This is a genomic window from Pseudomonas sp. SZ40 (genome assembly GCF_052958135.1).
In genome coordinates this window covers 113,218-228,560 of the sequence record NZ_JBQWIF010000003.1, presented here as the reverse complement: position 1 = coordinate 228,560, position 115,343 = coordinate 113,218, and the positions used below count along the sequence as shown (strand labels likewise).

General features: G+C 59.2%; 78 protein-coding genes and 5 pseudogenes (2 of these 83 only partly in view). 57 read left to right on the top strand and 26 right to left on the bottom strand.

Annotated elements, in window-relative coordinates:
* A protein-coding gene (locus ACT9T4_RS04730; RefSeq protein WP_499115753.1) for an NAD(P)-dependent oxidoreductase crosses the window boundary here: on the bottom strand, positions 1–515 show its 5' portion. Its footprint begins 493 nt before the window's first position; 515 of the gene's 1,008 nt are visible here — the first part of the coding sequence; the start codon lies at positions 513–515; its stop codon lies beyond the left edge, outside the window.
* Positions 516–814: 299 nt separating this feature from the next.
* Between ACT9T4_RS04730 and ACT9T4_RS04725 the strand changes: the two genes are divergently transcribed.
* The 4 genes and pseudogenes from ACT9T4_RS04725 (at position 815) to ACT9T4_RS04710 (ending at position 7,671) form a co-directional block, all read left to right on the top strand.
* On the top strand, positions 815–1,237 hold the full coding sequence (locus ACT9T4_RS04725) for a DUF6630 family protein (RefSeq protein ID WP_499115751.1): 423 nt from the start codon (positions 815–817) through the stop codon (positions 1,235–1,237).
* Between the two features lie 168 nt (positions 1,238–1,405).
* Positions 1,406–2,574 (top strand): annotated as a pseudogene (locus tag ACT9T4_RS04720) (IS3 family transposase).
* A 267-nt stretch (positions 2,575–2,841) separates the two neighbouring features.
* A complete protein-coding gene (locus tag ACT9T4_RS04715) occupies positions 2,842–6,597 on the top strand; it encodes a hypothetical protein (RefSeq protein ID WP_499115749.1) in 3,756 nt (1,251 codons plus the stop codon).
* Between the two features lie 516 nt (positions 6,598–7,113).
* A complete protein-coding gene (locus ACT9T4_RS04710) occupies positions 7,114–7,671 on the top strand; it encodes a hypothetical protein (RefSeq protein WP_499115747.1) in 558 nt (185 codons plus the stop codon).
* Positions 7,672–8,082: 411 nt separating this feature from the next.
* Here ACT9T4_RS04710 and ACT9T4_RS04705 read toward each other — a convergent pair whose 3' ends face one another.
* Genes ACT9T4_RS04705 through ACT9T4_RS04690 form a run of 4 tightly spaced genes read right to left on the bottom strand, consistent with a single transcriptional unit; the run spans position 8,083 to position 22,998 of the window.
* Positions 8,083–10,119 (bottom strand): DUF8724 domain-containing protein, encoded by a 2,037-nt coding sequence (locus ACT9T4_RS04705; protein ID WP_499115745.1) that lies wholly within the window; start codon positions 10,117–10,119, stop codon positions 8,083–8,085.
* 10 nt (positions 10,120–10,129) lie between these two features.
* Entirely contained in the window at positions 10,130–13,690 is a 3,561-nt protein-coding gene (locus ACT9T4_RS04700; protein WP_499115743.1) for a DEAD/DEAH box helicase family protein, read from the bottom strand.
* Between the two features lie 9 nt (positions 13,691–13,699).
* Positions 13,700–16,483 carry a DISARM anti-phage system protein DrmE domain-containing protein gene (locus ACT9T4_RS04695; protein WP_499115741.1) on the bottom strand — a complete coding sequence of 928 codons (2,784 nt, stop codon included), beginning with the start codon at positions 16,481–16,483 and terminating at the stop codon, positions 13,700–13,702.
* Positions 16,480–22,998, bottom strand: a complete 6,519-nt coding sequence (locus ACT9T4_RS04690; RefSeq protein WP_499115739.1) for a hypothetical protein — start codon at positions 22,996–22,998, stop codon at positions 16,480–16,482. Before ACT9T4_RS04690 ends, ACT9T4_RS04695 begins: the two co-directional genes overlap by 4 nt.
* A gap of 375 nt (positions 22,999–23,373) precedes the next feature.
* Between ACT9T4_RS04690 and tnpB (ACT9T4_RS04685) the strand changes: the two genes are divergently transcribed.
* From tnpB (ACT9T4_RS04685) to tnpC, 3 genes and pseudogenes are all read left to right on the top strand, one after another.
* On the top strand, positions 23,374–23,541 hold the full coding sequence (gene tnpB / locus ACT9T4_RS04685; protein ID WP_499115737.1) for an IS66 family insertion sequence element accessory protein TnpB: 168 nt from the start codon (positions 23,374–23,376) through the stop codon (positions 23,539–23,541).
* Complete coding sequence (gene tnpB, locus ACT9T4_RS04680; protein WP_499115735.1) at positions 23,490–23,735, top strand: IS66 family insertion sequence element accessory protein TnpB; 246 nt, start codon at positions 23,490–23,492, stop codon at positions 23,733–23,735. Before tnpB (ACT9T4_RS04685) ends, tnpB (ACT9T4_RS04680) begins: the two co-directional genes overlap by 52 nt.
* A gap of 18 nt (positions 23,736–23,753) precedes the next feature.
* A pseudogene (gene tnpC / locus ACT9T4_RS04675) lies at positions 23,754–25,286 on the top strand (IS66 family transposase).
* A gap of 454 nt (positions 25,287–25,740) precedes the next feature.
* On the opposite strand, the gene ACT9T4_RS04670 reads toward tnpC, so the two are convergent.
* Positions 25,741–27,018, bottom strand: a complete 1,278-nt coding sequence (locus tag ACT9T4_RS04670; protein WP_499115733.1) for a DUF6602 domain-containing protein — start codon at positions 27,016–27,018, stop codon at positions 25,741–25,743.
* A 133-nt stretch (positions 27,019–27,151) separates the two neighbouring features.
* Between ACT9T4_RS04670 and ACT9T4_RS04665 the strand changes: the two are divergent.
* Positions 27,152–27,963, top strand: a pseudogene (locus tag ACT9T4_RS04665) (IS3 family transposase).
* A 263-nt stretch (positions 27,964–28,226) separates the two neighbouring features.
* Here the strand turns inward: ACT9T4_RS04665 and ACT9T4_RS04660 are convergent.
* From ACT9T4_RS04660 to ACT9T4_RS04650, 3 genes are all read right to left on the bottom strand, one after another.
* Positions 28,227–28,478: a hypothetical protein gene (locus tag ACT9T4_RS04660; RefSeq protein ID WP_042552669.1), complete on the bottom strand. Its 252-nt coding sequence runs from the start codon at positions 28,476–28,478 to the stop codon at positions 28,227–28,229.
* A gap of 185 nt (positions 28,479–28,663) precedes the next feature.
* On the bottom strand, positions 28,664–30,040 hold the full coding sequence (locus ACT9T4_RS04655) for a GntP family permease (protein ID WP_042552668.1): 1,377 nt from the start codon (positions 30,038–30,040) through the stop codon (positions 28,664–28,666).
* Between the two features lie 157 nt (positions 30,041–30,197).
* Positions 30,198–30,716, bottom strand: coding sequence for a gluconokinase (locus ACT9T4_RS04650; protein WP_499115731.1), 519 nt, complete (start codon positions 30,714–30,716; stop codon positions 30,198–30,200).
* Positions 30,717–30,907: 191 nt separating this feature from the next.
* On the opposite strand from ACT9T4_RS04650, the gene gntR reads away from it, so the two are divergent.
* Positions 30,908–31,933 (top strand): HTH-type transcriptional regulator GntR, encoded by a 1,026-nt coding sequence (gene gntR / locus ACT9T4_RS04645; RefSeq protein WP_042552666.1) that lies wholly within the window; start codon positions 30,908–30,910, stop codon positions 31,931–31,933.
* Positions 31,934–32,062: 129 nt separating this feature from the next.
* Here gntR and ACT9T4_RS04640 read toward each other — a convergent pair whose 3' ends face one another.
* Entirely contained in the window at positions 32,063–33,079 is a 1,017-nt protein-coding gene (locus ACT9T4_RS04640; RefSeq protein ID WP_499115728.1) for a zinc-dependent alcohol dehydrogenase family protein, read from the bottom strand.
* A 240-nt stretch (positions 33,080–33,319) separates the two neighbouring features.
* On the opposite strand from ACT9T4_RS04640, the gene ACT9T4_RS04635 reads away from it, so the two are divergent.
* The gene (locus ACT9T4_RS04635; protein WP_499115726.1) at positions 33,320–34,234 is read left to right on the top strand and encodes a LysR family transcriptional regulator; all 915 of its coding nucleotides are present in this window, start codon (positions 33,320–33,322) and stop codon (positions 34,232–34,234) included.
* A 360-nt stretch (positions 34,235–34,594) separates the two neighbouring features.
* Here the strand turns inward: ACT9T4_RS04635 and ACT9T4_RS04630 are convergent, their stop codons facing one another.
* Entirely contained in the window at positions 34,595–38,515 is a 3,921-nt protein-coding gene (locus ACT9T4_RS04630) for a YobI family P-loop NTPase (RefSeq protein ID WP_499115724.1), read from the bottom strand.
* A 1,420-nt stretch (positions 38,516–39,935) separates the two neighbouring features.
* On the opposite strand from ACT9T4_RS04630, the gene ACT9T4_RS04625 reads away from it, so the two are divergent.
* The 8 genes from ACT9T4_RS04625 to ACT9T4_RS04590 all read left to right on the top strand — a co-directional run bounded on the left by ACT9T4_RS04625 (position 39,936) and on the right by ACT9T4_RS04590 (position 47,867).
* Positions 39,936–40,172, top strand: a complete 237-nt coding sequence (locus ACT9T4_RS04625; protein WP_499115722.1) for a hypothetical protein — start codon at positions 39,936–39,938, stop codon at positions 40,170–40,172.
* A 577-nt stretch (positions 40,173–40,749) separates the two neighbouring features.
* A complete protein-coding gene (locus tag ACT9T4_RS04620; protein WP_499115720.1) occupies positions 40,750–41,511 on the top strand; it encodes an abortive infection family protein in 762 nt (253 codons plus the stop codon).
* A gap of 56 nt (positions 41,512–41,567) precedes the next feature.
* Positions 41,568–42,212, top strand: coding sequence for a DUF2026 family protein (locus tag ACT9T4_RS04615; RefSeq protein WP_499115718.1), 645 nt, complete (start codon positions 41,568–41,570; stop codon positions 42,210–42,212).
* A 733-nt stretch (positions 42,213–42,945) separates the two neighbouring features.
* Complete coding sequence (locus ACT9T4_RS04610) at positions 42,946–44,211, top strand: ABC-three component system protein (RefSeq protein ID WP_154905891.1); 1,266 nt, start codon at positions 42,946–42,948, stop codon at positions 44,209–44,211.
* Positions 44,208–44,696, top strand: coding sequence for a three component ABC system middle component (locus ACT9T4_RS04605; protein WP_154905890.1), 489 nt, complete (start codon positions 44,208–44,210; stop codon positions 44,694–44,696). Before ACT9T4_RS04610 ends, ACT9T4_RS04605 begins: the two co-directional genes overlap by 4 nt.
* Complete coding sequence (locus tag ACT9T4_RS04600; protein ID WP_499115715.1) at positions 44,693–46,657, top strand: DUF3732 domain-containing protein; 1,965 nt, start codon at positions 44,693–44,695, stop codon at positions 46,655–46,657. Before ACT9T4_RS04605 ends, ACT9T4_RS04600 begins: the two co-directional genes overlap by 4 nt.
* Before the next feature lie 138 nt (positions 46,658–46,795).
* The gene (locus ACT9T4_RS04595; RefSeq protein ID WP_154905888.1) at positions 46,796–47,257 is read left to right on the top strand and encodes a hypothetical protein; all 462 of its coding nucleotides are present in this window, start codon (positions 46,796–46,798) and stop codon (positions 47,255–47,257) included.
* Positions 47,258–47,348: 91 nt separating this feature from the next.
* A complete protein-coding gene (locus ACT9T4_RS04590) occupies positions 47,349–47,867 on the top strand; it encodes a hypothetical protein (RefSeq protein ID WP_154905887.1) in 519 nt (172 codons plus the stop codon).
* Between the two features lie 327 nt (positions 47,868–48,194).
* Here ACT9T4_RS04590 and ACT9T4_RS04585 read toward each other — a convergent pair whose 3' ends face one another.
* Genes ACT9T4_RS04585 through ACT9T4_RS04575 form a run of 3 tightly spaced genes read right to left on the bottom strand, consistent with a single transcriptional unit; the run spans position 48,195 to position 54,342 of the window.
* The gene (locus ACT9T4_RS04585; protein WP_499115713.1) at positions 48,195–51,365 is read right to left on the bottom strand and encodes a helicase-related protein; all 3,171 of its coding nucleotides are present in this window, start codon (positions 51,363–51,365) and stop codon (positions 48,195–48,197) included.
* Positions 51,362–53,137, bottom strand: a complete 1,776-nt coding sequence (locus tag ACT9T4_RS04580; protein WP_499115711.1) for a phospholipase D family protein — start codon at positions 53,135–53,137, stop codon at positions 51,362–51,364. Before ACT9T4_RS04580 ends, ACT9T4_RS04585 begins: the two co-directional genes overlap by 4 nt.
* The gene (locus ACT9T4_RS04575) at positions 53,131–54,342 is read right to left on the bottom strand and encodes a DUF6361 family protein (RefSeq protein WP_223524457.1); all 1,212 of its coding nucleotides are present in this window, start codon (positions 54,340–54,342) and stop codon (positions 53,131–53,133) included. The genes ACT9T4_RS04580 and ACT9T4_RS04575 overlap by 7 nt, the downstream gene beginning before the upstream one ends.
* A gap of 186 nt (positions 54,343–54,528) precedes the next feature.
* Between ACT9T4_RS04575 and ACT9T4_RS04570 the strand changes: the two genes are divergently transcribed.
* The 3 genes and pseudogenes from ACT9T4_RS04570 (at position 54,529) to ACT9T4_RS04560 (ending at position 57,201) form a co-directional block, all read left to right on the top strand.
* Positions 54,529–55,224: a hypothetical protein gene (locus tag ACT9T4_RS04570; protein ID WP_154905884.1), complete on the top strand. Its 696-nt coding sequence runs from the start codon at positions 54,529–54,531 to the stop codon at positions 55,222–55,224.
* Positions 55,225–55,425: 201 nt separating this feature from the next.
* The gene (locus ACT9T4_RS04565; protein ID WP_117181913.1) at positions 55,426–56,031 is read left to right on the top strand and encodes a hypothetical protein; all 606 of its coding nucleotides are present in this window, start codon (positions 55,426–55,428) and stop codon (positions 56,029–56,031) included.
* A gap of 97 nt (positions 56,032–56,128) precedes the next feature.
* Positions 56,129–57,201 (top strand): annotated as a pseudogene (locus ACT9T4_RS04560) (IS630 family transposase).
* A 38-nt stretch (positions 57,202–57,239) separates the two neighbouring features.
* Here the strand turns inward: ACT9T4_RS04560 and ACT9T4_RS04555 are convergent.
* On the bottom strand, positions 57,240–58,016 hold the full coding sequence (locus tag ACT9T4_RS04555; protein ID WP_154905883.1) for a hypothetical protein: 777 nt from the start codon (positions 58,014–58,016) through the stop codon (positions 57,240–57,242).
* Between the two features lie 245 nt (positions 58,017–58,261).
* On the opposite strand from ACT9T4_RS04555, the pseudogene ACT9T4_RS04550 reads away from it, so the two are divergent.
* The 7 genes and pseudogenes from ACT9T4_RS04550 (at position 58,262) to ACT9T4_RS04520 (ending at position 68,697) form a co-directional block, all read left to right on the top strand.
* Positions 58,262–59,090, top strand: a pseudogene (locus ACT9T4_RS04550) (IS5 family transposase).
* A gap of 402 nt (positions 59,091–59,492) precedes the next feature.
* Positions 59,493–60,722 (top strand): multidrug efflux RND transporter periplasmic adaptor subunit MexE, encoded by a 1,230-nt coding sequence (gene mexE / locus ACT9T4_RS04545; protein ID WP_499115709.1) that lies wholly within the window; start codon positions 59,493–59,495, stop codon positions 60,720–60,722.
* Between the two features lie 96 nt (positions 60,723–60,818).
* Positions 60,819–63,992, top strand: coding sequence for an efflux RND transporter permease subunit (locus ACT9T4_RS04540; protein WP_499115707.1), 3,174 nt, complete (start codon positions 60,819–60,821; stop codon positions 63,990–63,992).
* The gene (locus tag ACT9T4_RS04535; protein ID WP_179538162.1) at positions 63,989–65,401 is read left to right on the top strand and encodes an efflux transporter outer membrane subunit; all 1,413 of its coding nucleotides are present in this window, start codon (positions 63,989–63,991) and stop codon (positions 65,399–65,401) included. The genes ACT9T4_RS04540 and ACT9T4_RS04535 overlap by 4 nt, the downstream gene beginning before the upstream one ends.
* A 323-nt stretch (positions 65,402–65,724) precedes the next feature.
* Positions 65,725–66,231, top strand: coding sequence for a disulfide bond formation protein B (locus ACT9T4_RS04530; protein ID WP_052493753.1), 507 nt, complete (start codon positions 65,725–65,727; stop codon positions 66,229–66,231).
* A gap of 7 nt (positions 66,232–66,238) precedes the next feature.
* Complete coding sequence (locus ACT9T4_RS04525) at positions 66,239–67,540, top strand: glycosyltransferase (RefSeq protein ID WP_499115705.1); 1,302 nt, start codon at positions 66,239–66,241, stop codon at positions 67,538–67,540.
* Positions 67,541–67,701: 161 nt separating this feature from the next.
* The gene (locus ACT9T4_RS04520; protein WP_499115703.1) at positions 67,702–68,697 is read left to right on the top strand and encodes a TRAP transporter substrate-binding protein; all 996 of its coding nucleotides are present in this window, start codon (positions 67,702–67,704) and stop codon (positions 68,695–68,697) included.
* Positions 68,698–68,859: 162 nt separating this feature from the next.
* On the opposite strand, the gene cysG is transcribed toward ACT9T4_RS04520, so the two are convergent.
* From cysG to ftsK, 6 genes are all read right to left on the bottom strand, one after another.
* The gene (cysG, locus tag ACT9T4_RS04515; protein ID WP_499115701.1) at positions 68,860–70,257 is read right to left on the bottom strand and encodes a siroheme synthase CysG; all 1,398 of its coding nucleotides are present in this window, start codon (positions 70,255–70,257) and stop codon (positions 68,860–68,862) included.
* Between the two features lie 119 nt (positions 70,258–70,376).
* Positions 70,377–71,657, bottom strand: a complete 1,281-nt coding sequence (gene serS, locus ACT9T4_RS04510; protein ID WP_042552658.1) for a serine--tRNA ligase — start codon at positions 71,655–71,657, stop codon at positions 70,377–70,379.
* A gap of 16 nt (positions 71,658–71,673) precedes the next feature.
* Complete coding sequence (crcB, locus tag ACT9T4_RS04505; protein WP_499115699.1) at positions 71,674–72,048, bottom strand: fluoride efflux transporter CrcB; 375 nt, start codon at positions 72,046–72,048, stop codon at positions 71,674–71,676.
* Positions 72,045–73,370 carry a replication-associated recombination protein A gene (locus ACT9T4_RS04500; protein ID WP_042552656.1) on the bottom strand — a complete coding sequence of 442 codons (1,326 nt, stop codon included), beginning with the start codon at positions 73,368–73,370 and terminating at the stop codon, positions 72,045–72,047. Before ACT9T4_RS04500 ends, crcB begins: the two co-directional genes overlap by 4 nt.
* 6 nt (positions 73,371–73,376) lie before the next feature.
* Positions 73,377–74,003: an outer membrane lipoprotein periplasmic chaperone LolA gene (gene lolA, locus ACT9T4_RS04495; protein WP_499115697.1), complete on the bottom strand. Its 627-nt coding sequence runs from the start codon at positions 74,001–74,003 to the stop codon at positions 73,377–73,379.
* Between the two features lie 20 nt (positions 74,004–74,023).
* Entirely contained in the window at positions 74,024–76,432 is a 2,409-nt protein-coding gene (gene ftsK, locus ACT9T4_RS04490; protein ID WP_499115695.1) for a DNA translocase FtsK, read from the bottom strand.
* Between the two features lie 216 nt (positions 76,433–76,648).
* Here ftsK and trxB point away from each other — a divergent pair, with 216 nt between their 5' ends.
* From trxB to infA, 4 genes are all read left to right on the top strand, one after another.
* Entirely contained in the window at positions 76,649–77,599 is a 951-nt protein-coding gene (gene trxB, locus ACT9T4_RS04485) for a thioredoxin-disulfide reductase (protein ID WP_179538166.1), read from the top strand.
* A 48-nt stretch (positions 77,600–77,647) separates the two neighbouring features.
* Entirely contained in the window at positions 77,648–78,349 is a 702-nt protein-coding gene (gene aat / locus ACT9T4_RS04480; RefSeq protein ID WP_499115692.1) for a leucyl/phenylalanyl-tRNA--protein transferase, read from the top strand.
* 68 nt (positions 78,350–78,417) lie between these two features.
* Complete coding sequence (locus ACT9T4_RS04475) at positions 78,418–79,125, top strand: arginyltransferase (RefSeq protein WP_042552651.1); 708 nt, start codon at positions 78,418–78,420, stop codon at positions 79,123–79,125.
* A gap of 145 nt (positions 79,126–79,270) precedes the next feature.
* Positions 79,271–79,489 (top strand): translation initiation factor IF-1, encoded by a 219-nt coding sequence (gene infA / locus ACT9T4_RS04470; RefSeq protein WP_002553999.1) that lies wholly within the window; start codon positions 79,271–79,273, stop codon positions 79,487–79,489.
* Between the two features lie 129 nt (positions 79,490–79,618).
* On the opposite strand, the gene clpA is transcribed toward infA, so the two are convergent.
* The gene (clpA, locus tag ACT9T4_RS04465) at positions 79,619–81,889 is read right to left on the bottom strand and encodes an ATP-dependent Clp protease ATP-binding subunit ClpA (protein WP_042552650.1); all 2,271 of its coding nucleotides are present in this window, start codon (positions 81,887–81,889) and stop codon (positions 79,619–79,621) included.
* Between the two features lie 29 nt (positions 81,890–81,918).
* On the bottom strand, positions 81,919–82,281 hold the full coding sequence (clpS, locus tag ACT9T4_RS04460) for an ATP-dependent Clp protease adapter ClpS (RefSeq protein WP_042552649.1): 363 nt from the start codon (positions 82,279–82,281) through the stop codon (positions 81,919–81,921).
* A 221-nt stretch (positions 82,282–82,502) separates the two neighbouring features.
* Here clpS and cspD point away from each other — a divergent pair, with 221 nt between their 5' ends.
* The 24 genes from cspD (at position 82,503) to nuoN (ending at position 110,034) form a co-directional block, all read left to right on the top strand.
* Complete coding sequence (gene cspD, locus ACT9T4_RS04455; protein WP_042552678.1) at positions 82,503–82,769, top strand: cold shock domain-containing protein CspD; 267 nt, start codon at positions 82,503–82,505, stop codon at positions 82,767–82,769.
* Between the two features lie 527 nt (positions 82,770–83,296).
* Positions 83,297–85,525: an NADP-dependent isocitrate dehydrogenase gene (locus tag ACT9T4_RS04450; RefSeq protein WP_499115688.1), complete on the top strand. Its 2,229-nt coding sequence runs from the start codon at positions 83,297–83,299 to the stop codon at positions 85,523–85,525.
* A gap of 73 nt (positions 85,526–85,598) precedes the next feature.
* Entirely contained in the window at positions 85,599–86,045 is a 447-nt protein-coding gene (locus tag ACT9T4_RS04445) for an NUDIX hydrolase (protein WP_499115686.1), read from the top strand.
* 92 nt (positions 86,046–86,137) lie between these two features.
* The gene (gene mnmA, locus ACT9T4_RS04440) at positions 86,138–87,253 is read left to right on the top strand and encodes a tRNA 2-thiouridine(34) synthase MnmA (RefSeq protein ID WP_499115684.1); all 1,116 of its coding nucleotides are present in this window, start codon (positions 86,138–86,140) and stop codon (positions 87,251–87,253) included.
* Positions 87,250–87,870, top strand: a complete 621-nt coding sequence (gene hflD, locus ACT9T4_RS04435; protein WP_499115682.1) for a high frequency lysogenization protein HflD — start codon at positions 87,250–87,252, stop codon at positions 87,868–87,870. Before mnmA ends, hflD begins: the two co-directional genes overlap by 4 nt.
* 185 nt (positions 87,871–88,055) lie before the next feature.
* Positions 88,056–89,426: an adenylosuccinate lyase gene (purB, locus tag ACT9T4_RS04430; RefSeq protein WP_042552644.1), complete on the top strand. Its 1,371-nt coding sequence runs from the start codon at positions 88,056–88,058 to the stop codon at positions 89,424–89,426.
* 80 nt (positions 89,427–89,506) lie between these two features.
* Positions 89,507–90,673, top strand: coding sequence for a ribosomal protein uL16 3-hydroxylase (locus ACT9T4_RS04425; RefSeq protein WP_042552643.1), 1,167 nt, complete (start codon positions 89,507–89,509; stop codon positions 90,671–90,673).
* Positions 90,666–91,091, top strand: a complete 426-nt coding sequence (locus tag ACT9T4_RS04420) for a GNAT family N-acetyltransferase (RefSeq protein ID WP_042552642.1) — start codon at positions 90,666–90,668, stop codon at positions 91,089–91,091. Before ACT9T4_RS04425 ends, ACT9T4_RS04420 begins: the two co-directional genes overlap by 8 nt.
* A 39-nt stretch (positions 91,092–91,130) precedes the next feature.
* On the top strand, positions 91,131–91,751 hold the full coding sequence (locus ACT9T4_RS04415) for a DUF7931 domain-containing protein (protein ID WP_042552641.1): 621 nt from the start codon (positions 91,131–91,133) through the stop codon (positions 91,749–91,751).
* Positions 91,748–92,569 (top strand): secretin N-terminal domain-containing protein, encoded by an 822-nt coding sequence (locus ACT9T4_RS04410; protein WP_499115678.1) that lies wholly within the window; start codon positions 91,748–91,750, stop codon positions 92,567–92,569. Before ACT9T4_RS04415 ends, ACT9T4_RS04410 begins: the two co-directional genes overlap by 4 nt.
* A gap of 475 nt (positions 92,570–93,044) precedes the next feature.
* Positions 93,045–94,640, top strand: coding sequence for an isocitrate lyase (locus tag ACT9T4_RS04405; RefSeq protein WP_499115676.1), 1,596 nt, complete (start codon positions 93,045–93,047; stop codon positions 94,638–94,640).
* A 462-nt stretch (positions 94,641–95,102) separates the two neighbouring features.
* Entirely contained in the window at positions 95,103–95,516 is a 414-nt protein-coding gene (locus ACT9T4_RS04400; RefSeq protein ID WP_042552639.1) for an NADH-quinone oxidoreductase subunit A, read from the top strand.
* Between the two features lie 10 nt (positions 95,517–95,526).
* Positions 95,527–96,204: a NuoB/complex I 20 kDa subunit family protein gene (locus ACT9T4_RS04395; protein WP_042552638.1), complete on the top strand. Its 678-nt coding sequence runs from the start codon at positions 95,527–95,529 to the stop codon at positions 96,202–96,204.
* A gap of 59 nt (positions 96,205–96,263) precedes the next feature.
* The gene (gene nuoC / locus ACT9T4_RS04390) at positions 96,264–98,045 is read left to right on the top strand and encodes an NADH-quinone oxidoreductase subunit C/D (RefSeq protein WP_499115673.1); all 1,782 of its coding nucleotides are present in this window, start codon (positions 96,264–96,266) and stop codon (positions 98,043–98,045) included.
* 10 nt (positions 98,046–98,055) lie between these two features.
* Positions 98,056–98,556 carry an NADH-quinone oxidoreductase subunit NuoE gene (gene nuoE / locus ACT9T4_RS04385; protein ID WP_499115671.1) on the top strand — a complete coding sequence of 167 codons (501 nt, stop codon included), beginning with the start codon at positions 98,056–98,058 and terminating at the stop codon, positions 98,554–98,556.
* The gene (nuoF, locus tag ACT9T4_RS04380; protein WP_499115669.1) at positions 98,553–99,914 is read left to right on the top strand and encodes an NADH-quinone oxidoreductase subunit NuoF; all 1,362 of its coding nucleotides are present in this window, start codon (positions 98,553–98,555) and stop codon (positions 99,912–99,914) included. Before nuoE ends, nuoF begins: the two co-directional genes overlap by 4 nt.
* Before the next feature lie 106 nt (positions 99,915–100,020).
* Positions 100,021–102,750: an NADH-quinone oxidoreductase subunit NuoG gene (nuoG, locus tag ACT9T4_RS04375; protein ID WP_499115667.1), complete on the top strand. Its 2,730-nt coding sequence runs from the start codon at positions 100,021–100,023 to the stop codon at positions 102,748–102,750.
* A complete protein-coding gene (gene nuoH, locus ACT9T4_RS04370; protein ID WP_042552633.1) occupies positions 102,747–103,739 on the top strand; it encodes an NADH-quinone oxidoreductase subunit NuoH in 993 nt (330 codons plus the stop codon). Before nuoG ends, nuoH begins: the two co-directional genes overlap by 4 nt.
* A 12-nt stretch (positions 103,740–103,751) precedes the next feature.
* Positions 103,752–104,300: an NADH-quinone oxidoreductase subunit NuoI gene (gene nuoI, locus ACT9T4_RS04365; RefSeq protein ID WP_042552632.1), complete on the top strand. Its 549-nt coding sequence runs from the start codon at positions 103,752–103,754 to the stop codon at positions 104,298–104,300.
* Entirely contained in the window at positions 104,300–104,809 is a 510-nt protein-coding gene (nuoJ, locus tag ACT9T4_RS04360) for an NADH-quinone oxidoreductase subunit J (protein ID WP_042552631.1), read from the top strand. Before nuoI ends, nuoJ begins: the two co-directional genes overlap by 1 nt.
* Positions 104,806–105,114 carry an NADH-quinone oxidoreductase subunit NuoK gene (gene nuoK, locus ACT9T4_RS04355; protein ID WP_027905359.1) on the top strand — a complete coding sequence of 103 codons (309 nt, stop codon included), beginning with the start codon at positions 104,806–104,808 and terminating at the stop codon, positions 105,112–105,114. The genes nuoJ and nuoK overlap by 4 nt, the downstream gene beginning before the upstream one ends.
* Positions 105,111–106,958, top strand: coding sequence for an NADH-quinone oxidoreductase subunit L (gene nuoL / locus ACT9T4_RS04350; RefSeq protein ID WP_499115664.1), 1,848 nt, complete (start codon positions 105,111–105,113; stop codon positions 106,956–106,958). The genes nuoK and nuoL overlap by 4 nt, the downstream gene beginning before the upstream one ends.
* Positions 106,959–106,999: 41 nt before the next feature.
* On the top strand, positions 107,000–108,529 hold the full coding sequence (gene nuoM / locus ACT9T4_RS04345; protein ID WP_225832223.1) for an NADH-quinone oxidoreductase subunit M: 1,530 nt from the start codon (positions 107,000–107,002) through the stop codon (positions 108,527–108,529).
* 20 nt (positions 108,530–108,549) lie between these two features.
* A complete protein-coding gene (gene nuoN / locus ACT9T4_RS04340) occupies positions 108,550–110,034 on the top strand; it encodes an NADH-quinone oxidoreductase subunit NuoN (protein WP_499115662.1) in 1,485 nt (494 codons plus the stop codon).
* A 245-nt stretch (positions 110,035–110,279) separates the two neighbouring features.
* Here the strand turns inward: nuoN and ACT9T4_RS04335 are convergent, their stop codons facing one another.
* From ACT9T4_RS04335 to ACT9T4_RS04325, 3 genes are all read right to left on the bottom strand, one after another.
* Positions 110,280–111,344 carry an AI-2E family transporter gene (locus ACT9T4_RS04335; RefSeq protein ID WP_042552627.1) on the bottom strand — a complete coding sequence of 355 codons (1,065 nt, stop codon included), beginning with the start codon at positions 111,342–111,344 and terminating at the stop codon, positions 110,280–110,282.
* 93 nt (positions 111,345–111,437) lie between these two features.
* The gene (ctpM, locus tag ACT9T4_RS04330) at positions 111,438–113,120 is read right to left on the bottom strand and encodes a methyl-accepting chemotaxis protein CtpM (protein WP_042552626.1); all 1,683 of its coding nucleotides are present in this window, start codon (positions 113,118–113,120) and stop codon (positions 111,438–111,440) included.
* 118 nt (positions 113,121–113,238) lie between these two features.
* Positions 113,239–114,561 (bottom strand): Na+/H+ antiporter family protein, encoded by a 1,323-nt coding sequence (locus ACT9T4_RS04325; protein WP_042552625.1) that lies wholly within the window; start codon positions 114,559–114,561, stop codon positions 113,239–113,241.
* A gap of 241 nt (positions 114,562–114,802) precedes the next feature.
* On the opposite strand from ACT9T4_RS04325, the gene ACT9T4_RS04320 reads away from it, so the two are divergent.
* A protein-coding gene (locus tag ACT9T4_RS04320) for an NADPH-dependent FMN reductase (protein ID WP_499115659.1) crosses the window boundary here: on the top strand, positions 114,803–115,343 show its 5' portion. Its footprint extends 56 nt past the window's final position; only the first 541 of its 597 coding nucleotides appear in the window; the start codon lies at positions 114,803–114,805; its stop codon lies off the right edge, out of view.

The following is a 115,343-nucleotide window of genomic DNA, read 5'->3' as shown; positions in this document are numbered from 1 at the left end:
TGCTCGAAGTCAGCGGCGACCGCAGGACCGCCAGCGTCCTCTTCATCGACGAGCGCGCCGATGCGAATCTCATGTACCCGGCTGAATGCCTTGGCCAGTTCGAGCGCCGGCACCGTGGTGGCGCCCACCAGCCATTCATAACCGAGCACGACCGCCGCAGCGTTGGGCGTGTGCATGAAGGCCGCGATTTCCGGCGCTATCTCGAAAACGCCTGAGGAGATGCTCAGGTGAGGAACGCCGCGCGCCTGTGCGAAACTCAGCCCGGCGATCGAATGATCCATATAGAACACGGCCACGGCACTGACCTGGCGCTCGCCCAGGCCAAGATCATCCCGCGCCGGATCGATCACCACGCCCTCGGCACCGCCAATTTCCGTTGCGGTGCTTTGCGCCTTGGCCAGGTCACGGCCGCCGATCAGCAGGGGAAGGTCGGGGTATGCAGCACGTAATGATTGAGCCGTCTGGCGACCGATCGCGCCGGAGCCGCCCATCAGCAGTATCGGATCTAATGGCATTGTTCTGCCTCCTGTTGCAGGTGGAAAACCAACGTTGGCGTTCAAGCTAGCACAGGAAATGGCACAAAACCTACCAAGGGTAGGTTGTTCGTCGAAAAGGCGTGGGATGAAAAAACGCAGATTTGGCTGTAGCGTATGGGAATATGGGAATATGGGATCGGCTATTCGGTGGACGCTTTACTATGCCACCGCCCGAAACAACTTAGCTTAGTGACAGGGAATGCTTTAAGGCACTGAGGCCTGAGCTGCCCGAGCAGCGTCGTGCATTAAAGTCTCTGCTGGAGCTGCTGCTTATCCGCATGCCAGGAGAAGAGCGTGGAAGGCTGGAGCGGCGCATCTTAAGAAAGCTAAAAGAGGGTGCCTGCCCCGAAACGGCTCTTTACGGAGGATTGACCGATGATAAGCGTGGCCAGAAATTAAAGCAGCTCACATTGATGGTATGTGATTTTCGGGGTTTCGATAGCTTTGAGTATTTGGCCCCCATTCTCGCTCAGGCTAGTGGTATTTCGGCTCCCTTTGCCTATATGCACGACGGTAGTCAGCCGATGTCTGACGTGCTGGCCGAGTTTGATATTTGGCTGCAAAAACATGGAATGCGGTACCTGTACATGAATACGGGTGGGGACGAATACGCAGGCTTTGTCGTCGAAGCCCAGCGCGTCCAACAGATTGTGGAGTTAGCCAAAGAAGCGGATATCAGGCTCAGTCTCGAAAGTTTTTGACTGGAAAATTCAGCCGCTCGGACTGAGGTGGAGAAGATTCCCCTTTTGGAAGACGTCACAAACTGTGCCGCGTGTGCTTCAGCTCTCGGCGTCGTAAATCTCGTTGTAGTGGTCTACTAACCCCGGACACCTTTTTAGGCGAAGATGATTGCCATGTAGAGGTGTTCGATGATCAGACAACGACGTACTTTCACTGCTGCCTTCAAGCGCGAGGCTGCCAGCCTGGTGCTCGACCAAGGCTACAGCTGCCCTGAGGCCGCCAAATCCCTCGACGTGGGTGAGACCGCATTACGCCGCTAGGTCGCCCAGTTGCAGCTGGAGCGTGGAGGTATCACGCCTAGTGCCAAGGCGCTCACGCCTGAGCAGCAGACGATCCAGAAACTCCAGGCCCGTATCAACCGGCTGGAGCTTGAGAAGAAAATCTTAAAGGAGGCCACTGCGCTCTTGATGGCCGAGGAGCACGGGCGCAGACGTTGAAGTCGATTCGGCAGTTGGCCAAGCGTCATCCTGTTCAGCTGTTGTGTTCGGTCTTCGAACTACCCCGATCGTGTTACTACGCCTATCTGGCACGACTGCGTCGCATCGATGTGCGCCGAGTGAGTCTGCGCAGCCGCATCAACTAGCTGTTCAGCCAAAGCCGTGACTCAGCCGGTAGTCGCAGTATCGTTGCCATGCTCAAGGACGAAGGCACCGAGGTCGGGCGCTTCAAGGTCCGGGGCTTGATGAAGGAACAGGGATTGATCAGCAAGCAGCCAGGTTCTCATGCGTACAAGAAGGCCACGATTGAGCGCCCTGACATTCCCAATATCCTCGACCGGCAGTTCACTGTTGCAGCGCCAAACAGGGTCTGGTGCAGCGATATCACCTATATCTGGACGCAGGGTCGATGGAGCTACCTGGCCGTCGTCCTGGACTTGTACAGCCGCAGAGTGGCGGGCTGGGCGATGTCTGCCAAGCCCGATGCCGACTTGGTCATCAAGGCGCTCGACAGAGCTTACGAGATGCGTGGCAGGCCGCAGGGTGTCCTGTTTCATAGCGACCAGGGCAGCCAATATGGCAGCCGTAATTTCCGTCAGCGGCTCTGGCGCTATCGGATGACGCAAAGCATGAGCCGACGGGGAAACTGCTACGACAACGCCCCCATGGAGCGGCTGTTTCGTAGCTTGAAGACGGAGTGGGTGCCGACGGCGGGCTACATGACGACAACGCTGGCCGAGCAAGATATAGGTCGCTATCTCATGCAGCGATACAACTGGACAAGACCGCATCAGCACAACGGTTTCGTGCCGCCAGCGATTGCGGAAGAAAAACTCAATTCTGTGTCCGGGAATTGTTGACCACTACAGTTCCTATCGTGGATAGCACTCGCCAGACCAGCCCTTATGCGGAGACCGCCTATACCTTGGGTCGCCAAGGCTTCTTGCCGCTTGGATCAATGACTTGAAGATCGGGAATGCAGGCTGGCCCGGCGACATGACACTGACGCTTTTGGGCTGTCTGGCCATCCGGCTGCGACGTGGGTAGAGTGGCCCTGTGCCATGAGGTCGCGCTTACAGGCCTCGACCTCAACTGATTATCGATTGGCGTCAGAAAGGAGTGTGTCGTTGAAATGGATTAGCGCTCTTCAACTCGGGGTCTGGGCCAATACGCTCCAAGCAGAGAATAAGTTGCCCGAGCTCGTCTCAGAAATGATATGGGCCACTGCATCGAAGGTCAGGCGCCTGAGGTTTCTGTACGGGGACATGGGGCAGGTTCGTGGCTACGACGGCTACTTGGATGCAGACTCAGCCTCTTCATTCGTTCCTAACGGTAAGTCCATCTGGGAATTTGGAACCAATGGTGACGGCAAAAGCAAGGCTGAGCAGGATTACAACAAGCGAACCGCTGAAGTGGGCGCGCAGGCGCGGTCTGAACATACGCTTGTGCTTGTATCTCCCAGGACGTGGGATACGCCTCGCGAGAAAGTCGAGATTTGGCTAGCTGAAAAAATTAAATCTGCCCAGTGGAAGCATGTGATCTATATCGACGGGCAGATGCTTGAGGACTGGCTTCACCAATGTCCAGCAGTAGCTTCCAAATGGGCTCAACGCGATTTTCAACTGGCCCCTCAAACCGGGGTACTCAGTACTGACGAATTTTGGATCGGATTTTCCTCCCTGTTCAAACCTCATCTTGTGGAGGAAGTCTTGCTCGCTGGACGGGAGTCCCAAGCGGAGGATCTGTTGCGCAAGCTGGCCCGAGAAAATGGGTGTTGGGCCTTTTCTGCTGATGCCAGCGATGAGGTCATTGCCTTTGTTGTTGCAGCAATACGAAAGGCCCCTGATACGGTGCGAGAGTTCCTAGAGTCACGCACGTTGATCGTGGAAACCGAAGAGGCTGCGCGTCATCTGGCCAGCACTTCAAATCTGATCTACCTGCCGAGAAAAGCTGCGCGTAAAAGCGCAGGGCTCCTCATGAAGCGTGGGCCCACTGTCATCAGTGCTGGGGTGAGTGACAAAAAAATTGACCATGTCGAGTTGCGTCGACCATTGAGTAGCGAGCTTAGCAAAGCGTTTGTCCTGATGGGGATGACTGAAAACGAAGCCTATAATTCCGCGCGTAGCTGTGGCCGAAGTTTGGCGGTGTTTGCCCGCCTCAATCCCAACGGTTACACGGAATACCCCGAGTGGCGAGATAGTGCGCTAGAACTGGTTCCGGCGCTGCTTGCGGGAGCATGGGACTCGGACGTAGATCACGACAAGAGTATCCTCAGCTCGCTCAGCGGGTATGATTACGAGGATGTCGAAGATACTCTGCGTAAGTATCTGGAAATGTCGGACTCACCCATTGAGCGTGAAGACAACCTCTGGGCGACGAGGGCGCCCGTCGATGTATTCCTAAACATTGCGTCCCAAATTGGGCACCGGCACCTCAAGCTGTTCCGGGAAGCCTTGATTGCCGTTTTTGACACAGCCGCCGCTTCGCACGCTCCACCGAAAGCCGAAGATGCATTTGTGATCCCCAAGAAGCGCGAGAGTGCGACAGAGCACAGTGAGCATTTGAAAAAGGGGATGCTGACAACCTTGCTTCATATTGCTGTTCTGCACAAACCTGCTCGTTTCACCGCTGCAGGTAAAGACCCTCAGCGCTACGTGGATGAGCTTGTTCAGTCGATCACGGGCTTATCATCCAATTCTGTGCTGATCGCCAGTTTAGAGCAGAACCTGCAACTGCTCGCAGAGGCTTCGCCCAATTCTTTTCTTGAGGCCCTTGAGCGTCAGCTTGAGGGCGATTCGCCTTCAATCCGGCCTATTTTTGATGAGCATCCAGGTGTGCTTAGCCCGGTTACCTACCACTGTGGCCTTTTGTGGTCGCTTGAGGTGCTTGCATGGGATGCGACGTCATTTGAGCGTTCAGTAGTTTGCCTGGCCAAACTCGCGGCCTTCGATCCGGGAGGCAGGCTAACCAACCGACCTATCAACAGTCTGCGAGAGATATTCCTGTCTTGGTCTCCCTGCACCTCAGTTAGAACGAATCGACGGCTGGCTGTTTTGCAGAGCATTGTGAAGCAGGTTCCCTCTATCGCTTGGCCGCTGCTGGCAAGTTTGCTTCCTCGATCAGGTGGCATCAGCAGCCCGACCGCAAGGCCAAAGTTCAGAGATTATGAGCGTGATGATCGGGAGAACCTGACCTATGGGCTTGTGTGGGAAAGCGAAGCAAAAATTATCGCGCTCGCGCTCGAAGAAGCGGGTGCGTTACCTGATCGCTGGGAGGCTCTGATTGGGGCCATGGCACATTTTCAGGAGGCACCGTTCAGTGCGCTGACGCATCGGCTGGATGAGGTACTCGGCGAAGTCTCTAGCGAGGATCGGGTCAGTATCTGGAAGTCGTTGAATGTCGAGGTTAAGCGACACCAGAAGTACTCAAACGCTAACTGGGCCATGTCGGAGGAGAGGCTGAAGCGTCTCCTGTTCGTGGCAGACAAACACGCGCCCGAAGAGTTGGTGGAAAGCCAGAGTTGGCTTTTCGATGATTGGATGCCGCCTGTTGAAGGGGTTGATGATGAGGATGCTGACCCTGTTGAGCTTGTCGAAGATGCTCGACTGGTCGCGGTGAGAACAATCCATGAAGCGCGGGGCGTTCAGGGGCTCTTGGCGCTCCTTGAACGTGCGGCGCATGCGCGGCTTATAATGTCCACCGTTAGCCGCCTTGAGTTGCCATATGAGCAGTTGTGGGAGCTATTTTCCAATACCCTAGGCCGCGATTCCAAGCAGATGGATTTGGCCGCAGGCTTCTCGCTTGCAGAGGGCGTGTCCCGTTTTAGGCAGCAATGGATGGAGGACGCGCGTACGGCGTTGTCGAATAGCGGTATAACGACCGAATGCCTTGCGCAAATATTCGCCTTCGTTCCCGATGAGCTAAAAATCTGGCTATACGTCGAGTCATTCGGCGATGAGATTGATCGCGCCTACTGGTCGCAGAAGGCGCCGTACCCCCTAGACCGAGATACAAACGAGCTGCTGTACGCGATGAGGAAGTACCTCATGGTCGATCGGCCTACTGCTGCATTGAGCGCAGCCTCTCGCCGACTCCAGGACATACCGTCGCAGCTTGTCATCTCCCTGCTCAAGGCTGGGGTTGGTGAGCACAACTCCAACTCAGTGACCTCCAGCTTTTTCGATGTTGAGAAGGTCATTGACGACTTGGCGGGGCGATCTGATGTTGCTACTGATGAAGTGGCGGGCTTGGAGTTCATCTATCTGCAGGCGCTTCGGGAAGAACCCAAAACCCTTCATAGAATGCTGCTTGAGCAACCTGAATTTTTCATGGGTATGGTCAGTCGAGTGTTCAGGGCTAAAGGCGCTGAGCCATCTGAAGTCTCCGAGATTGACAGGCAGCATGCATCAAACGCGTATCGTCTCCTCAAAGGTCTTAACCGGCTGCCTGGCCAGTCTGGAGAAGAGGTCAATGAGCAAGCTTTGTTGAATTGGTGTCACGAGGTTCGGCGCTTAGGCGTTGAGTCAGATCGCGAGGCCATTACCGACCAAATGATCGGCCAGGTATTAGCGCATGCGCCAGTAAGCCACGAGGACGGTGCTTGGCCTCACGAAGCTGTTAGACGCCTCATCGAAACCCTCGCATCGGAAGAGATCGAGCGCGGGATCCAGATCGAGCGATTCAACATGCGGGGGGGTGTGGTCAAGAACATGGGCGAAGGAGGTGAGCAGGAGCGCGTCCTGGAGCAGCAAACACGAGATTGGGCTAAGTCATCGGTGAACTTTGTTCGCACGAGTGCGATGCTTGAGCTGATTGCAGATTCTTGGGCCTCGGACGCTGAGCGTGCTGATTCGCAGGCGAAGCAATGGGCAATGCGTGAATGACGGCGATTAGAGGTAGCCGCTTTGTATGGAAAATCTTGTCCAAGTCTGTGTCTCTGAGGGTCAGGTGAAGCCATCACCGAGCATTGCGGTTGTCTTTGAGCTACGACATGGGGTTGGATGAGGCTTGCGGTGACGTCTTTTTGATGTCAACGCTGAAAGCAGTGGCTTTGGGTGATCAAATTCGTTGAACACCCAGGGCCCTGAACGGTTCCAGCAAACGGCGTCTTTGGCGTATGAAGTCTCTGCGATGAGGGAGGGTGCCTGTGCTTGAAAGCTGACTGACGCGGCCATCCTCAGGGCGGGGAGCTAGAGATGACATGCCCACACGCCGTCTTGAAAATCTTGTCGGCAAACCCAGTTCCAGGAAAAATGACTCTGAGCAGAGATCAGCCCAGGCTAACAGTTAGTAACGGCGAAAGCTTAGGGACTGCCACTCATTTGGGCCCCCGTGTTGCCCTGATCTACCGATTGGTCGCGACGTTTCTCGATCCCGATGTACGATAGCGGAGTAGCTGGATGCAAATTCCTCAACACGCGCTTTATGAGCTCTTCGACCGAGCTCTAAAAGCCTTCATGGTTAAAGACGCAGCCAACATTCGGGACAACGCAGCAGAGCGTAATCTCTGCGCACGATTGGGTTACCAGTTCGAGTCGATGTTCCCGGACTACAAGCTCGCGGGCTACTTTGCGGATCCTGAGTACAACCGCAAACAGGATGGCGAGATCAAAACCATCATCAATGGTGAATATGAGGTTATTCAGGTGACCTGCGACCTGATTCTCCACAGTCGTGGTGAGCAAGAGCCTGACAACCTGATCGCGATTGAAATGGCAAAACCGGACAAGACAGCTCAGCAAGTTCTGTCAGACCGCCATCGGCTCATGGCGCTGACGAAGAGGAATTTGGAGCACGTTTGGTCGTTCGGTGGAAAGGTTCACCCTGAGCATGTGTGCGGATATCTGCTGGGGGCTTTCATCCTGGTGGATCGTGTCAGGAACCTGGTTTCTGTTGAGTTTTTTGAGGACGGGAATTCGGTAGGAAAGCTGAAGCTCTTTCACATGGGTGGAGTTTGAGCGGCTTTGACCGGTGGCTAAAATGGCTTCGGTGATAGCTAGGGCACCCGTCAGCAACTCAGAGTCGCAATATTCGCGACTCTAACAGGGTATGCCCTGCTGTACATGGCAACCTGCTGACGTTTCAGTATCTGGTATTGGGGTATTGGCCGACGCTTTTGTGGACAAACTGCTCACTCAAGCTAAAAACGCATGAGTTCAGCTTGGCGATGTGCCATTTGTGAACTCCGAGATCATCAACTAATACGAACGCGTTCTTAGCTGCCTACGCCAATGGCCCCAACACCGTGCCCCTGAGTCCCCGTCCTAGTAGCCCCTATTTGAAGCCGCCTTCCTTCCAGGTGCCTGTAAAGTCATCCTGGCGGCTAACCTCATAAGCGGTTTCTGTATTGCCTAGGCAGGTGATCCAAATCACCTCTCCCAAAAGCCTTTTTGGATCAGGAGTGAACCCTCACGATTCGCAGGCCCCCCGTGGATGTATGCACGGGAGAGGCCTTGGTTGAACGTCTCGCAGCCGATTTCGATCTGAACGCAACCACTGCAGGAGTTGCCGCCATCCGTGCACACGGGGTCGAACGCGCAGTTGAAGGCGAACATGCTAGCATCGTCAAACCATGGCTGCAGGTAGTGTTGGAACAGGGTCAGGAGCCCGCCAGCGGTGTAATTCTGAACCGACGACACATAGAGGATTACCGAGAGATCCATCGGGATCAGGTACTCCTGGATGCTCTTGGAGTCGTACCCCGTATGGCGCCGCGCGGTCAGCATGAGCGCATGGCTGATCGTGTGTAGCAGGTTAAAAGGGGCGCCTTCTTCAGGGTTTCGGGATGGGATTTCCCTCGCCGCTTTGCCAGGCAGCATGGACAAGACGTAGTAATGGCTCAGGAGGTAGGCATGGCTGCGGGCTTTGTCGGCAAACACCTCCTCGCCCGGCGGCTCCAAAAAGGCAGAGTCGACGCACCAACGCAACACCTTGCGAGGATCCAGTCGGATCCATAAGGCTTCGGTTTTTGCAGACATTGCATAGATGGAGGTTTTACCTTTCATAGCCTCATCGACACGGTCTGCGAATGCGTTGAGCAGAACAGGCGGGGTACCGGGATTTACCGACGGCGTACCTTTTTCGCGTGTATAGCCCAACGTGGTCAAGACCACCCGCAGGTCTGGGATGTGGGTCACCGAGTCGATGCCGTACCGCTCCTGGACGCTCTGCCATTGTGTTGCAAGCAGATCTCTTTGCACGCTGTCGTTGGTCTCAGCAATCTCTTGAGCGATCGTTCTGCCTTGTACATCATGAGGCAGGAATACGGCTTCCAACGTGCGCCGATTGCTGACCAGGTCAATGAGCCTGCCCGGGTCTGATATGAATTTGCGAGCGGCGCTGAAGCATCCTGATGACGCTGCGAGCTGGGACTCGATTAGGGCGGCCTGCTTGCGAGTTGCGTCGAGTAACTCAGCCAAGAAATCATCATCTTCGGCCTGGAGTTCGTATTTGGCGATGCTCAGTCGCTTTCTCTCTAGCTCTGCACGCAGTGCTGTCTGCTCTTCAGCATCGCCCACATTCGCAGATAGCAGCAGATCCAGTTTCTGCTGCAGCTCACGTCCCGACATCAGCTTCAGTAATGCAAGCGCAACCCCTTCGGATACGTCCTGGCCCACCCCCTCAGGCCCTTCGGGACTGCCTTGCAAGCTTTGTAGGAGAGAAGCAATGAGTTTTCCAAGCTCCTCGTTCAGTGCGATGTATTGCGTGCTCTGTGCGTAAAAGGACTCGCCGCTCGTGAGAGGTGTCCCACGTTTTTGGATTTCGTCCTGGTACTGGTTGCTGCAGGCCGGGCACTTGTCTTGGGTTGACCCGGAAAGCTTGTTGCCCGATTCCACATCAAAGAAAGATGAGTGGAAGAACGAGCCCTCGTCGCGATAGCCGATATTGGTCGAGCGGCGCGCGGCAGGATGAATGTGAATGGGCTTCGCCAGTCCGCACCGATGAACAGACACATACGGAACCTGGATCATTTCGCCCGAGCAACCTGGACGCTTGCATGCAATGAAGCTTCTGCCGTTGCGCGCCTTGATTCGAGCCTGCATCTTTGCAAGTGTTCGGTCTTCGGGTTCTCGCGAGTCGTAAAAGTCCAGCACCTTGCACAGTCTGCAGGTGAGAATCAGTGGGGCAGGCGAAACCGAAATTTCTGAGGGTGACTGGATCTCCAGGCGTTTTTTTTCGGCGGCGGTCATGAAGGCGGGGTCGACTGCCCCCCCTGCGTGCTCCCAGTCGATGACGAAGTTCAAGACAGCCTCACGCAGTTGCTCTTTGTCGACCCCGTCCAGAGCGGATCCGCTGTTGATGATCCCCATCACCTGACCGTAAGCCTGATTTCGAAGCCGCGTGTACGCCCCGGGCAGGAAGGCTTCCCTAAAGAGGCGGCTGCGACTCACATATTCCTTATCCATTGCTACTTCCTCACCGGGCCAGGGCCATGAAGACTTGGTCTGCCGAAGGGTTGACCGACTTGATCAGAATCTGGTTCTCGATGTCCCGGAACGAGCGGAACGGAGCAAATCCAAAAATATCGCCCAGTGCATCCCTCAGCTTCTGATCGTTCTTACTGCCGGGCCAGCGCGCCAACTCATAGAGCGCGTTGTCCACACGTGAGATCAGCGCCGCGTTGAAGCCTGCTATGACGCGTGAATCGAATTTGCTGTTCAAGGCTGCCGGGATACGCAGGGCGTTAACCACCACGGTCTTGATTTGCTCTGCTGCAGTCTTTCCAATATCACTGCGCAGCAGCGCAACCAGGTGGGTTACCTGGTGGTTCAACTCGCCCCCCCATGGTTGTTGAGGCGCCCAGTTGAGAAGCACCGCAGACATGATCCCGGGGAGCGTGCGGTCGATGATGTTCGGGGCAAACCGGTTGATGGGAACCGAGTCCACGAGGCGATCAAGGAAGGTGTGGTAGTCGCCGAAGTTCATGAATACGCCGGACTCGAAAAGCTGATGAGAGGAGAGCACGCACAGGACGATTCCTGGATGAACGCGACCACTTCGGGCAGAAGCCTGAATATACTCGGCTGTCGATTTCGGCCAGCCTGCGACGATCATAAAATTCAGTTCCGCGATGTCGACGCCGTGCGACACAACGCTGGTGGCGATGATGTGCCGGCAGGTATCGTCCGCGTCTTTGCTTTCAACATGGCGGATGGCGTCGAGGATCATGTCCAGCCGTGTCTCACCATCCAGCAAGCGGGCTTTTCGCTCGACATCAGTCCTGGAGTTGACTTCCTCCATGTACCGCTGGATTTCGCTGATGCTGCGTTTGCTGTTGGCGTACACGAGATCAGTGTTCAAGTTTTTTTCGATGTAACGCAGGGCGTCCTCGGCTTGGTCACTGCCAAGGCCAATGGCTTGAAGGAGTTGCCCATCGCTTTTTGCTAGCTTGGTTCGCCAGTCATCGACCTGATCCAGGAATCGGGAGCTTGCCTCTGCCACCGCCTTCATGGCGACTCTGCTGCGACCGATTGGGAGAATGCCTGTGAACCATCGACGAATCAGCGCTGAGCCTGTTTCAACATCCTTCGCTTTACGGGCGTAGAAAGACTCGCCCTGGTTCACGCCAGGGGCTGGAAACCGAACGGCATTGCGCAGGTACAGATGATGAATGTGGTCTTCAAAATCTTTGATCGTTGCCGTTGCCGAAAGCACTTTAGGCGCACGACCGCCATGGCTGATCTGCAGCGCGTTGAGCAGCGTCTCGTAGTGAGCGTCGAAATTACCCAACGACTCGCGCAGCAGGTGTAGTTCGTCTTGTACCAGGAATGAAAATCCTGGGTCTTTCATGAGGCCGATAGGCACTACTCTGATGGTGCTTGTCCGGGTATTATTGCCGCACTCGACCGCTTCCCATTTATCGCCCTGCTTCCCGATGCGGCGATGCTCGCATTTGGATCGCTGAGAGAATCCGTGCTCTGGGCAGAAGAACCGGGCGCCGCCAAAGAAATTGACGAACCGGTGGTTGTGGCCGATGACGGCCAGCTTGTCGACGGTACCGACCAGCACCGAGGGGAGATACCGGTAGCATTCTTCGTCTGATACATAGATTCCTATTTCGCCCTTGATGCCCTGGCCATGCTCGCCAGGGTCGGCCTCACAGTTAGACCAGCACTCAGGGTTGTTGCACACATGCTTGATGCGGGCCTGCGCCATGTCCGTTTCAATGCTGATCGACCCGACGGTACCGCAATATGGGCAGTCGGTGATGAATTGATACGACTTGAGGCGATCCCCACTGAGCGATGGTAAGAAGCCTTTGTATATGTCTTCCCCGTAGGTGCTGCTGATGCGATTAGGCGTGCCTTCCCCTGTGTAATAGCCAATGGTGAGCGGCCATCCACCGAGCCGTTCGCGATGACGGATCTTGTTGGTCTGAGCCAGCACGTAAGACAGGCGTTGGAACTGCTGCACCGACAGCATACGCAGGGGGAAGCGCAGCCAGGCAGTTGTGCCGTGTTCGCGCCCCTCCAGTCGACTGTAGAGCAGCGCCATGCTGATGATGCCGAGATACGCCTCAGTCTTGCCACCGCCGGTGGCGAACCAGAGCACATCGGCTGTCTCCATGCTCCCTCGTAGCTCATCCAGAGGAGCATGGCGTTCGTAGACTGATCGGATCTGAGTCAGAATGAACCCTAGCTGGAACAGGTGCCAACCGGTGAATTGTTTACCTTGGATCTTGATGGCGGCGGCCATCGCTTCGTTCATCCACTGGAAGCATTGGCGCAGGTCGCCATGTTCGCGCAGAAGATCAATGCCATCGCGTATCCGGGCTGTTTCCTGGCGGAAGGCCTCCCGATCAGCCAGCGCAACATCTCGGTCGGCCATCAGTCCAGCGGACTCCAGCGCACTGATGCGTTGCGCCCACTCTCCCAGATAGCGTTCCTGAGCCTTCAAAAAGCTGTCGCAAACCAGTAGAGGGTCACGCGCGAGTAACTCATAGCTTGGGGCATACTCCATCTTCATGTCAGCCGGCGATGGCGCCTCAACACGAGGCTGAGCGAAGGTGGGCATCCCATCTGTCATGAATTGGTTCTTGTCGACCTCCAGTACTGCGCAACTGATGCCATAGCCTGGAAGACCATCATCATCCCGGTACCTGTATTCCTCGGGCTGCAGCCGATGTGGAACCTTGTGGCTCTGGCCTGCGGTGAGCTTCACCACCAAACGGGCATCCAGGAGATAGGGCGAATCAACACCAAACGCGCGAGCATGCTCAGTGGTCGTCTGATTCTCCAGAAAGACTTCCAACAAGAAGCTACCGTTGGCACTCGTTCCGAATGCCGAAGGAGTAGGGCGGAGGCGACCTCGCAGATTGACTCCATAGTTCAGGATCGCGCTTCGGTCGCTGATGATTTGCTCATGAACCGTGCGGTTGAGGCTCACCTGATCGACAAGGGCGGTCTCGCTCCAGTCGAAATTGAAGCGCGCATTACCGTTGGCGTTGGTCTGGCAGCGACGCATCACTCTTGGGTCGCTCATCCAACGTTGTTGTTCATCATTGAGAATGGCCGACATCTCAGTTCTAGCCGATATCCACTCGTTGGGTTTCCTAGGGTCTAGATCCAGGATGATCGAAGAGAAACTGATGGAGTATCGCTTGAACGCTATGGGAAGGGTCTGAGCTTTCTTAGGCGAACCTTCTTCCAGCACGAGGTTTTCCTCCATGCTGCGCAGATCAGGGATGTAGCGATGAACTACGTCGAACTGGCCACCCAACTCACACTTGATCACACCCTCTTCATCGGGAGAGACCAGCACCACAATACCAATCGAGTTCGGGGGTTGCGGCCCGGTGTAGTCAGGATCAGGGGCTGGGCCAAGGCAGCCAACCAAGCTGAGGCGAGTGGGCTCGATGCCGTCATACAGCTTGCCATCCGGCGGTAGTACATCCACATCCTTGTCGCTAAGCCGTAGGCGCATCTCTTTCAGAAAAGCTGCCGTCAGCCCCATCTTCTGCCGATAAGTGAGATCCATCATTCGTCCTTAAGATTGAGTGGTTTCCAGGTGTTTACCGGCGTGATGGATCACGAGCAGCTTGTCATCGGCGTCCCATTCGTAATGAATGCGCAGGGTGCGTACCGGGTCGCGAGCATTGCCCAGGCAAAAGTGCTTGTTCATGTCGGCGGGCTTGCCCTTGTACCTGCGATCGTCCGCATACATCCCCATCGTGACGGGGGACATCTGGGGCTTGAAAACGATAAGCTCCTGTTCGAAATGCTTGAGCACTTCGTTAAACCGGATCGTCCTGTTGTTGTAATGGTCATAGAGCTGCGTGGCCATGAGCGACAAGCACGTCCTAAACCTTGTGACATTCCCGTACACCGCGTCTCGCATCGATTTGACTGCCGGGTTGGTCAGGCAGATGCGTCCCGGGTGGGCTTGGATAATGTCGTTCGCGATATCAATCAGTGCCTCATCTTTTGACGCGACAACGTGAACGGAGGGGGCTCGTATTGACGATACCCGTGCGATTTCGATCATGTCGTCGAAAGCATGGCCATCGACCTTCAGCTGGCCAATCTCGATGGTCGTCGCACCTTTACCGCGTTCCAGAATCGCCTTGCGAAGCTCCTTGCCAATTTTTTGGTGAGCTACACGTAACTGCTCGATGCCGTTGCTCACATAGACCGAAGCTTTTTCGGGTTGCTTTGTGCCGGAGAGCCGGGCAAAGACTGTGACCGCTGCTCGATCACGGGGGCCGTAGACCTTGTGACGGTACCAACTGGCAACCGTGGCATCGCCTACCGTCACACCTTCCTTGCGTAGGTGGATTTGAACCTGCGCTACTGACATTCGAGCACTGACGCCGTCTACCATTGTTTTCCAGCGGCCTGCGGCACGAAGAAATTGCTGCAGGCCTTCCGAGACAGCCACCATCTCGAAAAGTGTTTCTTGTGTAGCGATTCGCTCGTCTGTGTGCTTGAGCAATATGATCTGGTCACCGGCAGCGAGATCATCCGGTTGGGTCGGGTGTATTTCCTCCTCCCGTAGCACAAGCACCGGACGAGTTTTGCTCCAGGGCAACTCTGCATCTGCCCCTTCGATGGAGATCCACACCAGGTCGGGAGCTAATGCCTCTCCACCCTGGACTGACGCCTTGGGCTCTACGGGTTGCTCTACCAGTAAGTCGAACCAGTTCTCATACTCCATATCGAGTGGTATCGCCACGTGGCGTACGCGGGGCGGGTATTGGCTGCAATCCGGGTAGTAGGTTGGCTCAAGGGCCAGTGATTGCGAATCGGTTTCGAGATCTTCGCAACGGCGGTCAGTCCAACCTAGCTGCCACTGCGTGAGCTTGTCGCCGTCTCTGTAGCTCTCGGCGCCATGGTTGATCCACCAAAGCTGAAGCATCCGCTGAAGGTACGGTTTCTCGTATTCATAGGAAGGGATCATCAACCGCCTGCAGGGCGTCGCAAGCCAGTGCTGTCTGCTGGGCCACAGCATCCCTGTGATAATCACGTCCGTAACGGGGCCACCATACTGCCGATAAGCCTTCACGCCATCCATGGCACTGATCTGGATCGTGCCGCTCCATCCCTCATCAAGCTCACTGTCGAGCCAGTCCTGTAGGGCAGTTACTTCATGCGGACTACCACACAACACCAATGTGGCACGCTGCTCAGCAAAGGCCCCCTGGAGATGCTTCAGCAGCCATGCCGCTTTTCCAGTGGTGGACTCCCCAAAGAGTTGATGTACACCCGTCATTTGGTTAATCAGGTTGCGGGAGTTCATGTCCGACTGCGCGTACAGCGTGCTTCCTTGTCCCGCGATTTCCAGCCATCGCTCCAGGCAGCGAATGGGATAAAGGCCCGGGCGTGTCGCCGCTTGCAAAGTGCTTTCCAGATACCGCAGTGGGACGGGCAACTCATTGAAGCTGCGGAAGATTTTTCCGATGACAGCCAGGCGGTCTTTCAGCACCACGTCTTGCCGTTCAAGCTCTCGCCTTAGTCCAAAGAAGCGATCAGCTATCTGTCCCAGCTCAGCGTTGGCTCTGGCATCCTGAATTACCGTCAACGCAAAATGGCATCCAGGTACGGCAGGAGGGTGCAGCAAATGCTTGTCACCCAGCCTCATGAGCCAAAGGTGACTACGTGATCCGTTTGTACGCATCTTGCCCAGGGACTCGTTGTCCCCCAGGGAGAGCAGAGTAATTCTGGGAACCTGCGGAAAGCTCTCTTCTAGCGCGCTATCAACGGCAGCAGCGTTGTCATTGCCCCCTCGGGTGCCGTCAATGACGAATATGAAAGGCTTGCTACCTCTGCCTATGGTTTCAACCAGATCCATCACGCCGGATGAACCATCGACTACGAGGGTCTGAGATGTCGATGCCTTGGTGCGTTTGGTATCCGAGCCTCGCAGCACGCGAGCACGCAAATCAGCCACTCGTGAAATGTCATGGAAGCCGGCCCGGGGGCGTGAGATGAACACGACGTCTGGCGATTGCTCCATGTTCGAGGGGTTCAGCCAAGGCGAGCGAATGCCTCCCTGCAGGGCGTCCATACGGATGCGGTGAAGGTACACCATCAGTCGGGTCAGGGCTTCCCCACCCAGCACCGGGAGCGCTATAGCCATTGAACGGCCATATTTGAGTGCTCTGCCGGCCATGGCGAAACTTGCGCACTCGGCGCTGTCCGGTGCGGACAGGTTAATCACGCCCCAATACTTGGAATCCGGATTGAGCAGGTCACTGGCCGGGACAGAGCCCCAGGCATCCTTCATTGCCTGAACCCAGCCTCCTTGGCCTGCAATCGCTTTGGACATGTTCATGCCCTGGCTTCCTGAGGTGACTTAACGAGAAGGGCGGCCTTGATGCTCTCCGGAACGCAGTAGAGGCTCTTCTTCGAACTACTTTTGCAGGGCACAATCAAGCGCAAACGAGACAGCCAATGACGAGCTTGCTGCGGGTTGACGTGACCATAGGACTCCATGAGTTGAAGCTCAAGATCGTCCTCGTCGAATCGCTCCTCTTCGCATAGCGCGCTCAGGACAGGCTTGGCCCATTCCACTGCATAAACACCGGCCTTCTGCAGGAATTCCTCCATGCTTTTGGGCTTGGCATTCAGTAAAGAGGTGTAGGCCTGGCCAAATGAGCTGATACGCACCACATCGGATTTTTTGTCCTTGGCCGTGAGCAATTTGTCCAGCGAGAAGTACCAACCTTGGCTGTACTTCTCCAGGGTCGCCACCGATGTGGAAGTGTTCTCTAGCTCAAGCTTGTTGAGCAGGTGCGCCAGGGCCGTTGTCTTCCACACATCCAGTGCGATGAACGGCTGCTGGGACTCTCGCCCGGCGATCAGCTCTGGGTGCGACTCCCATTGCCAAAGCGCGCGCGGCGTCATCAGGAACACCAGCCGGACTCGGTTGCGTTTGGCATTGCTGTGCAGCCTTGCCTCATGCGCAACATCAAGCAAGTCCAGAGTGTTGGTCAGAGGACGATCACCCGTAAGCTCCACGAACAGCATGATGTGCTTGTGAGCGGACTGAACGTTAAGCACGCTTTCATGCAACAGCTTCTTGAAGTCGCTGGACGATCCCAGCTCCGTGTCTTTCTTCTGAAATGCGTGATAGCGACCGTAGTTATTGTTGTTGATGACGGGCTCTTCCTCACCGATCGCCAGCAACGATTCTTCCATCCACTGTGGGTTTAAGCCCAAGGCTTCAGAGCCTGTGATAACGCCTACCGAGTAATTCGAGGAGCGTGCCTCGATCACTCCTGCCAGAGGCTTCTCTCGCGCATCTTCACTGATGAGCAGCTTCTCATCTCGCAGCGTGAGCGGAGAGGGGCGGGTGGCGTTTTCAGGATAAGCGTGAGCTGACAGGGGATCGTTTTCGTGAATCGCGTCTACAGCTGCAAAGAGCTTGTCAGCGATCTTCTGGGGCCCGCCTACGAGGTTCATGATGTTGGCGTTACGCAGCGCATATTCCTTACCGCCCTCAGCGCGTCGCATGTGCTGCAAAACACCCAGGCCGCAAAGCTCATCGAGGAAGGCCTCGAACTGGGCTTCGGTCATGGGTTCAAACAGTTGAGGTGCCCACTCTTCAACGATTGCCTTCGCTCGGCTCGGTGAGAAGCTGCTCGTGCTCTGTGCGATCAAGCTGTAGGCGATCAGCTTGTAGCGCAGGTCGAGGTTAAGGGTGATGTCGAACCGGTCGCAAATCAGCTGACGGATGAGTGGATCCTTGCGAATCTGCTCAATATCGTCAGCTGTGATAGTGGTCGAGCCAATCCGTCGATCGTGTCGAGCGCTGAGCATATGGATCAGCTCATGGCAGACGATGTGAATCAATCCAGGGTGACGGTTTGTTTCGACAAGGATCCGGTTCATCAACAAGGGCGAATCAAATTCATAGCCCAGGTAGCCAAGCGGCTCGCGGATGAGCTGCAGGGCTTCCGCTGGGCTCATAATTGAGACCTGGATCGCACTGCCAAGTTGATGCAGCGGATAGTTCGGTGCATCCGCGAATCGGCGAACGTTCTCAAGTCCGGCAATGACGACTTTGAAGCGGCCATTGCTGTTGTTAACCAAGCCGCTCAGCTCGCGGAAGATCCGGAAACCGTTGGCGGCATCAAGACCTAAGATGGGGTCGATTTCATCCAGGCACACCATCAGAGAGTCGGGATTGTCCTTGCGGAAATAATCCGAAAGCGCAGTCACCATTGCCGCCGTATCGAGCCCGTAAGAAGCCTTGATCAGCCCGCTCGAAACGGCGTCATTGTAGATCTTGCCCCAGACATGCTTGCGGTGCTTGTCCAGCTCATCGCCCGACAGATTCGCCCGGTCGAGGTTGCCATCCATCTGGTGCAAGAACGCATGGCGATGCTGCTCAGGGTTGTGGAAGCACCGTCGCGTCTCGTTCAGAAGGGTGGTCTTGCCTAGCTGACGGCCCCCAAAGATCATGGCAGCACCGTTGCGCATGGTTATGAGCGACTTGATGTCACTTTGGCGACCGTAGCGCATTTCAGGAGGCGCAGGCTGCATCTGGTTTCCGGTGTACGGGTTGCTGAATGTCCACGGTAAACTCAGTTGCAAGAACGTCTTGAGACGGAATTGTTCGGGTACCCCAAGACCGGCAAGCATGGCCAGCAAAACGGGGTCGACATGCAGCAGCGTATGCTTCTGCTGCTTGGAGAATTTTGCCAGCCCGTTTCGCTCCTCGTTGGAAAGCTCCCGCCCGGAGATGAGAATCGTGCGGTCGTAGAGGAAGTGGGTTTGCTCTGTAACCAACGCGCGAAGCTCTTCGATCGTCCAATCCGTCGTTGCCAGCAGGATATTGACGGCCTGGGCTTCCGATTTTTCGTTGAAGAACACGATCCCGCGCCCAGTGTCGCGTGGTTTTACGGTCATGCTCAGGTGTGAAATCCTCCCGTGGGAGGTAAACCCTGTGCGCCTCGGCGTGTCGCTAGTAAAGGTAGGGTGAACAGCCTCCAAACCCATAGCGTAGAAGATCTTCACCAGTTCTTCGTAGGTCGATTTGTCCAGCGCTTTGACTCGGCGGCGCAGACCAGCCAGATCTTCAATGGCCGATTTGAAGTAGGAGGGCAGCGACTCCAAGGACAGTCCATCGATGTGTTCGCTTGCAAGGTGTCGGACGACTTCTCGCTTGTTTCGACTCTCGGCAAGTACCGAGTGCAGCTTGGGTTCGAGTGTCAGGAAGCGCTTGAGCAGCTCGGATCCACTTTCGGTGTCGCTCTCCAAGGCGGATCCCGATTCCAGGGAGTACTTGAGATGGCCAAGCATCTCCTCGGCGACTGTGGTGTCGTGTGTGCTCAGCGCTGAGCGGATTTGAGCCAGCCAGGCGGCGGGCACCCAATCGACGCCTCGGTCGACCAGCGCCTGCTTGGTCAGAGCCTCCAACGATCTTTCAAGCTCCTCCCTTTTGAAGCTGAATTTGGCAATGATGCTGGATTGCAGCTCATCGAGGCTTGCGTGAATCTCGCTCAGGTCGTCCAGCATCCGAAGGTTCTTGAGCTGATCTTGCAGGTGTTCGAGCTCACCGGTGAGTTGATAGTGACGTTCATCATCAATCAGGGAGGCGATGTTCGCGTCATCAAGTAGACCGCGCATCTCTACGCTGCGGGTGTTGCATTGATAGACTTCTTCCGAGAACAAGCGCTTGATCGCCTTGATGTTGTCTGTCACCGACCCTTTGTGTTCGTCCTGGTGATTGAGGGTCAAGAGCAGGGCGTGTCGAAAATTCTTGCGTTCCAGCGCCTGCTCGGCGAGCACCAAGTTGTCGATACCGTTCTCAAGCATTCCCGTGAGGGAGGCGAGTTGATGCTGTGCGTCATCGTCCGTTGACGTCGCCAACCACTCAGTCGGCCACTGAAGCCAGCCACTGACCCGTGAGATGTCCCAAACAGTATCGTCGTGCCGCTCCGCAACTTTGGTGATGCGCTCCAGTGCGCTGATGGCAATTCGTAGGCCGGCGTGATGCTCTAGGTCTGCCGTGCGGCCTGCGCGTTCTGTCAGGTGGTTGGCAGCTGCGCAGAGCATGGTAAGTAGGCGCGGGGCGAATTTGCTGACTTCGCTGCTGCACCGACCTTGAAGGTTGTGACCGTCTACCCAGAGGTCTGCAATCCCCACAATTTCATCCATGGATCGCAGGAACCAATTTCGAGCGTTGCCCTCGATCTGCGGGACGGAAGTGCTCTCGTTCATCACCTTGTGGATCTCAGATGACATGAGGCGATTCTGCTCTTCCTTCTCACGATAGAAGTCAGCGAAAGCCCGTACTTCATCTACTCGACTGGCGTCATCTCTGGTGATGCTTTGGTAGGTTAGCTCAAAGTCATCGCGTGCCAGGCACTCCTTCATCGCCTTGCGCGCCGGAGCCCAGCCAGTCTGCTTGTTTAGAATGCGGTCATGCCATTCCACGAGGCGACCCGCCAGCTTGCTGCGCGCCTCTTTGTCATGGCTCGTCGGTTGCTCACGCAATGTGTCGAGGTCGAGACGTGTATTGTGGCTGGCAAAGTTGACCACTTCTTCGATGAGCTTGGCGGTCGCGCCGTCGAAGTAGTGGAGGACGGATGAAAGCAAACGCGGTGCGTTGGTCATCGTGCCGCAGAAAAGCGTCGGCTGCAGTGTGGCGGCAAACACCAGGTAGGGGGCGACACGTCCACCCCGACGTCGATCCATCCAGCTCTCGATAATCTCGGAGGAAAGCTGGTTCATGCTTTGCTGAACCCGGGTGACGGTTGCTGAGTCGCCGCGCCACACGTGCATGCCCTGATAGGCCGCTTGAACCAGTGGGAGCGACAGCAAATCACCTGCGACGCCTATTCGCCCGGCCAGCTCCAGCGTCTTACTCGCCAGCGGAAGCTGTCCTTGCTTGATCCACAGCAGGGCTATGTTTTCCACCGCGATCGCGGGCATGACATCCATGGTCTGCTGGCAGTGCTCCAGGCGTTCACGAGCCTTATCTGGAGCGCTCAAAAATTCGGAGACGTTGACTTCCTCATCTGCTGGTTCAGGGGAAGCGGGTGTGTCTGATTGATCGAGCTGGATTACGTCGTCGTCCATGGTGCCTGATAGGACGATATCTTGCGGCTCTACAGTCTCTGCAGTGTGCGTGAGCTCAGGCTCAGGTCTTGCTTCCATTTCAGATTCGAGGTGGTCATCGGCTTCTGATTCATTCGGGCTTTCGGGCTCTATGAGGGCAAGCGTTTGCGATTCCTCAGGCTGGTCGAGTGGAGTGGTGCAGTCTTCAATGTTGTCCGGGTCAGCTACCTCATCAACCTCAGCCGTCGACTGTGTCTCCGGTTCGAGTTCCGTATCGGTCTCGTGAGCGACGGTGTGCTGTACGACTTCCTCCACGGTGGTACTAGGTGTTGACCATGCCTGGATCGCCGCCTTTGCGGATGGGTGATAGGCGGTGACAGTGAGGAGGGCTTCATGGCCGTCAGTAGCCAGGGTGTCAATGTCGTAACCGGGCGGCAACAGTAAACTGCAACCTTCCTGTTCAACCTCTTGCAGCTGTTTTCTGGTCTTTACCCGCGCTTCCTCAGTAGCTGTGATGCTATTGCGGATCTCGCTCTTTTCACGGAAATTGGCAGCGTTAAGCTTCTCGCCAAGATCAACCAGCTCACTTTCGATTTGGCAGCGAAGCGCTTCTGTTTCCACGAGCCGGGCTTTGACGTTCAGCGACTCAGACTCTCGCTGCTCGGTCAGGTCGCCAAGAAGCGTCTCAGTGACCTCTTCCTGCAAGCACTCGTCGAGGTATTCCAGCCAGGCCGTTCTGAAAGCCACCAGGAATTCTTCATCAGCGAAAATCTGCAAGGAGAGATCGCGCCCGATTCCGATCAGAACGTCGACGCACTCGTTGAGAATTTTGCGAACGGCGTCCTCGCTGAGTGAATACTCCTGCCTCAGGCGAGGCAGATTTGAAGTGATCAGCGCCTCGATCTGCTCGGCATACAGCAGGTTGCCGGAATCGCTTTTCGCTTGCTGCGCGAGCTGGAAAAGTTCGCTGTAGAGATCGTAGAGGCTAAGGGGCTTGGCAGTCGTTTCTGAACATGCCCTCGAGTCTTCGGTCGCCTCTATGGTGGCCTCCACCGCTTGATCCGCCGTCCTTGCTAGGCGCTCATTTTCCAGCATGATGGAGTAATACTTCATCAAGCCTGGCTGACGAGTCACGAATATCCCCAGCAACTCATTGCCAAATGGCGTCGCTGCAGCATAGGCACCGTCTGCCAGCAGTTGTCTCTGACTATCGTTAAGCGAGTCCCATCCTTCCAGCTGATCCAGTAGAACACCTACCATCCCACCCAGAGGCTTGAAGTACTCACGGCGCTTGACGTATTCACGTTTTTCGCTTTCCAGGGTTTTAGCCGACTCCACCCACTCCAGCCGTTTGGAGAGCATGGCCTCAAGCGCTTCTCGATCCTCTTGGGTGAATGCATTGAACCGTTGAGCGACTGCGCTTGTGGGCTCAAGCCAAGTTGAGTCGATCGCGCTGAATATGACGCCTTCCCAGCTGCGCACACCGATTACTCTCTTGGCTTTCTTTTGGGAAAGCACATGGAGGTTGTGGAGGTCGTTGAGTAGAAGCTTGAAGCGTCCAGCGGATGTCTTTTGAAAATCCGACAAGCGTGAGCCTGGCTTTAATTTCGACTCCAATCGGCGGATCGCACGGCTAATGCCAATCATTTTTTCGAGCACCGAGATGTCTGGCTTTCCTGTCTGGGGATTCAGGATTGTCTGGTCAGGGAACCCAGTGCCTTCGGCTGAGAATTGATCAATCAGGGCGTCATCGACTTCGACGGTGAAAATCAGATTAGGCATTTGACTTCCGTATCAGAAAGAGGGGGTGGTGGGCAGCTCTAATACAGGCAGTGGAGGTCGTTTGCCCTGTGCTGAGGGAGCGCACTGCCGTAAGAAATGGAAAGAATAATGGCTGAAAGCTACTACACAGTGAATAGCTCGGCTAGCCATGTTTCCGGGCTATTCGTCGAGTAAGTGCGGCTCTGGTCGAAATTTGTAAGCGTGCATGACTGCGGCCACCATTTTTGCAATGTCTACTCAACTTTGGTCGATAGGCCTGCATTTCAGTTGGCGAGCGTCTAGTTTGTTTTGTATCCGCTCCATGACCCCCACATTCCAAGCGAATAGCTAACACCCGATGCTGCGCTCCCGATTTCTTTCTGGAGCCTACTCGCTATGATGCGCCCCGACGCCAAAGTCGAAAAAGTGTACCTCTACCCCAAACCCGTCGACTTTCGTAAATCCATTGATGGCCTGGCCGCGCTGGTCGAACTCGATATCAAAGTGGCGGTGTGTTCGACCCGGTGCTTTTCGTTTTCCTCAACAAGCCGCGCAACCGCGTGAAGATCTTGTATTGGGAGCGCAACGGCTTCTACCTCTGGCTCAAACGCTCGGAGTCCGAACGCTTCAAAACATCGCCCGACGCCACCGACGAAGCCATTGTCCTGACCGTCCAGGAGCTGAACTGGTTGCTTGACGGCTTTGACCTCTGGCGCAACCGTCCGCATCAAGTTTTAACACCCCGATTCGTCGCCTGACTCGGTATAATCCGGGCCATGATCTCAGTGCCCGATGACCTTCCCGATGAGCCTGCCGCGCTCAAACAAATGCTTGCGCAGTTGCTGGCTGAGCGCACGGTCGACAAGGGCCAGATCGTCGATCTTCAAGAGCAGATCAAGCTGCTGCGCGACCGGCTGTTCAATCGAAAGTCCGAGCAGACCGTCGAGCCCAACACCCCGCAACTGGCGTTGTTCAACGAGCCCGAAAATCAGTGTGTGCCTGCCACTGATGATGCTGATGAAGACGTCGTTGCGCCGACCAAGCGTCGTGGCAAGCGCAAACCGTTGTCGGCAGATCTGCCACGTATTGAAGTCATCCATGATTTGCTCGAGCACGAACTGACCTGTGCCTGCGGTTGCCGCAAGCATGTGATCGGCGAGGAAACCAGCGAACAGCTCGACATCGTGCCGATGCAGATCCGCGTACTCAAACATGTGCGCAAGGTCTATGGCTGCCGTGGCTGCGAAACCGCGCCGGTCACCGCTGACAAACCCGCTCAGTTGATCGAAAAGAGCATGGCCAGCCCCAGCGTGCTGGCCATGCTGCTGACTACCAAGTACGTCGACGGCTTGCCACTGCACCGTTTTGAAAGCGTACTGTCCCGCCACGGTATCGAGATTCCACGATAAACCCTGGCGCGCTGGGTGATCCAGTGCAGCGAACACTTCCAGCCGCTGCTCAATCTAATGCGTGACCGCCTGCTGGAAAGCCCGGTGATCCACTGCGATGAAACGCGGGTGCAGGTGCTCAAAGAACCGGATCGCGACCCGACCAGCCAGTCTTGGATGTGGGTGCAGGCCAGTGGCCCGCCTGATCGTCAGGTCGTACTGTTCGACTACACCGCCAGCCGTGCGCAGGAGGTGCCACTGCGCCTGCTGGAAGGGTATCGCGGCTACGTGATGACCGATGATTATGCCGGTCACAACGCGCTGGCGTTGCAGCCTGGTGTCGAGCGGCTGGCGTACATGGTTCACGCGCGACGTAAGTTTGTCGAGGCGCAGAAGGTGCAGCCCAAAGGTAAGACAGGGCGCGCCGACATCGTGCTGGCGATGATCAACAAGCTTTACGGCATCGAGCGTGAACTCAAAGATGTCAGCGATGAACAGCGGCTCATTGGCCGCCAGGAAAGAAGCCTGCCGATCCTTGGTCAGTTGAAAAGCTGGCTGGATAAAACGCAGCCACAAGTGACGCCACAAAGCGTACTGGGCAAGGCAGTGCACTGTCTGGCCAACAACTGGAGCCGGCTGGAGCGCTATGTCGAAGCCGGCCATTTGCCGATCGACAACAACTTGGCGGAGCGCGCGATCAAGCCGTTTGTCATCGGTCGCAAGGCGTGGCTGTTCAGTGACACGCCCAACGGTGCCACAGCAAGTGCGCAGATATACAGCCTGGTCGAGACCGCAAAGATCAACGGCCAGGAGCCCTATACGTGGCTGCGCCACGTACTTGAGCGATTGCCGCACGCCTCGTCAGTAGCAGACTACGAAGCACTGCTGCCGTGGAATTGCTCACCGGAGATGCCACGGTAAACCGAGACCCCGCCTTGTGGTAGGTGGGGTTTATGGATCGCACTCTTTGTTTTTCTGTGGTAGGTGACTTGGGAGGGTGTTATCTGTCTTGGCCGGAAAGCGCGCTAGAGGCCGTTCGATAAAAAACGGCACCCACGGCAATCGGGGATGAAATGCAGTTATTGCGCCTTGAAGCATTGTTGGGGCTATGAGTTGCTCGTGATTAGTTCGAGCGCAACGCCGGACACTAAGGTCATCCTTGCCACCGTCAGGGGCAGGGAAGGTGTTCGGGTAAATCTCCGGCCTATAGGAGCAATACGAGGTGGAGGTTTTAAAGGAAGGATCACATTACGCGGCGCCCCTTAGTGACCTTACATCAGCTCTGAGCAGAAGGTCGGCACGGGGTCGTCCAAATGTCGCTTCCTGGATGGCAGCGACTTTTTAAAGGCTTGGTTTATCCTTCATTCAGGAGGTGTTACCGTGCAGCATGCATGCTCAGCCAGCGTGCGAAACGCTCACCAGCATTATCGCCGCAGTAGAATTCGCCTTTGATCTTTGCGACTCCCCATTCGCCTGGGCAGATGGACAGCTCAGTATCGCTTGCCAAGATCGCGCGCCCCTTCAGCAAGGAGCTAATTGCATCTTGAATGTTTTGGATTTGATTCTTCTCCAAGTAATCAATGAGCTTAGTAGAGTTAAAGGCCTGCGGGCCATTGATGTGGAGCCATCTGAAGAAGTCTTTTTCAAAGGAGGATATTTTAAACGGTTCCCAATTTCGCTGGCTGGCGCCAATCTCTGGGATGGGTGCATCATTGAAGCTATGGATCCAGCCGGATCGACCCTCTTCTCGCTCGATTGGTTTGCTGAACATTAACGGGAAATTGGGTTCTTCGTCCAAGTCCAAGCCTCTATCCAGAGCGACTTTCAGGAGAAGTTCAACCCGGTCATACAGAAGTTCCAACACCAGCAGCAAAGGGTTTACGCTGCTAGAGGCGAGCCAACACCATCCACCTGCTTCATCGTGCCAAAATCCTTGGTACGGCATCCCGTTCAGTTTGAGGATGGAGTAGCCATCACTGATCATCAGGTTTGGCATGTTGACAACGCCGTAGCCGGGAACTTCTTCATTGTTTTTGTAGAGTTTGAACAACCCGTTACGCAGAGCTCGTTCACTTTGGTAGCCATTGTATCCAATGGCAATGCGTAATGGTGTCAGCCAGTCTCTGACGAGGTTGTGGTAGACTACACGCTGTGGCGTGGGAAGGTTCGCATTATCCTCGTAACGACCAGGTAGCCGGCCAAAGATTGACTGAAACTCTTGCGCTGGTCTTGCCGTTCCAAATTCTAGGGTGCCTTGCTCTTGCAGTCGCGCATAGTGTCTTTTTGAGAGTTCAAAAACTTTACCGAGCTGCGTATATGCGTTCTGAAGTTCGCGAGAATATAGCTCTTTCTTGACTTCGAATACGGCGATTACTTGTTCAATCGGGTAGGAGTAATCCGGTGTGCAAGGAATTTCTTTGCCTTCTCCGAACACGACCATGCAGTCAATCTGATCCGTTTGCTCGTCACCGGATGTGATGATTCCAGACACGACTCTTACGTCGTGGCAGGAAAGGTCGATTTGTTTGAGGAATTTTTTCGTCAAGCCTTCATACATGTTTCCGATCAAGGTCTGATTTTTCAGCCCTTGACCGTTCAGAATAATTTTTTGCTGTTCGACGAGTTTTTGAAGGATATCCGCTAGAACTTTCATAATCTATTACTTCCTGTATGTGTAGTTTGTTGAGCGAATTTTGATGTCTCTATTGTGAGCGGTCTGTATTGTAGTGGTCTACTAACCCCGGACACCTTTTTAAGCAAAAATGATCGCCGCATAGAGGTGTTCGATGAGCAGACAACGACGTACCTTTACCCCCGAGTTCAAGCGCGAAGCTGCCAGCCTGGTGCTTGACCAGGGCTACAGCCACGCTGATGCAGCCCAGTCGCTTGGGTTGGTAGAGTCGGCCCTGCGCCGGTGGGTCAACCAGCTCCAGCAGGAACGAGGCGGTGCCACACCGACCAGCAAAGCGCTGACACCCGAGCAGCAGAACATCCAGGAACTGGAAGCCCGAATCAACCGCCTGGAACGAGAGAAAAGGCTACCGTAGAGCGACCTGATATCCCGAACGTGCTGAATCGAGAGTTTGCCGTCGCATCCCCCAATCAGGTCTGGTGCGGTGATATTACGTACATTTGGGCCGAGGGCCGCTGGCACTATCTGGCAGCCGTTAACGACCTATGTGCGCGCCGAGTCGTGGGCTGGGCGTTCTCACCCAACCCTGACGCTGACCTGGTAATCAAGGCGTTGGACATGGCTTACGAGCAACGGGGCCGGCCGCAAAACGTTTTGTTTCACAGTGATCAGGGCAGCCAATACGGGAGCAGAGCTTTCCGCCAGAGGCTGTGGCGATATCGCTTTAAACAAAGCATGAGCCGGCGTGGTAACTGCCACGACAATGCACCGATGGAGCGGCTATTTCGCAGCTTGAAAACTGAATGGATACCGACGGTGGGCTACATGAGCGCTGCGCTGGCAAAGCAGGATATCGGTCGGTATCTGATGCAGCAGTATAACTGGCGGCGACCACACCAGTTCAATCAAGGGTCAGCGCCTGCGGTCGCTGAGGAAACACTTAACGCAGTGTCCGGGATCAGTTGACCACTACAAGGAGTGTCCGTGATTCGCAACGGTTACAGTAGACGTCAAAAGCGAATTCGTCGAATCAGTAGCTTAGTCAGCTCATGAACATAAATAACATAGCCTGTCGTTTAACATAATATACATTATGCGAACCTAAGGTTTCGCACATCAGAGGCTCTCATCACCAGATTTGGCCTTTCCTCAGTCCAGCGTCAGTGACGACAACGACTGCTGATCGTTGACTGGGACCTTGCTGATGATGAGCCGCTACGTCAGTTCGTTCACTCACGTCCATGATCGAACCAGGCATTCGCCTTGGCGATCACTGCTTTGCGTGCGCTGCCGGGTTCGCTGAATGGACCTGGCACGCTGAGTCGTTTGACCGGCTTGCCTGCGTCGTCGTGAAATGTGGCGATGACCGCTTGTGCGACGCCGCCCGATTCGTTTGCCCAGATGAATTCGAGCTGCACGTTGTGTGTGCCGCTCTTGCTGGTGTGGGTGAATTCCGGGGCTTTGCTGGTGACTGTAGGCATGAAGAACGCTCCGTAGATAATGACGCCTGGCGGCTTCCTGTCGCAGGGTTGCTGGCCGCTTCTTGGCCTCTTGCTCCTCACTGTAGGTTATTGCGCGAATACGTCTAGGCAGTCTGTCCGCAAACCCACCGAAGCTGCGCCGGCAACCATTGCGGTCGTCGGCGAAGCTTCGGTGGCGCCAAGCGCTACAGGATCAGGCTACCGATCACGGCCAGCAGGAATGCGATGCTGCCCAGCAGGGTTTCCATCACTGTCCAGGTCTTGAGGGTGGTTTTCTCGTCCATTTCCAGAAAACGGCTGACCAGCCAGAACCCCGAGTCGTTGACGTGTGAGAGCACCGTGGCACCGCCGGCAATCGCCACCACGATGAAGCACAGGTCGAACTCGCTGAGCCCCGGTGTAGCCGCGACCATGGGCGCTACCAACGCCGCTGTGGTGGTCAGCGCGACGGTAGCCGAACCTTGAGCCACACGCAGTGCTGCGGAGATCACGAAGGCTGCAAGGATCACCGGCATGCCGGTATCCGACAGCGTATCGGCCAGGGCATCGCCGATACCGCTGGTACGCAGCACGCCACCGAACATGCCCCCTGCCCCTGTCACCAGGATGATCGAGCAGATCGGCCCTAGCGCACCCTCACAGACTTTTTCCAGGTGCTTGCTGGTGTGTCGGCCACTGAAGGCGATCAGCGCGAAAAGTACGGTGATCAGCAACGCCACCGGCGTTTTGCCGATCATGCGCAGGAACTGCACCCAGGTGCTGTTGCCGTCGACCGTTCCCATTACGCTGAGGGTGTTGAGACCGGTGTCCAGGAAGATCAGCACCAGCGGCATCAGCAGGATGGTCAGCACCAGCCCGAAGCGCGGCGGCGCTACGCTGTTGTCGCGCTCGACATCGGTAAGGAAGCTGGCTGGCAGCTTGAGATTGAAGCGTTTGCCTGCCCAGAGACCGAACAGATAGCCACCGAAGTACCAGGTCGGCAAGGCGATCAGGGTGCCGATGATGACCAGCAAACCGATGTTCGCGCCCAGCAATTCAGCTGCCGCGACCGGCCCCGGGTGCGGCGGCACCAGAGCATGCATGGCTGCGAAGGCACCTGCGGCCGGCAATGCGTACGTCAACGTCGAACCGCCGAAGCGCTTGGCGACGCTGAAGATGATCGGCAGCATGACGATCAGGCCGGCGTCGAAGAAGATCGGGAAGCCGAACAGCAGCGACGCCACACCCAAGGCGAACGGTGCCCGGTGCTCACCGAACTTGTTGATCAGTGTATCTGCCAGCACTTGAGCGCCGCCGGTTATCTCCAGCAGTCGGCCGATCATGGCACCGAGGCCGACCAGCAAGGCCACGGCCGCCAGTGTTGTACCGAAGCCGCCCAGTAGTGTCGGGACGATCTTGTCGAAGGGAATCTGCGTGGCCAGTGCGGTGAAAATGCTCACCACCACGAGTGCCAGAAAGGCATGCAGACGGAAGCGGATGATCATCAGCAGCAGTAGAAGCACTGCGCCTGCCGCGATGGAGAGAAGCGCCCCTGCGCCGAGAGTCGTGGTCACCTCATTCATGATGAGCGCCCTCCTCTGCAACTGCAGCTACTCGGCAAGACCGAGCACGATCATCTTTCAGGGACAGGTAACGGTGAGCTTGATGGATGGTTTTCATATCGTCTCCACTTGTCTTTGTTATGGGAGAAGCGTGGTTGTGTCGCGTTATCTGCGGGTGTTATCGAGCGGACGCGCGCCACCAGTCAGCGGCCTGCTGGCCGAGCGTATCGATGGATTGCGTCGCATCGAGGGTCAGTGTCGCGTGCTCGCCGTGTGGCGGTTCGAGGGTCGCGAACTGGCTGTCGATGAGGCTTGCTGGCATGAAGTGACCCGGGCGATCACCCACACGCTTGGCAGCTTCTTCACGGGTCAGTTCGAGAAACACGAAGCCCAGACCAGGCACGGCTTCGCGCAACCGGTCACGGTATTTGCGCTTGAGGGAGGAACAGGCCAGTAGCGGCCGATCATGGGTTTCGAGGGCGCTGGCCAGCTCCTCACCCAGACGAGTCAGCCAGTCGGCACGGTCCTCATCGGTAAGAGGAATGCCGGCGCTCATCTTCTCGATGTTGGCGGCAGGGTGAAACTGGTCACCTTCGATCAGGTAACCGCCGATCTTTTCGGCGATCGATTCTCCGACGCAGCTCTTGCCGCAACCGGATACGCCCATGACGACCAGGGCGGTTATTGGGTTATTCATCGTGCAACTCCAGCGGAAGACAGCGCTATCTTTGAAGATCGTGAACATCTGCAAGACGGCGGCTTCGAATGTTGTAAGTGTTGTTCGCCAGGTACTGCTGCTCGGGGCCAGTTACGCAATGCACGACATTGCCAAGCCTTCGAGACAGCGCTACCTTAAACATCAATTACTGCCGATGACAAGCCTTTGCAATGAAATCTCCGACGCACAGCAGTTCCCGTACCCTGGGCATGCCCACGCTGGCAGAGGTCGCCGAGCGTGCAGGCGTTTCCACCATCACTGCGTCCCGTGCATTGCGCGGCGTGGCCACGGTAGGTGCTGATCTGGCTGAGCGCGTGCGCAAGGCGGCCGACGAGTTGGGCTACGTGGCGAATCCTGCTGCACGCACCCTGGCATCGGCGCGCAGTACATCGGTGGTGGTGCTCATCCCTTCCCTGTCCAACCAGTTGTTCATCGAACCTCTGGATGCGATTCACGAAGTGATGCGTCCGCGCGGTATCGAGGTGCTGATTGGCGATTACCACTATTCCCGCGATGAGGAAGAACGGCTGGTTCGCAACTACCTGCCGTATCGGCCGATGGGCATGCTGCTGACCGGCTTCGACCGTACCGAAGGCACGCGGCATCTGCTCAGCGCCAGCCGTATTCCCTGCGTGCACATGATGGAATTGAGCAGCGCGCCCGGTATCGCCAGCGTCGGGTTCTCTCAGCAGGCAGCCGGTGAGGCCGTGGCGCAGCACCTGCTGCAGCAGGGGCGCAAGCGTCTTGCCTACATCGCCGCACAGCTGGACCCGCGGGTGATGCAACGTGGTGAGGGCTTTCGGCGCACCCTGCAGGCGGCCGGCGTGTATGACCCGGCGTTGGAACTGCTGCACCCCCTGCCCTCATCCATCGGTTTGGGTGGCCAGCTGTTCAATGAGCTGATGCAGCGCCACCCGGATATCGATGGCATCTTCTTCTGCAATGACGACCTTGCTCAGGGCGCACTGTTCGAGGCGCAGCGTCGTGGTATCGCGGTTCCAGGGCGTGTGGCATTGGTCGGTTTCAACGACCTGCCAGCTTCCGCGCATACCGTGCCGAGGCTGTCGTCGATCCACACGCCACGCACCGAGGTCGGCCGTGAAGCCGCCAACCTATTGCTGAAAATGCTCGATGGCCGCCCTGCTGCGTCGAGCGTCGATCTCGGCTTCGAGCTGCGGGTGCGGGAAAGCAGCTAGTCGATGAACGCGTCGCTTCCGGTCATCAAACCGCAATCGATTTTCGACATGCTTCTGGCCTGACACAGGGACGTGTCGCCCCAGAAAAAAGCCCGGTCGGATGCCGGGCTTCTTTCGTTCAGGGTTGGATCACTCCAGTGTCAGCGCGACTCGACCGCGATCCGGGCAGGCTTCCATGTAACGGTGCGCCTCGACGAACTCTTCGAACGGGAAGGTCTTGTCGATGCGCGGCTTGAGCACGCCTTCCGCGGTCAGTTTGTTGATGTGATCGAGCGCCCGCTGTACCGCCGCGCAATCCTGTTCGATTCCCAGTTCCGAGTGCCCGGTGAAGTCCAGCACGCAGTGACGGAAGAACTGTAGGTGCTTCTTGAACGCGGCGCAGGCCGGAAACGCGGTGTCGTTGCCACCGTTGAGGCCATACAGAATCAGCTTGCCGCGGGTGGCCGCAACGTCACCGAGCAGCTTGAGCTGCTGGCCGGCGCAGTGGTCGAGGATCACTTCGGCACCCTTGCCCTCTGTGTAGCGCTCGACCTCGAGGACCAGGTCCTGCTCTTCGGTGAAGATGATCTTGTCGGCGCCCAGTTCGCGCAGGAACTCACGGCTGTCCGGCACGCTGGTCGATACGATGACATTGGCGCCCAGCGCCTTGGCAAGCTGTACCGACTGCGGAGCCAGGCAATGGCAAGCCTCGGTGATCAGGACGTGCTGACCGGTCTTGAGCTTGGCCAGGTCGACCATCGCGAAGTAGGCGAACAGCAGGCCGGTGTAGTGCACGCTGGCTTCCTGCGGGCTGAGCACATCCGGGAAACGGGTCAGTGCGAAGCGCGGCACGACCACACGGTCGCCCCAGGTCGGATAGCGATTCGGGGTGCTGGCCGGGAATGCAGCAACCTGTGCGCCGACCTCGAGGTCATCAACGCCCTCGCCCACGGCTTCTACGATACCGGCCAGCTCCGAGCCGACACCTGAAGGTAATTTGGCTTCTTCCGACGCCAGGTTCTGGCGCCACAGTACGTCGCCCCAGCTAACCCCGAGGGCCTGGACGCGTACCAGTACCTCCCCTGCTGCGGGGGTAGGTGTCGGCATTTCTTCGCACTGCAATACGCTGGCGTCGCCGAACTTGTGGAAACGGATCATGCGGGACATCGTCAACCTCAACTGATCGCGGATTGGTTATTCACTGGAATCGACTTTATCTGCTGACCTTCACGTGTACCACCCGGCCCGATTGATAGTCGTCATGCCTGGCAGTGATATAGGCCACTAGAACGTGTGGATATATCGATGATACCGGTGTCTTTCCCAATTCGCTCAAGTGCTCGTACTATTGGCGAACAAGGCTCTCACTAGCGTCCCGCTCTGGCAAGCCCGCACATTGGTACTTGGATGAACCGCAACGACCTGCGCCGTCTCGATCTCAACCTGCTGATCGTCTTCGAAACGCTCATGCACGAACGCAGCGTGACTCGCGCGGCCGAGAAACTGTTTCTCGGCCAGCCGGCGATCAGCGCCGCATTGTCGCGGTTGCGCACGCTGTTCGATGACCCCTTGTTCGTGCGCACCGGGCGCAGCATGGAGCCCACGGCACGCGCCCAGGAGATCTTCGGCCTGCTCTCGCCTGCGCTGGATTCGATTTCGACGGCAGTCAGCCGTGCTTCGGAATTCGACCCAGCCACCAGCACGGCGGTATTTCGTGTCGGCCTGTCCGACGACGTCGAATTCGCCCTGCTTCCTGCCCTGCTCCGCCGTTTGCGCTCTGAAGCGCCCAATGTGGTGCTGGTGGTGCGCCGTGCCAACTACCTGCTGATGCCCAACCTGCTGGCCTCCGGGGAGATTTCGGTAGGCGTGAGCTACACCGAGGAACTACCGGCCAACGCCAAGCGCAAGACCCTGCGCCGCAGCAAGCCGAAGCTGCTGCGTGCCGATGTCGTGCCCGGGCCGCTGACCCTGGACGACTACTGCGCTCGCCCACATGCCATGGTGTCTTTCGCGGGCGACCTCAATGGTTTCGTCGATGAACAACTGGCGCGCTTGAACCGCAGCCGCAAGGTGGTGCTCGCCGTGCCGCAGTTCAATGGCCTGGGCACCCTGCTGGCGGGCACCGACCTGATCGCCGTGGTGCCCGACTACACCGCCGCCACTCTGACTGCCGCTGGTGGCCTGCGCGCCGAAGACCCACCGTTCGAAAGCAACAGCTTCGAGATGTCCATGGCCTGGCGCGGCGCCCAGGACAACGACCCGGCCGAACGCTGGCTGCGCTCGCGAATCCAGATGTTTTTTGGCGACCCTGAGAGTCTTTAGGCATTGTCGGGCAGGCTGTTCATCTGATCATTTCTGGCTTTCCACAAACCACGGAGATCCATTCACTTCCAGACGATTGCTACATTGGGGGCACATCTAGGGGCATTCTTTGGATAGTTTGAAAAGGATGCCCCCAGGCTGAAGTCCAACAGCCACTTCTCGAAAAAGTCATACGCTGCTGCTCCCAAACCGCCGTCGAGCGCTATCCGATCACCTCAATTTGAATCGGCCCGAGTTTTCTAGACTCCCTTAAAGCCTCACGCGGCGCGCCCACTCCGACGCCGTGATTGATGCCTGTATAGGCAACCCTCTCAGCGCCATTCAAGAAGCACGCTGATGTAACCGAGCTAACAAAGCTGTCTATTCGGCGCTTGCCGTGTCCTTCATTTCACTCGGTCGGGTGTTCGCTGTGAGAACGTCGTCCTTCGCCGTCACGCTGCCAACAAAACCTCGTGCTTGCAATGCCTCCAGCAATCGTAGATTGGCTGCACTGGACGCCACCTCAATCTTTCTCACATTGGGCGCTAACCGGTCGAAACCTTCCGCTAGCAGCCCAAGCAGGGCTGTCACCTCTACCCACGTGCTGGACGCTAAACATTGGACGAGCATTTCCTGTCGCTGTTCTGACGACAGTCCATCCTCAGCCATGAGCTTTCTAAGTATGGGGGCAAACGAGGCGGGGAAACCCGACGTACCAGCGTTGAGCCAACTGCAGAGCCGGGCAATTTCCATGGTGGCTACGCTGGAGGTATCAAACGTTTCGTGCGGTACAGCAGTCCACAGGTTGATTTTGTCATCTAGTGTTGGCACGCTGCTTTGGCTGAGCGTGAGCACCATTTCGGTGGGCAGTTGGGTAAAGTCGATATGCTCTCGTGCCTGACTCCAGTGCGCAAGGAGATAAGGAACCTCCAAGTTGAGGTCGTATGTGCGGATACAGTCTCGGATCTCAGGAGTGAATGCCAAGAAATCCGCGCTCGCCAGCATCGTCCAGCGTTCTGCTGGCAATCTGCCTAAGGAACCACTTAGGATCACCGGATTATTCAGGTTCAGCCCAGCGAATAGCTCGACAACGGTTTCGTTGTCGACTGCTGGTGTGCTCAGTAGATAACTCTGCAAATCTATATGTCGGGCCTGATTGCTTACCCATAAATGTTGGTTCAGCAATTTTGTGTGGTGCTTGATGAAATCCGCGAAGGCCTCCATGTCTGCCGGTTCGCAACCTTTATCAGCAAGGGCTGGCAGCAAGACGTTGTTGAAGAAAGACCAGACGGCGTCAACTCGCATCGAGACGCGATCATTTGATAGCACAATCGCCCACAGTTTTTGAGGTAAGTCCTCCAAGCGCTCAACCTCACAAATCGTGCGCGCAAACAGCAGGTGCATGCTGGTGGTTTCCGCTACAACGTCGAGCACTTTCAGCAACGTTGAAAGTGACGCGGCTGACTCCTCCAATTCACCCGTTTGACTCAAAAGCACATTTGCCAGCGCGTCAGGCGACTCAAGCAACTGCTCATCAAGGCCCGTAATATTTAGCGCCTTGAGGCGACGGTAAGTGACGTTCGCGCTGCCGTGAGCGGATTTGCTTTGTAGGTCATCGGCAGTTTTGGGGTCACCCTTCTGACAAACTAGGGTAAGCATGTGCAGGTTAAAATCGATACAGCGCCATTCGATCAGTTGCGCAAGATCATCCAGAGGCGTGGTTTCGCCCAAGTGATTGAACTGAACGGGTAAAGTCTTCAACCAGCTCCACCCGCCCTCGCCCACTTTGAGTTGTGGCATCAAGCGCGAGTTATCTTCAAGCGCCTCAATGGCGCTGCGAATTTCAGTGTTCGGATGAACATCGAGTGCCTGCAACTGGTCGGCGGTCAACCCATCCAGGATGGCGCCAATAAGCAACTGCTTCAGGATCACCGTCTCGAAGCGAGGTGCCTCCGTCAGCAGTGCACGGAACAAACCAGGTTCAAATTCAAAGACGGCGCGAACAAAACGATGTGAATTCGGCCCCGAAATCAGTAACTCGGCCGCCTCCGCCATCCTGCCCAGATGATCTTTCAATCCGCTCCTGAAAATGGTCATGAGCAACTCGCGCGCGTGGCTCCAATCGGGCGCGGAGTAGGCGTCACTCACCAGGTAATCGATCAGCGTTGCGATGATACCCCTCCCATCGCCAAGGTCGTCGACATCGAGTTTTTCCACCACTGTCTTGGGCGCGCTGATGACGGTCGTCACGTCCGGAATGGCGCCGCCTCTGAGCCCCAGCAGCAGGTTTTTATCTTCCGCGGTGAGCGAGCCAGGGTAAAAGTAGCCAAAGTAATCTGGGTAATCGGTATCAAGGTAGCCGTGGCGCATCAGGTAGATGACAAGTTCCAGACCCGCTAGATTTTGCAGGATCACTTCTCCATAGCCGTGTTTGGCGGCGCCACGAAAGGTCAGGCGATTGATCAGACTCGACTGTAAACGCTGCTCGGATATCTTTGTATCAATTCTGCCCATCGTTTGCTGGAGCAGGTCATAACGCTTTTGGTAGTTTGTCGAAGCAAGCAGTTCCAATGGTGCATCGGGCACCGACGTCGAGTTTGATATCTGGCTATATCGGTCAAGCGTTATCATCGCTAACTTAGCGTTTTGAGAAAAAATGGTGTCAAAGACGTCATCGCGAACAAACTCGCGCAATGAGTAGTGGCCCGCATCTCGAATGCGCACATGAGAAGCGAATTCAGCACCAGATTTCTCTAATAGCGCCAACCAAACGTGCGTCCGTAGTTCGGCTGCGCTGCTAGCGACTTCCTGCACCTTCCGCTCGCGCTCCTCGCGCAGCGCCTGATAAACACTCTCAGCGTTTTTGTGCAGTTGACTCCGCCATTCGCGAAAGCCATGAAGCGTCTCGTAAATAGGCCCTCGGCGCTTTACCAGCTCGGCATACTCATTCGGGTGCAAGTTGCGAATCGCGATAATCGCAAATAGCTTATTGGGGGCCAGCTTCAAGCCCGACCCCGCTCTCAGAATGCTGGAGAACATGTCAAATTCGTTGACGATATTTTTGATCAAGCGCATGTCATCAATAAAATATGACACGGTTTCAAGCAGATGAGGATTTAGCCCAGTGTCTAACGGCACCCCGTTGAGCTTTCTCAACCCCAGCAGCTCAATCATCTTCTCGCGTGAATTTTCCGAGTTGACAACCGGGATGATCGGAATAATCAGGTCAAAAAACTTGGTTTTCTCACCCACTGCGAACAGTTCATCGCGTAGCGCGTACACAAAGTACACGCGCCGCCGAATCTGTGGTGACTGCTTGATGATGAAATTGATCTCACGCAAACGCGTGAACACATCTTGAATGCCGAAGCGATCCAGGTCTTCGATCACCACCACATTGATATTGCTGCGTTCAAAACAGTAAATAATCTCGTCGACATTTTTGTGCAGCACCGAGCCTTGGTGCGTCGTTTCCAACTTACCGCCCTTGATGGTGAGGCCGTCAATGCTGAACGAGGACAGCAACCTTAGCCCAAAGAATACCAGGTACACGCCGCCCACACCGAGCGCGGCGACCGCCATCCAATCCGGAAGTAGCAACAGCCAGCCGCGTAACCACTCAGGGATGATAATCAGTGGTTTCTCTGCCACGGGTGCATATAGCCTTAGGGCGCACACCATCAGTAAAACGAAGAACGCGGTGTAGCCCCAGAGCGCAGACAATGAGGCTTGAACGATGCGTTTCAAGCGGGTTTTGGGCAGTTGCTTTGATGGCACGGCATAAAGCAACTGCTGAACGATGGCTTCCTCGATTCGCGTTGAAAGATCGGTGTCGCTTGCAGGTTCTGAGGTTAGTTTTTCTGGCGGCCGAGCAGTGGTCTGGCCATTAGCCGCGGGCACCGAGGGGTCTTGGTTGTCCCCAGCCTGGTCGCGCTCCTTGCCAAAGGCGGCTAATGAAATAAACGCAAAGTTGAATTCCGGATGCCTATCCACAAACGTACGGATCACGCTGCTTTTGCCAGCGCCATACTCACCGGTGATCGCGATATTACGCACTTGGTCATTGGCCAGCGCACTCAACAGCTCACGCTCATAGCGTTGCGACGAAGGCAGGTCTAACAGAACAGGCGTCAGCGGCTCGAAGACCGTGGTGCCATTCGGAACCCTCAAAAAATCCTGCGCGGCCTGCAGCGCCTTACGCAACGCAGTGGTGTATCGCCGGTACTGTCCAATGCCCTGGCAAATCATTGCAGTGCCACGTTTATGAACTGAATGGAAAAATGCCACTACAGGCCTGAGCATCCGTGTCTCCTATCTGACGATAAATCTGCCGAGGACACCCCCGCCAAAAGCCCTGATCTGAAATACACAGCCGATAACGGCTGGCCTGCTTTCAGGATCCCAGATGATAGCGCACCGCCATCTCTCTAAGCGATGTGTCTAACCAGACAGGTAAGAAAAATAGCTTCCCACTAGAAGACAACGGCGTGCGCGCCACGGCAGAGACGACTGACTTTTCCAGAGAGCTGCCGCTACTCATCAATCCTTGCGAGGATGATCCTGCTACGTACTTGATGCATAGCCTGGATCCACGGCACCCCCACGGGCCTGATCGTAGCCACAGGCAATGCGCAACAGCTAGCACGCGCCAATTCTTCGATTCACATCTATGGTCTGAACCGTCTGAAACTGTTCCAGGATCGCAACCGTTTGCTAAGGAAACTGCAATTCCTCGGTGATTTGATCACGGAATTGGCTGAGTCGATTACTGCGCTGGAAGAGCCCGCAACACAGCGCCTATTGATGGGCACACCTGCAGCTGGTGTGGCCACGCGCCTTCGCCTTCTCCAAGATCGCTTGCTCTCCGAACTGAGGATACCACCGCGCCGGAAGCCCCATATGCTTCGATTGCCGGTGCCTGGCTTGAAAAGTTTATGGAAGCACTTCGCATTTAAGGTACATCTATACTGGAATATAAACTTTTCTTCGTTATTTCACAGCACTGGCGCGGAGCAAACCCATGGCAACCCCATGCTAGCGAGTCAGCTCACTAAAATCTTGGCTTGATGGTGGCCGACGAGGTATCCAAGGTGCCATAGACCGACTTCGTATTCAGAGAGATATCCAATCTGGAATCATTTGCTGACTTAAGAAAGCAAAGAGACGTCCCTAGGCCAATTGCGTTGCCAACTGCAAAAAGCCAAGCTGCCAATCTACGACCACCTAGACTGACAGCTAGCAACCGCCTTGTCTTGTGCTCCATCACATCTAGTCCCACGACATCCCGGCTAACCGCGCCAACTTTAGTACCGTCAAATTAGTCGATGTCTCATACTCAGCAAGCATTACTATCTGGGCACTCAAGTTAATGAGGAGCGCTCGCCCAGACACGTACTCGGCCATAGGAATAACCTTGACCTAGCGCTCTGAGGCATGCTTGAACGTGTTTGTGCGGAGCTTGCCGAATTCAAAACGACTGGAGGTTCTGGGGAGCGAATTAAAGCATGCTTTCTGGCTACGAGGAGTGTCAGTTGGGCACGCACAAACCGTGAGATCTGACGAAGTACGAGACGCCGTTTCCTAAATCACCACAAAGGAATCATCCCTCCTTCATCAGCCTAGCAGCGCTTCAAAAAAACCTTCCATTTACCCAATCTTCCAAGCTAGCCTAGTGCCTGCTGGCACTTTGCCAAACCACGATGCAGAACATGGAGCTTTTGTAATGGACTTGAAAGTTATGTCAGTGGGAGGGCAAGGAGATCAAAAAAGTGAATATGTTGCACTCCAAGCAACAAAAGACTGCAACCTGAACAACTACATGATCTTTGACGAAACCTACAAAGATGATGGTAGCGCTAGCAATAAGCACCGTCACATTTTCATCTTTCCCGATTGGACAATAAAAAAGGTGAGTTTATATTTCTTTTTACTCGCCCCGGGTCAAATAATAGAGGCGTAACACAGCAGAAAAACCCTGCCAGCTACTTTTACTGGGGGCTGAAATCGTCCGTTTGGAATGAGGAGGGAGACAAAGTTCATATCGTTAAAACCGAAAGCAAAGCTACTTTTAAGGTTCCTAGTATCGCTTAGCTTTTTTTAAAATCAAGAAAAGCCTCAAAACACTGAGGCTTTTCTAAATGCGCGGTCTGATAGCAAATCTTTCCGCATTGCTGTAGCTGCAATAAAGGTTTGAAATGCAGAAGCCGGACTAGCGAGGACGAACTCGGGATCATACGCAAACCGTGCTCGCCATGGCCAACTGCCGTGCACCCAGCGATGCATTTGCATTCTCCTCCAGCTTCGCACGCGACTCTCGAATCGATAGTCACGTTGTACTCTGCTGGATACCCTACCCACCTTGGGGTTCATCGTTCGGGAAATGTATTCGCTACCCAGCGCGTTGGTGACTGGTTGCAAATCGACGAGACAAGGTCGTCATCAAGGCTGGAACGGGTGGAGAAATCGAGTCGGTACCAATCGCAGACTTACGGTCAGTGGCCCCACAGCACTGCGGACACAGTGAAAAGGATTTTCGTATGAATGAGTATTTGCTCCATGACCCCTCTTGGAATGGCCCACTGATCGTCGCCGTACAGCGAGCGATCACCGAGACATTCACCAAATCCGATTGGAATGAGGTTGGGCACCTCACAGGCCTGCACGCCTACATCACAGGCCACAAGCGGCTTTTGCGGAGCCTCGACTGGGGAGACCCGGATTACAGTGACTGCGTGTTTGAAGTGGTCACCCGTATGCAGCATCACAACGGCCAGGCACTGGCGCTACTGATTGAGCATCCGAAGGTACTGCCTCTTTTAGAAGTATCCGTGCCGAACCATCTCCATCAATTAGGAATCAGCGTCGGTCACGTCCGAGCAGTTACGCCCTCGGTAAGCGCTTCTGAGGTTGTACGGCGGGCACTTACGGACGCTGATCAACTCATCGAGACGAATGGTGCACAGAGCGCCGTAGATCGCCTCCATACCGCAATGCACGGCTACCTGAAGGCCGAATGTGCAGCGGCCAGCATTGCAATTCCCCCCGATGCAACCCTGACCCAGGCTTTCAAAGCACTCCGCACCAATCACCCGACATTGGCTGATTTGGGTGCCCATACGACAGATGTTGCCAAAGTACTTCAGTCATTCGCCTCTGTTCTGGATGCATTGAACACCGTCCGCAACCACGGAAGCGTCGCTCATCCAAACGAGCACCTCATCGAGGCGCCAGAAGCCTTCCTGTTCGTCAATGCGGTCAGAACGCTTTTTCATTACCTGAACAACAAGCTTGGACACTGATTCTGTGCACCGGTGGAGGCCGGGGGACCGGGCCACCCTCATTGAAAAGGACAACCATGAGTAAGAAATCGCCTGAGCTAATACCGCTCCTCGACTATTTGCGGATTCATCGTGTCATCCGTAGCGTGCTGGATTCGTATCAAGCAGACACTGCTCACGCCTGCTGGTACTTCAGCATGGCGGGCGCTGCAATTCTCCGTCAGCACTATAGGAGGGAGGCTCATCCCCTCGCGGGCGCAATGTGCCTGATGACAGATGTCGAAGACTCGAAGGTCATGTGCTTCGCAACAATTGAAGATGGCGAAGCCCATAGCAGCCCCAGCGCCTTCCACGCGATGGTTGCGTGCGAAGGCTATCTAATCGACTTTATGAGCCCGATTTTTCCTGAGACGGCTAAATCTTCCCACCACGCATTCACCCCACCAGCCAAGTCCTTTCAGCGAAAATTCGACACCATGAATCCATCCCCCATGGAGCTCGAACAGCCTGGTGATTTTTTCTTCGATCCAAATCCAGTGCTGACCGACAACCTTGTGCGGAAAGTCCTGGAAAGCAGATTTCTCGGCGACGTGATAAAGGGATGCTGTGACTGGTACAGGCGGCCCCCGAAAACAATCCCTCCGACCATCACGGTGGGTGATGAAAAAGGCCAGATGACCACCGTGAAGCTCAAGGATGTGTCAGTAGTCGGTTCTTGGTAAGCAAAACAGGGTTGGGGCAATTTGCAAGGTGGTCCCCGCTGAGATGAACCCCACTCCTCCCACACTGCCCTGGCGACTTTCCGCGTAGCGAGCTACGCGTTCTGCCTGATTGAACAGCAAGGCGAACTAGATCTCTACACCAGCTTCAAGACGGAGCCAGACGAATCACAGTTACGGGAGGAGGCAGACGGTAGGACGTCATCGCACCTAGCGCAAGTGGTTGCCATGTGCCACCACTCAAGTCAGAATGTGCTCAATGGAGTTTCGGTTAGGTCAGATTGAACATGGAAAGGCTGCCAGCACGAGCGCAAAGTACAAGGGTGATCTTCGCCCTAGGTGTATCCGTCGCAGCGCCGCTCATCTCGCGCCTCCCCACTGGCATCAAACATCGCACCACGACTCCCCACTGCAGAAGCACCAACAACCGAGCTCCTTTCACTCCAGCGCGGCCCATGCCCTCCTGCGAGAAAGCGATCGAATCCCACGCGAATCTGTTCTTGTGCCGGCGGCGTTCCCACACGCTCACCCTGCACCATCAAGCTTTCACTCGCAAGACATGATGGCTCCGCAGGCAAGGGCTCGCAGCCACTCAGACTGCAATAGCCAACCACTACACATCAGGCGTTGCTTGTGGCGTATACGACCGCATCAGAAGGCGTTCGATAGACTAGGCTCGCCCCCATCCCAAGCACAGCAGACCTGGGATGAACAACCTTGGAGCATGGGCTGAATTATGAGTTCTGTAGCAAGCAACGATTCCGCAGACCAAAAGAAAGATAGCGATCCCTACAGCGCCGGAGAACAGGGGCTGGGCTACATCTTCCAACCCCGCTTTGCGCTGTACCAGGCATTAGAGCTTCCAGAGGACACCGCGATCCTCATAGAGAAGGAAGATGACCTCGATTTCCTGGAATCCTCCGGAAAGAAGACACTGGCCTCTCTCAAGCACAAGGCTGCTGGTGAACGCCTGACTGACCTGTCTGTCGACTTTTGGAAGTCGGTCAATATCTGGCTAACTCGCTACCAGGCCAATGGGCGAGTTGAGTCTGACTATCAGTTTTTTCTGTTCACCACCTCGTCCGTCGCACCGGATTCATTCTTGAGATTCTTTCTGTACGGCGCCAATACAACGGAGGCTCGGCCCAGCCTTTGGCAACTGACAGAGAACACGCTCGCCACCAGCAAAGCGAAATCGTTCACCAAGATCAAGGAGTTGCTCTCGAAGCTGACAGCGCTGGAGAAAGAGGACTTCGTATCGAGAATCACGATTATTGACAGCACGCCTCGGATTGGCGATCTCCCAGCACTCATCAAAGCCCAGAAAATGCGGCCAATCCGTGCTGAGCACAGAGATGCAGTCTTTGAGCGCCTGGAGGGGTGGTGGAATGACCTGATCATCCAGATGCTCTGCGAGCCGCAGAGCGAGCCCGCATATGCCCGGGACGTTTCAGAAAAACTGTTCAACTTCAGTGAAGAGTACAAGGATGACAATCTCCCGATCACCTTCGAGGACGCGACACCCATATCCCCCATTGATGTGAGCATCGATAACCGGCTGTTCGTTAGCCAACTCCGTGAGTTGAAACTAAGCCCCAGCCGCATTCGAAATGCGATCCTGGACTACTACCGAGCATTTGAGCAGCGCTCAGCCTGGGCAAGGCAGCGCTTGGTGGGCTCTGAAGAAATCATGAAGTATGAACGCCGGCTGACGAATGAGTGGGAGCGCACCAAAGACGTCCTATTCGACGATGATGCACTCGGTGCGTCAATCGAGGACTGCTCTGACCCGGAACTGATTACCGCTGCCAAGAAGCTGTATACCTGGGCTGAGACAGAAGCCCAGAAGCTTGATCACCTGAAAATCCGGGCACGTGTGACAGAGCCTTACGTACTTCGCGGCAGCTTTCAGATTCTCGCTAACAAGCGCCCCTATCCCACCGTTTACTGGCATCCACAGCTTCTGGATCGCCTATCCAAGGCTGCTGGAGAGACCGAATGATTCGCTGGGACGAGCGTCCGTTTGAGACCAAAAATCTGTTCAACCCTGCCTTCTGCGCGATTGTCTTGATCCGTGCGCTCAAGGCCTATGCGGTGATAGATCCCAAGGGGATGCCCTTTTCGATGTCACTGCTTGTATTGCCGCTGAGCCTCCACCACGAATCTCGAAACGCACTGCTCAAGCACTACAAGGGCTACCTGCTCAAAACGGTAGAAACCTACCCACAGATGCAAATCGGACTGGCAGAGAGGGTAACTGAAATGCTGCCGTTCACTTTCGAGGCATTTGCGTTGGCGCACCACACCGATTGCTTCGAGGTTACCCCGCAGGGACGACTCCTGCCGAAAGCCAGGAGGGTTAAAGCAGACATCGAGGGCACCGAGGAAACAGTGGCGTGCCAACGTGCAGCGGCTCTGTTGGGGAGAGAGTTCGCCAAGATTGCAGACAGGGTTACGGTATACACCGCTTTTGGAATTCGACCATGAAAATCAGCTCCATCCATGTATACAGCCACGATGGCCAGCGCCGCGATGTCAACTTCGAAATCGACGGACTCAACATCATTACGGGCCGCTCGTCGACAGGTAAATCCGCCCTTTCGGACATCATCGAATACTGCATGGGCCAATCCAACTTCAATGTTTCGGATGGTGTTATCCAAGACAAAGTATCGTGGTTTGCAGTGATCTATCAATTTCCTGACGTGCAGGTCATGGTGGCGAAGCCGGCCCCACGGTCAGGCGGCGCGAGCTGCAGCCTGGCCATGACGCGTACTGGGGAGTTCGTGCAGCCCCTTGAGTTTTCCGAGCTTGTGGTCAACACGGACGACGTCGCCGTCACCTCGTTGCTGTCACGCCAACTTGGCATTCCGGAAAACCGCACAGAGGTTGCGGAGGAGCACACGCGTAACAGCTATGAAGCCTCCATCAAGCATTCGTACTACTACCTCTTCCAAAGGCAGGGCCTGGTCACCAACAAGGATCAGCTTTTCTATCGCCAGAACGAGCCTTTCCAACCCCAGGCGATCAGAGATACGCTTCCCATCCTGCTGGGCGCGTCCACCAATGAGCGTTACGAGCTGCAGACTAGGCTGCGGACAGCTCAGCGAGACCTGAGAGCCCAGACAAAGCTGCTGGAGCAGGCGAAGCAAGCCGTGGGCAACAACCGAAACCAGGCCATCGCACTGCTGACTGAAGCCAAGGCCGTAGGAATACTCCCTCCAGAGTCCCCCCTTGGGGAGGTCGAGGAGATCATTACCGCGCTCAAAACAGCAGCACAATGGACTCCCGCCAAACCGCACTCCCAGCCTGACGACAAGATACCCACGCTGGAAGCTGAGCTGGCCAAGCTGAGGAAAACCAAGCGCGAGATCAAATCCAAAATTGAGGCCGGCCAAGTGTTCGAGCGGCGTGCCGGCGGCTTCCAGAGTGAGGCATCGGAACATATCGACCGCCTCTTATCCATCAAGTCGCTTCCGAAGAATGCAACAACAGGCGAATGGCAATGGCCTTTTGCAGAAAAGAACTTGGCGATGGACACCCCCATAGCCCAAGCGCTCATCGGCGAACTGGCGTCTCTGGAGGCAGAAATGCAAACAGTGATGGGGCAACGTCCTCAGATTCAGGGCTACCTAGCGGAGGAAAATCAACGCCTTCAGGACAAGACCAAGTCGATTGTCGAGAAGGAAGCGGAGCTGACAGCCGCCATCGCCGCCAATACGGTGCTGGCGAACGCGCAGAAGCAAAGCGACGCTGCAAAGCATGTCGTGGGGCGCATCAGCTTTTTCCTTGAAGGCTTCGTCCCTGACAGTTCGCTGAAACAGCAAGAGGCTGACTATCGCCGTCGGGAAATGCGCGTTCAGGAGCTGGAAAAGGCGCTGGCAGATGTCGATCTGGACGACCGCCTGGCGTCGATCATGAACAGCATCTCGGCACAGTTCAATCTGTACAACAAACGCTTCGAATCTGAATTCAGTGCCTACCCTGCCCGATTCGACCTGAAGAAGCTGACCATCATTTTCGACCGCCCTGAGCGCTCTGTGCCCATGGCTCGGACAGGCGGCGGCGAAAACTATCTGGCCTATCATCTCTCCGCGCTGCTCGCTTTGCATTGGTACTGCGCCAAGAGCAATCGACCCATGCCGCGCTTCTTGTTGATCGATCAGCCGACCCAAGTGTATTTCCCCTCAGAGGAATCCTACAAAGCGGTCGACGGTACGGTATTGAACACTGAGCAATCCGATGCCGATATGGACTCGGTACGCAAGCTGTTCAACTTGCTATACCAGTTCACGGTCGAAGACGTACCAGGCTTCCAGATCATCATCACCGAGCACGCCAATCTACGGGATGACTGGTTCCAGAAGTCTCTGGTCGAGGCACCTTGGAGCAAACCTCCGGCGTTGGTGCCTGAGGGCTGGCCACTCAAGGGTGAAGTGACGTTCTGACGAGCTGTTGAATGCGCCGATCTTCTTAGCGATGGGTACCAAATGCATCCACTTGAGTTGCATCGAACCTAGGCAAAACCGGAAGCTTGAGTGAGTCCTGGCCCCTCGTGCCAGGACAGCCTTCCACTAGGAGTTACCATGACCCGTCTCCGCTTCATCCCCGATCAACTGACACGCTACCCACAAACGAACGAAGCGCTGTTCGCCATTGCCCTATGGCCCGCATTGTTCGCGATTGGCTGCTGGCGAACGCCACAAATCGCCCAGTTTCTGAACGCTCAGGGGGTCGAGATCAGCATGCTGCAGGTATTTCTGGCGGGCTTTGGCGCCTACCTGTTTCTCCTCGCTAAGCACCGCGTGTTCAACCACCGCTATTTCGAGCACCACGCAGTCGATATAGCCTGGCACCGTCGACTGCGCGAGGTTGATCAGGATATGGTTGCAGCAGGCCTTGCTGGCACCGATGCGCATAGGGCCGTGACGAGCGAGATGGCCCAGCTCCGCAAGCAAATGGGCTTCTTGGTCGACGCGGATAACTTCTATCGCAAGCTGAAAGTCTTGATCCGGGTAATGAGCTGGCTGCGCGGTAAGCTCAAGTAACTCAGTTATTTTCCCCTGTAAAGTACAGTCCGGGTTCGCAGCACAGAGCCCGGCCTCTTCGGTACACGATAAGGATGTTGGAGTACACGTCATGACAATCGAGCTAAACACCAAAGCCATCAGAGGGCTCACTCGTCTCGCGCTTCCAGCTGACGATGGTTACATCTACCGGCTTGGGGTCGCGCTGTATGGCTTTGCTTCCCTAAGCAGCTTCATGGCCGAGCTCGCTCACCATATGGATCCGCTCGTGAACCGCACTGAGCTTCAGGCAAGAACGGGCGGCGAGATCCTCAGCGAGTTCCGCAAGTGCGTAAAGAAAGCTAAGGCAACAAAACCGGCGGTCGGGCCTATTGGCCGCGCCGCCGCTGACATGTTCCAAGCACTAAACACCCGGCGCTCGGACATCATGCATGCCTACCCGATCACCAACCAAGCCAGACAGCAAATTCTGCACCGTCGGCTGGACAAGAAAAGTCGCTACTTCGAGGTCACCAACGAGATACTGGAGGAGTTCATCAGCAAGCTACATGACGTGAGCAGCTTGCTGTATGACATTCGCGCCATCATGAAGCCATTGCTTGGCGACCGAGCAGCGGCTGCTAAGCAGTGAGCAACCTGGATGCGTGCTCAGAAGCCTTGGACGCGGATCGCTTCAGCGGGCTAAAGTGGGATGTTGCACAGTTTGCCTGAGAGTCTCTAGCCTTCTCTAGACTGTCGAATTGGTTGTTTGCTGAATCGCTTAGTAGCGATAAACGGGCGGAGCGATCATGAGTCACACCACTTCCTGGGAAACGATCCGTTGCGTGCTAACCGGCCCCATGAGCACTGCGCTAGCTTCTCAACGGTGGAGGGGCCGCCTGCAGCCACGTTCGACTGGCCATCTTGGCAGACAGGTGATAGCTGCCCCGTTCTCTGAGGAACAGAGCATCTCGAAAGGCTAAGCCAGTGTCGGTACGTCCGTGCGGTACAAAACCGGTGCCAATCGGATCATCAACTGATGTTTCAGGTAGGCCAGCGCATCGCTGTCAAGGTTCAGGCTTTTCAAATGCTCGAGCAACTCGCTTTGCCCGGGTTGGCCGAAGGCCAAGCGATAGAGAGACAGTACCTTCTGCATATTCGGATAACGCCGTGCCTCCTCGCTGAAGGCCAGGCTTGGGATCAGGCGACGAATCTTCGCGTCGCCCTGCGGATAGTGCCAGTACGGCACCAGGTCGGTGCCCCAGGCCGGGCTCTCGGCAGACTTGAACAGGTGCTCCCAACTGGCCGAAGGCTTTTCGGGCCCAGCCACTGCCTGTACCACACGCCGCCTGACCACCAGCGACTGGTAGCGATTGACCCGCCCTTCGCGTTGTTCCAAGTCGATGGGGTTGCTGGGCAGGTTCCAATGCACCACCTCACTGCAGTACCAGTGAAAGTCCAGTCCCTCCTGGCCGATGGAGGTTGATGCCAGGACGAAGGGGCGAAACGGCGAATTGAAGCTTTCCCGGATGCTAACGATGCGAACTTGGCCAGCATCGTCCGTGGACTTCTGCGCGCCCAGCGGCACCGCGTAATGGCAGCGCAGGTGGGTGTCGTCCTGGTCGCGGTCGAGCCTCCATACCTTCACGCTCGAAGGCGAAGTGCGCAGCACGCTTTCCAGGGTCGACACGACGCCCTCGAGCGAGCGGTTGGGGGCCAGCAGATAGAGGTATTCCTCCAGCATCGCCTGGATACCGCCCTCGGCGCAGTAGCGGACAATGCCGCGCCAGGGGTGCTCGGCGTCCAGCCGCTTGGCGATCGCGCTGCCGGCCACCCCGTTGAACAGGCTGACGAACCCCAGTGCCACCCGGCTGACAGGCCCATGCAGGCAGTCCTGCTCCGGATAGTGCTGCTTGAGGGCGCGGTGCGCACAGACCGCCGGCGACCCCAGCGCCAGCTTGGCAAGGTGTTCCGCCAAGTCGGCCGGCATGGCGCCCAGCTCGTCCAGTTTGCCGATGCGATCGGCAATTTCACCCGCGCGCTGCTGCACGCCCCCGGGCACCAGATTCGACAGGACTTTGAACCAATCGCTCGTCCAGCTCCCATGAACCTCGTCCAGCAACATCGGCGCGAACAGATACCAATAATGGCTGTTGTGCCCTCCCCTAAACCTGCGCTTGAATGGCGCCAGCTGCTGCTTGAAGTGCCCGGTCAGTTCGGCGATTCGCTGCCGCAGGGTGGCTGGTGAACGCTGGACAGGGATGTCAATCAGACAGCGCGCGGGGTAGATCAATGACCAGTTGGCCAGGTCGCCACTGTCGAGTTTGATCACGGCGCGACGCTGCTGCGCATGGGTGTCTTGCGCGTCCTGGCTCAAGCCCGCGCGGCGCCTACTGAAGTACTCGGTCTTGTCACCGATGTGCTGCTGCACCCGCCGCTCCGCCTCGTAGCTGACCAGGCCGCTGACCATCCGCGGCACCATAGCCCAGGAGGAGAACAACAGGGTTTTGCTGAACTGTTCATGGCCGGCGAAAAACCCATCGAGCGGATAGTGCGGCCAGCTGGGCGGCAGCCACAGCAACATTTCCGGGCCGGCTTTGCGCCCCTGTGCAAACAGGTGGTTGGTCAGCCAGCGAACCTGAGGGTTGGGTGCTTCGCGGGCAACGTCGAGAATGAACTTGTGCACCCTCTCACGGGGCAGCCAAAGCTGCTTGCTGGCGTTAATGCGCTTGAGCGTCTGCGGCGAGCGCTGGTAATGGCGTTGCAACAGCTGCTGGATGTTGTAACCGGTGCTGAACGACAACGGCCAGGCCGCCGACTTGAAAAAGCTCATGAGCTGGCTAGCCAGCTGCCGCGCGCTGTCGTTTTCCAGCAGCACGGCGAGTTGGTCGAGTTCGACGTAGGCGCGGATATCGTCAGCCCGCAGTTCTGGCCCTGGCCGCAAGGGTTTGGCATCGATCAGACCATCGACATCCTGCGCTATCTGGCCGCGCTCCGTGCGGCAGATCAGCGGGCGCAACAAGCCTTCAACTGCCCGCCTGGGCGCGTCATCCAGGGTCCTGGCATTGACGCTATCGCTTCCCAGACGCAGCAGCTCGGCCTGCAATGCCTTGCGCGCCGGCTCGTAGTCCTGCAGCGGCGACAGGCTCAGAAACGCCAGAATCTGCTTGAGTTTGCCCAAGTGGCTGTCATCGTTCTCGTCGTCCGCCACCGTGCTCATGGCCTTGAACGGCGTGGCCGAGAGCAGTAGCACCTTGCAGTCGCGCTCGCGGCTAAAGATCTCTCGGGCGATCAGCGAGTGCTCATTGTCCTCGGCCTGGTCCAGCAGGCTTTCAAAGCGCTGGAACTCGTCAAGGATGAATAGGTCGGCACGCAACTGCGTGGCGCAGCATTGTGCGAACAGCACCCGCAGCGTGCGCATCATCTCGCGCCTGATGGCACGGTGGCGTTCGGCACGCAGGCCGGCGACGCTGCGCAGTTGCTCCAGCAGTGTCGGCCCCTGGTCTGGCTGTGCACAGTCGATCTGCGCAAGGAAGCGGGTCACGATCGGCTCGAACAAACCTTGTCGCTCGATCTGGCGCAGCTCCTCCTGCCATCCCCCGGCATCCTTCACCCGGTCCTGAAACAGCACCGTTAAACTTCGCCGCGAGCCTTTCAACTGCGGGTGGCACAGCAGCGCCGCCAGGATGATGCCCCGTTCACGGCGATTGCCAGTGCCCATCGTCAGCGCAAACGACGTGGCGGGGGTGAGCGTGCAGATTTCCAGCACCGCGCCCTCCTGCTCGGGCTGACGAAGGGCGACGTGCGCCAAGCGTTCATAGGAAGGCTGGCGAACCCAGTTGCTGCCGCTGGGGAACACGGCCAGCTTGGTCAGGTTCTCGGCGGCCAGGCTCAGGTTGGAACAGATATAGGTGACGCGCATGGGCTCGCGCTTGCGCCAGTCGCGCAACATCGACACGATCAGACCCTTGGCGACGATTGTCTTGCCGAGCCCCACCTCATCGGCGACCAGCACTCGCCCGCCATGCTGCGGATCATTGAATTGCGCACTGATGCGCTCGACGGTTGCGCGCTGAAAATCCTTGAGCTTGCACCAGGTGCGCTGCAGGGCCAGCTCGATGCTATCGCGGTCCGATACACACCCGGTCATGCTTTGCTCCTCGAAAACGCTTGGTACTGTGCCCACAAACTGTGGAGTTCTGGGGGAATCAGATTCTCGGTTTCGGCCAGTTTCGCCAGGATATCGTCGATGCGTTGCAGCTTTTGCGGTTGGCGAGCCGCACATCGCAGTAGCGCTTCATGCAGGGGGCCGTTGAGCATCTGGCCGATGAGCGTGTCGGCATCGCCGCCGTTGCCTCCCCCATCCCTCGCGCGGGTGTCGACCCGGTGGACATGCGTGGGGCTCAGCAGCATGTGAAGGTAGGCCAACAGCTTGTGCGGGCTGTCGATCAGGGTGGTGGTGATGTGCTGCTCCCGGGTGTCACCGCCTTCGATCTCCAGGCGCAGCTTGATCACCAGTTCACTCGCCACCTCGGCCCCCGCGCCCACCCGCAATATCAGGAAGGCGCTGAGCTGGGCGAGACCCACCCCCTCCCACACCAGGCGCGGGGCCAATACCTGAGGCTGCCCACTGACCAGCGGCTGCGCCTCGATCACCCATTTGTCATCGGGCACCAGTACTTCTGGCTGGCACTCGATGACGCAGGTGTAGGTGCCACTGGCATCGGCCACTGCGCGCATGCACCAGTCGGCCTGGATCAACCGGTACAACAGCCTGCGCAGACATTCTTCGGTTGGCTGCTCGGGCTGCAACGACAATGCACCAAAGCGGTGGGGCAGGAAGATTCCATTGGGCTCCTGCTCGCTGCCCACTAGCTCGGCACGCAGTTGCTGCGCCGACTGCCGGGCATTGCCGCTCGACAGGCGCAACATGAACTCGGTATTGCGCGGCTGCGCACCGCTGCCACCCAGTGCCGCCTTGGTGGCATTGGCCGACCCCACATGCCAGTGGCTGATCGGCCCCTCCTGCAGCAGCACCATCTTCGCGTGCAGATCCTGCGGGCGGGCGTGGCTGAGCTCATCCTCGCCGTCGATCAACCGGGGGTTGAGCGCGAAGCACTCCCAGCCTTGTAGCCTTTCCTGGCCCAGGCGCTCGAGCTCTTGCGCGCGGCTGAACAGCCAACGGCGGGCGCGGCCCTGCTTGAGCTGGTCGAGGGCACCGGGGTGAAGAAACGGAGACATGACCATCACGGTGTCAGCGTTCGGGCACGACAGCAGCGGCGACTGCCCGGGTTTCTCGGGCAAGGTGCTCAAGGCACTGAAGCCATCCGGCCTGTCCCAGATGACCCGCGGCAGTTCCTTGGCCAGCAACGCCAGCTCGCTGCGAAAGTCCTCGGTGCCAGGCATCAATGACTTGAGCAGCGCCACCAACCCTTGGTTGTCGTCACTGCGGGCACCGGCCAGCTCGCCTTCCAGGGCGATCGCAAGGTCCCAGCTGCGGTCGAAGGTCAGGTTGCGCGACATCACCAGCAATCGGTAGCGCACCTTTTTGGCCTGATCGGTGAAGCGCAGCAGCCACAGCTTGGGGTGGAACGCACTGAAGGCTTGCGTCGGCACCTGGGGCACCAACAAGGGTTCGAGCAGCGAGAAAAGCAAGTTGAACTGGCGCGGCGCCTTGATGCAGCCTTGCTGGAAGAACACTTTGACCTTGCCCTTGAGCTGGCTGATCGCCTCGAGCAGCGCCAGCTTGTCGGCCTTCAGGTCGCCTTCAGGCGTGCAATTGAAGGACAGCGCCAATGGAAGGCACAGCAAAGTTTCAAGATCCAGCGAGTAGGTCGTCGCCACCGCGTGGCTCAAGGTAAAACCTTCAGGCGCGGTGAGCTTGTCGCCGTAGTCGATACGGTCGGAATGCGGATTCAGCATGCCAAGCCCTCCTGTACATCCCGCAGCACGTTGCGCACCTGTGCCCAGCGGTAGTCCAGCCGCGACATGCCATGCCATTCGAAGTCTTCGGGCAGGCGCCTGTTGAGGATGCTGCGCTGGTTCTTGTTGGCCCTGGCCTGCTCTTCGATCAACCTGTCCAGCTTGTCCCCCTGAGCATTACCGGCGAGCCCCCGAGCCCAGTTTTCGAGAAATGCCCTGGTATGGCCGGGTAGCGAAACCTGGGTATGCGCCAGCCATCGATCGACCTCCTGCGGCTGGGCATGGGCCTGCGAACGCCAGGCGTCCCAGTATTCGCTGTAGATATCCACCAGAGCCCGGTGCTCGACGCCGTGACGCACCAGCAACATGTTCAAACGCAGATGGGCACCGTAAATCAGCTCACTGAACGCCTGCGCCATGGCGACGGTGTCGCGGGTCTGAGGAGACAGCCGCCCTTGATCGCTAACCCAGGCTGACAGCGCCGGGAACCCGGACTTGCCCTTGACCAGTGCCTGCTCACGCAAACCGGATCGTTCAAGTTGAGTGACGAGGTTGTTTCCAGGCCCGGCCTTGAGTTTTTCGCTCAAGAAGCGCGCCTCAGAATCGTTCAGTTCGATGCTGACATCCTCAAGCCAGGCCGGATCATGGCGATCCAGATGGACGAGCATCGACGGGCTGTGCGCGTCGCTGTCATCCCCCGCCTCTTCCTGCAGGAAGCTCCAGGGCTCTTCTCCCGAGCTAATGGCCTGCGCGAACTGGCGCAGCGACCCTTGGGTATCGATCAGATTCCAGGTGCGCAAGCCAACCCAATAAATGGACGACGGCTGTCGGGAAACCCGTTCACCTTTTTGCAGAGAGAACCCAGAGATGCCGGTCTGGCCAGAATCACGGTGCTTCTGCCTGAGCAACTCCGAAAGATGCGCTTCCTGTTCTTCCAAGTAGTGGGCAAGTGGCTGCTTGCGCTGGCGCTTGCAACTGAGCTCCAAGTAATCGCGGATGATCCGCGGCACGGTGATGAAATACTTGGCCCTGGTCTGCAGGGTGGAAAACCCCGGGAACATCAGGTCGGCGAATGCATCGCGCAAGCCCCCGATGCCCAATTCGTCCAGCGTGCCAGGCTGCGCCAGCTGGCTCAGCGCATGCTTGACCCGCTCACGATCTTCGTTGGAAAAGTCCACCCATCCCAGTTGGCTACGGTTTGACACCCTGTCTCGCTCCTTGTCCTCTTCTCGCAGGTGTTACAGAATATAGCCTTTAGCTATCATCTGCTAAGCTCGTTCGCTTTGACGGACAAAAAAGTCTGCAAATGGTCAAGACCGTCCAATAACCTGCATCGTTTGACGACGAGACATAAACTTTAGACAAAATATAGAAGTCGGAATGGCAAAACCATGACAGACGGAACCCCAAAAAAAATAGACTACCACTACTCACTGATAGCAAATATTATCAACCGAGATAGTCGCGCAAAAATAAAAGACATAAAAGATTATAGAGTGCTCATTAACAAAACATTGCAACCCCTAAACGAAAAATACACGAATCGCTACAAAGCCGAAGAAAATGACGACGCTGAAACGATAGCTCTTCTAAACAACATCACGCGAAGAATCCACTACAGCAGACATAACGAAATTCTGATAAAGACTTTAGTCCTGAGCATTTTCAGCGTCTTCGAATCGATATTCGTTGCCGCAAGCACATTCATTATTGCGATAAACGAACAAACTGAAGACTTTAAAAAAGAAATTAAAACAAATAGATATCGCTTCAAAAAAAACATAACGCGCCACAAGCTATATCTAAAAAAATTCGGCATCGAGCTGAATCAGAAGCATTGGCAGGCACTCGAGATGCTCAGCAACCTAAGAAACATGATTGCACATGCTGACTGCCAAATAACAGACGAATACAAAAGTACAGCTAAAAATCTTGCAAACTCATCCCCATATATACATAGCAACAACTACTGGCTAGATATTGACCCTGACTATATAGATGAAATAATCCCAATAGTGGAGTCGACGCTATTCCTCCTCCAAGATCAGATCATCAAACTACCACCATTGCGTGCCAACATTAAATGAGTGCCTCCTATATTGGCGGGCACTCGGCTACCATCTAGATGCAGGCCTTTGATAGTTTTGGCCGTTACGTGAGTGAAGCGAAAGCTCACTGATTTCTTTGCTTCTGGTTAATCTTAAAAGCGACAAATGGACCAAAAGGGTAAAAAGCCCTACCCAAAAAGGCGGACGTAGTCCGATAAAAGTAAACATTGGGAGCTCAACATGCAAGCAACTTGGTGGGAAAAAACAGTCGAATACGGCTTCATTCTTAGACTCAGCGCAGCCGGCCGGTTAGATTTTGCGGCGCCCATTGCAGGCAGACATGAACGATCGTCTGGTGATGGCATTTTCGGAAAAGATAATAAACTTGTGCTTATAGAGTTCAAGAGAGAAAAATCAGAAATTGCAGCAGAGAAGACGATCTTCACAGACTACTACGCAGCAGCAAACCAATTGAACCATTACAACCATCATTGGATCGTTTATGGTGGCCTAACCGATCAGAAAAAACTAGGCCTCGGAAACCAGAAATACTTTGACCCGCATGCTCGATCCACCGACATTACTGACATTCTTTCCAAAGGCATAACTCACTCTGAGTTCATGGTTTACCTTGAACAGCTGCAATATTATAGGGTTGCAGATGGGCGCGCTGGCGGTGGTCACGTCTCACCCGAAAGCATGCTAACGGTGCTAGGTGTTTCGCCGTCTGGAAAACTTGTTGGCAGCCTCAGCCTTGAACAATATAGCCATGAGCTGAAACCCACTTTTCCAGCTCCACATAATACGCCGAACTCGAGCCCATCACTCCGACCTCGCGGAATGTGATGATGGCGCATTGAATTGCCTCCAGTGTGGTGTTTCAGAAATGCCGCTGAAAATCTGAGCTAGGCTCTGTAGAAGCCAACTCTCCAAGGGCGTCGACATGGGTCGACCAGCAACCGTCATTACCCTTTCCGAAACTGAAAAGTCAGAGCTGCTGCGCCGCATCAAGCTCCGTAAAGGTGCTCAGGACGCTCGACTGCGCGCGGAGATAATCCTCGCCTGCGCCGCAGGCGAGTCAGGCAATGATATCGCTCAGCGCTTGGGTACCAGTAAGGATGTGGTGTCACGGTGGCGGCAGCGTTTCTCTAAGTTAGGGCTGCTGGGGCTGAACGATGAACCGCGCTCTGGCCGGCCACGCACCATTTCCGATGAGCAAGTACAGCAAGTGATACACCAAGTGCTGCAAGGTAAGCCTAACGATTCCAGTCACTGGGGCACGCGACGGATGAGTCGTGAGACGGGCCTATCCCCTGCGAGCGTGATGCGTATTTGGCACGCATTCGGGATCAAGCCGCACTTGGAAAAGACCTTCAAGCTTTCTACTGATCCATTGTTTGTCGACAAGGTGCACGACATCGTTGGGCTCTACTTGAACCCTCCTGAACGAGCCCTGGTGCTTAGCGTTGATGAGAAGAGCCAGATCCAAGCGTTGAATCGCACACAGCCGGGCTTACACATTTCTCCAGGTAACCCTGCAACCCGCACACATGATTACAAATGGCGCGGGACAACCTCTCTGTTTGCTGCCCTGGATGTGGCTACCAGTGAGGTGATCGGCCGACTCAAACGCCAAATCACAGCATTGAGTTCCTCGCCTTTCTGAGAGAGATCGATGTGTCAGTTCCTGCCGATATGCCGATTCGTCTGATCATGGACAATTATGCGACTCACAAGACTGACAAGGTCAGGGCGTGACTTGCGGCGCGACCTCGCTACAACATCCACTTCACGCCCACCTCGGCATCCTGGCTGATTCTGGTTGAGCCATTTTTCTCAACGCTGAGCGAGAAGTGGATCAAGCGGCAGGCACATATCAGCGTTAAGGATCTGGAGGCGTCGATCGAGCACTACCTGGAAACCTACAACCTGAACCCGAAGCCATTTCGGTAGCACAAGAAGGCCGAGGACATCCTTGCCTCAGTCGCTCGCGCGGCGCGAGCGCTGAGCAAATGATTTTCAGCGGTATTTCTGAAACACCACACTAGAAGTCCTCAGTCATCCTTCTGAGTCAGGTCGGTGATTGGCATCTCAAGCCCGTCACGTAGCCCAACCACACCGAGATAGAGGCAGATAGGGACAGTCTTACGGTAAGCCGGGCCTTGCACGTCAAAAGCAAGCCAAGCCGCAGATAACGCCCACATCCAAGGGCCTAGAGCATTAAGCCACGGATTGCGTTTTACCATCTCTTGGACGAGAGCCTTAGCCGCTTCACGACCGATAATCTGAGCAATGATGCTGATAATGATGACTTCAATAATTCCCAAAGCGACCTTAGGGCCGAGAATCTGGAAAATAATTGGAAGGATAGCGACCTTACCATTACTTTTCAGATGCTCCATCACCTTTTCGCGGTCAATATCTTCGACACCCATCTCCTTAAATGCTTTGGCAAGTTCTTCAGGCGACTTACTCAGAAGCTCTTTTTCAACGACCGCCGTGACGAGTTTCTCCAGTCGTGACTCAACTGAGCCGCCCAGTTTAATCTTAACTTTAGATTTGGCGCACACATCAGCAATCAGCTCGTTCGCTGAAACACCGCCATCGCTATTGAAAAGCGATCGTGCAAAATAGGCCAGATCCGATGAGCCAAAATAGCGAATTTGTTTATCCAGCAGCTCGATCAATTCTTCTTTCGCGGCAGTACTACCCTGAACTTGGAGGAGCAATTCTTTGCGTCGCGAATCATTAGTCAGAGACACATAGTTATCCAGAACACGAGAGACGTAATTAAAGTCTTCTGATTTGCACTTTCGCAGTATCGCTTTCATCGACCATTCATCCAATAAGCCAAAGGGCCAGCCAGTCTAAATTATCGGCTGTCAGCAGCTAATCTTTAGTCCGAAGCAATTGCGAACTCAAGGTCACGTTACGAGACTTCCGCTCGGGGTACCGTCGGTGCTAGGCTCTGTATGAAAACCTTTGAAATTCCACCAACGCCCCAGCCCGCCTGAGTTTCCGTAGAGTTCTGGCTTTTCCAGCGCGGAACTCTGCCATGCCCAAACAGCGATACTAAATCTCCGACTGGGAGCTGGTCGCGGACCTCTTCAATACGCCGCGCCGCACAGGACGCCCACGAGCCGATGACCGGTCGATGCTTAACGGCGTGCTCTGGGTGCTTTGCTCCGGCGCGACCTGGCGAGACATGCCTGAGCGTTATGGCCCATGGTCCACTGTTTACCAGCGATTTCGGGATTGGCGAAATCAGGGCACGTTCAACAAGATGCTCAAGCGATGCACGTCAAACTCAATGAGCAAGGGCTGATCGATCTGGATAATTGGTGCATTGACTCGATGGCAGTCAAAGCGACCCGGGCCTCTTCTGGAGCAGGCAAAAAAGGGGGGCGGAAGAATCAGCGGAACACGCGCTTGGTCGAAGTCGGGCAGGGCTAACGACGAAAATTCATATGGTCTGTGACGCCCGAGGTGTGCCTCTGCACTTCACTCTGTCCGGTGGGCAAGCCAGCGACATCTCACATGCTCAACCGCTCCTCGATGGCGTCCAGATTTCTACCGGCTGTGGCAGACCTCGCAAGCGGTGCCGCAAATTGGTAGCTGACAAGGGTTACGATGCTGAGTCGCTCAGGAAGTACTGCGATCGCTATCGCATGCAGCCGGTCATCCCTTACCGAGTCATGAAGCGCAAGCCGAAGCCCGGCCTACCGCGGCTATTCGACAAACCCAAATACCGAGAGCGCAACGTCATCAAGCGTCTATTTGGCTGGCTGAAAGAGCATCGCCGGCTGGCCACGCGTTACTGCACGCTCGCAACAAGTTATACAGCCATGGTCACATTGGCCTGCTGCCGGCGGTATTTACGACATCTCATTTCGTACAGTGCCTAGGCGACCAATCATCCAGGCATCCCCCGTGCAAGCCAAGTCTGACGTACATTGAAAGCCTTCGACGACCACCCTGCTCCGCCTCAGAAATCGCCAATCTCGATCGCCCGCATATCCCACGCTAGTGGGGGCAAAACTGGGGGCACATTTGAATTTTCTGCGCCTGAAAACACCGTGCTAGAGCCAAGTCAAAATGTTTTTTGGGGATCCTGAAAGCCTCGAATAGCGGCAGCATCGATACGGCTCGACCTATGCAGTATAGATAGGTAGCTTGCTATCAATATTCCAAATCGTAATATCATCATTCACAGTGATATCTATCTTCGGAGCGTTCGATTCGTTCCTGGATGTTGCTGAGACCAGACTCCGCCTCCATCACTACCAACACCTTGGCGGATCGTAATCATGGAACAGCCCACTACCCGGCTCTGGCCCTTCCCTCTTGCACTCGCCGCGACGCTGGTTCTCGCTGCCTGCGGCAAGAGCGAGGAAGTGGCACAGCAGATGCCCGCTGCGAAAGTCAGCGTGGCCGAAGTCATCGAACAGCCACTCAACGAGTGGGATGAGTTCACCGGTCGCCTCGAGGCCCCTGAATCCGTGCAAGTCCGCCCCCGCGTTTCGGGCTTCGTCGACAAGGTGAGCTTCAATGAAGGCGCCCTGGTGAAGAAAGGTGACCTGCTGTTCCAGATCGATCCGCGCCCCTTCCAGGCCGAAGTCAAACGCCTCGAAGCGCAACTGCAGCAAGCCCGCGCCAATCAGGCTCGTACGGTCAGTGAGTCACGCCGTGGCGAGCGTCTGCGTGAGGGCAACGCGATCTCCACCGAGCTGGCCGATGCGCGCAAGACCGCAGCCCAGGAAGCTCAGGCTGCAGCGGCCTCCATTCAGGCCGAGCTCGACAACGCCCGCCTCAACCTCAGTTTCACCCGCGTGACCGCGCCTATCGACGGTCGCGTCAGCCGTGCCGAAGTCACTGCCGGCAACCTGGTGACCGCCAGCGAGTCGCTGCTGACCTCGCTGGTTTCCACCGACAAGGTGTATGCCTACTTCGATGCCGATGAGCGCGCCTTTCTCAAGTACACCGATCTGGCCCGCAAGGCCGGCCATGACAGCCGCGACAAGAGCCCGGTGTATCTGGGGCTGTCGAACGAAGACGGCAATCCGCATCTGGGCCAGCTGGACTTCCTCGATAACCAGGTCAATCCGCGCACCGGCACCATCCGTGGCCGCGCAGTATTCGATAACGCAGACGGCCGCTTCACCCCGGGCCTCTATGCGCGTTTGAAACTGGTCGGCAGCGATACCTACGACGCCACCTTGATTCAGGATGTCGCCGTCGGTACCGATCTCGGCAAGAAATTCGTGCTGGTACTTGGCCCCGACAACAAGGTCGTCTACCGCTCCGTGCAGTTGGGGCCGAAGCTCGAAGGTCTGCGTATCGTCCGTGACGGCCTGGCCAAGGGCGAACGTGTCGTGGTCAACGGCCTGCAGCGGGCGATCCCGGGCAGTACCGTGGACCCACAGGCCGTGCCGATGGCAGACGAGAAAACCCTTGCGGCCCTGGAACGCCAGCGTCGAGCGGTGGCTTCGGCCCGCGCCGAACGCAGTGACGAGCCGCTGAAGGTCAGCCTCAAGTAACACCCCGCTTCACCCGCTTCTCTTACCTGAAGTCCTGCTCGCGCTGCTGATGGCGTGGGCAGGCTGGGCTGTGCCCGTCATTCCAAGGACACTCAGATGAACTTTTCCCAGTTCTTCATCCAGCGGCCGATCTTCGCCGCCGTGCTGTCGCTGATCATTCTGATCGGCGGCGCCATCTCGCTGTTCCAGCTGCCGATCAGCGAATACCCGGAAGTGGTGCCCCCCACCGTGGTGGTTACTGCCAACTTCCCGGGCGCCAACCCCAAGGTCATTGGTGAAACCGTGGCCTCGCCGCTGGAGCAGGCCATCGTCGGTGTCGAGGGCATGCTGTACATGTCCTCCCAGGCCAACAATGACGGGCGCATGACGCTGACCATCACCTTTGCCCTGGGGACCAATCTGGATACCGCCCAGGTGCAGGTGCAGAACCGCGTGACGCGCACCATGCCGACCCTGCCCACCGAGGTGCAGCGCCTCGGTGTGACGGTCGACAAGGCCTCGCCGGACATGACCATGGTGGTCCACCTGACGTCGCCGGATAACACCTACGACATGCTCTACCTGTCCAACTACGCCGCGCTGAACATCAAGGACGAGCTGTCGCGCCTGGACGGTGTCGGTGATGTACGGCTGTTCGGGCTGGGTGACTACTCGATGCGCGTCTGGCTCGACCCGGACAAGGTCGCTTCCCGCGGGCTGACTGCCACCGACGTGGTCAACGCCATCCGTGAGCAGAACCGTCAGGTTGCCGCCGGTTCCCTGGGCGCACCGCCCGCCGCGGGTGACAACAGCTTCCAGCTGTCGATCAACGCCCAGGGCCGCCTGGTTACCGAGGAAGAGTTCGAGAACATCGTCATCCGTGCCGGTGAGAATGGCGAGATCACTCGCCTCAAGGACATCGCGCGGATCGAACTGGGCTCCGAGCAGTACGCACTGCGCTCGCTGCTCAACAATCAGCCGGCGGTCGCCATGCCGGTCTTCCAGCGTCCGGGCTCCAACGCCATCGCCATTTCCGATGCGGTACGTGAGCGCATGGCCGAACTGAAAGAGAGCTTCCCTCAGGGCGTTGATTACGAAATCGTCTACGATCCGACCATCTTCGTGCGCGGCTCCATCGAGGCGGTGGTGCACACCCTGCTCGAGGCCATCGTGCTGGTGGTATTGGTGGTGATCCTGTTCCTGCAGACCTGGCGCGCGTCGATCATTCCCCTGGCTGCCGTGCCGGTGTCGTTGATCGGCACCTTCGCGGTAATGCACATGTTCGGCTTCTCGCTCAACGCCCTGTCGCTGTTCGGCCTGGTGCTGGCCATCGGTATCGTGGTGGACGACGCCATCGTGGTGGTGGAGAACGTCGAGCGCAACATCGGCCTCGGCAAGACGCCGGTCGAAGCCACCAAGCAGGCGATGAAGGAAGTCACCGGCCCCATCGTCGCCACGGCGCTGGTGCTGTGTGCGGTGTTCATCCCTACCGCGTTCATTTCCGGGCTTACCGGGCAGTTCTATCAGCAGTTCGCGCTGACCATCGCCATTTCCACGGTGATCTCGGCCTTCAACTCCCTGACCCTGTCGCCGGCCCTGGCTGCCGTGCTGCTCAAAGGCCATGACCAGCCCAAGGATCGCTTCTCGCGCGTTCTCGACCGCCTGTTCGGTCGCTGGCTGTTCAACCCCTTCAACCGGGTATTCGACCGAGCCAGCAATGGTTACGTCAGCACCGTACGCCGGGTACTGCGTGGCAGCGGCATCGCGCTGGTGGTGTACGCCGGCTTGATGGGCCTGACCTACCTGGGCTTCGCCAGCACACCGACTGGCTTCGTGCCGCCGCAGGATAAACAGTACCTGGTCGCCTTTGCCCAGTTGCCGGACGCGGCCAGCCTGGATCGCAGCGAAGCGGTGATCAAGCGCATGTCCGACATCGCCTCCAAACACCCCGGCGTGGCCAATACCGTGGCGTTCCCGGGCCTGTCGATCAACGGCTTCACCAACAGCCCCAACAGCGGCATCGTGTTCGTCACCCTCAAGGGCTTCGACGAGCGCAAGGACCCGTCGCTGAGCGCCAATGCCATCGCCGCCGAACTCAACGGCAAGTTCGCCGATATTCAGGAAGCCTACATCGCCATCTTCCCGCCACCACCGGTGATGGGCCTTGGCACCATTGGCGGCTTCCGCGTACAGGTTCAGGACCGCGCCAACCTGGGCTACGACGAGCTGTACAAACAGACCCAGAACATCATCGCCAAGAGCCAGCAGGTGCCGGAACTGGCTGGGTTGTTCACCAGCTATCAGGTCAACGTGCCACAGGTGGAAGCCAGCATCGACCGCGAGAAGGCCAAGACCCACGGCGTGGACATCGATCAGATCTTCGACACCATGCAGGTCTACCTGGGCTCGCTGTACGCCAACGACTTCAACCGTTTCGGGCGCACCTATCAGGTCAACGTCCAGGCCGATCAGCAGTTCCGTCTGGAGGCCGATCAGATCGGTCAGTTGAAGGTGCGCAACAACCGTGGCGAGATGATCCCGCTGTCGACTTTCGTGAAGGTCAGCGACAGTGCCGGCCCTGATCGGGTCATGCACTACAACGGCTTCATCACCGCGGAAATCAACGGTGCGGCAGCGCCCGGCTACAGCTCCGGCCAGGCCGAAGCGGCGATGGCCAAGCTGTTGAAGGAAGAACTGCCCAACGGCATGAGCTTCGAGTGGACCGAGCTGACCTATCAGCAGATCCTCGCTGGCAACACCGCGCTGTTCGTGTTCCCGCTCTGCGTCTTGCTGGCCTTCCTGGTGCTGGCCGCTCAGTACGAAAGCTGGAGCCTGCCGCTGGCGGTGATCCTGATCGTGCCGATGACGCTGCTGTCGGCCATCACCGGGGTGATTCTGGCGGGCGGTGACAACAACATCTTCACTCAAATCGGATTGATCGTACTGGTGGGATTGGCGTGCAAGAACGCCATCCTCATCGTCGAGTTCGCCAAGGAGCAACAGGAGCATGGCCTCGATCGCGTCGCCGCGGTTCTGGAAGCCTGCCGTCTGCGTTTGCGTCCAATCCTGATGACCAGCTTCGCCTTCATCATGGGCGTGGTGCCGCTGGTGCTGTCGAGCGGCGCGGGTGCGGAAATGCGTCATGCCATGGGTGTTGCGGTGTTCAGCGGCATGCTCGGGGTGACCTTCTTCGGCCTGCTGCTGACGCCGGTGTTCTACGTGCTGATCCGGGCGTTCGTGGAAAAACGCGAAGCCCGCAAGGCAGCCCGTCTGCAGGAGGTGCAGGCATGAAATCGCTGATCGATAAGGTGCCGCGCAGCCTGCTGCTCAGCGCCCTGACGCTTGCCCTGAGTGCCTGTGCGGTCGGCCCGGATTATCGGGCACCGGACAGCGCCGCCGTGACCTCGGCGCAGAGCGCCGGTGGCGGCTATGACACCAGCCGTTTCGAAACCCAATGGTGGCAGCAGTTCGAAGATCCGACCCTGAGCCAACTGGTGCAGCAGTCGCAGCAGGACAACCGCGAACTGCGCGTGGCTTATGCCCGACTGCGCGCCGCCCGGTCCATCCGTGACGATGTCGCCAATGACCGGCTGCCTACCGTGACCAGCCGAGCCAGCAGCGAAATCGGCAAGGCCCAGCAACCTGGGGTGACCGAGGAACGCGTCAATGCCGAGCGCTATGACCTGGGCCTGGACATGGCCTGGGAACTCGATCTGTTCGGCCGAATTCAGCGACAGCTGGAAGCCAGCGAGGCGCAGATCGATGTCGCCCAGGCCGACTATCAGCAACTGCAGGTCAGCCTGATCGCCGAGCTGGTGGATGCCTACGGCACGCTGCGTGGCGCGCAACTGCGTGAACGTATCGCCCGTGACGACCTGGACAACCAGCGCTCGTCGCGGGACATCATCGAGCGACGTCGTGAAGTGGGTATGGGCAGCGAACTGGACGTGCTGCGTTCCGACGCTCGCCTGGCTGCCACCGAGGCCACGGTACCGCGCCTGCAGGCCGAGCAGGTGCGGGCTCGCAACCGCATCGCCACCCTGCTCGGCCAGCGGCCTGATCAGCTCAGCGTCGACCTGGCGCCGCGGCCTCTACCCGCCATATCCAAGGCGCTGCCGATTGGCGACCCTGGCGAGTTGCTGCGTCGCCGCCCGGACATTCGTGCTGCCGAGCGCGAGCTGGCCGCAGCGACCGCCCAGGTTGGCGTGGCCACGGCCGATCTGTTCCCACGGGTCAGCCTGTCCGGCTTCCTGGGTTTCACCGCAGGCCGTGGCTCGCAGTTGGGCTCATCGGCGGCGCGCGCCTGGAGCGTGGCCCCGACGATCAGCTGGGCCGCCTTCGATCTGGGCAGCGTTCGCGCTCGTTTGCGCGGTGCCGAAGCCGATGCCGATGGGGCACTGGCCGGTTACGAGCAGCAGGTGTTGCTCGCCCTGGAAGAGTCCGAGAACGCCTTCAGCGATTACGGCAAACGCCAGGAACGCCTGCTCGCATTGGTGCGTCAGTCGGAGGCCAGCCGTGCCGCGGCAGCCCAGGCCGGTTTGCAGTACCGCGAAGGTACGGCCGACTTCCTGGTGCTGCTCGACGCCGAACGCGAGCGGCTGGCTGCCGAAGACAGCCAGGCTCAGGCCGAGGTCGAGCTGTACCAGGGCATCGTCGCCATCTACAAGGCGCTGGGTGGAGGTTGGCAGCCGGCGTCCTGAAGACTCATTTCCCTCCCGGCCGCGTCGTCGGCCCTTGCAGCCCCACGCAGATGCCCCTCTGCGTGGGGATTTTTTTGGATGCTTTAAAGCGCGTGCACTGTTGTTGTGGGAACGGGCCATGCCCGTGATTTCGCGCGCATGGACTAGGCGTCCCCGCGCGCTCCCACAAATAGTGGTCAGGCATGGCCTTAAGCTGCCCCCCATCCATGCCCGCAAAAAATGATGGTTTTCATCGGAATCCTCGATTGCCGCGCACGCCACCTTCCGGTACAAACGGCAGCTTGTCGCCGTGGCCCGGCCGTCCCGTCTCGTTGGAGAAGTTCATGTCCCGCTCTACCACGCCCGCCCCGCTACTGCTCGTGATCGCTCTGGCCAGCGCCGCCATGCTCGCCGGCGCGCTGATCGCGCAACACGTCTTTGGCTGGGAGCCTTGCACGCTGTGCGTGCAGATCCGTCTGTGGCTGGCCCTGACCACCGTCATCGCCCTGCTGCTCAGCGCCGCCGCAGCGGCCCGGCAGACCTGGCTGGCGGTGCTGCTGTGGCCCCTGCTGCTCGCCGCCAGCGGCATGGCGCTGATCGACAACGCCCACGTCACGCTCATCGAGCTGGGCGTCATGGAGAGCTTCAGCTGCTCGCCCTTCCCCTTCTATTACCAGACCCTGCCTCTGCACGAATACTGGCCGGGCGTGTTCATGAGCGGTGGCATCTGCGGGCAGAACGATTACAAGATTCTCGGCCTGCCCTTCACCGTCTGGACCCTGGCAAGCATCGCCGCGCTGTTCGCGCTGGTGCTGTTCACCCTGTGGCGCAGCATCCGCGGCAAACGCTGAGCCCGGTATGCGCAAGGTATTGGTCATTGGCTACGTCTGGCCGGAACCCCGTTCGTCCGCAGCGGGCAGCCGCATGCTCGAACTGCTCGGCGTGTTTCGCGGCCAGGGCTGGCAGGTCACCTTCGCCAGTGCTGCGGCGCTGTCTTCGCACCGCGCAGACCTGAGCGAGTTGCAGATCGCCGAAGTGGCCGTTGCCCTGAACTGCGACAGCTTCGATACCATCGTCGCCAAACTGCAGCCGGATCTGGTGCTGTTCGACCGTTTCTTCACCGAAGAGCAATTCGCCTGGCGTGTCGAGCGCGCCTGGCCGCAGGCCCTGCGGGTCCTCGACACCAGCGACCTGCACTGCCTGCGCGATGCCCGTCACGGCTTGCTCAAGGCCAGCCAGCTGGCCTGTTCGAACGAAGCCGAGCGGCAGCAGGTCGGCCCGGTGCACGCCACTGCACGGCAGTTGTACGCGGCCATGGCGGACGGCGACATGGCGCAGCGGGAAATCGCGTCGATCTACCGTTGCGACCTGACGCTGATGATTTCCGAATTCGAGATGAGCCTGTTGCAGGAACAGTTCAAGGTGCCGGCAGCCCTGCTGCACGATTGTGCGTTGATGCTGATTCCGCCTGCGCTCGAGAAGCTGCCATTTGCCGAGCGGCAGCACTTTCTGAGCATCGGCAACTTCCGCCACGCGCCAAACTGGGATGCCGTGCTGTGGCTCAAGCATGGTCTGTGGCCATCGATCCGCGCGCGCCTGCCCCAGGCGCAGCTGCACGTGTACGGCGCCTACCCGCCGCCGAAGGCCACGGCACTGCACAACCCCAAACAGGGCTTTCATGTACTCGGCTGGGCCGACGATGCTCACCAGGTGATGGCTCAGGCGAGGATCTGTCTGGCTCCCCTGCGCTTCGGCGCCGGGATCAAGGGCAAACTGGCCGATGCCATGGCCTGCGGCACGCCCAGCGTGACCACGCCAATCGGTAGCGAAGGCATGCATGGCGAGCTGCCGTGGCCCGGTAGCATCGTGACCGACGCCAACTCATTCGCCGATGCGGCGGTGCAGCTGTACGCGGACGAAACGCGCTGGCTCGACGCGCAGCGGCAGGGATATGCCCTGCTCGACGCGCGCTTCGATCGCCCGCTGCTCGGCGAAGCGCTGGTGACCCGCCTGAATCGGCTGTTCGCGACCCGAGAGCAACATCGTCAGAGCAATTTCGTGGGGGCCATGCTGCGTCACCATCAGCACAAGAGCACCCAGTACATGTCCCAGTGGATCGCAGCCAAGAATGCGGCTATACCGGTAAAAGCAGACGTTTGACGGCAATCTGCCCGTCTTCCTTCCGCTCCTCGGACGGATGTCACAAATAGGACGCTGCGTTTGCAGTAGACTCCGCGAACAACCGTTCCCGGTTCTAGCACGGACGCTCACGCCAACCGGCGTCCGACCTGAAAATAGTCGATAAGAATAAGGTCACCCGCATGTTCAAAAAGATCGCCGTTGCGGCCGCCTGCGCCCTGACGCTCACCTCCTACACTGCCCATGCCCAAGAAGCCACATTGGTGATCAAGCTCTCCCATGTGGTGGCTGACGACACGCCAAAAGGCCAGGGAGCGTTGATGTTTCAGCGCCTGGTCGACCAGCGTCTGGAAGGCAAGGTCAAGGTCGAGGTCTACCCCAACTCGTCCCTGTATGGCGACGCCAACGAGCTGGAAGCGCTGCGCAACAACGAAGTGCAGATGCTGGCCCCGTCGCTGGCCAAGTTCGACAAGTACACCAAACAGCTTCAGGTGTTCGACCTGCCGTTCATGTTCGACGACCTGGAAGCGGTCAACCGCTTTCAGAAGCGCGCCAAGGGCCGCCAGCTACTGCGCTCGATGGAAGATCAGAACATCGTGGGTCTGGCCTATTGGCACAACGGCATGAAGCAGATGTCGGCAACCAAGGCCCTGCGCCTGCCGACCGATGCCTCGGGCCTGACCTTCCGCATCCAGAACTCCAATGTACTCGACGCGCAGTTCGCCCAGTTGGGCGCCAAATCGGCGAAGCTGCCGTTCGCCGAGGTCTACAAGGCGCTGCAGAGCGGTCAGGTACAGGGTGCCGAGAACCCCTGGTCGAACCTCTACAGCCAGCGCCTGCACGAAGTTCAGCCGTTCATCACCGAGACCAATCACGGTGTGCTCGACTACATGCTGATCAGCAATGCGCGCTTCTGGTACGGCATTCCCCACCAGATTCGCACCGAGCTCGAGGCCATCATCGACGAGGTTACCTACGCGGTGAATCGCCAGGCCGAAGAGGCCAACCTGGCCGATCGCCGTCGCATCGAGGCCTCCGGCAAGAGCCAGATCATCACCCTCACGCCGGAACAGCGTGAAGCCTGGCGCGAAGCCATGCGACCGGTATGGCAGCAGTTCGAAGCCGAGATCGGCAGCGACGTGATCAAGGCGGCGCAGTTGGTTAACCGCAAGCATTGATCCCTTTGCCTGTGGCGTGCATGGAGCGCAGCGAACCCCGGAAACCATCACTCCAGGGTGGCTCGCTCTCTTCGCCCGGCGTTGAGCGTGGCGCTACCCGGGAAAGGTTGTCCGGAGTACAGCCACGCTCAACCACAGGCTACCGGTAAGCGGCACACGACGCTATCGAGCCGTGTTCTGGGCGCCCTCGAACCAGGCCAGTTTTTCCCGCAACTGCACCACTTCGCCGACGATCACCAGCGTGGGCGCGTGCACCTCGTGGCGTGCGACCAGGTCGGGCAGATTGGCCAGGGTGCCGGTAAATACCCGCTGATTTTCCGTGGTGCCCTGCTGCACCAGCGCTGCCGGTGTGCTCGCGGCACGGCCGTGGGCGACCAGTTGCTGGCAGATGGTCGGCAGGCCGACCAGGCCCATGTAGAACACCAGGGTCTGACTGGGCGCGATCAGCTCCGACCAGGGCAGGTCGGCGCTGCCGTCCTTGAGGTGGCCGGTGACGAATCGCACCGATTGCGCGTGATCGCGATGGGTCAGCGGAATGCCCGCATACGCGGAGCAGCCGCTGGCCGCGGTGATCCCCGGTACCACCTGGAAGGGAATGCCATGGGCGGCCAGTTGCTCGATCTCTTCGCCACCCCGGCCGAAGATGAACGGATCTCCGCCCTTGAGGCGCAGCACGCGCTTGCCGGCCTTGGCCAGGTCGATCAGGCGCTGGTTGATCTGTTCCTGGGGAACGGCGTGATCGGCGCGACGCTTGCCAACATAGATGCGTTCGGCATCGCGGCGGCACAGTTCGATGATCGCAGGAGCGACCAGGCGATCGTAGAGCACCACATCGGCTTGCTGCATCAGGCGCAGGGCGCGGAAGGTCAGCAGATCGGGATCGCCCGGGCCTGCACCGACCAGATACACCTCACCCAGCGCCCGAGGCGCAGCACCACTGACCTTGTCCTCCAGCAGGCGGCGGGCTTCGCCTAGCTTGCCGGCGAACACGCTTTCCGCGATCGGCCCCTGAAATACGTCTTCCCAGAACACCCGGCGCTGCTGCACGTCGGGAAACAGGCTCTTGACCTGTGCCCGGAAGACTTTCGCCAGACCGGCCAACTGACCGTAGGTAGCCGGAATCCAGGTTTCGATCTTGGCGCGAATCAGCCGGGCCAGCACTGGCGCATCACCGCCGCTGCTGACCGCAACGATCAATGGCGAGCGGTCGACGATGGCAGGAAAGATCACGCTGCACTGCGCAGGTGCATCCACCACGTTGACCGGCAGGCCGATGGCCTGAGCCTGTTGGGATACCTGGGCATTCAGGGCTTCGTCATCGGTCGCGGCAATCACCAGCGATACGCCGCTCAGATCGTCGGGCTGGTAGTTGCGCAGGCGCAACTCGCCCGTGCCCTGCTCCACCAGTTCGCGCAGCTCACTGCCCACCTCGGGCGAGACGACGCGCAGGCAGGCCCCGGCATCGGCCAGCAGGCGCGCCTTGCGCAGGGCGATCTCGCCGCCGCCGATCACCAGCACGCGGCGATCCTGCAGTTTGTGGAACAGGGGAAGAAAGTCCATGACGATGCCCATTGCGGTCGCTCGCAAGCGACGTGTTGAAAATGGCGACCCCGAGACTCAGCTCGGGGCCTGAAATGCTATGCCAAGCGGCACCTTGAAGTGCCGCCGTTACGCATGGATCAGCCGATCACTTCGATACCACCCATGTAGGGCTTGAGCACCTCGGGAACACGAATGCTGCCGTCGGCCTGCTGGTAGTTCTCCAGTACCGCCACCAGGGTACGGCCCACCGCCAGGCCGGAGCCGTTGAGGGTGTGCAGCAGTTCCGGCTTGCCGGTTTCCGGGTTGCGATAGCGCGCCTGCATGCGGCGGGCCTGGAAGTCGCCACAGTTGGAGCAGGACGAAATCTCGCGGTACTTGTCCTGGCTCGGCACCCAGACCTCCAGGTCGTAGGTCTTGGTTGCGCTGAAGCCCATGTCGCCGGTGCACAGGGCAAGGACGCGGTACGGCAGTTCGAGCAGTTGCAGAACCTTTTCGGCATGGCCGGTCAGTTCCTCGAGCGCCTCGAAGGACTTGCCCGGCTCGACCACGTGGACCATTTCGACCTTGTCGAACTGGTGCTGGCGGATCATGCCGCGGGTATCACGGCCCGATGCACCGGCCTCGCTGCGGAAGCACGGCGTGTGCGCGACGAACTTCAGCGGCAGTTGCTTGGCATCGACGATCTCGCCGGCCACGATATTGGTCAGCGACACTTCGGCGGTCGGAATCAGGTAGAAGTCGGCCTCGCCTTCGCGGCTGATCTTGAACAGGTCTTCCTCGAACTTCGGCAGTTGACCCGTGCCCTGCAGCGCCGGGGCCTGCACCAGATAAGGGGTATAGGCTTCTTCGTAACCGTGTTCGGCGGTGTGCAGGTTGATCATGAACTGCGCCAGGGCGCGGTGCAGGCGGGCGATAGGGCCACGCAGCAAGGCAAAGCGCGCACCGGACAGCTTGGCGGCGGTTTCGAAATCCAGCCAGCCGTGCTGCTCGCCAAGGCTGACGTGATCCTGCACGGTGAAGTCGAAGGCCTTCGGCGTGCCCCAGCGGCGTACTTCGACGTTGTCGTCTTCGTCGGCACCGACCGGCACCGAATCGTCCGGCAGGTTGGGAATGCTCAGCAGCAGGTTGTCCAGCTCGACCTGGATGGCGTCCAGCTCGCGCTTGCCCTCTTCCAGATCGCTGCCCATGCGGTCGACCTCGGCCAGCAACGGCGCGATGTCTTCACCGCGTTGCTTGGCCTGGCCGATGGACTTGGATCGACTGTTGCGCTCTGCCTGCAATTGCTCGGTACGGGTCTGAACGGACTTGCGCTGAGCCTCGAGGGCTTCAACGCGGGTCACGTCCAGTTCATAGCCACGGGTGGCCAGGCGCTGGGCAATTTCGTGCAGTTGGCTGCGCACCAGTTTGGAATCGAGCATTTCAGGTTCTCGTCGATCAGAGTTTGGTTAGCGAAAGGCCTGCCCAGGTAGCGAGCAGGCCGCCCAGTACACTTACCGCCACATAGCCAAGGGCCAATGGCGCCTGGCTGCTTTCCAGCAGACGCAGGGTGTCCAGGGAAAATGAAGAAAATGTCGTGAAGCCGCCCAGCACGCCGACGATCAACCCTGCGCGGATCGGCAGTGGCACCTCGGGGCGCAGCATGAACAGACCGTAGAGTACCCCGATCAGCAGGCAGCCGACGAGGTTCACCAGCAAGGTTGCCGCATAGAAATGCTGCGGCCAGTGGGCATTGACCCAGTTACCCGCGGCAAAACGCGCCAGGGTGCCGAGGGCGCCGCCAACGGCGACGGCGAAAATGGTCACCATCATGGCTTTCTGCGCTGCCGCGGGCTGTTGGCGTCCTGATCGGCCAGATGGGCGAGCTTGTCGCGAATCTTCAGCTCCAGGCCGCGTGGCACCGGCTGATAATAGCGGCGCGGTTCGATGTCTTCGGGAAAGTAGTCTTCGCCAGCCGCGTAGGCTTCGGGCTCGTCATGGGCGTAGCGGTATTCGTCGCCATAGCCGAGCTGCTTCATCAGTTTGGTCGGCGCATTGCGCAAGTGCAGCGGCACTTCGCGCGAGCCGTTTTCCGCGACATCGCGCATGGCGGCCTTGAAGGCGCTGTACACGGCGTTGCTCTTCGGCGCACAGGCCAGGTAGACGATGGCCTGGGCCACGGCCAGCTCGCCTTCGGGGCTGCCGAGGCGCTCCTGAACGTCCCAGGCATTCAGGCACAGGGTCAGCGCGCGGGGGTCGGCATTGCCGATGTCCTCGCTGGCCATGCGCACCACGCGCCGGGCGATGTACAGCGGATCACAACCGCCATCGAGCATGCGTGCGAACCAGTACAGGGCCCCGTCCGGGCTGGAGCCGCGCACCGACTTGTGCAGCGCGGAAATCTGGTCGTAAAAGGCTTCGCCGCCCTTGTCGAACCGCCGCCGTGTATCGCCAAGCAGGTCGAGCAGCAATTCGGTGCTGATCTCACCGCCGTCATCGGCCAGGTCGGCAGCGTTCTCGAGAAAGTTGAGGAAGCGTCGGCCGTCACCGTCCGCTGCGCTCTTGAGAATGTCGAAGCTGTCGTCCGGCAGCTTCAGTTGTCGCTCGCCCAGCCCTTTGGCCTCGCTCAGCGCTCGGTCGACCAGCTTGCGCAGCGCCGCGTCATCCAGACTCTTGAGAACGTAGACGCGCGCGCGGGACAGCAAGGCGTTGTTGAGTTCGAACGAAGGGTTTTCCGTGGTCGCGCCGATGAAGATCAGCGTGCCGTCTTCCACGTAAGGCAGGAAGGCATCCTGCTGCGACTTGTTGAAACGATGCACTTCGTCGACGAACAGAATGGTGCGGCGGCCATACTGGGCGGCGTGCTGCTGGGCGACCTCGACGGCCTGACGAATCTCCTTGACCCCGGACAGCACCGCGGAAATGGTCTCGAAATGCGCATCGGTGACCTGTGCCAGCAAGCGTGCCAGGGTAGTCTTGCCGACGCCGGGTGGGCCCCAGAAGATCATCGAGTGCAAGGCGCCCTGCTCCAGCGCTTCGCGCAGCGGCTTGCCGCGGGCCAGCAGATGCTCCTGACCAACGTATTCGTCCAGCGTGGTCGCCCTCAGACGGGCGGCCAGTGGCTGGGCGACGGGCGCACTGCGAAACAGATCCACGACTACCTACTCTTGAATGACGTCCGCGCCCTCGGGGATTTCGAAGCTGAACTGCTTGTCATCCAGAGGCTCGTTCATCTTCACGCTCATGAACAGAATGTTGGTGCGCTGGCCAATGCTGTCGATCAATTGCATGTCGTTCAGCACACCGTTGCGGAACGACAGGCGCAGGCTGTCGAACAAGGTGTCCTTGGACTTCGGCTTGAGGATGAAGTCCACCACGCTGCCGCCTTCCTTGAAGGTGATCTCGAAGTTCTCGCGGATCTGCGACACATCACCGGAGAGCAACAGCGCCGGTGTGTGGGTCAGGCGCTGGTCGAGGGACTGGATGGTCACCTGCTCGAGATCCGGGTCGTACAGCCACACCTGCTTGCCGTCGGAAACCAGCAATTGCTCCATCGGCTCGTCGGTGTGCCAGCGGAACAGCCCCGGTCGCTTGAGGGCCAGCTCGCCGGAAGTTTCCTGCAGCTGGGTGCCGCTGCCGTCGAGGGACAGCTGGGAGAAGCGCGCGGTAATGGTCTGCGCCTGGTTGAGCAACTGGGTCAGGCGCTGTAAAGCGGCTTCATCGTCAGCATGGGCGAACAGGCTCGCGGTACTCAGCACGGCGAGCAACATCAGGCGAATCAGGCGCATGTGAATCCTCTGTCAGGGTGTTAGTCGCGGTTCTGCCCGGGTGCAATGACCTCGCGCGAACCGTTGGTATTCATCGGCGTTACCACGCCGGCCATTTCCATGGCTTCGATCATGCGGGCGGCGCGGTTGTAGCCGATTTTCAGCTTGCGCTGCACCGAGGAGATGGACGCGCGGCGGCTTTCCAGCACGAAATTGACCGCTTCGTCGTACAGTGGATCCGACTCGGTGTCGTCGCCACCGTCGGAGCCACCGCCACCACCGTCGAAGCCACCACCGCCCTCTTCGGAGCCGGCCAGAATGTCTTCGTTGTAGTCCGGTGCGCCACGCAGCTTCCAGGCTTCGACCACACGGTGCACCTCGTCGTCGGAGACGAAGGCGCCGTGCACGCGAATCGGCAGGCTGGTACCTGGCGGCATGTAGAGCATGTCACCGTGGCCGAGCAGCTGTTCGGCACCGCCCTGGTCGATGATGGTGCGCGAGTCGATCTTGCTCGATACCTGGAAGGCCATACGGGTGGGAATGTTGGCCTTGATCAGACCGGTGATCACGTCCACCGACGGTCGCTGGGTAGCGAGAATCAGGTGGATGCCCGCCGCCCGTGCCTTCTGGGCGATACGTGCGATCAGCTCTTCGACCTTCTTGCCGACGATCATCATCATGTCGGCGAATTCGTCCACGACGACGACGATGGTCGGCAGCGTTTTCAGCAGCGGCGCTTCGTCTTCCATGCTTTCGCGGCGATACAGGGGATCGGACAGCGGCTCACCCGCTTCGATGGCATCCTTCACCTTGCGGTTGAAGCCTGCCAGGTTACGCACGCCCATCTTCGACATCAGTTTATAGCGGCGCTCCATCTCGGCAACGCTCCAGCGCAGCGCGTTGGCCGCTTCCTTCATGTCGGTGACGACCGGGCAGAGCAGATGGGGAATGCCTTCGTAGATCGACAACTCGAGCATTTTCGGGTCGATCATGATCATCTTGGCGTCTTCCGGCCCCGATTTGAACAGGATCGACAGAATCATCGCGTTGACGCCCACCGACTTACCGGAACCGGTGGTACCGGCGACCAGCAGGTGGGGCATTTTCGCCAGGTCGGTGATCACCGGCTTGCCGCCGATATCGTGACCCAGAGCCAGGGTGACCGGCGATTTGGCGTCGTCGTATTCGGGGGTCGACAGCACCTCGGAGAAACGCACGATCTGCCGGTTCTCGTTGGGGATTTCGATACCCACGGTGGTCTTGCCGGGAATCACTTCGACCACACGCACGCTGGTCACCGCCAGCGAGCGCGCCAGGTCCTTGGCCAGGTTGGCGATTCGGCTGACCTTGACGCCAGCGGCGGGTTGGATTTCGTAGCGGGTGATCACCGGGCCGGGATGGATCGAATCGACCGACACCTCGACACCGAATTCCTTGAGCTTGATCTCCAGCAAGTGCCCGACACCCGCCAGGGATTCGGGCGAGTACTCGATCTTCTTGGCTTCTGCAGGGTCGAGCAGCGAGATTGGCGGCAGCGTGCCTTCCACGGCGCTGTCGACGAACAGCGGCGCCTGCTTCTCCTTCTGCACCCGTTTGCTCGGCTCGGGCGCCTTGGGCGCGGCCGGAGCGGTAATCACCGGAGCGGGACGGCTTTCCCGTTCACTCATGTGCTTGTTGAGCGACTCTTCACGCTCGATCAGGCGTTCCTTGACCTTGGCCTGCTCGCGACGATCACGCACCACCGGGGCCGCCACGTCGTGAACGCGCTCGTCCACTTCACGCAGTTGCGCAACCAGTTGCTTGCGGTCCTGGCGCGAGCTCCACCAGCGGTTGACCACGCTCTGCACCAGCTCCAGCAGATCCAGGGTGATCTTGCCGGTAAGGTCCATGACCTTGAACCAGGAAAGGTCGGTGAACACGGTCAGGCCGAACAGGAACAGAGCGATGAACAGCAGCGTACTGCCCTGCACGTTCAAGGCCGCGACGGTCAGTTGGCCGAGGCTTTCACCAAGCGCACCGCCTGCCGATGCCGGCATGCCCGCGCTGCTCTGGAAGTGGATATAGGCCAGTGCTGCGCCCGACAACACCAGGAACACCAGGCCGATCAGGCGCCAGGAGAACAGCCAGCCGCTCCAGTGCCAGGGTTCGTGACGGGCACGGAAGACCTGCAGCGCCTTTATGCCGAGCAATAACGGGAAGAGATAGGCGAAATAGCCGAGGGCCATGAACAGCACATCGGCGAACCAGGCGCCGGCACGACCAGCGGCGTTGTGCACCTGCTCGACGTTGCTGGTATGGGTCCAGCCCGGGTCGGCCGGATCGTAGGTGAGCAGCGCCATCCACACATAGAGGCACAAGGCCCCAAGGGCGATCAGCGCACCCTCCTTGAGGCGGTACGGCAGTTGCTGACGCCAGGCCGGCGCCGGTGCTGTAGAGCTAGAATTCTTCAAAACGCATTTGTTCCTGCGCCAGTAGCGCGCCGCATGATCGGTAGAGGACGAAACGTCGCCATTGTACGGCATGCCGCACCGCTGATGGGGGGCTGATCGCCCCACCCCGCTCCCGCTAGCTTCGTGCTTCGGTGTAGCATAGCGGCCACTATTCGTCCGTGCGGCTCAATTTGAGCACGCATTCTCTTTTGTGACAAAGGCTTATGAGGTGTTTTTATGAGCGAAGTCAAGCATTCCCGCCTGATTATCCTGGGCTCCGGACCCGCCGGCTACAGTGCTGCCGTGTACGCTGCTCGTGCCAATCTGAAGCCTGTCGTGATCACCGGCATTCAACCTGGCGGCCAGCTCACCACCACGACCGAAGTGGACAACTGGCCGGGTGACGTCGAAGGCCTGACAGGCCCGGGCTTGATGGAACGCATGCAGAAACACGCCGAGCGCTTCGAAACCGAGATCATCTACGACCACATCCACACCGCCGAGTTGCAGAGCCGTCCGTTCACCCTCAAGGGCGACAGTGGCACCTACACCTGCGACGCGCTGATCATCGCCACCGGCGCATCGGCTCAATACCTGGGCCTGCCGTCCGAGGAGGCATTCGCCGGCAAGGGCGTTTCCGCCTGCGCGACCTGTGATGGCTTCTTCTATCGCAATCAGGTGGTCGCGGTGATCGGTGGTGGCAACACGGCTGTCGAAGAGGCGCTCTACCTCTCCAACATCGCCAAGGAAGTGCACCTGGTGCACCGCCGCGACAAGCTGCGTTCGGAGAAGATCCTCCAGGACAAGCTGTTCGACAAAGTGGCCAACGGCAACATGCGCCTGCACTGGAACCACACCCTGGAAGAAGTCCTCGGCGACGCCACTGGCGTAACCGGCGCCCGCCTGCGCAACACCCTGGACGGCAGCACCAGCGATCTGCCGCTGGCCGGTGTATTCATCGCCATTGGTCACAAACCGAACACCGACCTGTTCCAGGGCCAGCTGGAGATGCGCGATGGCTACCTGCTGATCAAGGGCGGCAACGAAGGCAACGCCACCGCCACCAGCATTGAGGGTGTTTTCGCTGCCGGTGACGTGGCCGACCACGTGTATCGCCAGGCCATCACCTCGGCCGGCGCTGGCTGCATGGCTGCCCTCGACGTCGAAAAATTCCTCGACGACAACTGATCAACCTGGGCGGTGTAAAACCCGCCCTCCCCTGCCGCGGTTTCGCCAATGCTCACCTGGTTGCAACGCGACTCTCTGACCTTTCCGCCCCTCGACAAGGCCCTGCGCGAGCCCAACGGCCTATTGGCCGCTGGCGGCGACCTGCGCGCTGACCGGCTAATCGCCGCCTATCGACACGGCTGCTTCCCCTGGTACCAGGACGGGCAGCCGCTGCTGTGGTGGTCGCCAGACCCTCGCACCGTGCTGTTTCCCAACGAAGTGCATGTATCGCGCAGCCTGCGCAAGGTCATCCGCCAGGGGCATTACCGGGTCAGCTTCGACAAGGCCTTCCCGGATGTCATCCAGGCGTGTGCCGCGCCACGCGACTATGCGGACGGCACCTGGATCACCACGCCCATGCAACAGGCCTACATCGAGCTGCACGGGCGTGGCGTGGCTCACAGCGTGGAGGTCTGGCAAGACGAGCGACTGGTCGGCGGGCTCTACGGCCTGGCCATGGGCAAGCTGTTCTTCGGCGAGTCGATGTTCAGCCGCGCCGACAATGCCTCCAAGGTCGGTTTCGTGACCCTGGTCGAGCACCTCAGGCGCTGGGGTTTCGAACTGATCGACTGCCAGATGCCGACCCAGCACCTGCACAGCCTGGGTGCCCGGGCGATAAGCCGCGCGCAATTCGCTGACTATCTGCAGCGCTATCTCGATCAGCCCAGCACCGCCCACTGGCTGGCGCCGCTACAACCAACCGACGGGTGACAGGCCTGTTCTGGTGGAGGCCGGCGACCTGGCATACACTCATTCCAGGCTAACCTAGGGAGTCGATCATGACTGAGCTGGCTCGCCTGAAGTTCTACGCCACCCAGCCGCACCCTTGCAGCTACCTGGCCGAGGAACAGGCCACCACCCTGTTCCTCGATCCCAGTCAGCCCATGGATGCGCATATGTATGCCGAGCTTTCCGAGCTCGGCTTTCGGCGTAGCGGCGATCATCTCTACCGCCCGCACTGTCAGCGCTGCACGGCGTGCGTGCCCGCGCGGATTCCGGCTGCCCGCTTCGTGCCCAATCGACAGCAGCGCAAGATCCTCAAGCGCAACGAGTCGATTCAGGTACGTGCGGTGCGCCCGGTATTCAGCGAGGAGTACTACGCGCTGTACGTTCGCTACATCGAGCAGCGCCATGCCGACGGCGACATGTACCCACCGAGTCGCGAGCAGTTCTCCACCTTCCTGGTCCGCGACCTGCCGTTCTCGTGCTTCTACGAGTTTCGCGAAGATGGCCGCCTGCTGGCCATCGCCGTCACCGACGTGTTGCCTAATGGATTGTCGGCGGTCTACACCTTCTACGACCCCGACGAGGAGCGCCGCAGCCTGGGGCGCTTCGCGATCCTCTGGCAGATCGGTGAGGCGCTGCGAATGGGGCTCCAGGCGGTCTATCTGGGCTACTGGATCAAGAACTGCCGAAAGATGAACTACAAGACGCAATATCGACCCATCGAGCTGTTCGTCAATCAGCATTGGGTAGCCCTTACCTGACGGCTTTGCGCACCTCGGCACGACTGCGTCGCCGAAACAGGAACAGACCCTTGGCGTCAACCCCGTTTTTCGGGCACAATGCACGCCGCTTTTGCCTGGGGCCAGTTGCGCCGGGCCATTCATTGGATACCGAGGGCTTTACTGCATGTCGAAAGAAGACAGCTTCGAAATGGAAGGCACTGTCGTCGACACCCTGCCCAACACCATGTTTCGTGTGGAGTTGGAAAATGGGCACGTCGTTACCGCGCACATCTCCGGAAAGATGCGCAAGAATTACATCCGCATTCTGACTGGTGACAAGGTCCGCGTAGAGCTGACCCCTTACGACCTGAGCAAGGGTCGCATCACCTACCGCGCCCGCTAACAGGTAGGAGCCACGCTCCCACCTGCTTCGTGCGGTAATGAAAACGCCCGGCATATGCCGGGCGTTTTCGTTGCTCTTGCAGCGTAATCCGCCTGATTTGGCGGGCTCGACGAGCCCGCCAGCCATGCCTCAGGCCATTTCCGCCGTGGTCTCGAAATCGAACGTCAGTTCGCCGTTCTCGAGATTCACATGGACGGTACCGCCATGCTCGGACAGCTCGCCGAAGAGGATCTCCTCCGCCAGCGGACGCTTGATCCGATCCTGGATGAGACGAGCCATTGGCCGCGCGCCCATCTGCACGTCGTAACCCTGCTCCGCCAGCCAGTCACGCGCAGCGTTGCTGACCTCGAGCATGACGCGCTTGTCTTCGAGCTGCGCCTGCAGCTCGATGAGAAACTTGTCGACGATGCTCTTGATCGTTTCGTGACTGAGGCGGCCGAACTGGATGATGGTGTCCAGGCGGTTGCGGAACTCCGGCGTGAAGCTCTTCTTGATGACTTCCATGGCATCGGACGAGTGATCCTGATAGGTGAAACCAATCGACGCCCGCGAGGCCGTTTCGGCACCGGCGTTGGTGGTCATGATCAGGATGACGTTGCGGAAATCCGCCTTGCGCCCGTTGTTGTCGGTCAGGGTGCCGTGGTCCATCACCTGCAGCAGCAGGTTGAAGACTTCCGGGTGCGCCTTCTCGATTTCATCGAGCAGCAGCACGCAATGCGGCTGCTTGGTGATGGCCTCGGTCAGCAGGCCTCCCTGGTCGAAACCGACATAGCCAGGAGGGGCGCCGATCAGACGAGACACGGTGTGTCGCTCCATGTACTCGGACATGTCGAAACGCACCAGCTCGACACCCAGGGCCTTGGACAGCTGACGAGCCGCCTCGGTCTTGCCGACGCCAGTCGGGCCGGCGAACAGGAACGAGCCGACCGGCTTGTCCGGCGCCTTGAGGCCTGCGCGCGACAGCTTGATGGCAGTGGCGAGCGAATCGATGGCAGCGTCCTGACCGAATACGGTCAGTTTCAGGTCGCGCTCCAGGTTACGCAGCAATTCCTTGTCGGAGCTGCTGACGTGCTTTGGCGGAATCCGCGCGATCTTGGCGACGATGTCTTCGACCTGCGGGACGTCGATGCGCTTGAGGCGCTTGTCCTGCGGCTGCAGACGCTGATAGGCGCCCGCCTCGTCGATCACGTCGATCGCCTTGTCGGGCATGTGCCGATCGTTGATGTAGCGCGAAGCCAGCTCGGCAGCTGCACGCAACGCCTCATCGCTGTACTCGATGTCATGGTGCTGCTCGAAGCGCCCCTTGAGGCCCCTGAGGATGCCGATGGTGTCTTCCACCGAAGGCTCGACCACGTCGACCTTCTGGAAGCGCCGTGCCAGGGCACGATCCTTCTCGAAGATGCCGCGGAACTCCTGAAAGGTCGTGGAGCCGATGCAACGGATCTCACCCGACGACAGCGCCGGCTTGAGCAGGTTGGAAGCGTCCATGACGCCACCCGACGCAGCACCGGCGCCGATGATGGTATGAATCTCGTCGATGAACAGGATCGCGTGGGGGCGTTTGCGCAGCTCGGTGAGCAGTGCCTTGAGGCGCTTCTCGAAATCGCCGCGGTACTTGGTGCCCGCCAGCAGTGCGCCCAGATCGAGGGAGTAGACCACTGCGTCGGCGAGCAGATCAGGCACCTGATTGTCGACGATGCGCTTGGCCAGCCCTTCGGCGATGGCCGTCTTGCCGACGCCCGCCTCGCCAACCAGCAGTGGGTTGTTCTTGCGGCGGCGGGCGAGAATCTGCGCCACACGCTCGACTTCGTTCTCACGGCCGACCAGCGGATCGATACGGCCCTGACGCGCCAATTCGTTCAGGTTGCTGGCGTAGGCATCCAGCGGATTGCTGGAAGACGAGGACTCACCGCCCTCTTCGTCCTGCATTTCCTGCTCGGCGTCCGGGGATGTTCCCTGGCCAGGCACCTTGGAAATGCCGTGGGCAATGAAATTGACCACGTCGATACGCGCCACGCTCTGCTGCTTGAGCAGGAACACGGCCTGACTTTCCTGCTCGCTGAAGATCGCGACCAGTACGTTGGCGCCGGTCACTTCACGCTTGCCGGAGCTTTGCACGTGGAACACCGCACGCTGCAGAACGCGCTGGAAGCCCAGTGTTGGCTGGGTTTCACGCTCTTCGTCATGCTGTGGAATCAGCGGCGTGGTCGAGTCGATGAATTCCTGCAGATCGTTGCGCAGCTTGTCCAGGCTGGCGCCACAGGCGCGCAGCACGCTGGCTGCGGCTTCGTTGTCCAGAAGAGCCAGCAGGAGGTGCTCCACCGTCATGAATTCATGACGCTTGGCACGTGCCTCCTTGAAGGCAAGGTTGAGGGTGACTTCGAGCTCTCGATTTAACATAGCTTCACCTCATGCCCAAGCGGCCGGCGTTAACCGTCCTTCTCGATTTCACAGAGTAATGGATGCTGGCTTTCCCGCGCGTATTGATTGACCTGGGTGGCCTTGGTCTCAGCGATATCGCGGGTGTAGAGACCGCAAACGGCGCGACCTTCGGTGTGCACGGTCAACATGATTCTGGTCGCCACCTCCCGATTGAGGTTGAAGAAGGTCTCGAGTATCTCGACCACGAAATCCATGGGGGTGTAGTCATCATTGAACAAGATCACCTTGTAAAGCGGAGGCGCCTGCAATGCCGGCTTGGATTCCTCGACGGCCAGGCCTGAAGAGTCGTCCTCATGCGGTGCGGGTCGATCCTGATTGAATGTTAGTCGAATCTGGCTACTTGCATGCATGCTGGATAAAAGGTTCGTGGGTGAATGGAGATGGGCAGCAAAAACTAAGACCCGTTTATCGTTGCTTCGTGCGTTGCCTTGACTATCGGCAAAAGGGTGTTACAACCAAAGGATACCCCTACGGGGTGAAAGGGCTTGCGCACGTACGAGCTATCTTACGGACGCGGGATCTAATGTGGATGATACTCCAGCAATGGAGTTCCTTGCAGAGGGATATCAGCATGCTAAGTGGTAAGGTCAAGTGGTTCAACAACGCCAAGGGCTATGGGTTCATCCTGGCCGACGGCCGAGATGAGGACCTGTTCGCCCATTATTCGGCCATCCAGATGGACGGGTACAAAACCCTGAAAGCCGGACAAGCCGTGAGCTTCGATATTATTCAAGGCCCCAAGGGTCTCCACGCCGTGAATATCAGCGCTGCTCAGGCAGCTTCTGAAGTTGCTACCACCGCCACCAGCAGAGTGCGCGGGGAGACCGTCGAGGTTTGATTTCCTAAGCTGCTTGGCTGCACGCAAAAGCCGGTCTCAGGACCGGCTTTTGCGTTTCAGCGATGAAATCGGTCACTCCTCATCGGATCTTCGGCCGTCGGCCTGCTACGACCTTGGTCCAATTGACCGCGGGATGCCGCGAAGCGCCTGAGCCCAGACAGTAACGCCATGGCCTGCGCTTGCTCGTCGAGAACCTCGACGAGGCCCCTTCATGGCGACTTCAGCGGCCCGAAACGCCCATCCGATCCGCGCTCCCAGCAACTTGGTCACTGCCATCGCCCTCTGGTTTGATATACTCGGGCGCTGACTGAGTAGTCATAAAGGCGCATTTGCCTGGAGTACGGCTTCCAGCACTCGTCGCGCCGACCTTCAGAGGCGATCCGCTACCGCCGTCGGTCGATTGCGACACCCAACATCATCGGGATGGAACTTCGAATTCACATCATTGATGCCGAGCCGTGGTCAGAAGCCACCTCACCCGGATCAGTGCTTTGTGCAAGTTCAGCAAAAAGAGAGTTAAATCAAATATGACCACACGCTCTAAGATTATCTACACCCTCACCGACGAAGCCCCTGCGCTTGCGACCTACTCCCTGCTCCCTGTCGTCAAAGCCTTCACCGCCTCTTCGGATATCGCCGTCGAAACCCGCGATATCTCGTTGGCCGGCCGTATTCTGGCCCTCTTCCCCGAGTTTCTGACCGATGCTCAGAAACAGGGTGATCACCTGGCCGAGCTGGGTGCACTGGCCACTACGCCAGAAGCCAACATCATCAAGCTGCCGAACATCAGCGCCTCGGTTCCGCAACTGAAGGCCGCGATCAAGGAGTTGCAGAGCCAGGGTTACGCCCTGCCTGACTACCCGGACACCGGCGACAGCGACGAAGCACGCGACATTCGCAGCCGTTACGACAAGGTCAAGGGCAGCGCCGTGAACCCGGTACTGCGCGAAGGCAACTCCGACCGTCGCGCGCCGCTGTCGGTCAAGAACTACGCCCGCAAGCACCCCCACAAAATGGGCGCCTGGAGCGCTGACTCCAAGTCCCACGTGGCGCACATGGAAAGCGGCGATTTCTACGGCAGCGAAAAGGCCGCTCTGATCGACGCCAAAGGCAGCGTGAAGATCGAACTGATCGGCACCGATGGCACCGCCACCGTGCTGAAAGAGAAAACCTCGGTCCTGGCCAACGAAGTCCTGGATTGCTCGGTACTGAGCAAGAAGGCACTGCGCAGCTTCGTCGCCGCAGAGATCGAAGACGCCAAGAAACAGGGCGTGCTGTTCTCGGTCCACCTGAAGGCCACCATGATGAAGGTCTCCGACCCGATCATCTTCGGCCAGATCGTTGCCGAGTTCTACAAGGCTGCCCTCGAGAAGCACGCTGCGGCCCTGCAGGAAGCCGGCTTCAACCTGAACAACGGTATCGGCGACCTGTACTCCAGCATCAAGAAGTTGCCCGCTGACAAGCAGGCCGAGATCGAAGCCGACGTCGCCGCCGTTTATGCCGATCGTCCGGCGCTGGCGATGGTCAACTCCGACAAGGGCATCACCAATCTGCACGTACCGAGCGACGTGATCGTCGACGCCTCGATGCCAGCCATGATTCGTGACTCGGGCCGTATGTGGAACACCGCAGGCGAGCTGCAAGACGCCAAAGCGGTGATCCCGGATCGTTGCTACGCCGGCATCTACCAAGTGGTCATCGAGGACTGCAAGGCCAATGGTGCCTTCAACCCGACGACCATGGGCAGCGTACCGAACGTTGGCCTGATGGCTCAGAAAGCCGAAGAGTACGGCTCCCACGACAAGACTTTCCAGATCCAGGCCAACGGCGTGGTTCGCGTCAGCGATGCCAATGGCAAGGTGCTGATGGAGCAAAAGGTCGAGGAAGGCGACATCTTCCGCATGTGCCAGACCAAGGACGAGCCGATTCAGGATTGGGTCAAGCTGGCCGTGAACCGTGCACGCCTGAGCGACACCCCTGCGGTGTTCTGGCTGGACCCGGCGCGCGCGCATGACGCCGAAATGATCAAAAAGGTCGAGCAGTACCTGAAGGGTCATGACACCAGCGGCCTGGACATCCGCATCCTCGCCCCGGTCGAAGCCATCAAGTTCTCCCTGGCACGCATTCGCGAAGGCAAGGACACCATCTCGGTGACCGGTAACGTACTGCGCGACTACCTGACCGACCTGTTCCCGATCATGGAGCTGGGCACCAGCGCCAAGATGCTCTCGATCGTGCCGCTGATGAATGGCGGCGGCCTGTTCGAAACCGGCGCTGGCGGTTCTGCGCCGAAGCACGTCCAGCAACTGGTCGAGGAAAACTTCCTGCGCTGGGATTCGCTGGGTGAGTTCCTGGCTCTGGCCGCTTCCCTGGAGCACCTGGGCAACACCTACGACAATCCGAAGGCACTGGTACTGAGCAAGACCCTGGATCAGGCCACCGGCCAGTTCCTCGACACCGACAAGTCGCCAGCACGCAAGGTCGGCGGTATCGACAACCGTGGCAGCCACTTCTACCTGGCGCTGTACTGGGCTCAGGCTCTGGCGGCACAGAATGAAGACGCCGCACTGCAGGCGCAGTTCGCACCGCTGGCCAAGACCCTGAGCGACAACGAAGCCAAGATCGTTGCCGAACTGGGCGCGGTACAGGGCAAGCCGGCTGAAATCGGTGGTTACTACGCGCCGAACAAGGAGCTGACCGAAAAAGTCATGCGTCCAAGCGCGACCCTCAACGCCGCTCTGGCCTCTCTGGCCTGAGTGATTCGCTGAGTTAAAAGGACCCCGGCCCTGTGCCGGGGTTTTTTATTTCCTACCCGCTGGAGGAGGTTTCATGACCTGGCATGCGCACGTCACCGTTGCAACGATCGTCGAGCACGACGGACGTTTTCTGTTCGTTGAAGAACTCAAGGGCGGCCGCCTGGTGCTCAATCAGCCCGCCGGCCATTTGGAACCCCGGGAAAGCCTGCTGCAGGCCGCGGTACGGGAAACCCTGGAAGAGACCGGCTGCGATGTCGAGCTGACCGGCGTTACCGGCATCTACCTGTACACCGCACCGAGCAACGGCGTGACCTATCAACGCATCTGCTTCACCGCCAATCTGCTCGCGCATCACCCCGAGCGCGCGCTGGATAGCGATATCAGCGGCATCCGCTGGCTCACTCATGAAGAGCTCCAGGCCGAGTCCGATCACCTGCGCAGCGAGCTGGTGATGCGCTGCCTGGACGACTACCTGGCGGGCGCCCGCTTTCCCTTGAGCCTCATCCACGAACCGATGTAGGCACGGGCGGCGCTCGCGCAAGCGGCCGAACTGAAACGTCGGGCACATCCTGTTAGAATCTCGCCCCTTTGAAGCCTGTATTGATCCCGACCATGCAAGATCCAGCCACTCAGCGCGTAATCGTCGGCATGTCCGGCGGCGTCGACTCCTCCGTATCGGCCCTGCTGTTGCTCGAACAGGGCTATCAGGTCGAAGGCCTGTTCATGAAGAACTGGGACGAGGACGACGGCACCGAATACTGCACCGCCATGGACGACCTGGCCGACGCCCAGGCCGTTTGCGACCGCATCGGCATCAAGCTGCACACCGCCAACTTCGCGGCCGAGTACTGGGACAACGTGTTCGAGCACTTCCTGGCCGAGTACAAGGCTGGTCGCACGCCGAACCCGGACATCCTGTGCAACCGCGAAATCAAGTTCAAGGCGTTCCTCGACTACGCCCTGATGCTCGGCGCCGACCTCATCGCCACCGGACACTACGTGCGCAGGCGTGACATCGACGGGCGCAGCGAGCTGCTCAAGGGGCTGGACCCGAACAAGGATCAGAGCTATTTCCTGCACGCCGTTGGCGGCGAGCAGATCGCCAAGACCCTGTTCCCGGTTGGCGAGCTGGAAAAGCCCCAGGTGCGCGCCATCGCCGAGAAATACGAGCTGGCCACCGCCAAGAAGAAGGACTCCACCGGCATCTGCTTCATCGGTGAGCGGCGCTTCAGCGATTTTCTCAAGCAGTACCTGCCGGCGCAGCCGGGCGACATCGAAACCACCGAAGGCGAGGTCATCGGCAAGCACCACGGCCTGATGTACCACACCATCGGCCAGCGCCAGGGCCTGGGTATCGGCGGTCTCAAGGATGCCGGCGACGAGCCCTGGTACGTGTTGCACAAGGACTTGACCCGCAACGTGCTGGTGGTCGGCCAGGGCAACGAACACCCCTGGCTGTTCTCCCGCGCCCTGAACGCCTCGCAGATCTACTGGGTCAATCCGATCGAGCTCGGTGCTCCGCGTCAGCTGACGGCCAAGGTGCGCTATCGCCAGGCCGACCAGACCTGCACCCTGGAACGCAGCGCCGATGGCTACCGGGCCACGTTCGACCAGCCGCAGCGCGCAGTCACGCCCGGACAGTCCGTGGTGTTCTACGATGGTGATATCTGTCTTGGCGGTGGCGTGATCGAAAGCGCCGAGCCCTGGAGCGAGGGCGCCCCGCGATGAACCCGATACAAGAACAGTTGATCGCCCTTGGCGCGGTATTTCAGGCCGCGGTGATGGTCGACAAGATCGCCAAGACCGGCCAGGCCGCCGAGAACGAAGTGACCTGCCTGATCGGCAGCCTGCTGGTGCGTGACCCCAAAGGTACCCTGGATGTGTTCGGCGGGGATGACCTCAATCTGCGTGACGGTTACCGCGCCCTGGTCAGCGCCCTGGAGCGCGACCCTACCAGCCTGCAGCGCGAGCCCCTGCGCTATGCACTCGCCCTGCTCGGCCTGGAACGTCAGCTCGACAAGCGTGGCGACCTGCTGCAGTTGATGGGTGGGCGCCTCGATCAGATCCAGAGCCAGGCAGAACACTTCGGCATTGGCCACGAGAACGTGATTTCCTCGTGCGGCGCGCTGTATCAGGACACCATCAGTACCTTCAAGCAGCGCATTCAGGTGCAGGGCGACAGCCGCTTTCTGCAGCAGCCGGCCAATGCCTCGAAAATCCGTGCCTTGCTGCTCGCTGGCATCCGTTCCGGACGCCTGTGGCGGCAGTTGGGCGGTCATCGCTGGCAGTTGGTGTTCAGTCGTCGCAAATTGCTGCGTGAGCTTTACCCGATGCTGCGCGGCTGACAGCACTCTCAAGCCGAATATCAAGACTCTGGCTTATCTTCATGATTAGTATGGATTTTCATTTGAAAATCTCGCTTCTTGAAAAGCCATCAGTCTGCTGTTCCTCGAAGCCTGGCGCTTGCAACACGCCACTTCGTGTATGATATGCCCCCTTTTCAACGCCCGACTGTCCGAGAACGCCTCCCATGCTGCTTTCCTCGCTCACCGCGGTTTCGCCCGTAGATGGCCGCTATGCCGGCAAAACCAGCGCTCTGCGCCCCATTTTCAGCGAATACGGCTTGATCCGCTTCCGCGTTCAGGTCGAAGTCCGCTGGCTGCAGCGCCTCGCTGCCCACGAAGGTGTGAGTGAAGTCGCGCCCTTCTCCGCCGAAGCCAACGCGCTGCTCGATGAGCTGGCCGAGAACTTCGCGGTCGAGCACGCCGAGCGCGTCAAGGAAATCGAGCGCACCACCAACCACGACGTCAAAGCCGTGGAGTACCTGCTCAAGGAACAGGCTGCCAAGCTGCCGGAGCTGGACAAGGTCAGCGAGTTCATCCACTTCGCCTGCACCAGCGAGGACATCAACAACCTGTCCCACGCCCTGATGCTGCGTGAAGGCCGTGACAACGTGCTGCTGCCGCTGATGCGCCAGATCGCCAGCGCCATCCGCGAATTGTCGGTGAAGTTCGCCGACGTACCGATGCTGTCGCGTACCCACGGCCAACCGGCCTCGCCCACTACCCTGGGTAAAGAGCTGGCCAACGTCGTCTATCGCCTCGAGCGTCAGATCGTGCAGATCGCCGCCGTGCCGCTGCTGGGCAAGATCAATGGCGCGGTGGGCAACTACAACGCTCATCTGTCGGCCTACCCGCAGATCGACTGGGAAGCCAACGCCCGCCAGTTCATCGAGAACGATCTGGGCCTGCAGTGGAACCCCTACACCACGCAGATCGAGCCGCACGATTACATCGCCGAGCTGTTCGATGCCATCGCCCGCTTCAACACCATCCTCATCGACTTCGATCGTGATGTCTGGGGCTACATTTCCCTGGGCTACTTCAAGCAGAAGACCATCGCCGGCGAGATCGGCTCGTCGACCATGCCACACAAGGTCAACCCGATCGACTTCGAGAACTCCGAAGGCAACCTGGGTATCGCCAACGCGCTGTTCCAGCACCTGGCCAGCAAGCTGCCGATTTCCCGCTGGCAGCGTGACCTGACCGACTCCACCGTGCTGCGCAACCTTGGTGTCGGCTTCGCCCACAGCGTGATCGCTTATGAAGCAAGCCTCAAGGGAATCAGCAAGTTGGAGCTCAATGCTCAACGTATTGCTGAAGACCTGAACGCCTGCTGGGAAGTGCTCGCTGAGCCGATCCAGACCGTCATGCGTCGCTACGCCATCGAGAACCCCTATGAGAAGCTCAAGGAGCTCACTCGCGGCAAGGGCATCACGCCAGAAGCGCTGTTGGCCTTCATCGATGGCCTGGATATGCCGCAGCAGGCCAAGGAAGAGCTAAAGCAGCTCACTCCCGCCAACTACATCGGCAACGCGGTGGCTCAGGCCAAACGCATCTAGGCTATAGCCAGTCTCAAGGACGCCCGGCTGAAGCCGGGCGTTTCTTTTTATACGCTTTAATAAATATCAAGGACTTACAGATGAATCCTGATGCTCCTCTTCAGCTATTGGGTGGCCTGAGCGCACGTGAGTTCCTGCGCGATTACTGGCAGAAGAAGCCCCTGCTGGTGCGCCAGGCCATCCCCGCGTTCGAAAGCCCGATCTCTCCGGACGAACTGGCCGGCCTCGCCCTCGAGGAAGAAGTGGAATCGCGCCTGGTAATCGAGCATGGCGAAACGCCTTGGGAGGTGCGCCGGGGCCCCTTCGCCGAGGATGCGTTCTCGCAGTTGCCAGAGCGCGAATGGACGCTACTGGTGCAGGCCGTCGACCAGTTCGTTCCGGAGGTTGCCGAGCTGCTGGAAGAATTCAAGTTTCTGCCCAAGTGGCGTATCGATGACGTGATGATCAGTTTCGCCGCACCTGGCGGCGGCGTTGGTCCGCACTACGATAACTACGATGTGTTTCTCCTGCAGGGCCATGGCCGTCGTCGCTGGCAGATCGGCCAGATGTGCGATTCGCAAAGCCCCCTGCTGCCGGATCTCGACATGAAGATCCTGGCTCAATTCGATCAAACCGAAGAATGGGTTCTCGAGCCCGGCGATATGCTCTATCTGCCGCCGCTCCTGGCCCATAGTGGCACCGCCGAGGATGACTGCATGACTTATTCCGTGGGTTTCCGCGCACCCAGCGCGGCCGAAGTATTGACCCATTTCACCGATTTTCTCGGTCAGTTCCTGCCCGATGAAACGCGCTATAGCGACGCCGGCACCGTGCCCGTCAGCGACCCCAACGAGATTCAGCGCGACGCCCTGGACCGCCTCAAGGCGCTGCTCGCCGAGCACATGAGCGACGAGCGCCTGTTGATGACCTGGTTCGGCCAGTTCATGACCGAGCCACGCTACCCGGAGCTGATCGCCGGTATCGAGATCGACGAAGACGGCTTCCTCGACCAGTTGGAAGACGGCGCCGTGATGATCCGCAACCCCAGTGCACGCATGGCCTGGTCCGAAGTCGGCGAAGACCTGGTGCTGTTCGCCAGCGGCCAGAGTCGCGTCGTTTCCGCCGGCCTGCGTGAGCTGCTGAAAATGATCTGCTCTGCCGATGCCCTGCACCTGGAAAACCTTGGCCCATGGCTGGCCAACGACGAAGCACGCACCCTGCTGCTGGAACTCGCCAAGCAAGGGAGCGTGGAGTTCGCCGATGAATGACCTGCACGTACGCATCGCCGACTGGCACAGGGATTACGAAGAACTGCGACGCATCCGTGAAACGGTATTCGTCGCTGAGCAGGCGGTGCCGCCTGAGCTGGAATGGGACGCCGAAGACAGTGATGCCGTGCATTTTCTCGCCTGCGAAGGCGATTACCCGATCGGCACCGCGCGCCTGCTGGCCGATGGTCAGATCGGTCGGGTATCGGTACTCAAGGACTGGCGCGGACTGAAGGTCGGCGAAGCGCTGCTGCATGCAGTGATCGCCGAAGCCGAGAAACGCGGGCTGAGTCAGCAAATGCTCAGCGCCCAGGTGCAGGCAACGCCGTTCTATGAAAAGCTGGGCTTCACTGTAGTGAGTGACGAATACCTGGAAGCGGGCATTCCCCACGTCGACATGGTGCGCAGCAGCGGCTGATGAATCAGCTGTGGCTACGCCGGTGCCACAGAGGTCAGCATGAACGATGAACACACGCCCGATGATGCCGAACTCGAACCCATCGAGTTCGAGTCACCCGGGCGTTTCACCTTGCACAACCCGGACAGCCAGCTGCCATCGCCTGCCGCCTGGGAACCGGCGCCCTTCGTGCTGGGCAGCGAGCAGGCGCTACAGCGTTTCAGTTTGCCCGACCACGCCCGTAGCCATGCGCTGGCACTGATGCAACAGGCCGGCCGTACACTGTGCCTTTACAGCCCCGACCTCGAGCCCTGGCTCTACCACCACAGCAGCATTCAACAGGCGTGCACGCAGTTTCTGTTGAGCCACCGCAACAGCCGGCTACGCATTCTGGTGCGTGACAGCAGTCGCGCAGTTCGTGACGGGCATCGACTGATCGCCTTGTCGCGCAAGCTGTCCAGTCACGTGCAGATTCGCCGCTGCCATCCCGATTACCCGGCCCCCGAGGGCGCTTTTCTGCTGGCTGACGATCAGGGCCTGCTGGTGCGCCCCGAGCCGGATCAATTTGCCGGCTATGCGAAATACCAGGATCCCGCTCGTGTTCGCCAGTTGCAGCGGCTCTTCGACCAAACCTGGGATACCAGTATCACCGATCCTGATTTGCGGAGTTTTCTGCTATGAAGAGTTTCCTGCTGAAACGGCGCTTTCTCGGCGCAGCCCTGCTCGCTTTCAGTCTCTCGGCGTCGGCTGCCACCGAAGTCATCCCGCTCAACTACCGGACCGCAGCCGACCTGCTGCCCGTGGTGCAGTCGGCCCTCGGTAACGAGGGGCGCGTCAGCGCCTACGGCAATCAGCTCATCGTCAATGCGTCACCCGGCAAGATCGAAGAGGTCCGCGCCCTGCTCGGCCAGCTCGATACCCAGCCCCGGCGGCTGCTGATCAGCGTCGACACCAGTGAGTCCGCCTACCGCGATGACCGGGGGTACAGCATCGATGGCAGCATCAGCGCCGGCAACGGCCAGGTGGATATCGGCCGCGGTGAAATCCAGGGGCGTGATCAGGCACGCATCATCCGCCGCAGCACCGACAGCCGCGGCGGTGGCACTCAGCAGGTACAGACCAGCGAAGGCTATCCAGCGCTGATTCAGGTCGGCCAGAGCGTGCCGGTGACCACCAGCAGCCGCGGCCCCTACGGCCAGATCACCAACAACACCGAATACCGCAACGTCACCCAGGGCTTCTACGTCACCGCCAGCCTGGCCGGCGAAGTCGTGCATCTGGATATCAGCAGCAACCGGGATCGACTGAATCAGAACCAGCCGGGCGTGATCGACATTCAGCAGGCCGATACCCGGGTCAGCGGCCGGATCGGCGAGTGGATCAGCATTGGCGGCAGCAGCGAGCAAAGCCAGGCAGACCGCAGCGGCGTATTGCGGCGCTACTCGACCGAAGGCCGTGAAGATATGAGCATGCGCGTGAAGGTCGACGTAATCGACTGAAAGCCCCGTAAAACGTGACTATACGGTCGATCTAAGACTTATGTAGTAGATCTAAAAAAACACTACAAAAACGATTGACGAACATTTTCGTCGGTCGCATGATGGCCTCGCTCCCGCTAATCAGGGGCTCTGGAAACGGAGCCTCCGGGTCGTATTCTTGCTTACCGCAAGATCGATTCGTGTTGTTAAGCCCACAAGGCAGTTCGACGAGATGGCGACTGGAACGAGGTTGTCCTGAGGGACGGGGAAGCGTTTCACGTATCGAATTGCACAGTGCCAAGGGCGTCCACGGGCCTGCACGCACAACAGCTCGCCTATCCGGCGAGTGGCAAACGATACGTTTCGTCCACCCGACCCAAGTGCCCTCCTCATTCCGGTTTCCTCTCAACGTCTGCGGTGAGCTCGCTCCGAGCCCTGCGCCTTGACTGCGCGCTACGTTCGGCGCTCGACCAAACACACACTTGAAGGATTGACCATGTCAGCTTACGAAAACGACATCAAAGCCGTTGCCGCCCTGAAAGAAGCCGCTGGCAGCAGCTGGAGCGCCATCAACCCGGAATCCGTCGCACGCATGCGCGCCCAGAACCGCTTCAAGACCGGCCTGGACGTCGCCAAGTACACGGCAGCCATCATGCGCAAGGACATGGCCGAGTACGACGCCGACTCCTCCGTCTATACCCAGTCCCTCGGCTGCTGGCACGGTTTCATCGGCCAACAGAAGCTGATTTCCATCAAGAAGCACCTGAAGACCACCAACAAGCGCTACCTCTACCTGTCCGGCTGGATGATCGCCGCGCTGCGTTCCGACTTCGGCCCGCTGCCCGATCAGTCCATGCACGAGAAGACCGCCGTCGCCGCGCTGATCGAGGAGCTCTACACCTTCCTGCGCCAGGCCGACGCCCGTGAGCTGGACCTGCTGTTCAACGCCCTGGACGCCGCCCGCGACGCCGGTGACAAGGCCAAGCAGAGCGAAATTCAGGCGCAGATCGACAATTTCGAAACCCATGTGGTGCCGATCATCGCCGACATCGACGCCGGCTTCGGCAACCCGGAGGCCACTTACCTGCTGGCCAAGAAAATGATCGAGGCAGGCGCCTGCTGCATCCAGATCGAGAACCAGGTGTCCGACGAGAAACAGTGCGGCCACCAGGATGGCAAGGTCACCGTTCCCCATGTCGACTTCCTGGCCAAGATCAACGCCGTTCGCTATGCCTTCCTCGAGCTGGGCGTGGACGACGGCGTGATCGTCGCCCGTACCGACTCCCTGGGGGCAGGCCTGACCAAGCAGATCGCCGTGACCAGCGAGCCGGGCGACCTGGGTGACCAGTACAACTCGTTCCTCGACTGCGATGAAATCAGTGCATCGGAACTGAAGAACGGCGACGTGGTGATCAACCGCGAAGGCAAGCTGCTGCGACCCAAGCGCCTGCCGTCCAACCTGTTCCAGTTCCGCAAGGGCACCGGTGAAGATCGCTGCGTACTGGACAGCATCACCTCGCTGCAGAACGGCGCCGACATGATCTGGATCGAAACCGAGAAGCCTCACGTCGGGCAGATCAAGGCCATGGTCGATCGCGTTCGCGAAGTCGTTCCCAATGCCAAGCTGGTCTACAACAACAGCCCGTCGTTCAACTGGACGCTGAGCTTCCGTCAGCAGGTATTCGACGCGTTCGTCGCCGACGGCAAGGATGTTTCCGGCTACGACCGCGCCAAGCTGATGAGCGTCGAGTACGACGAGACCGAGCTGGCTCAGGTTGCCGACGAGAAGATCCGCACCTTCCAGCGCGATGGTTCGGCCAACGCCGGTATCTTCCACCACCTGATCACCCTGCCCACCTACCACACTGCGGCGCTGTCCACCGACAACCTCGCCAAGGGCTATTTCGCCGACCAGGGCATGCTGGCCTACGTGAAGGGCGTGCAGCGTCAGGAGATCCGCCAGGGCATCGCCTGCGTCAAGCACCAGAACATGGCGGGCTCGGACATCGGCGACAACCACAAGGAGTACTTTGCGGGTGAAGCGGCACTGAAGGCCGGCGGCAAGGACAACACGATGAACCAGTTCCACTGACAGAACTGACAGACGTGCGCGTCGTCAGGCGCACGCTGTAACCCTTGAGCCCCGGCAGCGATGTCGGGGTTTTTTTATTGCTGCAACTAATAGGCGAGAAAGTTCAATGGTCATTGTGTGTTGAAGTGCGCCATGGATGGACAACTAAGCGACAAGTAAAAGCTTAAAAGAACAAATTCTCAAATGATAAATATTCCCATTGAAGTCTGTTTAATTATTCACTACATGCATTTAAGCGGGGCGACCATAGAGCCATGTCATTTTTATAGGTCATTGATTTAAAAGGGCAAATGCTCTTTTCTCGATGTCAGGCAAGCGACTTAATATTAATTTTTTGCGCTGAAAAATTTACTTACACCCAATACAGGCATAACATTATGCAAATAGATGCGAGGCGGCTGTGGTTGCCTTGCCATAACTTTAATTACGCGTGAAGCCGTTCCTTGCCTGAGGAGTCCCGGCATGTTGGAAGCAAGCAGTTCCCTGTCCCACAACTGGGCGTTGGCCGTTTTTCTGCTGGGGGTCGTTGGCCTCTGTGCGTTCATGATGGGCGTATCCAGCCTGCTGGGTAGCAAGGCATGGGGCCGCAGCAAGAACGAGCCGTTCGAATCGGGCATGCTTCCCACTGGCAGCGCACGTCTGCGTCTGTCCGCAAAATTCTATCTGGTCGCGATGCTCTTCGTGATCTTCGACGTCGAAGCCCTCTTTCTCTTCGCCTGGGCCGTCTCCGTTCGCGAAAGCGGCTGGGCCGGCTTCATCGAAGCAGCCGTTTTCATAAACATTCTGTTGGCAGGTCTTGTCTACCTTTGGCGTATCGGTGCGCTCGATTGGGCACCCGAGGGCCGTAAGTCTCGGCAAGCGAAGCTGAAACAATGAGGCTTTGGCGATGCAATACAAACTTACTCGGATCGATCCGGATGCTCCCAACGAGCAATACCCGATCGGCAAGCAGGAGGTCGTTTCCGACCAGCGTCTAGAAGACGAAGTGCACAAGAACATCTACATGGGGAAACTCTCGGATGTTCTCAGTGGTGCGGTGAACTGGGGTCGCAAGAACTCCCTGTGGCCGTACAATTTCGGCCTGTCGTGCTGCTACGTGGAAATGACCACCGCCTTCACCGCGCCGCACGACGTTGCGCGCTTCGGTGCCGAGGTAATCCGCGCATCCCCACGCCAGGCGGACTTCATGGTCATCGCCGGCACCTGCTTCATCAAGATGGCGCCCGTCATCCAGCGTCTCTATGAGCAGATGCTCGAGCCCAAGTGGGTCATCTCCATGGGTTCGTGCGCCAATTCCGGCGGCATGTACGACATCTACTCGGTCGTTCAGGGTGTCGACAAGTTCCTTCCCGTCGACGTCTACATACCCGGTTGCCCGCCCCGTCCCGAGGCATTTCTGCAAGGGCTGATGCTGCTGCAGGAATCGATCGGTCAGGAGCGCCGCCCGCTGTCCTGGGTCGTTGGCGATCAAGGCGTTTATCGCGCCGAGATGCCTTCCCAGAAAGAACAGCGCCGCGAGCAGCGTATTGCGGTTACCAACCTGCGTTCCCCTGACGAAGTCTGAGTCCCGCTTTCCAGCAAGGCCGGATTCACTCTCACCGTTGACCGATAGCGATCGAGACCATGACTGCAGACACCACCGTGTCCATTGCGCCGTACAAGGCGGACGACCAAGACGTCGTCGTTGAGCTTCAATCCCGTTTTGGCGCCGACAGCTTCACGTTGCAGGCCACCCGCACCGGCATGCCGGTCATCTGGGTCGGCCGCGACAAGCTCGTCGAAGTGCTGCGCTTCCTACGCCAGGCATCGCGCCCCTACGTCATGCTGTATGACCTGCACGGCGTCGACGAGCGCCTGCGCACTCAGCGTCGCGGCCTGCCGGACGCTGACTTCACCGTGTTCTACCACCTCATGTCGCTGGAGCGTAACAGCGACGTGATGATCAAGGTGGCCCTGCGCGAGGGCGATCTCAACCTGCCTTCGGTGACCGGTATCTGGCCGAACGCCAACTGGTACGAGCGCGAAGTGTGGGACCTCTACGGCATCCATTTCACCGGTCACCCGCACCTGACCCGGATCATGATGCCGCCGACCTGGGAAGGTCACCCGCTGCGCAAGGACTATCCGGCGCGCGCCACCGAATTCGATCCGTTCAGCCTGACCCTGGCCAAGCAACAGCTCGAGGAGGAAGCAGCACGCTTCAACCCCGAGGACTGGGGCATGAAGCGCCAGAGCGAGAACGAGGACTACATGTTCCTCAACCTCGGCCCCAACCACCCGTCTGCGCACGGTGCGTTCCGCATCATCCTGCAGCTCGACGGTGAAGAAATCGTCGACTGCGTGCCAGAGGTCGGTTACCACCACCGTGGTGCCGAGAAAATGGCCGAACGCCAGAGCTGGCACAGCTTCATTCCCTACACCGACCGTATCGACTACCTCGGCGGGGTGATGAACAACCTGCCTTACGTGCTCTCGGTCGAGAAGCTCGCGGGCATCAAGGTGCCGCAGAAGGTCGACACCATCCGCATCATGATGGCCGAGTTCTTCCGCATCACCAGCCACCTGCTGTTCCTGGGTACCTATATCCAGGACGTCGGCGCGATGACCCCGGTGTTCTTCACCTTCACCGACCGCCAGCGTGCCTACAAGGTGATCGAAGCCATCACCGGTTTCCGCCTGCACCCGGCCTGGTACCGCATCGGCGGTGTCGCTCACGACCTGCCGCGCGGCTGGGACAAACTGGTCAAGGAATTCGTCGACTGGCTGCCCAAGCGCCTCGACGAATACGAGAAGGCCGCGCTGCGCAACAGCATCCTCAAGGCGCGGACCATCGGTGTCGCTCAGTACAACACCAAGGAAGCGCTGGAATGGGGCACCACCGGGGCCGGCTTGCGCGCCACCGGTTGCGACTTCGACCTGCGCAAGGCACGCCCCTACTCCGGCTACGAGAACTTCGAGTTCGAGGTGCCGCTGGCCGTCAACGGCGATGCCTATGACCGCTGCATGGTGCGTGTCGAGGAGATGCGTCAGAGCATCAAGATCATCGACCAGTGCATGCGCAACATGCCGGAAGGCCCGTACAAGGCGGATCACCCGCTGACCACGCCGCCGCCGAAGGAACGCACGCTGCAGCACATCGAAACGCTGATCACCCACTTCCTGCAGGTTTCCTGGGGCCCGGTCATGCCGGCCAACGAAAGCTTCCAGATGATCGAAGCGACCAAGGGGATCAACAGTTACTACCTGACCAGCGATGGCAGCACCATGAGCTACCGCACCCGGATCCGTACCCCGAGCTTCCCGCACCTGCAGCAGATCCCTTCGGTGATTCGCGGCAGCATGGTCGCTGACCTGATCGCGTATCTGGGCAGTATCGACTTCGTTATGGCCGACGTGGATCGCTGAGGAAAACACCATGAGCAATGCAGCCCTGATTCAGACCGACCGTTTCGCCCTCAGCGAAACCGAGCGCTCGGCCATCGAGCACGAGATGCTCCACTACGAAGACCCCCGTGCGGCGTCCATCGAAGCCCTGAAGATCGTGCAGAAGGAACGCGGCTGGGTGCCGGACGGCGCCGCCGACGCCATCGGCGCGATCCTCGGGATCCCGGCCAGCGACGTGGAAGGTGTCGCCACCTTCTATAGCCAGATTTTCCGCCAGCCCGTCGGCCGCCACATCATCCGTGTGTGCGACAGCATGACCTGCTTCATCGGCGGCCATGAAAACGTCCTTGGCAGCATCAAGTCCGAGCTGGGCATCGTGCCAGGGCAAACCACCGCTGACGGCCGCTTCACCCTGCTGCCCGTGTGCTGCCTGGGCAATTGCGACAAGGCGCCGGCGATGATGATCGACGACGAGACCTTCGGTGACGTTCAACCCGAAGGCGTGGCGCAACTGCTGGAGAATTTCCAATGATCAGTCGCAGCTCGAACCTGCTGACGTCTTTCGGCCCGGCGAACCGCATCGCCCGCAGCGAAGAGACCCATCCGCTGACCTGGCGCCTGCGCGATGACGCGCAACCGGTCTGGCTGGAGGAATACCAGCAGAAGAACGGCTATGCCGCTGCCCGCAAGGCACTGGCCGAAATGGCCCAGGCCGACATCGTGCAGACGGTCAAGGATTCCGGCCTCAAGGGCCGTGGCGGTGCCGGCTTCCCCACGGGCGTGAAGTGGGGCCTGATGCCCAACGATGAATCCCTGAACATCCGCTACCTGCTGTGCAACGCGGACGAGATGGAGCCCAACACCTGGAAAGACCGCATGCTGATGGAACAGCTGCCGCACCTTCTGGTGGAAGGCATGCTGATCAGCGCCCGGGCGCTGAAGGCCTATCGTGGCTACATCTTCCTGCGCGGCGAATACGTCGACGCGGCCGCCAACCTCAATCGGGCAATCGACGAAGCCAAGGCTGCCGGCCTGCTGGGCAAGAACATTCTCGGCAGCGGTTTCGACTTCGAGCTGTTCGTACACACCGGCGCCGGGCGTTATATCTGCGGTGAAGAAACCGCACTGATCAATTCCCTGGAAGGCCGTCGCGCCAACCCGCGCGCCAAGCCGCCCTTCCCGGCCGCCGTGGGTGTGTGGGGCAAGCCGACCTGCGTCAACAACGTCGAAACCCTGTGCAACGTGCCGTCGATCATCGGCAACGGCGTCGACTGGTACAAATCCCTGGCCCGCGAAGGCAGCGAAGACCACGGCACCAAGCTGATGGGCTTCTCCGGCAAGGTCAAGAACCCGGGCATCTGGGAGCTGCCATTCGGCATCAGCGCCCGCGAACTGTTCGAAGACTACGCCGGTGGCATGCGCGACGGTTACACGCTCAAGGCCTGGCAGCCAGGCGGCGCCGGTACCGGCTTCCTGCTTCCCGAACACCTGGATGCGTCCATGTACGCCGCCGGCATCGCCAAGGTCGGCACCCGTATGGGTACCGGCCTGGCCCTGGCCATCGACAACACCGTGAACATGGTGTCGTTGCTGCGCAACATGGAAGAGTTCTTCGCTCGCGAATCCTGCGGCTGGTGCACGCCCTGCCGTGACGGTTTGCCGTGGAGCGTGAAGATCCTGCGCGCTCTGGAACGCAAGCAAGGCACCCGCGAGGACATCGACACCCTGCTCGGCCTGGTCAATTTCCTCGGCCCCGGCAAGACCTTCTGCGCTCACGCGCCGGGTGCCGTGGAGCCGCTGGGCAGCGCGATCAAGTATTTCCGCGAGGAGTTCGACGCCGGTGTGATCACCGACTCGATCCAGCCGCCCGTGGCGGCACACGCGGTATGAGCCTGATGGCCGGACATGTGGGCGCGCTGCGCCGTCCGGCCCGGGTCACGACAAAGAATTCCCTTAGCCCGTCCACCTTCGGGTGGGCAAACGAAGACTGAAGAAAATGGCCACTATCCACGTAGACGGCAAAGATCTCGAAGTCGATGGTGCGGACAACCTGCTGCAGGCCTGTCTGTCCCTCGGACTCGATATCCCCTACTTCTGCTGGCACCCGGCGCTCGGCAGCGTCGGCGCCTGCCGCCAGTGTGCGGTGAAGCAGTACACCGACGAAAACGACAAGCGCGGCCGCCTGGTCATGTCCTGCATGACGCCGGCGACCGACAACAGCTGGATTTCCATCGACGACGAAGAGGCCGTGGCCTTCCGCAAGAGCGTCGTCGAATGGCTGATGACCAACCACCCGCACGACTGCCCGGTCTGCGAGGAAGGCGGCCACTGTCACCTGCAGGACATGACGGTGATGACCGGCCACAACGCCCGTCGTTATCGCTTCACCAAGCGTACTCACCAGAACCAGGAACTCGGCCCGTTCATCGCCCACGAGATGAACCGCTGCATCGCCTGCTACCGCTGCGTGCGTTACTACAAGGACTACGCTGGCGGTACCGATCTGGGCGTCTACGGCGCTCACGACAACGTGTATTTCGGGCGTGTCGAAGACGGCACCCTGGAAAGCGAGTTCTCCGGCAACCTGGTCGAGGTCTGCCCGACCGGCGTGTTCACCGACAAGACCCACTCCGAGCGTTACAACCGCAAGTGGGACATGCAGTTCGCGCCGAGCATCTGCCATGGCTGCTCCAGCGGCTGCAACACCAGCCCGGGCGAGCGCTATGGCGAAGTGCGTCGCATCGAGAACCGCTTCAACGGCTCGGTGAACGGGTACTTCCTTTGCGACCGTGGCCGTTTCGGTTATGGCTACGCCAACCGTGAAGACCGTCCGCGTCAGCCGTTGATGGTGCTCAGCAAGATGAAGATGGGCCTCGATGCCGCCCTCGATCAGGCCGCTGCCCTGCTGAAGAACCGCAAGGTGATCGGCATCGGCTCGCCGCGTGCCAGCCTCGAGGGCAACTTCGCCCTGCGCGAACTGGTCGGCGCCGACAACTTCTATTCCGGTATCGCGGCGGCTGAGCAGGCCAATATCCGCCTGATCCGTGACGTGCTGCAGAACGGCCCGCTGCCGGTGCCGACCCTGCGCGATATCGAAGACCACGACGCGGTATTCGTGCTCGGTGAAGACCTGACCCAGACCGCCGCCCGTATCGCTCTGGCGCTGCGCCAGTCGGTCAAGGGCAAGGCCACCGAGATCGCGGCCGGTGCGAAGATTCAGGACTGGCACATGGCTGCGGTGCAGAACGTCGCCCAGCACGCGCTCAATCCACTGTTCATTGCCAGCGTCACCGCCACGCGCCTCGACGATGTTGCCGAGCAGTGCGTACACGCCGCGCCGGACGACCTCGCGCGTATCGGTTTCGCCGTGGCTCACGCCATTGACCCGAGCGCACCGGCAGTCGAAGGTCTGGAAGCTGAAGCCGCCGAGTTGGTGCAACGCATCGCCGACGCGCTCTTGAACGCCAAGCGCCCGCTGATCGTCTCCGGTGCTTCGCTGGGCAATCGCGCCCTGATCGAAGCAGCGGCGAACATCGCCAGCGCCCTGAAGAATCGCGACAAGGCCGGCTCCATCAGTCTGGTGGTGCCGGAAGCCAACAGCATGGGCCTGGCCCTGCTGATGGGCGACAAGTTCGCCGGCAACAGCCTGGACGACGCGCTGCACGCGCTCACCTCGGGCCAGGCCGACGCACTGGTGGTGCTGGAAAACGACCTCTACCACCGCGCTGACGCTGCCCGTGTCGACGCTGCCCTGGCAGCCGCCAAGGTGGTGATCGTCGCCGATCACCAGAGCACCGCCACCACGGCCAAGGCGCACCTGCTGCTGCCAGCCGCCAGTTTCGCCGAAGGCGACGGCACCCTGGTCAGCCAGGAAGGTCGCGCGCAGCGCTTCTTCCAGGTTTACGATCCGTCCTACTACGACGCCAACATCCTGGTGCGTGAAGGCTGGCGCTGGCTGCACGCGCTGCACAGCACGCTGCACAACCGTGGCGTGGACTGGACGCAGCTGGATCAGGTCACCGCCGCCTGCGCGGCCAGCAGCGCCGAGCTGGCCGGTATCCGTGACGCCGCGCCAAGCGCCTCGTTCCGCATCAAGGGCCTCAAGCTCGCTCGTGAGCCGCACCGCTACAGCGGGCGTACCGCCATGCGCGCCAATATCAGCGTGCACGAACCGCGTCAGCCCCAGGACAAGGACTCGGCTTTCGCGTTCTCCATGGAAGGCTATTCGGGCAGCAAGGAAGACCGTCAGCAGATCCCCTTCGCCTGGTCGCCAGGCTGGAACTCGCCCCAGGCCTGGAACAAGTTCCAGGACGAAGTCGGTGGTCATCTGCGTGCAGGCGACCCAGGCGTACGCCTGATCGAAGCCAAAGGTGGAAACCTGGGCTGGTTCAGCGCGCCAACGGCCTTCAACCCGGCTCAGGGCACCTGGCAGGCAGTACCGCTGCACCACCTGTTCGGCAGCGAGGAAATGTCCTCGCGCGCCGCGCCGATCGCCGAACGCACGCCTGAGGCCTACGTGGCCCTGGCCAAGGATGAGGCCGATCGCCTCGGTGTCAACGACGGCGCCCTGCTGCAGCTGAACGTCAATGGCCAAAACCTGCGCCTGCCGCTGCGCGTCAGCGAAGAGCTGGGTGTCGGCCTGGTTGGCTTGCCAGCGGGCCTGGCAGGCATTCCTGCTGGCATCGCCGGTGCGGCCGTGACCAACATCGGGGAGGCCGCGCGATGAGTTGGCTGACGCCTCAGTTGCTCGACATCATTCAGGAAGTGCTCAAGGCCATCGTCATCCTGCTTGCGGTGGTGGTCACCGGTGCCCTGCTGAGCTTCGTCGAGCGCCGTCTGCTCGGCTGGTGGCAGGATCGCTACGGCCCCAACCGCGTCGGCCCGTTCGGCATGTTCCAGATCGCCGCGGACATGCTGAAGATGTTCTTCAAGGAAGACTGGACGCCACCGTTCGCCGACAAGGTGATCTTCACCCTGGCTCCGGTGATCGCCATGGGCGCGATGCTGATCGCCTTCGCGATCATCCCGATCACCCCCAACTGGGGCGTGGCGAACCTGAACATCGGCATCCTGTTCTTCTTCGCCATGGCGGGTCTGTCGGTATACGCCGTGCTGTTCGCCGGCTGGTCGAGCAACAACAAGTTCGCCCTGCTCGGCAGCCTGCGCGCGTCGGCCCAGACCATTTCCTACGAAGTGTTCCTGGCCCTGGCGCTGATGGGCATCGTCGCCCAGGTCGGCTCGTTCAACATGCGCGATATCGTCGACTACCAGGCGCAGAACCTGTGGTTCATCATTCCGCAGTTCTTCGGCTTCTGCACCTTCTTCATCGCTGGTGTGGCCGTGACTCACCGTCACCCCTTCGACCAGCCTGAAGCGGAGCAGGAACTGGCCGACGGCTACCACATCGAGTATGCCGGCATGAAATGGGGCATGTTCTTCGTCGGTGAATACATCGGCATCGTGACCATTTCCGCCCTGCTGGTGACCCTGTTCTTCGGCGGCTGGCACGGCCCGTTCGGCATCCTGCCGCAGATCCCGTTCTTCTGGTTCGCGATCAAGACCTGCTTCTTCATCATGATCTTCATCCTGCTGCGCGCCTCCATCCCGCGCCCACGGTATGACCAGGTCATGGCCTTCAGCTGGAAGTTCTGTCTGCCGCTGACCCTGATCAACCTGCTGGTGACCGGCGCCGTTGTGCTGGCCACGGCCCAGTAAGGAGAAAAAGCGATGTTCAAATACATATGGGACGTACTGGTCGGTACCGCGACCCAGTTGCGCAGCCTGGTGATGGTCTTCGGCCATGGCTTCCGCAAGCGCGACACCCTGCAATACCCGGAAGAGCAGGTTTACCTGCCGCCACGCTACCGGGGGCGCATCGTGCTGACCCGCGACCCCGACGGCGAAGAGCGCTGCGTGGCCTGCAACCTGTGCGCCGTGGCCTGCCCGGTGGGCTGCATCTCGCTGCAGAAGGCGGAAACCGAGGACGGTCGCTGGTACCCGGACTTCTTCCGCATCAACTTCTCGCGCTGCATCTTCTGCGGCCTGTGCGAGGAAGCCTGTCCGACCACCGCGATCCAGCTCACCCCGGATTTCGAGATGGGCGAGTACAAGCGTCAGGATCTGGTCTACGAGAAAGAGGATCTGCTGATCTCCGGCCCTGGCAAGAACCCGGACTACAACTTCTACCGCGTGGCCGGCATGGCCATTGCCGGCAAGCCCAAGGGCGCCGCGCAGGATGAAGCCGAGCCGATCAACGTCAAAGGGTTGTTGCCATAATGGAATTCGCCTTCTACTTCTCTGCCGGGGTCGCGGTTGCCTCGACCCTGGGCGTGATCACCAGCAAGAACCCGGTGCACGCCCTGCTCTACCTGATCATCTCGCTGCTGGCCGTTTCCATGGTGTTCTTCAGCCTGGGTGCGCCGTTCGCCGGCGCGCTGGAAATCATCGTCTACGCCGGCGCCATCATGGTGCTGTTCGTGTTCGTGGTGATGATGCTCAACCTGGGCCCGGCCTCGGTCGAGCAGGAACGCACCTGGCTCAGCCCAGGCATCTGGATTGGTCCGGCGCTGCTTTCCGCCGTGCTGCTGGGGCAATTGCTGTACGTGCTGTTCGCCGTACCGAGCGGTGCCACCATCGGCCATACCACGGTCGATGCCAAAGCCGTCGGCATTCACCTGTTCGGCCCTTATCTGCTGGCCGTGGAGCTGGCTTCCATGCTGCTGCTTGCCGCGCTGGTCGCCGCGTATCACCTGGGCCGCAATGACATCAAGGACGCTACGCCATGAACGGTATTCCAATGGAGCACGGCCTGGCGCTGGCCGGCGTGCTGTTCAGTCTCGGCCTGGTCGGCCTGATGGTGCGCCGCAACATCCTGTTCGTGCTGATGAGCCTGGAAGTGATGATGAACGCCGCAGCCCTGGCCTTCGTCGTGGCAGGTGCGCGCTGGGGCCAGGCTGACGGGCAGATCATGTTCATTCTGGTCATCGCCCTGGCGGCTGCCGAAGCGAGCATCGGCCTGGCGATCCTGCTGCAGCTGTATCGCCGCTTCCACACCCTCGATATCGACGCAGCCAGCGAGATGCGCGGATGAACTTCCTATTCCTGACGTTACTGTTCCCCCTGATTGGCTGGTTAATTCTGGCTTTCTCCCGTGGTCGCCTGAGCGAAGGCAGCGCGGCACTGATCGGCGTCGGCTCGGTCGGCCTGTCGGCACTGACCACCGCCTGGATCATGTGGCAGTTCAACAGCGCACCACCGGCAGGCGGGGTGTACACCCAGACCCTGTGGCAGTGGATGAGCGTCGATGGCCTGGCGCCGAGCTTCACCCTGTATCTGGACGGCCTGTCGCTGACCATGCTCGGCGTGGTCACCGGCGTGGGCTTCCTGATCCACATGTTCGCCAGCTGGTACATGCGTGGTGAAGAGGGTTATTCGCGCTTCCTCTCCTACACCAACCTGTTCATCTTCAGCATGTTGCTGCTGGTGCTGGGCGACAACCTGATGACCCTGTTCTTCGGGTGGGAAGGCGTAGGCCTGTGCTCGTACCTGCTGATCGGCTTCTATTACAAGCACGTGCCCAACGGCAACGCGGCGCTGAAGGCCTTCATCGTCACCCGCATCGGTGACGTGTTCCTGATGATTGGCCTGTTCCTGCTGTTCCTCAACCTCGGCACCCTGAACATTCAGGAGCTGATGGTGCTGGCCCCGCAGAAGTACGCGGCTGGCGATACCTGGCTGTGGCTGGCGACCCTGATGCTGCTCGGCGGCGCGGTCGGCAAATCCGCGCAGTTGCCGCTGCAGACCTGGCTGGCCGACGCCATGGCCGGTCCGACCCCGGTTTCGGCACTGATTCACGCCGCCACCATGGTCACCGCGGGCGTCTACCTGATCGCCCGTACCAACGGCCTGTTCCTGCTGACCCCGGAGATTCTCCAGCTGGTCGGCATCGTCGGCGGCGTGACGCTGGTACTGGCAGGCTTCGCCGCTCTGGTGCAGACCGACATCAAGCGCATCCTCGCCTATTCGACCATGAGCCAGATCGGCTACATGTTCCTCGCCCTGGGCGTTGGTGCCTGGGACGCGGCGATCTTCCACCTGATGACCCACGCGTTCTTCAAGGCGCTGCTGTTCCTGGCCTCCGGCTCGGTGATCCATGCCTGCCACCACGAGCAGAACATCTTCAAGATGGGCGGTCTGTGGAAGAAACTGCCACTGGCCTACGCCAGCTTCATCGTCGGTGGCTCGGCCCTGGCGGCGCTGCCGCTGATCACCGTGGGCTTCTATTCCAAGGACGAGATCCTCTGGGAAGCCTTCGCCAGCGGTAACTCCGGCCTGCTCTACGCCGGCCTGCTGGGCGCCTTCATGACTTCGATCTACACCTTCCGGCTGATCTTCATCGCCTTCCATGGCGAGCAGAAGACCGAGGCCCACGCCGGTCATGGCATCGCCCACAACCTGCCGCTGCTGGTGCTGATCGTGCTGTCGACCTTCATCGGCGCCTGGATCACCCCGCCGCTGGCTGGCGTGTTGCCAGAGAGCGCCGGCCATGCCGGCGGTGAAGCCAAGCACAGCCTGGAAATCGTCTCGGGCTGCATCGCCCTGGCTGGCATCCTCCTGGCGGCGATGCTGTTTCTCGGCAAGCGCAGCTTCGTTACCGCTATTGCGGCTAGCGCGCCGGGGCGTTTCCTGTCGGCCTGGTGGTTCGCTGCCTGGGGATTCGACTGGCTTTACGACAAGATTTTCGTGCAGCCCTACCTGTTCCTCTGCCGCGTGCTCGCCCGCGACCCCATCGATGGTGCCATCGGCATCATCCCGCGCCTGGCGCGTGGCGGTCATGGCGTGTTGAGCCGCAGCGAGACCGGGCAGCTGCGCTGGTACGCCATCTCCATCGCCGGGGGCGCCGTACTGGTGCTCGCCGCTGTGTTGCTGGCCTGACCGATGATCTCGAATACTTTTTCTAAGGAAACTCGCCCGTCATGATTCTGCCTTGGCTAATCCTGATTCCCTTTATCGGCGGCCTGTTGTGCTGGCAGGCGGAGCGCTTCGGCGGAACCCTGCCGCGCTGGATAGCGCTGCTGACCATGTCCCTGCTGTTCGGCCTCGGCCTGTGGTTGTGGGGCACCGGCGACTTCAGCCTGGCGCCTGCGCCGGGTGCCGAGCCACGCTGGGCCCACGAGTTCCAGGTGCGCTGGATCGAGCGCTTCGGCATCAGCATCCACCTGGCGATGGATGGCCTGTCGGTACTGATGGTCACCCTCACCGGCCTGCTTGGCGTGCTCTCGGTGCTCTGCTCGTGGAACGAGATCCAGAACCGTGTCGGCTTCTTCCACCTCAACCTGATGTGGATTCTCGGCGGCGTGGTCGGCGTGTTCCTGGCCATCGACCTGTTCCTGTTCTTCTTCTTCTGGGAAATGATGCTGGTGCCGATGTATTTCCTCATCGCGCTCTGGGGTCATAGCGGCAGCCCTGGCAAGAGCCGTATCAACGCGGCCACCAAGTTCTTCATCTTCACCCAGGCCAGCGGCTTGGTGATGCTGGTGGCGATCCTCGGCCTGGTGTTCGTGCACTTCAACCAGACCGGCGTGTTCACCTTCAACTACGCAGACCTGCTCAAGACCGAGCTGTCGGAAGGTACCGAATACCTGCTGATGCTCGGCTTCTTCATCGCCTTCGCAGTGAAGTTCCCCGTGGTGCCGTTCCACTCCTGGCTGCCGGACGCTCACGCTCAGGCGCCGACCGCTGGCTCCGTGGATCTCGCCGGTATCCTGTTGAAAACTGCGGCCTACGGTCTGCTGCGCTTCGCCCTGCCGTTGTTCCCCAATGCCTCGGCAGAGTTCGCGCCGATCGCCATGGGTCTGGGTGTGTTTGCGATCCTCTACGGTGCGCTGCTGTCCTTCGCACAGACCGACATCAAGCGTCTAGTCGCTTACTCCAGCGTGTCGCACATGGGCTTCGTGCTGATCGCCATCTACTCCGGCAGCCAGATCGCCCTGCAGGGCGCCGTGGTGCAGATGATGGCTCACGGCCTATCGGCTGCTGCGCTGTTCATCCTCTGTGGTCAGTTGTACGAGCGCCTGCATACCCGTGACATGCGCGAGATGGGCGGCATCTGGGCACGCATGTCCTGGCTGCCAGCGTTGAGCCTGTTCTTTGCCGCCGCCGCACTGGGGCTGCCGGGCACCGGCAACTTCGTTGGCGAGTTCCTGATTCTGATCGGCAGCTTCCCGACAGCCCCCTGGATCACAGTGATCGCTGCGACCGGCCTGGTACTGGGCTCGGTGTACTCGCTGATCATGATCCATCGTGCGCATTTTGGTCCGGTGAAGAACGACAGCCCACTGCCAGGTCTGCAATTTCGGGAACTGAGCATGGTGCTGTGCCTGGCCGTGCTGCTGATTCTGCTCGGCGTTTACCCGCAGCCGGTGCTCGACACTTCCGCCGCCAGCATGCAAGGCGTGCAGCAGTGGTTCAGCGGCGCCCTCAATCAACTCGCTTCGGGCCAGTAGACGTTATGGAACATCACGCTGTGGAATTCACCACCCAACACCTGATCGCCCTGCTCCCGCTGCTGGTCACCTGCGCCACCGTGGTCGTGGTGATGCTGGCCATCGCCTGGAAGCGCAGCCATGCAATGACCTTCGTGCTCTCGGTGATCGGCCTCAACGCGGCGCTGCTGTCGCTGCTGCCGGCTATCGGCGTCACCCCGCTGCAGGTCACCCCGCTGATGCAGATCGACACCTTCGCCTGTTACTACATGGCGCTGGTACTGATCGCGACGCTGGCCTGCGTGACCCTGACCCACGCCTACCTGGGCGAGGCGACGGTCGACGACGGCAAGACCAAGGGCTACCCGCGCAACCGCGAGGAGATGTATCTCCTGCTGCTGCTCTCCGCCGCCGGCGGCCTGGTGCTGGTCAGCACCGAGCACCTGGCAGGCCTGTTCATCGGCCTGGAGCTGCTCTCGGTACCGACCTACGGGATGATCGCCTACGCCTACTTCAACAAGCGTTCCCTGGAAGCCGGTATCAAGTACATGGTGCTGTCGGCAGCCGGCAGTGCCTTCCTGCTGTTCGGCATGGCGCTGCTGTATGCCGACGCCGGCAGCCTGAGCTTCGCCGAGATCGGTGCCAGTCTGGCCGGTGCCAGCGGCAGTCAACTGGTGCAGATCGGCATCGGCATGATGCTCATCGGCCTGGCGTTCAAGCTGTCCATGGTGCCGTTCCACCTGTGGACGCCAGACGTCTACGAAGGCGCTCCGGCTCCTGTCGCCGCGTTCCTGGCCACGGCCAGCAAGGTGGCGGTGTTCGCCGTGCTGCTGCGTCTTTATCAGCTCTCTCCAGCCACCGCCGGCGGCTGGCTGAACGACCTGCTGACGGTCATCGCCATCGCCTCGATCCTGTTCGGCAACCTGCTGGCTCTGGTACAGAACAACCTCAAGCGTCTGCTCGGTTATTCGTCCATCGCCCACTTCGGTTATCTGCTGGTGGCACTGATCGCCAGCAAGGGCCTGGCCGTGGAAGCCATCGGTGTATACATGGCCACCTACGTGCTCACCAGCCTCGGCGCGTTCGGTGTGATCACGCTGATGTCCACGCCTTACAATGGCCGTGACGCTGACGCGCTGTACGAGTACCGCGGCCTGTTCTGGCGCCGTCCGTACCTGACCGCGGTACTCACGGTGATGATGCTGTCGCTGGCCGGTATCCCGCTCACCGCGGGCTTCATCGGCAAATTCTACGTGATTGCCGCAGGCGTTCAGGCGCAACTGTGGTGGCTGATCGGCGCGCTGATTCTGGGCAGTGCCATCGCGGTGTTCTACTACCTGCGGGTGATGGTCACGCTGTTCCTGGTCGAGCCCAATCTGCATCGCCACGATGCCCAGTTCAACTGGGGCCAGCGTGCCGGTGGGATCATGCTGATTCTGGTGACCATTCTGGCCTTCATCCTCGGCGTCTACCCGCAGCCGCTGCTGGATCTGGTGCAACAGGCAGGCCTCAGCGCCGCGCTCTGATCGCACTGCAACGAAAAATGGCTGCCACTGGGCAGTCATTTTTCATTCAGCATCCGAAAGCTGGCCGGGCACACCACGTAGCCTGCCGCTGAGCGAAGCGATGCGCCGGAAGACGAGTACCCTCGCTCACGCGGCTACCGCTGCCGGGTTTCGCTTGGCTCCACCCAGGCTACCGATGATCGATGGTTCTGCCTGATAACGAAGAACGGCTGCCCTTGGGCAGCCGTTCTGGTCTGTGCGCACTCTTATTCGGGCAATCTGACGGTCTTCTTGCCGGCGCTGAACAGGTTCCAGCTGGCGACGAACAATGCCGCTATCAGCGGGCCGAGAACGAAGCCGTTGAGGCCGAACAGCGCCATGCCGCCCAGGGTTGAGATCAGGATCAGGTAATCGGGCAAGCGAGTGTCCTTGCCGACCAGGATCGGACGCAGGATGTTGTCCACCAGGCCGATTACCAGCACGCCGAACAGGGTCAGTACCACGGCCTGCCAGATGCTGCCGCTGAGGAACAGGTAAATGGCAACCGGAGCCCAGACGATGCCGGCGCCTGCAGCGGGCAGCAGCGACAGGAAGGCCATCAGCACGCCCCATAGCAGTGGGCTGGGAATGCCCAGCACCCAGAAGATCAGACCACCCAGGGCGCCCTGTACCGCGGCGACCACGATGTTGCCTTTGACCGTAGCGCGAACCACTCGGGTGAATTTGATCTGCAAGCGACGTTTGGTGTTGTCGCCCAGCGGGACTGCCATGCGGATATCCCGCACCAGTTCCTGGCCATCGCGCAGCAGGAAAAACAGCAGATAGAGCATGATGAAAAAGCTGATCACGAACTGAATGGTGCCCTGACCAATGGAGAACACCTTGGTCGCCAGGTACTGGCTGCCCGCCGCGGCGCCGCTGGAAATCTGCTCACGCAGGCCGTCCAGATTACCCATACCGATACGATCGATCTGCTGCTGCATGAACGCGGGGAGCATCTCCTTGGTACTGGTGACGTAGGCGCCGACATCCAGATCGCCCGATTCGATGCGCTGATAGATGCTGGTGCCCTCGGCAACCATCGCCGAGGTGATGAAGATCACCGGCAGAATCGCCACTAACAGGCAAATGACCAGTGTCAGCAAGGCCGACAGGTTGCCGCGCCCGCCAATGCGCCGGGCCATGCGCCGCTGCAGGGGGGCGAACACCACCGCCAGCGCCACCGCCCAGAACACCGCCCCGTAGAACGGCAGCAGGATCCAGATGAAAGCGATCGTCACCAGGACGAGCAGCAGGATGAAGGTTTTCTTTTCGAGTGAGGTAGTCGGCATGGTCGGATCACAGGAGGGGTATGCCCGTTAGTGTGCTGTGGTCCGAACAAAGTGCGAGAAACTTCTCGAGAAGGGCCTCCCTGCCCACGCTACTCAGATTCTGAACTGGCGTACCAGTTGCTCCAGGCCCTGCCCCAGCTGTGCCAGGCTGCGTGCGGTCTGCGCGCCCTGGCGGGTTTCGTCGGCGACGCTATCCACTGCGCCGGCAATCTGATGCACGCTGCGGTTGATCTCCTCGGCGACCGCGGTCTGCTCTTCGGCGGCGCTGGCGATCTGCGCGTTCATGGCGTTGATGGTGCCGATCAGCCCGGCGATGGCGTCCAGCGAGGTGCCGGCCTTGTTGGCCTGTTCGCTGGTGATATCGCCGGCATCGCTGGACTGGCGCATGGCGTTGACCGCATCGCGGGTGCCGCTCTGCAGGCGGTCGATCATGCCCTGAATCTCCTGGGTGCTTTGCTGGGTACGGCTGGCCAGCGCCCGAACCTCATCGGCGACCACGGCGAAACCACGGCCAGCCTCACCCGCACGCGCCGCCTCGATGGCCGCATTGAGGGCCAGCAGGTTGGTCTGTTCGGCGATCGAGCGGATCACGTCGAGCACGCTGACGATGGAGTGCACGTCCTTCTGCAGGTTGTCGAGTGAGGTGCCGCTGCCGCGAATGTCGCCAACCAGGGAGTGGATGCGGGCGATGCTGCCGTCGACCACCTGCTTGGCCGCCTGCCCTTCACGATCGGTCTGCTGGGCAGCCTCAGCCGCACCCTGGGCGCTTTTCGCCACCTCGTGGGCAGCAGCGGACATCTCGTTAATCGCCGTGGCAACCTGATCCGTCTCATGGCGCTGACGCTCCATGGCCTGTTCGGAACGTTGCGCCTGGGCGGCAACCTGGCCGACCAGTTCGGTCAGTTGCCCGGTCATGTCGACGATCTGCCGTACCAGGCCATGCACCTTGTCGACGAAACGGTTGAACGAGCCGGCCAGCTCGCCCAGCTCGTCGCGGCTGGTTACCGGCAGGCGACGGGTCAGGTCGCCGTCGCCAGCCGCGATGTCGTCCAGATTGGCCTTGATCTGCTGCAGGGGGCGCAGGAAGGTGTTGGCGAGAATCGCCCCGATCACGCCGAATACCACCAGCAACACCACGGCGATTACCAGAATGCTGGTGATGATGGTGCTCACGCGCTGATCGATGCCCTCGCGAACGGTCGTGATCTGCGCCTCCACACCGTCCAGATTGATCGCCGTGCCCAGGGCCATGTCCCACTTCGGCAGGTAATAGCTGTAGGCGAGCTTGGGCACCTGAATCGATTCGTTGCCCGGCAGCGGCGAGGAATAGTTGACGTAGTTGCTGTTGTCCTTGGCGACGCGCACCAGCTCGCGGTTGACGTAGACGCCGTTGACGTCACGCCGATCGTTGAGGCTCTTGCCGACATCCACGGGGCTGTCGCTTCTGAACAGCCGGACCACGTTGGAGTCATGCCCGAAGAAGTAACCATCCTGGCCGTACTTGATCTTCGACAGGATGGCGATGGCCTGCGCTCGGCTGGCCAGATCCCCCTGGGGAGCAGCATCGTAGAGCGTCTGTACGGCGCCCATGGCGATCGAGCTGTAGTTCTTCAGTTCGTTGCGCTTCTCGTCCAGCAGGCGAGCACGGGTCTCGGTGACCTCCTGCTCCGCCAGACCGTACAGCACCTTGGCGGCAGCGCCGCTGAGCACCAGGGCGAACAGCAGAACCGGAACCAGTGCCAACAGCACGACTTTGGACTTCAAGGTCAGGCGCATTTTTATTTTCCTTGTGGCCAGGCGAAGCCAAGGGGAGAAGGCTTCTACTCAGGTCATCGGCAGGCCCCAGCGAAACCTTAAGCTCGCCAGTGGCCGTCTGGAAATTGCGCCTGCGGCGTTACAGCACCATCGCCGCAACCCAGCCGAACACCAGCAGCGGCAGGTTGTAGTGCAGGAAAGTGGGCACCACGGTGTCCCAGATATGGTTGTGCTGGCCGTCGACGTTGAGGCCGGCCGTCGGGCCGAGGGTCGAGTCCGACGCAGGCGAACCGGCATCGCCGATGGCGCCGGCAGTGCCGACGATGCACACCGTGGCCAGCGGGCTGAAGCCCAACTGCACGCACAGCGGCACGAAGATCGCGGCAATGATCGGCACCGTGGAGAACGACGAGCCGATGCCCATGGTCACCAGCAGGCCGACCAACAGCATCATCAGCACACCCAGGCCCTTGCTGTCGCCGATCCATTCAGCGCTGGCGTCTACCAGCCCTTTCACCTCTCCCGTCTCGCGCATCACTTCGGCGAAACCCGAGGCGGCGATCATGATGAAGCCGATCATCGCCATCATCTTCATGCCTTCGGTGAACAGGTCGTCGGTTTCCTTCCAGCGCACGATGCCCGAGGCGGAGAACACCACGAAACCGAGCAGCGCGCCGATGATCATCGAGTCGAGCCACAGCTGTGCGCCGAACGCGATGGCCACCGCAATGCCTGCCACGGCCAGGCTACGGCGGTTGTAGGCGACATCCACGCGTTCGGTTCGCTCGACCAGGGCCAGGTCGTAACTGCGCTTGCGCCGATAACTGTACAGCGCCAGCAACAGGCCGGTGACCATGCCCATGGCCGGGATCAGCATGGCGTGGCTGACGTTCACACCGGTCACGTCCACGCCACTGCGCACCACGTTGGCGAGCAGAATTTCGTTGAGGAAGATGTTGCCGAAGCCCACCGGCAGGAACATGTAGGGGGTGATCAGGCCGAAGGTCAGCACGCAGGCGATTAGCCGGCGATCGAGCTGCAGGCGAGTGATGACGTACAGCAGCGGTGGTACTAGCAGCGGAATGAAGGCGATGTGAATAGGCAGGATATTCTGCGAGGAGATCGCTACCACCAGCAGTAGTCCCACCAGCATCCACTTCAGCGAACCGCCGCCACCACCGCGTGCGTCCTGACGGCCGACCAGCACCAGCGCCTTGTCGGCCAGGGCATGGGCCAGCCCGGATTTGGCGATGGCCACGGCGAAGGCGCCCAACAGAGCATAGGAAAGCGCCACGGTAGCGCCGCCACCCAGGCCCTTGTTGAACGCGGCAAGGGAGCCTTCGATGCCCAGACCACCGATCATTCCGCCAGCCAGCGCGCCGACGATCAGCGCTACCACCACGTGGACCCGGCAAAGGCTGAGGATCAGCATGATGCCGACGGCGGCGATAACTGCGTTCATTGATGGCTCCTGGAATCGCCGCGCAAGCCACGGCCCATTGGGGTGACCGCCAAGGGGCGGCAGGCCACAAAAAGCGTCGCACTCTGCCGGAAGCTGACCTGGGTGTCAAAAAACGGAGCGTGCGCTTGCAGCTGGATCGATGCGGCCGATTCGAGAACGGTTCTAAGCAAATAGCACAAACGTCCTTTGCGCTTTCAGTCGCGAAGGTTAGCCTCACGCCTTTTACCCATGGAGGATGCACATGCTCGATATCGTTCTGGTTGCCGGCTCAAGCCGCCCTGACAGCCAATCCGCGAAGGTTGCCCATTTTCTGCGTCATCGTCTGATTGCACTGGGCAAGACCCGCGCCGAGCTGAGCCAGGTCATCGATCTGGGCACCGGCCCCCTGCCCCTGTGGCCAGCCGAAGACAACGGCACCTGGGCGGATTACAGCCAGCGCCTGAAAAGCGCCGATGCGGTGGTGGTGATCGCCCCCGAGTGGAACGGCATGGCCGGGCCGGCGATCAAGAACTTCTTCATCTACGCCAGCAAGGCCGAGCTGGCCCACAAGCCGGGTCTGCTGGTGGGGGTCTCTTCGGGCATTGGCGGCGGCAGCCCGATCGCCGAGCTGCGCAGCTCAAGCTACAAGAACTGCCGCGTCAACTACCTGCCGGAACACCTGATCATCCGTCAGGTGACCAAGGTGCTCAACGACGAACAGCCAGCCAGCGAAGACGACGGCCGCATTCGTGCACGTATCGACTACGCTCTGGACATCCTCGCCCAGTACGGTGAAGCGCTGA

Excerpts from the sequence above, each read along its gene's own strand:
- ACT9T4_RS04690 (WP_499115739.1), bottom strand. The coding sequence starts at position 22,998 with ATGCCTAATCTGATTTTCACCGTCGAAGTCGATGACGCCCTGATTGAT.
- ACT9T4_RS04445 (WP_499115686.1), top strand. The coding sequence starts at position 85,599 with ATGACCTGGCATGCGCACGTCACCGTTGCAACGATCGTCGAGCACGAC.
- ctpM (WP_042552626.1), bottom strand. The coding sequence starts at position 113,120 with ATGCGCCTGACCTTGAAGTCCAAAGTCGTGCTGTTGGCACTGGTTCCG.
- ACT9T4_RS04425 (WP_042552643.1), top strand. The coding sequence starts at position 89,507 with ATGAATCCTGATGCTCCTCTTCAGCTATTGGGTGGCCTGAGCGCACGT.
- infA (WP_002553999.1), top strand. The coding sequence starts at position 79,271 with ATGTCGAAAGAAGACAGCTTCGAAATGGAAGGCACTGTCGTCGACACC.
- mexE (WP_499115709.1), top strand. The coding sequence starts at position 59,493 with ATGGAACAGCCCACTACCCGGCTCTGGCCCTTCCCTCTTGCACTCGCC.
- cysG (WP_499115701.1), bottom strand. The coding sequence starts at position 70,257 with ATGGACTTTCTTCCCCTGTTCCACAAACTGCAGGATCGCCGCGTGCTG.
- ACT9T4_RS04600 (WP_499115715.1), top strand. The coding sequence starts at position 44,693 with ATGAAAATCAGCTCCATCCATGTATACAGCCACGATGGCCAGCGCCGC.
- hflD (WP_499115682.1), top strand. The coding sequence starts at position 87,250 with ATGAACCCGATACAAGAACAGTTGATCGCCCTTGGCGCGGTATTTCAG.
- ACT9T4_RS04570 (WP_154905884.1), top strand. The coding sequence starts at position 54,529 with ATGACAGACGGAACCCCAAAAAAAATAGACTACCACTACTCACTGATA.
- ACT9T4_RS04565 (WP_117181913.1), top strand. The coding sequence starts at position 55,426 with ATGCAAGCAACTTGGTGGGAAAAAACAGTCGAATACGGCTTCATTCTT.
- nuoK (WP_027905359.1), top strand. The coding sequence starts at position 104,806 with ATGAACGGTATTCCAATGGAGCACGGCCTGGCGCTGGCCGGCGTGCTG.
- ACT9T4_RS04525 (WP_499115705.1), top strand. The coding sequence starts at position 66,239 with ATGCGCAAGGTATTGGTCATTGGCTACGTCTGGCCGGAACCCCGTTCG.
- ACT9T4_RS04635 (WP_499115726.1), top strand. The coding sequence starts at position 33,320 with ATGAACCGCAACGACCTGCGCCGTCTCGATCTCAACCTGCTGATCGTC.
- nuoF (WP_499115669.1), top strand. The coding sequence starts at position 98,553 with ATGATCAGTCGCAGCTCGAACCTGCTGACGTCTTTCGGCCCGGCGAAC.
- ACT9T4_RS04325 (WP_042552625.1), bottom strand. The coding sequence starts at position 114,561 with ATGAACGCAGTTATCGCCGCCGTCGGCATCATGCTGATCCTCAGCCTT.
- ACT9T4_RS04610 (WP_154905891.1), top strand. The coding sequence starts at position 42,946 with ATGAGTTCTGTAGCAAGCAACGATTCCGCAGACCAAAAGAAAGATAGC.
- trxB (WP_179538166.1), top strand. The coding sequence starts at position 76,649 with ATGAGCGAAGTCAAGCATTCCCGCCTGATTATCCTGGGCTCCGGACCC.
- ACT9T4_RS04555 (WP_154905883.1), bottom strand. The coding sequence starts at position 58,016 with ATGAAAGCGATACTGCGAAAGTGCAAATCAGAAGACTTTAATTACGTC.
- ACT9T4_RS04640 (WP_499115728.1), bottom strand. The coding sequence starts at position 33,079 with ATGTCCCGCATGATCCGTTTCCACAAGTTCGGCGACGCCAGCGTATTG.
- ACT9T4_RS04585 (WP_499115713.1), bottom strand. The coding sequence starts at position 51,365 with ATGACCGGGTGTGTATCGGACCGCGATAGCATCGAGCTGGCCCTGCAG.
- ACT9T4_RS04530 (WP_052493753.1), top strand. The coding sequence starts at position 65,725 with ATGTCCCGCTCTACCACGCCCGCCCCGCTACTGCTCGTGATCGCTCTG.
- ACT9T4_RS04400 (WP_042552639.1), top strand. The coding sequence starts at position 95,103 with ATGTTGGAAGCAAGCAGTTCCCTGTCCCACAACTGGGCGTTGGCCGTT.
- ACT9T4_RS04450 (WP_499115688.1), top strand. The coding sequence starts at position 83,297 with ATGACCACACGCTCTAAGATTATCTACACCCTCACCGACGAAGCCCCT.
- aat (WP_499115692.1), top strand. The coding sequence starts at position 77,648 with ATGCTCACCTGGTTGCAACGCGACTCTCTGACCTTTCCGCCCCTCGAC.
- ACT9T4_RS04520 (WP_499115703.1), top strand. The coding sequence starts at position 67,702 with ATGTTCAAAAAGATCGCCGTTGCGGCCGCCTGCGCCCTGACGCTCACC.
- nuoM (WP_225832223.1), top strand. The coding sequence starts at position 107,000 with ATGATTCTGCCTTGGCTAATCCTGATTCCCTTTATCGGCGGCCTGTTG.
- ACT9T4_RS04630 (WP_499115724.1), bottom strand. The coding sequence starts at position 38,515 with ATGCTCAGGCCTGTAGTGGCATTTTTCCATTCAGTTCATAAACGTGGC.
- nuoE (WP_499115671.1), top strand. The coding sequence starts at position 98,056 with ATGAGCAATGCAGCCCTGATTCAGACCGACCGTTTCGCCCTCAGCGAA.
- nuoG (WP_499115667.1), top strand. The coding sequence starts at position 100,021 with ATGGCCACTATCCACGTAGACGGCAAAGATCTCGAAGTCGATGGTGCG.
- cspD (WP_042552678.1), top strand. The coding sequence starts at position 82,503 with ATGCTAAGTGGTAAGGTCAAGTGGTTCAACAACGCCAAGGGCTATGGG.
- nuoC (WP_499115673.1), top strand. The coding sequence starts at position 96,264 with ATGACTGCAGACACCACCGTGTCCATTGCGCCGTACAAGGCGGACGAC.
- ACT9T4_RS04625 (WP_499115722.1), top strand. The coding sequence starts at position 39,936 with ATGGACTTGAAAGTTATGTCAGTGGGAGGGCAAGGAGATCAAAAAAGT.
- ACT9T4_RS04595 (WP_154905888.1), top strand. The coding sequence starts at position 46,796 with ATGACCCGTCTCCGCTTCATCCCCGATCAACTGACACGCTACCCACAA.
- ACT9T4_RS04540 (WP_499115707.1), top strand. The coding sequence starts at position 60,819 with ATGAACTTTTCCCAGTTCTTCATCCAGCGGCCGATCTTCGCCGCCGTG.
- lolA (WP_499115697.1), bottom strand. The coding sequence starts at position 74,003 with ATGCGCCTGATTCGCCTGATGTTGCTCGCCGTGCTGAGTACCGCGAGC.
- ACT9T4_RS04655 (WP_042552668.1), bottom strand. The coding sequence starts at position 30,040 with ATGAATGAGGTGACCACGACTCTCGGCGCAGGGGCGCTTCTCTCCATC.
- ACT9T4_RS04605 (WP_154905890.1), top strand. The coding sequence starts at position 44,208 with ATGATTCGCTGGGACGAGCGTCCGTTTGAGACCAAAAATCTGTTCAAC.
- ACT9T4_RS04700 (WP_499115743.1), bottom strand. The coding sequence starts at position 13,690 with ATGGATCTCACTTATCGGCAGAAGATGGGGCTGACGGCAGCTTTTCTG.
- ACT9T4_RS04590 (WP_154905887.1), top strand. The coding sequence starts at position 47,349 with ATGACAATCGAGCTAAACACCAAAGCCATCAGAGGGCTCACTCGTCTC.
- nuoJ (WP_042552631.1), top strand. The coding sequence starts at position 104,300 with ATGGAATTCGCCTTCTACTTCTCTGCCGGGGTCGCGGTTGCCTCGACC.
- nuoL (WP_499115664.1), top strand. The coding sequence starts at position 105,111 with ATGAACTTCCTATTCCTGACGTTACTGTTCCCCCTGATTGGCTGGTTA.
- ACT9T4_RS04615 (WP_499115718.1), top strand. The coding sequence starts at position 41,568 with ATGAGTAAGAAATCGCCTGAGCTAATACCGCTCCTCGACTATTTGCGG.
- ACT9T4_RS04410 (WP_499115678.1), top strand. The coding sequence starts at position 91,748 with ATGAAGAGTTTCCTGCTGAAACGGCGCTTTCTCGGCGCAGCCCTGCTC.
- purB (WP_042552644.1), top strand. The coding sequence starts at position 88,056 with ATGCTGCTTTCCTCGCTCACCGCGGTTTCGCCCGTAGATGGCCGCTAT.
- ACT9T4_RS04415 (WP_042552641.1), top strand. The coding sequence starts at position 91,131 with ATGAACGATGAACACACGCCCGATGATGCCGAACTCGAACCCATCGAG.
- ACT9T4_RS04705 (WP_499115745.1), bottom strand. The coding sequence starts at position 10,119 with ATGGATAAGGAATATGTGAGTCGCAGCCGCCTCTTTAGGGAAGCCTTC.
- ACT9T4_RS04670 (WP_499115733.1), bottom strand. The coding sequence starts at position 27,018 with ATGAAAGTTCTAGCGGATATCCTTCAAAAACTCGTCGAACAGCAAAAA.
- ACT9T4_RS04475 (WP_042552651.1), top strand. The coding sequence starts at position 78,418 with ATGACTGAGCTGGCTCGCCTGAAGTTCTACGCCACCCAGCCGCACCCT.
- ACT9T4_RS04620 (WP_499115720.1), top strand. The coding sequence starts at position 40,750 with ATGAATGAGTATTTGCTCCATGACCCCTCTTGGAATGGCCCACTGATC.
- ACT9T4_RS04725 (WP_499115751.1), top strand. The coding sequence starts at position 815 with ATGCCAGGAGAAGAGCGTGGAAGGCTGGAGCGGCGCATCTTAAGAAAG.
- ACT9T4_RS04335 (WP_042552627.1), bottom strand. The coding sequence starts at position 111,344 with ATGCCGACTACCTCACTCGAAAAGAAAACCTTCATCCTGCTGCTCGTC.
- nuoI (WP_042552632.1), top strand. The coding sequence starts at position 103,752 with ATGTTCAAATACATATGGGACGTACTGGTCGGTACCGCGACCCAGTTG.
- ACT9T4_RS04405 (WP_499115676.1), top strand. The coding sequence starts at position 93,045 with ATGTCAGCTTACGAAAACGACATCAAAGCCGTTGCCGCCCTGAAAGAA.
- ACT9T4_RS04710 (WP_499115747.1), top strand. The coding sequence starts at position 7,114 with ATGCAAATTCCTCAACACGCGCTTTATGAGCTCTTCGACCGAGCTCTA.
- ACT9T4_RS04580 (WP_499115711.1), bottom strand. The coding sequence starts at position 53,137 with ATGCTGAATCCGCATTCCGACCGTATCGACTACGGCGACAAGCTCACC.
- ACT9T4_RS04660 (WP_042552669.1), bottom strand. The coding sequence starts at position 28,478 with ATGCCTACAGTCACCAGCAAAGCCCCGGAATTCACCCACACCAGCAAG.
- clpS (WP_042552649.1), bottom strand. The coding sequence starts at position 82,281 with ATGCATGCAAGTAGCCAGATTCGACTAACATTCAATCAGGATCGACCC.
- tnpB (WP_499115737.1), top strand. The coding sequence starts at position 23,374 with ATGATGCGCCCCGACGCCAAAGTCGAAAAAGTGTACCTCTACCCCAAA.
- gntR (WP_042552666.1), top strand. The coding sequence starts at position 30,908 with ATGAAATCTCCGACGCACAGCAGTTCCCGTACCCTGGGCATGCCCACG.
- clpA (WP_042552650.1), bottom strand. The coding sequence starts at position 81,889 with ATGTTAAATCGAGAGCTCGAAGTCACCCTCAACCTTGCCTTCAAGGAG.
- ACT9T4_RS04695 (WP_499115741.1), bottom strand. The coding sequence starts at position 16,483 with ATGAACATGTCCAAAGCGATTGCAGGCCAAGGAGGCTGGGTTCAGGCA.
- crcB (WP_499115699.1), bottom strand. The coding sequence starts at position 72,048 with ATGATGGTGACCATTTTCGCCGTCGCCGTTGGCGGCGCCCTCGGCACC.
- ACT9T4_RS04420 (WP_042552642.1), top strand. The coding sequence starts at position 90,666 with ATGAATGACCTGCACGTACGCATCGCCGACTGGCACAGGGATTACGAA.
- mnmA (WP_499115684.1), top strand. The coding sequence starts at position 86,138 with ATGCAAGATCCAGCCACTCAGCGCGTAATCGTCGGCATGTCCGGCGGC.
- ACT9T4_RS04395 (WP_042552638.1), top strand. The coding sequence starts at position 95,527 with ATGCAATACAAACTTACTCGGATCGATCCGGATGCTCCCAACGAGCAA.
- ACT9T4_RS04650 (WP_499115731.1), bottom strand. The coding sequence starts at position 30,716 with ATGAATAACCCAATAACCGCCCTGGTCGTCATGGGCGTATCCGGTTGC.
- nuoH (WP_042552633.1), top strand. The coding sequence starts at position 102,747 with ATGAGTTGGCTGACGCCTCAGTTGCTCGACATCATTCAGGAAGTGCTC.
- serS (WP_042552658.1), bottom strand. The coding sequence starts at position 71,657 with ATGCTCGATTCCAAACTGGTGCGCAGCCAACTGCACGAAATTGCCCAG.
- ACT9T4_RS04535 (WP_179538162.1), top strand. The coding sequence starts at position 63,989 with ATGAAATCGCTGATCGATAAGGTGCCGCGCAGCCTGCTGCTCAGCGCC.